Below are 114,328 nucleotides of genomic sequence, written 5' to 3' on the forward strand. Positions count from 1 at the left end.
CGGCCACGTCCTCGGAGAACGCGATGTTCGTGTCGTCCTCGATGGAGATCTTGTTCGCGTCGTAGATCAGCGTCAGGTTGCCGAGCTTCTGGTGACCCGCGAGCGACGACGCCTCGGCCGAGACGCCCTCCTCCAGGTCGCCGTCCGACGCGATCACGTAGATCCGGTGGTCGAACGAGCTCTGGCCGGCGGCGGTGTCCGGGTCGAACAGGCCGCGCTCACGACGAGCGGCCATCGCCATCCCGACCGCGTTGCCGACACCCTGGCCGAGCGGACCCGTGGTCGTCTCGACGCCAGGGGTGTGGCTGTACTCCGGGTGGCCCGGCGTCTGGCTGCCCCACGTCCGCAGGGACTTCAGGTCGTCCAGCTCCAGGCCGAAGCCGGCCAGGTACAGCTGGATGTAGAGCGTCAGGCTCGAATGCCCGGCCGACAACACGAAACGGTCCCGCCCGGCCCAGTGCGGGTCGGCCGGGTTGTGCCGCATCACCTTCTGGAACAGCAGATAGGCGGCGGGCGCGAGGCTCATCGCCGTACCGGGGTGGCCGTTGCCGACCTTCTCCACAGCATCCAGCGCGAGCACGCGTACGGTGTCGACCGCACGCTTGTCGAGCTCGGTCCAGTCAAGCTTGGGGCTGGTCTTCTCCGTCACGCCGGCGGCGCTCCTCTCGATGGCTGCGAACACTGCTCTGTCGGTGTCCGAGGGACCGGCCGGACCCGTGGGTCCCGTGCCGTGAGCGCCCCCGCGCTGCACCGTGTGCGAGCCTACTCGCCCGGGCGTCTCAGGCCCTTCATACCTCGCCAACCGGACATCCGGGTTGCTTGTTCCCGAACGTCTCGGACCTCACACAGGTACCCCGGCCGACACGTGGGTGCGGGTGGGTGCAGGGGAGTCCTACGGGGCGTCGTAGACTGTCGAACCGTCAGCGCCGGAACCCGGCGTCAACCCACTCAGTTCGAGGTGTTCGTGACGGCCGTCGACCCGCGTCCAGCCGCGACGACGTCGTACCCGGCGCCGCTGCCGACCGACCCAGCCCTGGAGATCGATCAGTCTCTGGTGACGCCGGGCCCGTCGGTGCGCGACGTGATCAAGGCGTACGTCGGTCTGACCAAGCCGCGCATCATCGAGCTCCTGCTGATCACGACCGTGCCGGTGATGTTCCTGGCCGCGGGTGGGGTGCCAGGGCTCGGTGTCGTCGCGGCGACCCTCCTCGGCGGCATCCTCGCCGCCGGCAGCGCGAACACGATCAACTGCGTGCTCGACCGCGACATCGACGAGCAGATGCGCCGCACCCGCCGCCGCCCGCTGCCGCGGCACGCGGTCAGCCCGCGCTCGGCGACGGTTTTCGGCGTTGTACTGGGAATTCTCGCCACCCTCGAGCTCGGCCTGCTGGTGAACTGGCTGTCCTCGCTGCTCGCGCTGGCCGCCAACGCCTTCTACGTCTTCGGCTACACGATGGTGCTGAAGCGCCGGACCGTGCAGAACATCGTCTGGGGCGGCATCGCCGGCTGCTTCCCGACCCTGATCGGCTGGACCTCGGTCACCAACGCGCTGGCCTGGACCCCGCTGGTGCTGTTCGGTGTCGTCTTCTTCTGGACGCCACCGCACACCTGGGCACTGGCGATGCGGTACCGCGAGGACTACGCCTCGGTGGACGTCCCGATGCTCCCGGTGGTCGCGACCCCGGTCGCCACGGCCCGCCAGATCCTCGCGTACAGCATCGTCATGGTGCTCACCTCGATCGCCCTCTGGCCGATCGGCGGCACCGGCTTCGTCTACCCACTCGCGGCCGTCGTCCTCGGCGTCGTCTTCCTCCGCGAAGCCTTCGCCCTCCTGGCTCGAGCCAACACCGGCGCCGAAGGCGCAGCACTCCGCCCGATGCGCCTCTTCCACTTCTCCAACATCTACCTGGCCCTGCTCTTCATCGCAGCAGCCATCGACCCGCTCCTCCGCTAGCACACCCCCACGCCGGCTCCTCCGTCGCCGCTCAGCGCATCAGCACTCCGCCTCGATCGAGGCACACCCGACGTGCGCGGCCAACTGGTTCCGCTCCTGCGTCGCGACCTGCTCCCAGCTCCTTCGTCGCTGCTCACAACTACGAACCAGGTCGCATGGGTTCGCCGACTGGCGGGGTGAGCCAATCGGCCCGGCTCGGTCTCGTGGGTACCCAGCCTGTCCGGGCGCCTGAGTCAACTGCCCGGCGTGCTCGGTGGGTGAGTCCGCCTGCCCGGTGCGCTTCGGCGGGTGAACCGATCCGTCCGGCCCGCTTGGCGCCTGAGGCAGCCGCGCGGCGTGCTCGATGGGTGAGCCAACCCGTCGGCGGGCCCGCCGCTGCGGCGGGACCTTGATGGACCAACTGCTGCCGCCGCCTACAAGCCGTGCAGCAGCCGAAGCAGCCCGCCGTCAGCAGCCACCCCTGGCGTTCGCAGCTCGGTTCTATTCCTCCAGCCCCAACGCCGCCTACGTAGCTAGTTGCTGGCAGCATCGACCGCAATCGCCTGAAAAAGCACAGGTTGTGCCTGGCGGAGCACAGATAGTTGCCTCAGCGCCCCGTTTCTGCCAGTGAACAGCTGGTGGCTGGGAGTCGTCCCGTTGACCTTGTCCGGTCCGAGTGTTGCCATGGGGGAGTCCGTGGAGTGGCTCCAGCTGGGGCGGACGGCGGATCAGGGGGATGCAGTGGGGGTCAGAAAAGCACGCATAGCAGCGGTATCGGTGGTGGCGTTGCTCGGTACGACGTTGTCGGTCGCGCCGGCCGATGCGGGTGCGAGTCACAGCAGTCTTCAGCCCGTGGTGACCGGGCTGGACGGGCCTCGCGGGGTCGCTGTGAGCGCCGATGGGCGGAAGGTCGTCTACAGCGTCACCGACGGGTCCGTCTACGAGGCTTGGGCGTTCGGGCTGAACAAGCACATCCGGAAGCTCGGCCAGGTCCCGGGCGGCTTCCCGCCGGCGATCGACACTAACGTGTGGGGTGTGACGTACGCCCTCACCGGTGGCGGCGGACCCGAGGGGGACTCTCCGCCTGGTGGAGCGACGCTCTACAAGCTGCGTCCGGGGAGGTCTGCCCAGGTGGTCGCCGACATCGCGGCGTACCAGGCGCACGACCCGGATCCGTACGACCAGGAGAACGCTCCGACGGAGTCCAACCCGTTCGGTGTGGCGGCGCTACGTGACCGCACCGTCCTGGTGTCCGACGCGGCCGGCAACGACCTGCTCAGGGTGTGGCCGAACGGCTCCATCAAGACCGTCGCCAGGATCAAGCCCCGCATGGTGAAGGTGCCGTCGGGTCTGCCGGCCAAGGACCCCGAGGGCAACCCGTTGCCGCCGGCCGGTACGCCGATCCTCGCCGAAGGTGTGGCGACCTCGGTCACCGTCGGCACGGACGGCTACTACTACCTCGGTGAGTTGCGAGGATTCCCGGCCACGCCTGGAACGTCGGAGATCTGGCGGATCAAGCCGGGATCGGTCGGTGCCGTGTGCGACCCGGCCCACCCGTACCGGGGCAACTGCCAGCGGTACGCCGACGGCTACACCTCGATCGTCGATCTCGGTGCCGGTCCTGGCAACAAGATCTACGTGGTCGAGCTGGCCAAGAAGAGCTGGCTGCAGTTCGAACTCAACGGCGCAACCGCCGGAGCCCTGTTCGTGCAGTACCGCGGCGGTCACCAGCGCGGCGGCTACCGGCACGAGCTGGCGAAGGGGCAGCTCAACCTGCCGGGCGGCGTCGGCGTCAGCAGGAGCGGTGTCGTGTACGTCGCATCGCCCGTCTTCGGCCCAGGCTCAGTCGCAAGAGTCAGGTACTAGAAGGGACAACCCGGAGCGTCCGACCCACTGGATCGGGCGCTCCGGGTGCTCTAGGTAGCCGGCGTACCGCGTTCGCCGTACACGGCTGTGACCAGAGCGATCAGTACGCCGGCGAAGAACATGTGGATGAGCACGAGCCCCCACGGCAAACCGGTGAAGTACTGCGTGAAGCCGACCGCGCCCTGCAGCAACTCCATCGCCAGCAACCAGGCGGCGAGCTTGCGCAGCGCTCGGGACGTCGCGGTCACCCGCGTCGCGATCACCAGACCGATCGTCACGCCCAGCAGGCCGAACACGACGTCCGCGTGCAGCTGACTGATCACCGTCTCGTCGAAACCGTTCCGTCCGGTGTCCGGATCACCTGAGTGCGGGCCGGCGCCGGTGACAAGGGTGCCGAGGGCAACGGCCAGCCAGACCGCAACCACACAAGCGGTTGCGAGCGCGCGAACCACCGGGGGAGTGTGCGGATACGGACTCGTGCGGGAGCGGCGCATCATCGACACGGTCAGCGTGATGATGATCGGCGAGACCAGGAAGTGCGCGGACACGATCCACGGGTTCAGCCCGGTCAGCACGCTGATGCCACCGATGACCGCCTGCAACGGGATCCCCAGCGCGGCGGCGGTCGCCAGCCGACGCAGGTCCGTACGCCGTGGCCGGTACCGCATGACCACGAGCCAGGTCAGGATCGCGATCACCCCCACCACGAACCCGAGCATCCGGTTGCCGAACTCGATCGCGCCGTGGATCCCGAGCGCGCTGTGCGGCACGTACGACGCGTCGGTGCACGACGGCCAGGTCGGGCACCCCAGCCCGGACCCCGTCAGCCGCACCAGCCCACCGGTCACCACGATGCCGATGTTGGCCACCACGGACGCCCAGCCCCACCGCCGAACGACATCCAGACTCGGCTCCGGCACGAACCGCCAGAACCCAGTCACACCCTCGTCCTCACGCACCGCGGTCTCCGTGCTCACCGGCACACTCTAGAGACAGCCTTGTCGGCACCCAAAAAAACAGCCTTGTCGGCACCCGAAAACACAGCCTTGTCGGCACCCGAAAGCACAACCTCGCTCAGTCCCATCGGAAGGTCTTGGATACGAGGTAGGCGAGGAGTGCTGCCCAGAGGGTGAGGGAGAGGGCGGCGGCCCATGGGATCACGCCTTCGATGGTGGAGTTGGCGAGGCCGTTGGCGAGCGCTGCGCTGGGCAGGAGGCGTACCACGGACCGCATGCCGGCCGGGTATTCGTCGACGGGTGTCATCAGGCCACCGCCGACCAGGAGCAGGAGGTAGAGCAGGTTCGCCGCGGCGAGGGTGGCTTCGGCTCGGAGGATGCCGGACATGAGCAGGCCGAGCGACGCGAAGGCAGCTGTGCCGCAGACGACCATCAGGACGACGCCGATGACCGCCGATGCGCCGCCGACGGGCTTCCAGCCGAGGGCGAAGCCGGTGCCGGCCAGTACGGCGAGCTGGATCACCTGGATCACCAGGACCGAGCCGATCTTGCCCGCGAGCAGGCCGGTCCGGGACAGGGGAGAGGCGCCGAGACGCTTGATCACGCCGTACCGGCGTTCGAACCCTGTCGCGATCGCCAGTGAGGTGAAAGAAGACGACAGCACGGCCAGCGCGAGCACACGCGGTACTGCGAGGTCTACGGCTCGTCCGTCGCCGAGCGGCAGCCGATCGCCCAGGCCCGTGCCACCGAGGAGTAACAGCAGCCCCAGCGGGATCACCAGAGCCAGCAACAGTTGCTCACCGTTCCGGATCAGCAGCCGGAACTCCATCCGAGCGTGCGACAGCACCTTGCGTGTCCACGGCGCAGAACCCGGCTGCGGAGCGTACGTCGTACTCATCGAATCTCCTTGCCCGACTCAGCGGACTTGGCCGGCTTCGCCGTGAGCGCCAGGTAGACGTCCTCGAGCGACTTCGCGCCGTGCTCGGTCAGTACGTCGGGAGTCCCCGAGGCGATCACCTTGCCCGCGGAGACGACGTGCACCTGATCGGACAGCTGCTCGGCCTCGTCCATCGCGTGTGTGGTGAGTACGACGGTCACCCCGTCGTCGCGCAGGTCGCGGATGAGCTGCCAGATCTCCCGGCGCCCGTGCGGATCCAGCCCGGTCGTCGGCTCGTCGAGGAACACGATCTCGGGCCGTCCGACGATCGCCATCGCCAGCGACAGCCGCTGCTTCTGACCGCCCGAGAGCCGCCGGTACGGCGTACGCCCGCAGGTACCCAGGTCGAGCCGCTCGATCAGCTCCGGGAGCTCCAGCGGATGAGCGTGCAGCCCCGCCACGTACCGCAGCATCTCGAGAGCCCGTACGCCGGACCAGGCACCGCCTTCCTGGAGCATCACCCCGATCCGCGGCATCAGTTCGTCGTGGTCTGCGATCGGATCCAGCCCGAGGACCCGGACCTGGCCCGAGTCGGGCCGCCGGAACCCCTCGCAGCTCTCCACCGTGGTGGTCTTGCCGGCCCCGTTGGGGCCGAGGACGGACGTCACTGTTCCGCCGGTTACGGTGAGAGTGAGGCCGTCGACCGCGGTCTTCTCGCCGTACCGGACGACGAGGTTGTCGATCTCGACTGCGACTGGCACGTGTGCAGTGTAGGAAACGCCCAGGCGTGACCCTGCTCACGGTCACCTTCCGGCGCAGGCGAGGCTTCGCGAACCGGTTAGGGGAGCCTTATTTGAAGGGTCCCGGTAATTACGCGACACTGATGTTGTGAAAACTTCCGCGTCGACCGGTGAGGTGCCCTCGGGCACGGCTGCTGTGGCCGGTCACCTGCGGGACGAGTCCACCAGGGACCGGGTCGCCCGGTCGATCCTGACCAACGGCCCGTCCAGCGCCGCGGTGCTCGCGGAGCGACTGAAGCTGACCCCCGCGGCGGTCCGCCGGCACCTGGACCACCTGCTCGAGGAGGGCCTCGCCGAGGCTCGCGAGGAGCGCGTCTACGGCCCCCGCGGCCGGGGCCGCCCCGCCAAGGTGTTCGTGCTGACCGACTCCGGCCGGCACGCCTTCCACCAGGCGTACGACGACCTGGCGGCCACCGCGCTGCACTTCATCGCCGAAGCCGGCGGGGAAGCGGCAGTCACGGAGTTCGCCCGGCGCCGCGTGGCCGACGTGGAGACGAAGTACCGGCAGCTGCTCGAAGCGGCTCCGGAGGAGAAGAAGGCGGAGGTGCTCGCCCAGGCGCTCAGCGTCGACGGCTATGCCGCCTCCACCCTGCAAGCCGGTGCCGGCGAGCAGCTCTGCCAGCACCACTGCCCGGTCGCGCACGTGGCCGAGCAGTTCCCCCAGTTGTGCGAGGCCGAGACCGAGGTGTTCTCCCGCCTGCTCGGCAAGCACGTCCAGCGACTCGCCACCATCGCTCACGGTGACGGTGTCTGTACCACTCACATCCCTGGCGCTGCCACCAAAGCACAGCCAGTTACCTCTGTATCCGACAGCGAATCTGCGAGGACTGCACGATGACGCAAACCGCTCACCCGGAGCTCGACGGGCTCGGCACGTACAAGTTCGGCTGGTCCGACAGCGACGCTGCCGGTTCCGTGGCCAAGCGCGGCCTCAGCGCGGAGGTGGTGCAAGGCATCTCGACGCTGAAGAGTGAGCCGGAGTGGATGCTCGACCTGCGGATGAAGGGCCTGAAGCTCTTCGACCGCAAGCCGATGCCGTCGTGGGGTGCGGACCTGTCCGGCATCGACTTCGACAACATCAAGTACTTCGTCCGCTCGACCGAGAAGCAGGCCACCAGCTGGGAGGACCTGCCCGAGGACATCAAGAACACCTACGACAAGCTCGGCATCCCCGAGGCGGAGAAGCAGCGCCTCGTGGCCGGCGTCGCCGCGCAGTACGAGTCGGAGGTCGTCTACCACCAGATCCGCGAGGACCTGGAGGAGCAGGGCGTCATCTTCCTCGACACCGACACCGGCCTGCGCGAGCACCCGGAGCTGTTCAAGGAGTACTTCGGCTCGGTCATCCCGGTCGGCGACAACAAGTTCGCCGCGCTGAACACGGCGGTCTGGTCCGGCGGCTCGTTCATCTACGTCCCCAAGGGCGTCAAGGTGGACATCCCGCTGCAGGCCTACTTCCGGATCAACACCGAGAACATGGGCCAGTTCGAGCGGACGCTGATCATCGTCGACGAGGACGCCTACGTCCACTACGTCGAGGGCTGCACCGCGCCGATCTACAAGTCGGACTCGCTGCACTCCGCGGTGGTCGAGATCATCGTGAAGAAGGGTGCCCGCTGCCGCTACACGACGATCCAGAACTGGTCGAACAACGTCTACAACCTGGTCACCAAGCGCGCCACCTGCGAGGAGGGCGCGACGATGGAGTGGATCGACGGCAACATCGGCTCCAAGGTGACGATGAAGTACCCGGCCGTGTACCTGATGGGCGAGCACGCCAAGGGCGAGACGCTGTCGATCGCGTTCGCCGGCGAGGGCCAGCACCAGGACGCCGGCTCGAAGATGGTGCACAACGCGCCGTACACGTCGAGCTCGATCATCTCCAAGTCCGTCGCCCGCGGTGGCGGCCGGACGTCGTACCGGGGTCTGGTCGAGGTCGCGCCGGGCAGCCACCACAGCAAGTCCACGGTGCGTTGTGACGCGCTGCTGATCGACACGATCAGCCGCTCCGACACCTACCCGTACGTCGACGTCCGCGAGGACGACGTGGCGATGGGGCACGAGGCGACCGTGTCCAAGGTCAGCGACGACCAGCTCTTCTACCTGATGAGCCGGGGCATGGCCGAGGACGAGGCGATGGCGATGATCGTCCGCGGCTTCATCGAGCCGATCGCCCGCGAGCTCCCGATGGAGTACGCGCTGGAACTCAACCGGCTCATCGAGCTGCAGATGGAAGGGGCCGTCGGCTGATGTCAGCCACCGAAACCCTGGTTGCCACCGGCAACCAGGGCCACTCCCACGGACCGGGCTCCCCGGTACCGTTGCAGGCGCGCAGCGAGCGGACCACGTCCTACGACGTGACCGACTTCCCGGTGCCGAACGGCCGCGAGGAAGAGTGGCGCTTCACGCCGGTCAAGGCTCTCAAGGCGCTGTTCGCCGACGAGGCCGGCACCGAGACCGCCAAGGTCGACGCGCACGGGCCTGACGGGGTGGTGATCGAGACGATCGCCGCCGACGCCGTGAAGGCGCTGACCCCGCAGGACCGGATCGCCGCCGTCGCGTGGACGCACGCCGCCGAGGCGCTGGCCGTGCGTATCCCGAACGACGCCGAGCTGACCGAGCCGGTGCACGTCAACGTCGCCTCGCTCGGCGGCCGCGGTTTCGGCCACCTCGTGATCGAGGCCGGCCGGCACAGCCGCGGCACCGTGATCGTCGACCACACCGGCGCCGGTGAGTACGCCGCCAACGTGGAGATCGTCGTCGGCGACGGCGCCGACCTCCGGGTCGTGTCGATCCAGCAGGGCGACACCGAGTCGATCCACGTCGGCCAGCACGACGCCGTGGTCGGCCGCGACGCGAAGCTGAACCACGTCGCCGTCACGCTCGGCGGCAAGATCGTCCGCCTGTCGACCAACGTCCGGTACGCCGGTCCCGGTGGCGACGCGGAGCTGCTCGGGGTGTACTTCGCCGAGTCCGGTCAGCACCACGAGAACCGGCTCTTCGTCGACCACGAGGCGATCAACTGCAAGAGCAACGTGCTCTACAAGGGTGCGCTCGCCGGTGACCACGCCCGCTCGGTGTGGATCGGCGACGTGCTGATCCGGGCCGCGGCCGAGGGCACCAACACCTTCGAGCTGAACCGGAACCTGGTCCTGACCGACGGGGCGCGCGCCGACTCGGTGCCGAACCTGGAGATCGAGACCGGCGAGATCGAGGGCGCCGGGCACGCTTCGGCGACCGGCCGGTTCGACGACGAGCAGCTGTTCTACCTGCAGGCTCGCGGTATTCCCGAGGACGAGGCCCGTCGTCTGGTGGTGTCCGGGTTCTTCAACGACATCATCGGCCGGATCGGCGTACCGGAGGTGGCCGAGCACCTGCACGAGGTGATCGAGCAGAAGCTGGCCCGGACGGCGGCGCTGACCGAGGCGGCCAAGGCCTGATCATGAGCGACACGTTCGAACGCGCCTGCGGGGTGGCCGATGTCCCCGACGAAGGGGTCATCGCCACCGAGGTCGGCGGTGTCGAGGTGGCCGTCGTGAAGAGCGAGGGCCAGTACTTCGCCGTCCGCGACGAGTGCTCGCACGCGCAGATCCAGCTGTCCGAGGGCGACGTCGGCAACTGCGAGATCGAGTGCTGGCTGCACGGCTCCCGGTTCGACCTGCGCACCGGCGAGCCGACCAGCCTGCCGGCGTACGACCCCGTCCCGGTCTATCCGGTCCGGGTGGACGGCGAGGACCTGCTGGTCGACGTCAAGAACCCCCTGAATCAAGCTTCCTAACGACGGAGATAGAAGAAAACCCATGGCGACACTCGAGATCCGCGACCTGCACGTGTCGGTCGACACCGAGAACGGCCCGAAGGAGATCCTGCGCGGCGTCGACCTGACCATCGCCGGTGGTCAGACGCACGCGATCATGGGCCCGAACGGTTCCGGCAAGTCCACGCTGGCGTACTCGATCGCCGGCCACCCGAAGTACAACGTCACCAGCGGCACCGTGACGCTGGACGGCGAGGACGTGCTCGCCATGTCCGTCGACGAGCGCGCCCGGGCCGGCCTGTTCCTGGCCATGCAGTACCCGGTCGAGGTGCCCGGTGTGTCCGTGTCGAACTTCCTCCGGACCGCCAAGACCGCCATCGACGGCGAGGCGCCGAAGCTGCGGACCTGGGTCAAGGACGTCAACAAGGCGCTCGCCGACCTGGACATGGACGCCGACTTCGGCACCCGGAACGTGAACGAGGGCTTCTCCGGTGGTGAGAAGAAGCGGCACGAGATCGTCCAGCTGGAACTGCTCGACCCGAAGATCGCGATCCTCGACGAGACCGACTCCGGCCTCGACATCGACGCGCTGAAGGTCGTCTCGACCGGCGTCAACCGGTTCGCCGAGAAGGGTGACAAGGGCGTTCTGCTGATCACCCACTACACCCGGATCCTGCGCTACATCAAGCCGGACTTCGTGCACGTGTTCGTCGACGGCAAGGTCGCCGAGGAGGGCGGCCCGGAGCTGGCCGACGAGCTCGAGGCCAACGGCTACGAGCGCTTCCTGAAGACAGGCGCGAAGGCATGACGGACGCCCGGACCTTCAGCAGTCCGCTGGACCTGCAATCGGTCCGGGCGGACTTCCCCATCCTGTCGCGGGTGCTGGCGAACGACTTCCCGCTGGTCTACCTGGACTCGGCGAACTCCTCGCAGAAGCCTGCGCAGGTGGTCAAGGCGATCGAGGACCACTACCTGGTCCACAACGCCAACGTGGCGCGCGCGATGCACCAGCTCGGTGCCGAGGCGACCGCGGCGTACGAAGGCGGCCGGGACAAGGTCGCGGCCTTCATCGGTGCGACCAACCGCGACGAGATCGTCTTCACCAAGAACGCCTCCGAAGCGCTCAACCTCGCCGCGTACACCCTCGGTGCCTCGCTCGAGCCGGGCGACGAAGTGGTGATCTCCGAGATGGAGCACCACAGCAACATCGTCCCGTGGCAGCTCGCCTGCGAGCGGACCGGCGCGACGCTGCGCTGGTTCGGCGTCACCGACGAGGGCCGGCTGGACCTCAGCAACATCGAGGAACTGATCAACGAGCGCACGAAGATCGTCTCGCTGACCTGGGTCTCGAATGCGCTCGGCACGATCAACCCGATCACCTCGATCGCCGAGAAGGCGCATGCTGTGGGTGCGCTCATGGTCGTCGACGCCTCGCAGGCCGTGCCGCAGTTCCCGGTGGACGTTTCGACGCTGGGCGCCGACCTGCTCGCCTTCACCGGGCACAAGACGGTCGGCCCGACCGGTATCGGCGTGCTCTGGGGCCGGTACGACCTGCTTGCCTCGCTGCCGCCGTTCCTCGGTGGGGGAGAGATGATCGAGGTCGTCCGGATGACCGGTTCGACGTACGCGCCGCCACCGGCCCGGTTCGAAGCCGGTACGCCGCCGATCGCGCAGTCCGTCGGTCTCGGTGCCGCCCTGGACTACCTGGCCGGCATCGGGATGGACAAGATCGCGGCGCACGAGCAAGCGATCACGGCGTACGCGCTGGAAGGGTTGCAGACGGTGCCGGGACTGAAGATTCTCGGGCCGACCGACAGCGTCGACCGGGGCGGAGCGATCAGCTTCGAGCTGGACGGCGTTCACCCACATGACGTCTCGACGGTGCTGGACACCCGCGGCATCGCAGTACGGGCCGGGCACCACTGCGCGCGGCCGGTGCACGAGCGGTTCGGAATGCAATCGTCGACCAGAGCGTCTTTCTACCTGTACACGACACCCGAGGAGATCGACGCGCTCGTCGACGGCCTCGGATTCGTCCGGTCATTCTTCAAGGTGGACTGATATGCAGCTCGACAGCCTTTACCAGGAGATCATCCTGGATCACTACCGCAGCCCGCACCACGCGGGGCTCGCGGACCCGTACGACGTGGAGGTGCACCACGTGAACCCGTCCTGCGGGGACGAGGTCACCCTCCGGGTCGAGCTCGACGGCGACGTCGTGACCGGCGTGACGCACCAGAGCGTCGGCTGCTCGATCAGCCAGGCGGCGACGTCGGTGATGAGCGACCTGGTCATCGGCAAGCAGGTCATCGAGGGGATGGCGACCTACGAGAAGTTCCTGGAACTGATGCAGGGTCGTGGGAATGTGGAACCCGACGAAGAGGTTCTGGAAGACGGCGTCGCCTTCGCGGGTGTCGCGCAGTTCCCGGCTCGGGTGAAGTGTGCGCTGCTGGGCTGGTCGGCCTGGCGCGACGCGACCGCCCAGGCACTCGCGAAGAAAGAAGGAGCAACCAATGTCTGACCAGACCGACGAGAAGATCGAGCTGCCCGAGGTCGACCTCGAAGCCGCTGGCAAGCCGGCTGGCTCGACTGTTGCGGTGGAAGACGTCACCGAGGCGTTGAAGGACGTCGTGGACCCCGAGCTGGGGATCAACGTCGTCGACCTGGGCCTGATCTACGGCGTGACCGTGGACGACACCACCACCGCGATCATCGACATGACGCTGACGTCCGCGGCCTGCCCGCTGACCGACGTGATCGAGGACCAGACCCGGATGGCGCTCGACGGCCTCGTCAACGACTTCCGGATCAACTGGGTCTGGATGCCGCCGTGGGGTCCCGAGAAGATCACCGACGACGGCCGCGACCAGCTGCGCGCGCTCGGCTTCAACGTCTGATTTCTCCAGTACTGCGGTAGCCCGGGTCAGGTGGCCCGGGCTTTCGCATGTCCGGATGCACTAGCGTCGGTGCGGTGACCCGCATCCTCTCCGTCGGCCCGAACCGCCTCGAGCGCTGGCTGGCCGGTTTCAGCGAGCGCCACGGGCCGACGTCGTACGACGTGACTCCGCTCCGGGTGACCGCGTCGGCCGAGGACGGGGCGGTCGCCGAGATCGAGGTGCCGTTCGGCCCGTTGTCCGAACTCACGCCGGCCGGGTTGGTGGCGCACGTGCTGGCGGATCGTCGGCTCGGGCTGCTGCTGGTACGGCGAGGTGGGTACGGCGCGGGCGTCTTCGCCGGGGGAGTGCTGGAGTCCTCGAAGGTCGGGTCGCGGCATGTGCAGGGGACGACGAAGGCGGGCGGTTGGTCGCAGCAGCGGTTCGCCCGCCGCCGGGACAACCAGGCGCGCGAGGCATTCGCGGCGGCCACCGAAGTCGCAGTACGAATCCTCGCGCCCGCGAAACTCGACGTACTGGTTTGCGGCGGTGACCGTAAAGCTGTCGACACAGTTCTCGAGGATCCACGGCTGAAAGCGCTCGTCCCGTTGGTTCGGCCGCCTTTCTTGGGTGTGGCGGATCCCAAACAAAAGGTTCTGGAACAAGCCGGCCTCGACGCTCGAGCCGTCCGAATCCACCTCATCGAACCGGACCCGACTTCCTGAACAGGCCCTAACTCCGCGAGCGCGGCGGTGTGGCGCGGGTTGTGCGGGTGTTACCGCGAAGTACTGTCGGAAGTACGGACATTTGTTGCCGTCGGCGACTCTGCCGAGAACGGCCCCGCGCATTCTTGGAAAGCTGCCGAATCAGGGAGCCGGATCGTGAGGGAACCGTTGTCGTCAGTGGCCCGTCGATAGGAAAGACTGTCCGTCCTGAGGGTTCTGTCGAGTGGGAGGGTCAAGTGACCGCGTTCCTCGTAGTGCTGGCATTGGTCGCCTTATTGGTGGTCGTCACACTGATCAAGTCAGTCCGGGTCGTGCAACAGCAGACCGTCGGTATCGTGGAACGGTTCGGGAAGTTCAAGGTCGGCTTGCAGCCCGGCCTGAACCTGCTGACTCCGTTCGTCGACAAGGTGCGCTACACGATCGACATGCGCGAGCAGGTCGTCGCGTTCCCGCCGCAGGGCGTCATCACCGAGGACAACCTGATGGTGTCGATCGACTCCGTCATCTACTTCCAGGTGAACGACCCGGTCCGGGCGACGTACGAGATCTCGAACTACATCCAGGCGATCGAGCAGCTGACCATGACCACGCTGCGAAACATCATCGGTGGCATGGACCTGGAGCAGACGCTGACCAGCCGCGAGGAGATCAACGAGAAGCTCCGCTACGTGCTGGACGAGGCGACCGGCAAGTGGGGCATCCGGGTCAACCGGGTGGAGCTGCGCTCGATCGACCCGCCGCCCTCCATCCAGGACTCGATGGAGAAGCAGATGCGCGCCGACCGTGACAAGCGCGCCGCGATCCTGACGGCCGAGGGTATGCGGCAGTCCGCCGTCCTGTCGGCCGAAGGTCAGAAGCAGTCCGCGATCCTCACCGCGCAAGGTGACCGCGAGTCCCGCATCCTGCGCGCGCAGGCCGAGCGGGAAGCCCGGATCCTGAAGGCGCAGGGTGAGGCGCAGGCCATCACCACCGTGTTCAACGCGATCCACGCCGGCAAGCCGGACCAGGGTCTGCTGGCGTACCAGTACCTGCAGATGCTCCCGTCGATCGCCCAGGGCGACTCGAACAAGCTGTGGATCATCCCCAGCGAGATCGGCAAGGCGATGGAGGGCCTCGGCAGCGCCGTCGGCCAGATCGCCGGCATCACCCAGAAGGCCGAGGGCCCGTTCCCGGAGCCGGACCTGGGCGACTCGCACGCGGTCGAGGTCGACAGCGGCGGCGGTTCGTCGGTGACGCCCGACGCCGCGGTGGCCGAGGCAGACAACGCAGTACAGGAAGCGATCGCCGCAGCGCAGAACGCGGCCGTCAGCTCACGCAGCCAGGCGGCTGCGCCCCCGGCGGTCACCTCAGCTCCCGAGCAGACCGCGCCGGTGCAGGACGGTCCCACGCAGGAGCGCTGACAACCAGTACGACGTACGCCACGCGGCCCAGCTCTGATGAGCTGGGCCGCGTGCTGTTCACCCACAACCCGCAGCCGGCGCCTGGCGGACCTGCAGCCCATCAGTGTGGGGGGCTTGAGCCAATGGGCTGGGCGAGGTGCGCTCAGTCGAGGGGTCCGTGCGGCTGCCGACGCGACTACTGATGGGCTGGCGGTCCGCGACACCGGGGAAGCCGCGGGCGTGTGATGTTCGCGGCACTCGGGCGTTCACGGGTCGGACCGGCGAGCGCGTGCCGTGTCAGGTGCGTAGAGTCTGGCAGCGATGACATGGTTCGAGGCGCTGTTCGTTCTGCTGGCGGGCATGGGCGCGGGCACGATCAACGCGGTGGTGGGTTCAGGCACGCTGCTGACCTTCCCGGCGTTGCTTGCTGTCGGCATCCCACCCGTACTCGCCAACGTCAGCAACAGCGTCGGCCTCTCACCCGGTACGGCGGCCGGCGCGATCGGGTACCGCCGGGAACTCGAAGGCCAACGCGGCCGGCTGATCCGGCTGATCCCCGCATCCCTCGTCGGCGGCATCGTCGGGGGAGTGCTGCTGCTCAAGCTCCCGGACTCGGCCTTCAAGGCTGTCGTCCCAGGCCTGATCCTGCTCGGCTGCGTCCTGGTCGCCTTGCAACCGTGGCTGTCGAAGCGGATCAACCTCCCCGACCACGCCCACCGCGGCGCCTGGTGGGTGATGCCGGCCGTCTTCGCGACCGGCGTGTACGGCGGCTACTTCGGCGCGGCGCAGGGTGTCTTGCTGATGGCGATCCTCGGTATCGGCATGGACGCCAACCTGCAACGAATGAACGCCCTCAAGAACGTCCTCGCCACGGTCGTGAACACGGTCGCGGCAATCCTGTTCATCATCGTCGCCGACGTCGACTGGCTCGCGGCCGCCCTCATCGCAGTCGGCTCCACCATCGGCGGCTTCGCCGGCGCCCGCTACGGCCGCAAACTCCCCCCAGCCGCCCTCCGCGCCCTCATCGTCGTCATCGGCATCGCCGCCATCGTCACCATGATCTTCTGAAGCGGCCGCTTCGGACCACCTGTTAGCGTGCGGCGGATGGAAGAGCTGGGATCCGTGGCTTGGCCGCCCGAACCGATCAGGACCGAGAGGCTCGTACTCCGTGAGTCCGAGACACGGGATCGTGCGGCGTTCATCGAGCTCCTCGCCTCGCCAGAGGTGCACACCTACCTCGGCGGCCCGCGTGCTCGTGACGAGCTCGAACGCGAGGTGTCCGAGGCACCAGCACGCTGGCCCGGGAGCTTCGTCGTCGAGCTCGACGGGTCGATGATCGGCCACGTCCTGCTCAGGAGAAACCCGGCGTACGGTCGTCCGGCCGCCGCAGGGAAGGCAGATCTCGGCTACCTGTTCCTGCCGCAGTCCTGGGGATTCGGGTACGCCGCCGAGGCGTGCGCAGCAGCACTCGACTGGCTCGCCGACGCCCTCCCCGGCGAGTCGGTCGTCCTCACCACCCAGTCCGCCAACGCCGGCTCCATGCGCCTCGCGGCGAAGCTCGGGTTCACCGAGGTTGAGCGCTTCCAGGCCTGGGACGCCGAACAATGGCTCGGCCTGCGACCCCCGGTTCACACGCCCAGCTGAGTTTCGAACGAGGGAACTTCACGCCCCGCGCATCGGGATCGCGTGCAACATTCAGCCGAGACGTAGGTGTGGGGTGGGTGGATTGAGCGCTGACAGGAGAGTACGAGGCGGGTGCCGCCGACCTCGCACGAACGAAGCGAGGGCAGGCAACGCGCGACCGGGGGATCGCGAGCAACCGGTGCACGCTCGCTGTTCAGCCGCGACGGAGAAGCGGGTGGTGGGGTGAGGGGCCGACGGAGGAGGCGCGACGCGGGCGCTCGTCGTACGAGTTAGTTGGCCTGTGGTTCTAGGCCGGTGATGAGGAGGTCGAGGCCGTAGTCGAACTGGGCGTCGCCGCCGGTGGTGCGGGCGAGTTCGGGGGCGAGCTCGACCACGGTGGGGAACTCGGTGGCGGACAACGACTCCATCGTGGTGCGGAGGCGGCGCCAGGCTTCGGGGTCTCGGCGTTCGGCGGCCATCTGGATTTCCCAGGAGGTGGAGCCGAGGACGTAGGTGAAGAGGGTGGTGTGCGTCCGAGCCGCGGTCTCTTTGCCAAAGCCGGCGGAACGCAGTACGCCGAGCAGGCCCTCCGCCACTCGCGCGGTCTCCTGGCCGCTGAGCGGCCGCCCGGCGAGTAGTTGCGCCAGGCAAGGGTGCTGGAGCATCAGGGACCGCAGACTCCGGCATACCGCGCGCACCTGGTCCTGCCACGGCACCCCGTCGGGCACCGGCGGAAGGAGGCCCATCAGGTGGTTGCGGACGGCGTCGTACAGGTCGTCCTTGTTGCGGAAATAGGTGTAGAGCGCCATCGGCCCGACGCCCAGTTCCGCGGCCAGACCGCGGAGGCTGAAGGCGCTCGTGCCGTCGGACTCCATCAGCTCGAGTGCGGTGCGCACGATCAGCTCGGGGCTGAGCGTGTTCCGCGGCGTCCTGGCGCGGCTGGCTGCCATCGGTCTGTCTCCCAAGTCACAACGGATTCACTAACGTACGGTGTATAGTACACCGTAGAGAAGCAAATCAGACCGTGAAGGGAAGATCAGCGTGCGAGCCGTACAGATCACCGAGTTCGGTGGCCCGGAAGTCCTCAAGGTGAGCGACGTCGACGAGCCGGTCGCGGGTGACGGACAGGTTCTGATCACTGTCGACCGGGCCGGCGTCAACTACGCCGACACCCACCAGGTGGAGAACAGCTACCTGTCGAAGGCGGAGCTGCCGCTGATCCCCGGTGGTGAGGTCGTCGGTCACACCGCGGACGGCCGCCGCGTGGTCGCGCTGGTCGGCTCGGGCGGGTACGCCGAAAAGGCCGTCGCGCACGCGCCGTACGCGTTCGACGTGCCGGAAGGTGTCAAGGACGGTGAGGCGCTCGCGCTGGTTCTCCAGGGCACGACCGCGTGGCATCTGCTGAAGACCTCCACCCACCTGCAGCCCGGCGAGTCGGTGCTCGTGCACGCCGGCGCCGGTGGTGTCGGCACCCTCGCCATCCAGCTCGCGAAGCTGTGGGGCGCCGGCCGGGTCATCGCCACCGCCTCGTCGGAGGAGAAGCGCAAGCTGGCCTTGGAGCTCGGTGCGGACGCCGCGATCGACGGCGACCCCGAGGGTCTGAAGGACCGGATCATCGAGGCCAACGGCGGCAAGCCGGTCGACATCGTGCTCGAGATGGTCGGCGGTCCGACCTTCGACGAGTCGTTCGACGCGCTGGGCCGGTTCGGCCGGTTGGTGACCTTCGGTTCGGCGTCCCGGCAGGCGGCGAAGGCGATCGAGCCCGCTCGGTTGATGAAGGGCTCGAAGACGATCGCCGGGTTCTGGCTGGCGGACTGCTTCAAGACCCCGGCGCTGCTCGGCGATCCGCTGAAGGAACTGTTCGGCCTCGCTGTCGAAGGCAAGCTTCGCCCGATCGTCGGCGGCGACTACGCGCTGTCCGACATCGCCACCGCCCACGAGGACATGCGCGCCCGCCGTACGGTCGGCAAGCTCACCCTCGACCCGACCCGCTGACAAGGACACCACAGATGACGATTGCGGTAGAGAAGGTTCTGTACACGGCTCGCGCGACCGCCGAGGGCGGCCGGGACGGGCGCACCGCCACTGACGACGGCAAGCTCGACGTCATCGTCGCGCCGCCCAAGGAGCTGGGTGGCAGCGGCGACGGGACGAACCCGGAGCAGTTGTTCGCCGCCGGCTTCGCGTCCTGCTTCCACAGCGCGCTGAAGACGGTCGCGCGGAAGACGCGGCAGGACGTCGACGGCTCGACCGTCACCGCCGAGGTCGGCATCGGCCCGATCAACGGTGGTACCGGCTACGGCCTCGAGGTCGCCCTGGTCGTCAGCCTGCCCGGCTTGGAGCGCGCGGCCGCCGAGGAACTGGTGGCGAAGGCCCACGAGGTCTGCCCGTACTCCAACGCCACTCGCGGCAACATCAAGTTCACCCTCACCGTCGCCTGACCGGGCCGCCCCCTCCAGTCAGTCGACCCCTGAACCCCACCGTGTCCCGCGGTGGGGTTCAGCATGTCCGGCGCTGCACAGCGGGGTTTCAGGACGACTGCTTCATCCGGGTCAAAGCCTCAGCAAGAATCCCCGGCGTATCGTTCACCGGCGCGGCCGCGATGGTCAGTGCCTCCATGATCGCGGCGTACTCGTCCAAGTCCTCGAGCTTGTCCAGGAACAGCGCGCTCGCCGCGTGCTCGATGTAGACGACGTCCGGCAGGTCACCCTCGGGGAACCGCATGATCGCGAACGCGCCGCCCGCGCCCGGGTACCCGACGCTCGTGAACGGCATCACCTGCAGCGTCACGTTGGGCTGCTGGGACACCGTGAGCAGGTGCTCGATCTGCTCGCACATCGCCTCGCTGCCGCCGATCGGGCGCCGCAGTACGGCTTCGTCGATGACGGCCCAGAGACGGACCGGGTTCGGCCTGGTCAGGATCTGCTGCCTGGTCACCCGGAGTGCGACCCGTTGCTCGATCTCCTCGGGCGGCAGGTACGCCTTGCCCAGCTGGACGACCGCACGCGCATACGCCTCGGTCTGCAACAGCCCTGGTACGAAGAGCACTTCGTAGGTGCGGATCAGCTTCGCCGCGACCTCGAGGCCGACGTAGTTGGCGAACCAGTTCGGCATCACGTCGCCGTAGCGCGACCACCAGCCGGGGTTGTTCGCGGCGCGGGCGAGCTCCATCAGCCGGACCCGCTCCTGCTCGTCCGTCAGTCCGTACAGCTCAAGCAGGTCGCTGACGTCCCGTTCCTTGAAGCCGACCCGGCCGAGTTCCATCCGGCTGACCTTGGACTCCGAGGCGCGGATCTGCCAGCCCGCGTCGGCACGGCTGATCTTGGCGGCCTCGCGCATCCGGCGCAGCTGCCCGCCGAGCATGATCCGCAGTGCGGTCGGCCCACCCTCACCGCCCGCGACCGTCATGACACCATCCCGCTGCAACCCCGCATCTCCTGCTCGCTCCGTCTCGCCGAGTCAGCCCTGATGGTAGCCGGAACTCAAGCAGGAGAGGCGAGCTCCAGCACGGTGGCGTTCGGCAGTTTCGCGAGCTCGCCGCCGTCGAGGAGGAGCTTCGACCCGCGGATGCCGCTGCCGATCACGACGGGCCCGGCCTGCGCGACCGCCTCGTCGACGAGCACAGGCCACGCGGCCGGCAAGCCGATCGCGGTGATGCCGCCGTACTCCATCCCGGTCGAGCCGACCGCGTCGTCCTGCGCCGCGAACGAGATCTTCCGTACGCCGAGGTGCTTGCGGATCACGCCGTTCACGTCGGCCCGGTGAGTGGCGAGCACCATCACCGCGGCGTACGTCGACTCGCCGGCGCGCTTGCCGTGCACGATCACGCAGTTCGCCGACGCGGCCATCGGTACGTCGTACTCCGCGCAGAAGGCGGCCGTGTCTGCCAGCTCCGGGTCGATCGCCACCGCGTACGCCGGGAGGTCGCCGAGCGCGGCGCGAACCGGCTCGGCCAGCAACTCCGGTACCTCGGCGGCCGGTCGCCAGCTGAGCTTGCCCAGCACCGGCGCACTCACCGCGCGTCCACCAGGTCGGCGTACTCCGGGTGGGACGCCAGGTAGTCCTTGTAGAACGGGCACGCCGGCTTGACCCGCAGCCCCGCCTCGCGGGCATCGTCGAGTGACTTGGCCGCGATCTGCCCGGCCACTCCGCGGCCGCGGTACTCGGGCAGCGTCTCGGCGTGCAGAAACGCGATCGCCGGGCCCCCGAGCTTGTAGTCGACGAACCCCATCAGATTGCCGTCGGCATCCCGGGCCTCGTACCTGCTCTGGTCCGGGGCGTCCACGATGCTGATCTCGTTCTCCATGCCCGCAACTCTAGCCAGCCTCGCGGAACGACGGGCCGTTTTGGGTCGGTGACCCGGGGTACGGGAATCCGGGATTGACCCGGCCGAGGCTGAGGAGCGGCGGATGAGTGCAGAGCACGCGTTGGAAGAAGGCAAGGCGATACCGAGTCTGGTACCGGCCAGGATGGACCGGCTGCCGTGGACGAGGTTCCACTGGATGATCGTCGTCGGACTCGGCGTCTCCTGGATCCTCGACGGTCTGGAGATCCAGCTCGTCTCCCTGGTCGGCAACGTCCTCAAAGAGAGCGCGACCCTGTCGCTGAGTACGGCGCAGGTCGGCCTGCTCGCCTCGATCTACCTGGCCGGTGAGGTGGTCGGTGCACTCCTCTTCGGCCGGCTGACCGACAAGTGGGGCCGGCGGAGCCTGTTCATCATCACCTTGATGGTCTACCTGATCGCGTCCGGCGCGGCCGGTCTGACCTGGAACTTCTGGTCGCTGGCGCTGTGCCGGTTCGTGGCCGGCATGGGCATCGGTGGTGAGTACGCCGCGATCAACTCGGCGATCGACGAGCTCATCCCGTCGCGGTACCGCGGCCGGGTCGACATCGGCGTCAACGGCACCTACTGGGCCGGCGCGCTGATCGGTTCGGCGGTCGGCCTGGTCTTCCTGAACAAGGACATCATCCCGATCGAGTGGGGCTGGCGGCTGTGCTTCCTGGTCGGGCCGGTGATGGGTCTGCTGATCATCTACCTGCGCCGCCACATCCCGGAGAGCCCGCGCTGGCTGATGACGCACGGCAAGGTCGAGGAAGCCGAGCGGACCGTCGACCGGATCGAGGAGACCGTCCGCAACCAGGGCGGTGAGCTTCGCAAGGTCACCGACGACGAGGCCATCAACGTGGTCGACTACCCGCCGATCACGTACCGCGAGATCGCCCGGGTCATGTTGCGCGACTATCGGAGCAGGTCCTTCCTCGGCTTCTCGATGATGGTCACCCAGGCGTTCCTCTACAACGCGATCTTCTTCACCTACGCGCTGGTGCTGAAGTCGTACTTCGGGTTGAACGACTCCAGCGTCGCCCTGTACTTCTTCCCGTTCGCGATCGGCAACCTGGCCGGCCCGTTACTGCTGGGGCACTTCTTCGACACCATCGGCCGGCGCAAGATGATCCTCGGCACCTATTCGATCTCGGCCATCGTGTTGTTCATCACCGCGCTGCTGTTCAACGCGGGCTCGCTGAACGCCGCGTCGTTGACCGGCTTGTGGTGCGTGGTGTTCTTCTTCGCCTCGGCCGGCGCCTCGTCGGCGTACCTGACGGTGAGTGAGATCTTCCCGATCGAGTTGCGTGGTCAGGCGATCTCGTTCTTCTTCGCGATCTCGCAGCTCACTGGTGGAGTTGTGGCGCCGTTCCTGTTCGCGTCGCTGATCGGCGAGGGCGACAACCCGGCCCGCGGGCCGCTGACCGTCGGCTACATCATCGGCGCGGCCGTGATGCTGATCGGTGGTTTGATCGCCTGGTTCTTCGGGGTCGACGCCGAGGGACAGTCGCTCGAGAACATCGCGAAACCGCTCTCTGCGCGAGAACGCGCCGGTGCGACCCGGTTCCAGGGCACGACGCCGCGCCTTCCCAGCACCGACGCCCAAGGTCGCCGGATCACCCCGGTGCTGCCGCCGGAGGAGCAAGGTGTCGGCCGCGGCCAACAGCCCGGGGCGGACGAAAGACCGCCCACGACCTGAGGTTCGGCCGACCCGAGGCTTTGGCCGAGCTGAGCTTCGGGCGACCTGAGCGCACGACGCCTGCGATCTGGTCTGCGGGAGACCTGCGGCACCGACTCGGTGCGGCGACCTCCTAGGATCAGGTCGTGGGCTCTCTCCTGGTTGCCGGTACTACGTCCGACGCGGGCAAGACGACCGTCGTGACCGGGCTCTGCCGGTGGCTGGCGCGGCAGGGAGTCCGCGTCGCGCCGTACAAGGCACAGAACATGTCGAACAACTCGATGGTCTGCGCCGACGGTGCCGAGATCGGCCGCGCGCAATGGATCCAGGCGGTCGCCGCCGGCGCCGAGCCGGAGGCTGCGATGAACCCGGTGCTGTTGAAACCGGGCAGTGACCAGCGAAGTCACGTAGTACTGATGGGGGAGCCGTGGGGTGAGTTGACTGCGCGCGGGTTCCTCACGGAGCGCGCGGAGTTGGCGAAGGCGGCCTTTGCGGCGTACGACGATCTGACGTCGCGGTATGACGTGGTGATCAGCGAGGGTGCTGGGAGTCCGACCGAGATCAATCTGCGGCAGTCGGATTACGTGAACATGGGGCTGGCGCAGCACACGCGGGCGCCGGTTGTCGTGGTCGGTGACATCGACCGGGGTGGGTTGTTCGCGTCGATGTTCGGGACGGTGGCGTTGTTGTCGGCGGCCGATCAGGCGCTGGTGAGTGGGTTCGTCGTGAACAAGTTCCGTGGCGATGTGTCGCTCCTGCAGCCGGGGATCGAGATGCTCGAAGCGGTGACCGGGCGACCGACGTACGGCGTACTGCCTTGGCTGCCGGAATTGTGGCTGGACTCCGAGGATGCGCTGGACATCCCGGCGCGCCGGACGGCGCATGATTCCGACGTACTGTCCGTGGCGGTGGTGCGGTTTCCACGGATCAGCAACTTCACCGATCTCGACGCGCTGGCGGTGGAGCCGACCACGAGCGTGTTCTTCACCGCGAGCCCGGCCGAGGTCCGCGATGCGGATCTGGTGGTACTTCCCGGGTCGCGGGCGACGACTTCCGATCTTGCGTGGTTGCGGTCGAACGGTCTGGCGGACGCGGTGCTGGCGCGGGTTGCTGCTGGGCGACCTGTGCTGGGAATCTGTGGTGGGTATCAGTTGCTCGGTGGGGCGATCGAGGATCCGTTCTCGGTCGAGGGCGGCGGGAGTCACACCGGTCTCGGGTTGTTGCCGGTGGCAACTGAGTTCGCGGTGGCGAAGACGTTGGCGCGGCCGGCTCCTACTGCTTACGAGATCCATCACGGGTCAGTACGGGTCGTCGGGGACGCGGAGGAGTTTCCTGGTGGGTGCCGGGCGGGCGTCGTGTGGGGGACGATCTGGCACGGCCTGATGGACGACGACGCCGCGCGGCACGCATTCCTCGGCGAAGTGGCGAGTCTTGTCGGCAAGGCGGCGCCGGACGGCACGGTGTCTTTCGCGGCACTTCGCGAGGCGCGCCTCGACCGCCTGGCCGACGCCATCGACGAACACCTCAACACCAACGCCCTCCTCGACCTGATCTCCGCAGGAGCGCCCGCCGACCTACCCTTCATCCCACCCGGCGCCCCAACCTGATCAGGTACTGCGACCCGCTTCGCACCTCCTGCGTCGTGCTCGACCCACCCGCCCCAGATCGCCGCTCCTTCGTCGCAGCTCAACAACCGCGGTAGCTGGCCTGGTGGACCGAGGTACTGCGGCCCGCTTCGCACCTCCTGCGTCGGTGCTCGACCCACCCACCCCGGGTCGCCGCTCCTTCGTCGCGGCTCAACAACCGCGGAAGCTGGCCTGGTCGACCGAGGTACTGCGGCCCGCTTCGCACCTCCTGCGTCGGTGCTCGACCCACCCACCCTCATCCCATCACCGGAACCGGGGGTGAAGGAGGCCGCACCGGCGGGTTCGCTGCTCCTTCGTCGCAGCTCGGCAAATGCCTGGTGGCGGGCGTAGCGCCGGAGCACGGCGACCGCTTGGCACCTCCTTCGTCGCGGGCTCAACAACGGCGGTGGCTGGCGTGGTCGACCGAGGTACTACATCCCATCGGAGCACCACGACCGCTTCGCTCCGCCCCATCGGTGCTCGACCCACCTGGCCAAGCCCGCGTCTGTTCGTCACCCCGGTGAGTACGTGCCGGTCAAGGGCATCGCTTCTCGCCGAAGCTTCGTCGACCGACCAATTGGGATCGGCGGTTCGGCGAGTTTCATCTCTGATGCCGATCCGCCGATCACCCATTCCTTCTGTGATCCTTCAGACCTTCTCACCAACCAAGAGGCGTCAATTCGGCTGCGCTCGTCCAAGGGCCTCGGGTGCCGGCCTCGGTGAGGGTTCTTAGGCGGAGGTAGCGGGCGGTGGTTGGCCAGCAGTGGATCGTCTTCGGCGTGGCGTCGTCCGCGAAGGTTCCGGTGGTGTGGGGGTTGCCCCAGGTGGTGCCGTCGGTGCTGAGGTAGAGCTCGTAGGTGCCGATGCGGCCGTTGGGGCTGCCGTCTTGTCTCGGTAAGTAGGTGAGACCGGTGACGACTCGCGATGCGCCAAGGTCGAGTTGGATCTCGTGGGGGAAAGGGGCCGCCGGGGCTGTCCACTTGGTGTGCCAGTAGGTGGCGGGGTTGTTGTCGATCGCCTTGGTGGCCGGCGCGTTTTCGCTGATTGTTTCCTGGCTGTCGAAGGAGCGCACGGTGCAGGCGAGGCGGCCTGAGCCCATGACGGGGTCGCTGGTGCTGGGTGCGCCGGTCTCCAGGTGGCCGGCGAAGCGGCGGAGGAAGCCGTCGGTGGTGTCGGCTGTCGCGGTGAGGTCGTACCAACCGCCGGCTCCGTTCGCCGTACTGAACCAGTCTTCGACCGTGGCGCCCGCGGCGAGTTGGTAGGTCCAGGGGCCGCCGCCGCGGTTGTTGGTCTGGACGGTGATCACGCAGGCCTTGGTTCCGCTGTTCGTCATCTTGAGCCAGACCAAGTTGTCGGACGGCGCGTAGCGAAGGGTGACCTCGGGGTTGGCGTTGCCCACCGTCGTGGCGGTGACGCGGTTGCCTGCCAACCGGCGTACGAATCCGTTCGGCCCGGCGACGGTCAGGTCGTAGGAGCCCTGCGGGGTACCTGTGATCCAGTAATCAGAGAGCGTGTTCCCGGCTCCGACCGTGTAGCGCCAGGGCCCGTCGGTGCGGAAAGCGTTCGCGTAAACAGAGAAGTGGGCGCCGACCGTTCCGGCATTGGTGAAGTCGATCCAGACCTTGTCGCTGGCAACACGGCCGGAAGCAGTGAGCGAGTAGGGGAGCGGTCGTGCAGTCCGTACGCCGGACTCCTGTGCCGGCAGCGCTTGGGTGCTCGGCGGAGCGGGATATGTCGTGTCCCACCCGGGCGTTGGCGGCGTCGCGGGAAGAGCCGGATAGGTGACGTTCGAGGTCGTCAGGTCGAGCGCGGTGGTGAGGTCACCGCACACGGCGCGCCGCCAGGGGGAGATGTTCGGTTCGGCGATGCCGCTCCACTTCTCCAGGAACCTCAGAACCGAGGTGTGGTCGAAGACCTGCGAGCACACGTTCCCGCCACGACTCCAGGGCGACACCACGATCATGGGAACTCTGGCACCCAGCCCGATGGGTTCGGCGTTGACGAGTTCGTCGGTGACGGCGACCGTCGACTGCCCGTTGTCGGTGGTCACCGGCGGCACCGGCGGCGGCACGTGGTCGAAGAACCCGTCGTTCTCGTCGTACGTGATCAGGACCAGGGTCTTGTTCCACGTCTCCGGGCTGGAGGCCAGCTTGTCGAGGATCGCCTTGGTGAAGTTGGCACCCTCGGCCGGACCCCACGACGGGTGCTCGCATTTCGGCTCCGGTGCCACGATCCACGACACCGCAGGGAGCTTGCCGGCAGCAACATCGTCACCGAACGCGGTGACGAGTTGGTCGGCCGCCACCCGGTTCAGCCCGCGATCGTAGAGGCGGCGTTCCGCGGTCGTCAGCGTGGCGACGCCGGCAGCCAGCTGCGAGAGCAGGGTCGCCCGATCAGCGGGAGCAGCCTTCCGTACGCCGTTGTCGTAGAAGAACTCCAGCTTCGTGTACGGCTTGCCGGTCGGGTCGACGGTCTTCGCGAGCGCCTTCTTCCCCACGTCGAGGAACGTCTTGAAGAAGTCCAGTGAGTTGTCGCCGTAGTTGTCCCATTCCTGATAGACGCGCCAGGTCTTGTTCGCCGCTTCGAGTCGTTCGGCGTAGGTGGTCCAGGTGTAGCCGGGATGCGAGAGGTTCTGCCACGAGTCGTTGCCGATGGCCCGTTTCGTGGTGCCCGGCTCGTAGCCGAGCATGCCGGTGAACAGATAGAACCGGTTCGGATTGGTCGGTCCGAGTTCGGAGCAGTGGTAGGCGTCGCAGATCGTGAAAGCGTCGGCCAGCGCGTAGTAGAACGGCAGCTCGCTGCGCAGATGGGTCGCCATCGTGTACTTCGTCTTCTGGGCGACCCACTGGTCGTAGCGGCCCGAGTTCCAGGCAGCGTGACCGGTGGCCCAGTCGTGCGGAGTCCCCGTCATGTACTGGCTTGCCACCGGATAGGGCAGGACATAGCCGGTGCCGTCGGGCTGGTAGAACACCGAGCGGCCCGTGGAGAGCGTTCTCGCGGTCGGATCGTTGAATCCGCGCACCCCGCGCAGCGATCCGAAGTAGTGGTCGAAGGACCGGTTCTCCTGCATCAGGATCACGACGTGCTCGATCATTTCCAGGCCGCCCGTCGGGGCTGGTGCCGCGAGCGCTCGCTGCACGCTGGCCGGGAGCGCCGCGAAGGCACTGGCGGCTGCCGCGGTGAGACCCGCTGAGCGGAGGAAATCTCTTCTGTCCATCGTCATCGTGCTCACCTGTCTGTGACCCGGGGCGGGGACCTGCGATCAGTGGGATGCGCCGGCGCCAGCGCCTCCCACTCGAAATGATCGAAGTAGTCGTTTTCAGGCATGAAAGCGTCAGTAATGAACTTCGTCAAGATCCAACGCTGCCTTGTCCCTCCCATGCCGCCACCCTGAGCGCCGCGCCTCTTCCTCAGCCGAGAACAGCAGGCTTGAGCACCTGCTCGCACCACTGCCGAAACGTCGTCGGGCTCGCGGTCGCCTCCGTACGGCGTACGCCGTCGTCGAGCCCCTCGTCCTTCGCGCGCATCATGTCGACCATGCCCTGCACGAACGCGTCGCCGAGGCCGAAGCCGGTCAGCCTGGCGGCGAACGCGTCGAACGGTTCGCGTTCGTAGCGCACCGGCCGGCCAAGTACCTCGCTCATGATGCGGGCCATGTCGTTCGCCGACAGCTCCTCGGGGCCGAGCACGGGAACGCTCTCCACTCCGGTCCAGGACCGATCGAGCAGCAAACGGGCCGCGACGGCGGCGATGTCACGAGTGGCGGCCGACGGAGCAGGCCGATCCGCCAACGCCGTGTCGGTAAACACCCCGTTGTCGCGGATCGAATCGACCTGGCGCAGCAGATTGTCCATGAACGAAGGATTGGCGAGCGCACGATAGGCGACGCCCGTGCTCGCGATCAGGTCGTCCATCGCGAGCGACGCGGTGACGAGCCCGGCCTGCCCGGCGACGGGAGTGCCGCGGCCGAGAGCCGAGATGCCGACGACGTGGCTTACGCCGTACGCCGGAAAGGCGCGTGCTGCGGCCTGCGTGAATCCGGAGTACATCGCCTCCTCGCTGGGCGCCTGGTCGTTCGGCGGGACGAGCCAGAAGACGGCGTTCGCGCCGGCGAACGCCTTGCCGACGACCTCTTCGTCGGCGTGCGAGCCGGTCACGATGTCGACGCGGTCGCGGACCGTGTCGGGGAGTTTGGCGGGGTCGCGCACGATGACGCGGAGTTCCTCGTCGGCAGACAGCAGGTTGGTCAGAACCTGGCTGCCAATATCGCCCGTGGGCGTCGTGATGACGATCATGATTTCACTCTGCGTGCTGAACAGCGGCAGGTCCAATACCTCTCTGTCACCATTGATACGATCCAGGTATGGATCTCGACCTGCGCAAGCTCCGGTACTTCGTGGCGGTGGCTGAGCATCGCCATTTCGGCCGCGCCGCCGAGGAGCTGTACATCGCGCAGCCCGTGCTGAGCCGTCAGATCCGTGCCCTGGAAAGCGAACTCGGCTGCGCGTTGTTCGTCCGGACCACCCGCAGCGTGCAGCTCACGCCGGCGGGGGAGCAGTTGCGGCAGGAGGCTCGGGGCGTGCTGGCGAGTGTCGACTCCGCCATCCGCCGCGTGCACGAGGTCGATCGTGGCGTCGAGCGACTCGTCGTCGCGTTCGCGCCCGGGCTGCACGTGTCGGAGGCGGTTCTCGCGTTCACGGCGAAGTACCCGGACGTCGAGATCGATCTGGTCCGCCTGAATTGGTGGGAGCAGGATCCGCCGCTGCGCGACGGCCGGGCGGACATCGGGTATCTGCGGCGCCCGTTCGACGACAGCGGGCTGCGAACCGTCCCGATCGGCAGCGAGCGGAGAATCGCCTGCCTGCCGTTGTCCCACCGACTGGTGGACCGACAAGAACTGGCGATGGCGGACCTGGCCGGCGAATCGATCATGGACACCCCGTCGCGCCGCACGTCCTCGGTCGAGGAGAAGTTCGAGCTGATCGCCTCCGGGCACGGCATCGCGCTCGTCCCGGAGAGCGTGGTCGCGGCATACCCCCGCCCCGATCTCGTCTACCTGCCGGTTATCGACGGCGTGGTGGCCGAAACGAGCCTGGTGGTCGCCGAACACCGCCGCGACGAGCGCCTGCTCGACTTTCTCGAGATCGCCGCCGAAGCCCTCCGGACGTAGTACGGCCCCATCGGAGTCACGCGAGACGGCGACTGTGAAGATGACGGGGTGGAGAGTGAGTCCGGTCGGCTGGCGGTGTTTCAGCAGCAGCGCGGGCGGATGTTCGGGATCGCGTACCGAATGCTCGGTTCGGTCAGCGAGGCCGACGACGTACTGCAGGAAGCCTGGTTGCGCTGGCAGGCCGTCGACCCGTCGCAGGTGCGAGAGCCGGCCGCGTTCCTCGCCAAGACAGTCACGAACCTCTGCCTGACCCAGTTCACGACCGCGCGGTCCCGGCGCGAGACCTACGTCGGGGAATGGCTGCCCGAACCCGTCCTGACCGGACCGGAGTTGCGCGATCTCGGCCCGCTCGACCTCGTCGAGCAGCGCGAGTCGGTGTCGTTCGCGCTCCTCAAGATCCTCGAAACCCTGAGTCCCGCCGAGCGCGCCGCCTACGTACTGCGCGAAGCGTTCGCCTACAGCCACCGCGAGGTCGGCGACCTGATCGGCACCACCGAAGCGAACGCCCGCCAGCTCCATTCACGAGCGCGCAAGCGGGTTGCGACGGCCCAGCGGTCGCGACCGGTCGATCCCGGCCAGTGGCGCGCACTCGTCGAGCGCTTCCTCGACGCGGCCCGGCTCGGTGACGTCGACCGGCTCGCGGACCTGCTCGCCGCGGACGTCGTGTCTCGCGCGGACGGTGGCGGCAAGGTCCACGCCGCGCGCAACCCGGTCTCCGGCCGTGACCGGGTCGCGCGCTACCTGATCGGCGTACTGCAGCGCTTCGGCACCGGGATGGTGCCGCTCTTCGGCGAGGCGAACGGCGCGCCGGTGATCGTTGCCGTCGACACCGAGGGGATCCGCGCGGGTGCTTCTTCGAGTTCGAGGACGGCCTGCTGACCGATCTGGATCTCGCGATGAACCCGGACAAACTCGGGTTCGCCGGCGCGCAGTTGTCACGAATCGGAGGGCTGTCCAGTCCAGGCTGGTGACACGAAAGGACACCACCTTGATGAAGACGATCCTCGTCACCGGCGGCACCGGTTCTCTGGGCCGCCCTACCGTCGAAGCTCTCCGTGCCGCAGGTCACCACCTGCGGATCCTGAGTCGTCGACCGGGCTCTGATCACGTCCGCGGCGACCTGACGACCGGCGACGGCATCGCCGCGGCCTTCGAAGGCGTCAGCACCGTGCTGCACCTGGCGACCAGCCGCGGCCACGCTGACGTACGGCAGACCGAGAACCTGATCGAGCATGCCAAGGCGGCCGGCGTCGGCCACCTGATCTTCAGCTCGATCGTCGGCGTCGACCGGATCCCGCTGGCGTACTACCGCGACAAGGTCACCATCGAAAGCCTGATCGCCGAGTCGTCGGTACCGTTCACGATCCTGCGCGCGACGCAGTTCCACGATCTGATCGACGAGATGCTGACCGCCCAGCGCTTTCTGCCTGCTCTGCTGGCGCCCGCGATCCCGTTGCAGCCTGTCTCAGTCGAAGAAGTCGCGGAGCGCCTCACCGAACTCGCCGCCGGTCCGCCGTCCGGCCGGGTCGCGGACCTCGGCGGTCCCGAGCGGATCACCGTCCCCGAGCTGGCACGCGCGTGGCGACTGGCGAAGCGTTCCCGTCGCCCGGTGCTCCCGCTTCGTGTGCCAGGGAAGACCTTCCGCGCCTTCGCCACCGGAGCCGCCCTGGCCGAAGCGACTCAGTTGACGCACGGAACCTTCGACGACTACCTCACCGGCCGCTACGGAGTACGGAAATGAGGACAACCATCCGTACTGCGCTGTCGGTGCTCGCCGCGCTCCAGTTGGTCCTGGGAGTGTGGACAGCGTTGTTTCCGCGGAGCTTCTACGAAGACGTTCCCACCGTCGACTGGACTCCGCCGTACAGCGAGCACCTCTTCCGCGACTTCGGCGGCGTCACCTTGAGCACTGCGGTCTTCCTGTTCGCCGCGGCCGTCTGGATGGATCGGCGCCTGGTCATCCTCGCGCTGGCGGCCTACTTGACCTTTTCGGTGCCGCACGCGATCTTCCACAGCGAACATCTGAGGGGCGAGTCGCCGCTCGGGTCCGCGATCTTGCTGGGCCTCGTCATCGGATCCGTCCTGCTCCCGGCGCTGGTGATCTGGCTCGCCTGGCACGCGCTGGCGCCAGGTGCCGAGAGTCGGGCCGACTATCTCAGCCGGCGATCGGAGTACAGGCCTGACGGCTGTCAGTGAACGCGTCGTCGCAGGGTGAAGCTGCGGGGCAATTCGGCGTAGGCCGCCTACGTCTGTTGTGGGAGGCCACCAATCGATCGGCTACCTACGGTGAAGGCATCGCTTTCAACGATCGGGGTGGGTCATGTCGGAGCTCGTCGGGGGACGTCCGCTGTTCGCGGCCGGGGCACGGAAGGCACGGTGGTTCGCGGCGTGGCTCGTCGCCGTCGTGCTGGTCGTCGCGATGTCTGCGATGCCGACGAGGAGCTTCGCGGCCCAGGCCGTCGACGAGGTGCACTACACCTTCACGTCGTCGACCTCGGTGTCCCTCGACTGGCGCGGTGACGCGACCGAGGTGCGGTGGGGGCCGACCAGCAGCTACGGCTCTGTCGCCCAGGGTTCGGCACCCGCTTGGACTCCGTGGTCGTCGGCCGGGCCGTTCCGGCAGTTGCAGCTCGATGGGCTGGCGAAGGGCGCGACGTACCATTACTCGATCGGTGGTGGGCCGGACTGGACGTTCCACACCCCGCCGACCGGCAACTTCCGGTTCGACGCGATCGGCGACGTCGGCGACTCGGTCAGCTTCTCCAAGCTCGGCCCGACGCTGGCCGCGATCGCCAACGACGAGCCTTCGTTCGTCCTGATGGTCGGCGATCTCACCTATGCCAACGCGACCGGCGCGAACATCGCCGTGATCGACCAGCACTTCAACGACGTGATGAACTCGTGGGGCACGACGGCGGCGTACATGCCTGCCTGGGGCAACCACGAGTACGACGTCCCAGGCGCTGACGACCTGCGCAACTACAAGGGCCGCCTGCTGATGCCGAACGCCCAGGCCTCGCCCGGGTCGCCGGCCATCTCGTGTTGCGGCGACGACTGGGGCTGGTTCGACGCCGGGTCGGTGCGGTTCATCAACTACCCCGAGCCGTGGACCGGCGCCTGGGCGGACTGGCAGTCGAAGGCCAACGTCTTGATGAGCCAGGCCCAGAACGATCCGTCGATCAAGTACATCGTGACCAACGGGCACCGGCCGGCCTACTCCACCGGCTACCACCCCGGAGAGGCGCAGCTCGCCAACATCCTGGACGGCTTCGGTACGGCGTACAGCAAGTACGTGCTCAACATCAACGGGCATTCGCACGACTACGAGCGCTTCCAGCCGATCCAAGGCGTCACCCACATCACCGTCGGCAGCCCGAGCTCGCTCGAGCTGCCCTGGACGAGCACGGACCCGCGGACCGCGTTCCGCGCCATGCACCTGGCCCACCTGCGGGTCGACGTGTCCGACACGGGCCTGCGGGTCCAATCGGTCTGCGACCTTTCGGCCAGCAAAGAGGACACCACGTGCGCCCAGGGCAGTGTGCTGGACGAGTACGTCATCGGTGTCCCGCCGGTGACCCCGCAGAAGACGCAGTACTACGTCGACAAGACGGTCCCGGGCTGTTCGGACACCGGGCCGGGCACGGCGGCGACGCCGTACTGCACCATCACCAAGGGTGTCGGCCGGCTGCAGGCCGGCTACACCGTCTACATCGGCGACGGCACGTACGCCGAGACCATCAAGCCCGCGGTGTCCGGTACGGCGGCCGCGCCGATCACCGTCACTGCCTGGCCCGGCCGGAATCCCGTGATCAGCGCAGTGACGAACGGCGCCTACATCTCCGCGAAGAGCTACTTCACGCTGTCCAATCTCACCTTCACCGGAACGGTCACCGACGGCATCTACGTGACCAAGAGCGATCATATAGTTGTCAGCGGCAACCATGTGGCGGGCTCCGGCCGGCCACTGCAGAGTCAGACCGCGCCCGGCATCAGCATCCGCGCCACCAACTCGTCGGTGGTCTCGAGCAACACCTCCGACCACAACAACGGCACCGGCATCTACATCACCAACACCAGCACGGACGTCCTGGTGGCCGATAACGAGGCCAGCTACAACGCGGAAGGCTGGCAACGCAACGCCAACGGCATCAACGTCACCAGTCCCGGTAACACCGTGCTCCGCAACGTCACGCACGACAACGAGGACTCGGGGATCCAGTTCTTCACCGGCGGCAACGACAACCTGGCCGCGCTGAATCTCACCTACAACAACGGCGACCACGGCATCGACGACCTGAACGTCACCGGCGGCCGGCTCATCTCCAACACCGTGTACCGCAACTGCACCTCCGGCATCAATGTCGAGGGCACCTCGGGCAGCTACGTCATCCAGAACAACGTCGCGGTCGACAACGCCGTCTACCCGGCCTACAACGGGATCGCCTGCGCCCGCAGGGCCGGCAACATCGGGATCTGGGACTCCGCACCGCCGACCACGACCGTGGATCACAACCTCGTTTGGCTGACCAAGGCCGGCACGATGTACGTCTTCAAGACCCCATACACGTCGCTGCCGGCGATGCAGACCGCGACCGGGCAGGAGGCGGCCGGCGTCCAGGCCGATCCGCTGTTCTTCGACATCCCCAGTTCCGATTTCCAGCTGCGATCCGGTTCTCTCGCGATCGACCGGGGGAACTCCGGGGTCTCGGGAGCGCAGGCGCGCGACATCCTCGGCAACGATCGGGTTCGCGACCCCTCGGCGAACAACTCCCAGGCTTCCGGGCCGCGCCTGTACGACGACCTCGGCGCCTACGAGTACCAGCCGGACGTTGCCCCACCGCCGGCTCCGCCAACGGCGGTGTTGAGCGTGACGCCGACCACGGGCACGACGCCGTTGCTGGTCACCGCGAACGCGGGTGGTTCCACCGATCCGCGGGGCGAGGCTTTGTCGTACAAGTTCGATTTCGGTGATGGCACTGTGGTGGGTCCGCAGTCCGGCGCGACGGCTGATCACACGTTCCAGACGGCGGGAAGCTTTGTGGTCAAGGTGACGGCAACTGATACCAGTGGGCTGTCGTCGACGGCCACGGCCACCGTGACGGCCAGCCAGCCGGCCCAGCCGCCGACCGCGCGTCTTGTCGCCTCGCCCAACACCGGTCTCACGCCGCTGACCGTTTCGGCCGACGGCAGTTCGTCAACCGATCCGCAGGCCAAGGTGCTCAGCTATGAGTTCGACTTCGGTGACGGAACCGCCAAGGCCGGACCCCAGGCCTCCAGCTCGACCAGCCACGTCTACACCACGGCCGGCAGCTACGTTCTCAGCCTGAAGGTCGTCAACAGCGACGGCCTGAGCGATACCACGACCACGACGATCACCACGACCGCACCAGCAGCACCGGTCGCCAAGCTGACGGTAACGCCAACCACAGGCACTGCCCCGCTGCTGGTCGCCGCCGACGCGGGCGGCTCTACCGATCCGCAGGGTCAAGCCTTGTCGTATTCCTTCGATTTCGGTGATGGCACTGTCGTGGGTCCGCAGTCAGGTATGACGGCTGATCACACGTTCCAGACGGCGGGAAGCTTTGTGGTCAAGGTGACGGCGACCGATACCAGTGGGCTGTCGTCGACGGCCACCGCCACCGTGACGGCCAGCCAACCCGCCCAGCCGCCGACCGCGCGCCTTGTCGCCTCGCCCAACACCGGTCTCACGCCGCTGACCGTTTCGGCCGACGGCAGTTCGTCAACCGATCCGCAGGCCAAGGTGCTCAGCTATGAGTTCGATTTCGGTGACGGAACCGCCAAGGCCGGACCCCAGGCCTCCAGCTCGACCAGCCACATCTACACCACGGCCGGCAGCTACGTTCTCAGTCTCAAGGTCGTCAACAGCGACGGCCTGAGCGACACCACAACCACCACCATCACCACAACCGCACCCATAGCGCCGGTCGCCAAACTGACCGTGACGCCAACCACAGGAACAGCGCCGCTGCCGGTCACCGCCAACGCGGGCACCTCCACCGATCCGCAAGGACAGACCTTGTCCTACTCGTTCGACTTCGGTGACGGCACTACGGTCGGTCCGCAGGCCTCGGCTATCGCGACTCACACCTACCCGACCGCGGGCACCTACACAGTGCGCGCAACGGTCACCAACACCAGTGGGCTCAGCACCGTCGCCAGTCAGACCGTCACGGTCGCGCCGGCTCCGGCGTACGTCGGGCAGTTGGCGACCGCGTCCGCGAACACCCTGAAGTCCAGTGCTGTGCTCACCCTGACTCGCGCGGCGAACGCCGGCGACCTGATCGTCGTGACCGCGCGGACCGCCGATTCGCTCGGAGCAGCGACTGCGAAGGACGATGCCGGCAACACCTACACGCTCGCGACGACCCGCACGGATGCCGCCCTGGCCCGAATCACCGTGCTGTCCGCGGTCGCCACCCACGCGTTGGCGATCGGAGCTCACATCACCGTCAGCTTCCCGCCCAGTACGTCGTACCTGGTGGCTGCGGACGACCTCGTCGGTGTCAAAGCTGTCGACCAGACAGTGAGCGCGACCGGCGGAACCGCCGCCTTCTCCTCCGGGCCGACGGCGATCACCACTGCCCCGCGCGAGGTTGCGATGGGGGTCGTCAGCCTGAGCGGCGGCAGAGGTGCGCCGGCCTGGGCCGCCGGGTGGACCACCATCGGCGCGACCAATGTCAGCTCCAGCTACTTGTCCCGCGCCTATCGCCTCACGACCGCGACCGGCACGGTCACGGCCGGCGGAACGGCCACCGGCACCTGGATCGCAGGGGTGGTGACCTTCAAACCCTGACGCCACGACCGAGCTCCGCGCAGCGCGACACTGACTTGACCACTGTGACAGTTGTACTGTCACAATATGGGAATGGGTCCGCTGCGTGGAGTGAAGGTTGTCGAGCTGGCAGGGATCGGGCCGGCGCCGTTCGCCTGCATGCTGCTGGCGGAGCTGGGCGCCGAGGTGCTGCGGATCGATCGGCCGGGCGGTGGGCTCGCGTTCGGACCGCCTGAGCTGGAGCTGCTGAATCGTGGGCGTCGCAGCGTTGCGCTCGACCTGAAGAAGCCAAGCGCTGTCGACGCCGTCCTCGAGTTGGTCGCGAGCGCCGATGTGCTGGTCGAGGCCTTCCGGCCGGGAGTCGCCGAGCGGCTCGGCCTGGGGCCGGAGGAATGTCAGGCGGTCAACCCGAAACTCGTGTACGCGCGGATGACCGGGTGGGGACAGGACGGCCCGCTCGCCCAGTCGGCCGGACACGACATCGACTACCTCGGACTCTCCGGCGCGTTGCATGCGATCGGCCGGGCCGGCGGACCACCGCAGGTGCCGGCGAACCTGCTCGGCGACTTCGCCGGCGGATCCCTGTACCTCGTCGTCGGCGTGCTCGCCGCCCTGGTCGAAGCCCGGGGGAGTGGGCGTGGTCAGGTGATCGACGCCGCGATCGTGGACGGCGCCGCTCACCTCACCACGGTGCTGCTGGGCGCGTTGGCGGGCGGCAACTGGAAGCAGGAGCGTGGCACGAACCTGCTCGACACGGGCGCGCCGTTCTATGACGTCTACGAGACCTCGGACGGCGAATACATGGCGGTCGGAGCGATCGAGCCGCAGTTCTACGACGAACTGATCCAGCGGCTCGGGGTCACCGCGCCGGATCGGTACGACGTGACGAACTGGCCCGAGCTCCGCAAGACGCTCGCCGAGGTCTTTGCCGGCCGGACCCAGGCCGAGTGGACCGAGGTGTTCGACGGCACGGACGCCTGCGTCTCGCCGGTCCTGCCACTGGCCGGTGACCATCCCCATCTCGTTGCCCGAGGCATCTTTGTCGAGAAGGACGGCATGCGGCAGTCGGCTCCGGCGCCCCGGTTCTCCCGTACGCCGACGTCGCTCGGCAGTGCGCCGGCGCGCCCAGGCGAGCACACCCGCGAGGCGTTGGCCGACTGGGGAGTCACCGGAGTCGACGAGTTGCTCGCGAGCGGAGCCGCCGTACAGGCCTGAGCCAGGCGCCGGCCGGGCGCCCGCAGTACGGGACAAGCGTTGGAATCGCTGTACAGACAGGAGAATCGCCCGTGGAACGTCACCTCTTCGATGCCGATCACGATGCGTTCCGGGAGACCGTGCGCGCCTTCTGCGACAAGGAGATCCTGCCGCACCACGAGAGCTGGGAGGAGGCCGGCATCGTGCCGCGCGACCTGTGGACCGCGGCGGGCGCAGCGGGGTTGCTCGGATTCATGATGCCGGAGGAGTACGGCGGTGGCGGTGCCCGGGACTTCCGGTTCAACGCCGTCGTGGGCGAGGAACTGACCAGGTCGCGGGCGAGTGGGCCCGGCTTTGCGATCCACGTCGACATCGTCTCGGCGTACCTGCTGGACTATGCGAACGACGAGCAGAAGGCGCGCTGGCTGCCCGGCTTCTGCAGTGGTGAGTTGATCACGGCGATCGCGATGACCGAGCCCGGCGCCGGCAGCGATCTGCAGGGGATCGAGACGACGGCGATCCGCGACGGCGACGACTATGTGCTGAACGGCCAGAAGACCTTCATCTCCAACGGCATCCTCGCCGACCTGGTGATCGTCGTCGCCAAGACCGACCCGTCGGCCGGGTACCAGGGCATCTCGTTGCTGGTGGTCGAGCGCGGGATGCCCGGTTTCGAGCGCGGCCGGAACCTGGACAAGATCGGGCTGAAGGCGCAGGACACCGCCGAACTGTTCTTCGACGATGTCCGGGTGCCGGTCGCGAACCTGCTCGGCGAGCAGGGCAAGGGCTTCGTCTGTCTGATGGAGAAGCTGCCCCAGGAACGGCTCGCGATCGCGGTGGTCGCGGTGGCGGCGTGCGAGTCGGTGATCGAGAGCACCCTGCGGTACGTGAAGGACCGCAAGGCGTTCGGGCGGCCGATCGGCTCCTTCCAGAACAGCCGCTTCGTGCTCGCCGAACTCGCCACCGAAACCCAGATCGCCCGGGTCTTCGTCGACCGCTGCATCGAGGAACTCAACGCCGGCACCCTGTCCGTCTCCGACGCCGCGATGGCGAAGTGGTGGACCACCGAACTCCAGCAGAAGGTCGTCGACCGCTGCCTCCAACTCCACGGCGGCTACGGCTACATGACCGAGTACCCGATCGCCAAGGCCTACCTCGACACCCGCATCCAGACCATCTACGGCGGCACGACCGAAATCATGAAAGAAATCATCGGCCGAACCATGGGCATCTGAACGCCCGGTGCTCCGGGCGGGGCGGGGCCCGGAGGACTGGGGGGTTCAGGCAGCTGCGGAAGCAATCCGCGTGGGGGAGGTGGTGAGCGTGGGGGTGCGGCGGGCGCTGCGGAGGATGCTGATGCTCACCGCGAGGGTCCACAGGCTCCAGAGCATGCCCATGCTGGCCGTGGTACCCCAGCCTTGGACGGCGTAGAAATTGGACGGGTTGTCATTGGAGTAGATCGCGGGGACGAACGCCAGGTTGATCGCGGCGAGGACGAGCGCGGACCGGCCGACCCACTTGGGGAGCAGGCGCAGCCGTAGTACGACGATGCCGAGTGCGATCAGGAACAGTCCCATCAGCAGGCGCGAGATCAGCCCCTGCATCAGGTACTGCGCGGCCGCGAACGGGCCCTCCTTGGTGGTGTCGATGTCGTGGTCGACCGAGATGGCGGCGCCGGCCTCCATCGACTGGGGGACGAACACCATCGCCACCCAGAGCAGCCCGGCTGCCTGGATCACGCCGGAGATCCAGTCCGACGCGACGTCGACCTGATGGATCAGCTGCCGCAGGCCGGTGAAGAACAGGATGTAGAAGACGCAGCCGGTGATGCCGATCAGGCTGCGGGTCAGGATGTTCCAGTCCGGCGGCGCGCCGGAGTAGAGGAAGTAGAGCGGCACCTGGACGACGATCAGCGCACTCGCGATGATCCCGAACAGGCCTGCGTACCGGCGGACGACGGATTCCGGCATGGTTCTCTCCTTAGCTGGTCAACGAGACGTCTCGTCTCATGGCGAGACGCTACGTCTCGGTCTAGTCCACTGTCAAGACACAACGTCTCGTCTTGTTGTAAGCTCTGCAGACATGACCAGCCCGAATCCCGACCGTCGTAGCGAACGAGCCCGCCAGGCGATCCTCGAGGCGGCCCTCGAGCTGTGCCAGCAGCAGTCGTTCGCCGGCCTGACGATGGAAGGCATCGCGAAGCGGGCCGGGGTGGGCAAGCAGACGATCTACCGCTGGTGGCCGTCCAAAGCGGCGATCCTGCTCGAAGCCCTGATGGAGCGGGCCGTCGACACGCTCGACTTCCCGGACACCGGCGACGTCGTCGCCGACCTGCGCACGCAGATGACCTTGGTCGTCCACGCCTTCAACGACCCGATGTTCTCCGCGTACAGCCGCGGTCTGATCGCCGCCGCCCAGAGCGATCCCGAGATCGCCGCCGCCGTCGTCGACACGGTCATCAAACCTCGCGTCGACCTGTGCGTGGAGCGCTTGGAGAAGGCGCAGAAGTCCGGCGATCTGCGAGCCGACCTCGACCCGCAGGACGTCGTCGAGCTGCTGTACGCACCGTTGTACTACCGCCTGCTCCTGCACACCCGCCCGGTCACCGAGGCGCAGGTCGACACAATCCTCCAATTGACCTTCACCGGCGTCGCCGGCTGACGGCAGTCGTGGTTGACTTCCCTCAGCAGTTCGAGCCGAGGGAGGTCCCTGATGGACATCGTGTCGCCGGGGTTCACCGGACGTCGCAGGAGTGGGACGGAGCTGCCGCCCGGGCAGTACCTGACCCATGAGTTCCCGGTGTTGTCGGCAGGCCCGACTCCGCACATCCTCCCGGAGCACTGGGAGTTCACCGTGACCACCGAGACCGGCGAGGTGCACCGCTGGGACTGGGCCACCTTCACCTCGCTGCCGGCCGAGGAGATCACCCGGGACCTGCACTGTGTCACCCGCTGGTCGAAGCTCGGCACCGACTGGAAGGGCGTCTCGCTCGACACCCTGCTGGCCGATGTCGAAACCGGCGCCGACTTCGCGATGGCCCACAGCTACGGCGGCTACACCACGAACCTCCCGCTGGAAGACCTGCTCGACGGCCAGGCCTGGATCGCCTACGAGTACGACGGCGAGCCGCTGAACCCCGAGCACGGCGGGCCGGCCCGGTTGCTGGTCCCGCACCTGTACCTGTGGAAGAGCGCCAAGTGGGTGCGCGGCCTGGTCCTGTCCGACACGGACGATCTCGGGTTCTGGGAGAGCGTCGGGTATCACGAGTACGGAGACCCATGGAAAGAACAGCGCTACGCCGGCGACTGACCTGGCAGGTCGGCACGGTCACCGAGATCCGCCAGGAGACGGCGACCGCCCGGACACTGGTCGTCGACGTCCCCGACTGGCCTGGCCACCTGGCCGGCCAGCATCTCGACGTACGGCTGACGGCACCGGACGGGTATCGCGCCTCCCGGTCGTACTCGCTCGCGTCCGCCTGGACCGGCGAGACGATCGAGTTGACGGTCGAGGAGGTGCCCGACGGCGAGGTTTCGCCGTACCTGGTCGAGGTGCTGAAGGTCGGCGATCCGCTCGAGGTGCGGGGTCCGGTCGGCGGCTGGTTCGTCTGGCGGCCGGAGCAGGCCGGCCCGATCCAGCTCATCGCCGGGGGATCGGGCGTCGTGCCGCTGATGGCGATCCTGCGCGCGCACGCGGCCGCCGGCGGCACGCCCCCGGCCAAACTCCTGTACTCCGTCCGCAGGCCGACGTCGGTCATCTATCTGAGCGACCTGAAGGAGATCGCGGCCTCGGACGATGTCGAGGTCACCTTCGCCTACACCCGGGAGGCCCCACCCGGCGAGCCGCGCGTCGGCCGGGTCGACGCCGACCTGCTCGACGCCATCACGTTCACCCCGAAGGACGAGCCGACGACGTACGTCTGCGGCCCGACGCCTTTCGTGGAGGCGGTCGCCGATCTGCTCGTGGCCGCCGGTCACGACCCGGCCCGCGTGAAAACCGAACGCTTCGGACCCACAGGAGGACCGCGATGACCGCCGATGTTCCGACCTACCTGGACGGCAATGCCGCGGCCGGTGCGCTGCGAGAGGTGTTCGCGGTCGACCTCACCGCCGCGGTCGCCCGCTGCAACGGCTGCGGTCGGACCGGGGTCTTCGCCGAAGCGCGGGTGTATGTGGATGCGCCGGGCATGGTTGCGCGGTGCAGCGGCTGCGACGGCGTACTGCTTCGCGTCGTCAACACCCCCACCGACACCTACCTCGACCTTCGCGGCCTGACGTATCTACGGGTGTCAAACGCCGAGTAATCCGCCTGGTCCGGTCGGGCATGACCGGACCAGGCGGGTCCTACGGCAGGTCCTTCCGGATGTCGAGCCGGGCGAAGGATCGCAGTGGCTGGACCGAGCCGGTGAGGATCGGGTCGGCCGTCCGGTCGCCGAGCAGGTACCGCCGGAAGAACGCTGACAGATAGGTAGATGCCACCAACCGCTGTTGGGTTTCGGTCAGTTGCTTGTCGGCGCGGTGCGGGTCGTCGTCCGAGGTGCAGTAACCGGGCTTCGGCGGGTTGGGTGTCGCGGCATCGTCGTACGCGCCGACCTGGCCGCTCGACGGGGACCACTGGGTGTTGTAGAAGTCGTGGTTCGCCCCGTGCACGTAGTACTCGTAGACCGGCGCGGTGTTGTGCGCGTTGAGGTAGCGAAGGTGTCCGTCGACCGCGCGGTCGCAACTCCCCACGAAGACGGCGACGGGGAGGTTGGTGATCCGGTACGGCGTGTACTCGGGGTTGTCCGGGTTGTCGTCAGGGGCGTACGGCTCCGCCGCCGCGAGCGGAACCACGGCCTTGATCTTCACCCCGGCCGGCCAGTTCTGCTGGTTCACATCGGCGGCTTCGAGCAACGTGCCCCGGCCACCTCGTGAGTGACCCATCAGGCCGACGTCGGTGAGATCCGCGTGTCCACGGAAGTCGACCGGCCGGCCGTGGTCGAGCACCTTGCCGGCCAGCGGTCCGCCGCCGGTCGCGCTCAGCCGCTGCCACATCGACAAGTGCTTGCTGATCAGAGCGGCCCGTGCCGCGTCCTGGTCCTGGCCCAGGTACGACGGTTCGACGCCCTTCGCGCTGATCGAGACCACGATCATGCCTTGGGAAGCGAGCTTCTCGCCGAGGTAGTCGTATCCACGCTGACTCGGCAGCGGCGGCGTCCCCTTCGCACACGGCCAAGCGGCCAGCTTCGAATAGTCCTGCTCGTCCCACGCCTGACGGTCCGCGCAGGTGATCCACGACCCGTGCGACATCAGTACTACGGGATACCGGTGGTGAGCCAGGTCCTTCGGGTAGTGCACGACTGCGGTCAGCTCGGCGCGCGCCGTCGTACCGTCCTGGGTAGGCGGAAGCTGGAAGGCGGTGGCGCCGAGGTCGTATGTTGCGGTTCCGACCGGATGGAGTGCTGAAGCTCGGGCAATAGTTGCCGTCGGCACCAACAGTGCGCCGGTCAGGGCGCATGCGGTGGCGACGGTCAGCAGTTTCCTCATACCGCTGCGACGCGAGGCCTGGACCACCGGTTGTCCAGGTCGGCGTCAGGATTTTCTCAGCGCCGGGGCGGTTTGGTCCGCGAGCGGCGGATGGTGTCGCGCTGGGTCTCGCCGACGGCGCGCTCGTAGGCGAGCACGAGGCCCTGGATCGTCACCGGCTTGAAGCGCTCGACGAGTTGCTGGATGTGCTCGGGCGGCCCACCGGAATCGCGGTAGTGCGGCCAGACCTTGGTCCGGAACACCTCGGTGAGTTCCTCGGCGATCGCGCGGCCGTGGTCGGCGAAGATCCGCCCGGCGTCGAGCACGGCCTCCACCGGCAGGTCGAGGTCGAGCAGTTCCACCCCGAGGCTGAGATGCGCGGTCGCCACCTGGAACACGTCCTCGTCCGGCGTCGGCTCCACCACCCCGAGGGCGACCAGCATCTCGATGTCGTCGTCGGTCAGGTCGCGACCGGTACGGCGTACGAGGGTCGCGCGGTCCAGCGTCTCGGGCAGGTCGCGCATCCACGGCGTCAGCAGGGTGCGGTGCAGCGCGATGTCCTGCGGGGTCGCGTCGGTGGGGATCCGGTCCAGGTAGCCCTCGATCGCGGAGAGCGTGAACCCGTGCGCCTGCAGCTCACGGACCAGGTCGAGGCGCGCGATGTGCTCGGGTCCGTAGTACCCGACGCGTCCACGGCGTACGGGTGGGGGAATCAGGCCCCGGCCGGCGTAGAAGCGCAGGGTGCGGACGGTCATGCCGACCCGGGCGGACAGTTCGTCGACGGTCAGCGTCGCTTCGTGCTCGCCACTCGGCGTGGGCTCGGCAGGAACGGGCGACAAGGGCCGTGACACAGGCATGGCGCAGATCATAGTGGGCAGCACTTGTTCACTGTGACACCATCACTGTCATAATCGGGATGCCCCTACCGGTCTGACGACGGGATCAGCATGACCTCAGCCAGCGAAGCCTTTCTGTACGACGCGTTCCGGACCCCGCGAGGCCGCGGCAAGGCGACCGGAGCCCTGCACGAGGTCAAGCCGATCCAGCTGATCACCGGTCTGCTGACCGAGCTGCGCGCCCGCCATCCGGAGCTGGACCCGGCCGCGATCGACGACGTCGTCCTCGGTGTCGTCACCCCGATCGGCGACCAGGGCATGGACATCGCCCGGACGGCGGTGCTCGCGGCCGGCTACCCCGAGACCACCGGCGGCGTGCAGCTCAACCGCTTCTGCGCCTCCGGCCTCGAAGCCGTCAACCAGGCCGCGCAGCGGGTCCGCTCCGGCTGGGAGGACTTCATCCTGGCCGGCGGCGTCGAATCCATGTCGCGCGTCCCGATGGGCTCCGACGGTGGTGCCTGGGCTATGGACCCAGAGACCGCTCTCCGGACGAACTTCATCCCGCAGGGCGTCAGCGCCGACCTGATCGCCACGATCGACGGCTTCTCCCGCAGCGACGTCGACGCGTACGCCGCCGAGTCGCACGCGCGGGCCGCCAAGGCCTGGGCCAACGGCTACTTCGCCCGCTCGGTCGTCCCCGTTGCCGACCGCAACGGTTTGCCGATCCTGGACCATGACCAACTCGTCCGGCCGGGCACCACGGTCGAGACGCTCGCCGGCCTGCCGGCCTCCTTCGCCGCGATCGGTGAGCACGGCGGCTTCGACTCGGTCGCGCTGGAGAAGTACGTCAAGGTCGAGCGGATCGACCACGTGCATCACGCGGGCAACTCGTCCGGCATCGTCGACGGCGCCGCACTGGTTGTCGTGGGCAACGAAAAGGCCGGCGAGGCGCTGGGTCAGGCTCCCCGCGGCCGGGTGGTCGCCACCGCGGTGAGCGGCGCTGATCCGACCATCATGCTGACCGGTCCGGCACCGGCCGCTCGCAAGGCGCTGGCGAAGGCGGGGCTGGAGGTGGGCGACATCGACCTGTTCGAGATGAACGAGGCGTTCGCCGCGGCGGTGATGCACTTCATGGCCGATCTCGGCGTCCCGCACGAGAAGGTGAACGTCAACGGCGGCGCGATCGCGCTCGGCCATCCGCTCGGCGCCACCGGCGCCATGCTGATCGGCACCCTGCTGGACGAACTGGAGCGACGCGAGCTCCGCTACGGCCTGGCCACCCTGTGCGTCGGCGGCGGCATGGGTGTCGCGACCATCATCGAGAGGCTGGCCGCATGATCGACTGGAAGAACGACGACGGCGTCATCACCTTGACGATGGATGACCCCGGCGCGTCCGCGAACACCATGAACGACACGTATCTTGCCGCGATGGGCGCGACCGTGGAGCGCTTGCAGGCTGAGAAGGACACCATCAAGGGTGTCGTGATCACCAGCGCCAAGCAGACCTTCTTCGCCGGTGGCAACCTGGAGATGCTGTCGCGGATCCAGCCGGAGAACGCGGCCGAGGTCTTCGCCACGATCGAGGAGGTCAAGCGGCAACTGCGCGCGCTGGAGACCCTCGGCGTACCGGTCGTTGCCGCGATCAACGGTGCTGCCCTCGGCGGCGGGCTGGAGATCGCGCTCGCCTGTCATCACCGGATCGTTGCCGATGACAACAGAATCGAGCTCGGCGTTCCCGAGGTGACGCTCGGCCTGCTCCCGGGCGGCGGCGGTGTCACCCGCACGGTCCGGATGCTCGGCCTTCAGGACGCGCTGCTGAAGGTCCTCCTTCAGGGCCAGCGGATGAAGCCGGCCCATGCCAAATCGGTCGGCATCGTCGACGAGATCGTCCCGGCGGACGAACTGCTGAGCAGTGCCTACCGATGGATCGACGAGTACGACGGTGATGCCAAGCAACCGTGGGATCGTGACGGGTACAAGATCCCGGGCGGTACGCCGGCCTCGCCGAAGCTGGCCGCGTTCCTCCCCGCCTTCCCCGCGAATCTGCGCAAGCAACTGAAGGGCGCGCCCTACCCAGCACCCCGAGCGATCATGAGCGCTGCCGTCGAAGGCAGCCAGGTCGACTTCGCCACGGCTTCGCGGATCGAGTCCCGGTACTTCGTGGAGCTCGCGACCGGCCAGATCGCGAAGAACATGATCAACGCGTTCTTCTTCGAGCTCCAGGCGATCAACGCCGGAGCGTCGCGGCCGGCCGGCGTACCGCAGTACAAGGCTCGCAAGGTCGGCGTACTCGGTGCCGGGATGATGGGCGCGGGGATCGCGTATGTCTGCGCGAAGGCCGGTATCGAGGTCGTTCTCAAGGACGTCTCGCTGGAGGCTGCGGAGAAGGGCAAGGCGTACTCCGAGAAGCTGCTCGCCAAGCAACTGCAGAAGGGCCGGACGACGGCCGGCAAGGTCGAGGAGTTCCTCAGCCTGATCACGCCGACCGCGGACCCGAACGACCTGGCCGGGTGCGACCTGGTGATCGAGGCGGTGTTCGAGAGCGAGGAGCTCAAGCAGAAAGTGTTCGCCGAGATCGCCGGCGTGGTCGAGCCCGACGCGTTGCTCTGCTCGAACACGTCGACGCTGCCGATCACCTCGCTCGCCGACGGGATCGACCGGCCGGACGACTTCGTCGGGATGCACTTCTTCTCGCCGGTCGACCGGATGCCGCTGGTCGAGCTGATCGTGGGGGAGAAGACCTCCGACCGGGCGCTCGCGCAGGCCTACGACGTGGTGCGGCAGATCAAGAAGACACCGATCGTGGTCAACGACAGTCGTGGCTTCTTCACCTCCCGCGTCTTCGGCACGCTGGTGATGGAGGGTGCGGCGATGGTTGCCGAGGGCGTGAACCCGGTGACGATCGAGCGCGCCGCGACCCAGCTGGGCTTCCCGGCGCCGCCGCTGGCGATGCTCGACGAGGTGACGCTGACGCTGCCGATGAAGATCCGCGATGCCGCGCGGGCGGCCGGGGACAGTGCGGGCGCCTTCGACGATCACCCGGGGATGGCGGTGGCCGACCGGCTGGTGAGCGAGTTCGACCGGCGCGGGAAGGCGGCCGGCGCAGGGTTCTACGACTATCCCGCGGACGGCCCGAAGCGCCTGTGGCCGGGATTGTGGGAGCACTTCGTCAAGGACGAGGTCGATCCGCCCTTGATCGACCTGCAGGAGCGGCTCGCGTTCGCGATGTCGCTGGAGACGGTCAAGTGTCTCGACGAGGGCGTACTGCGCTCGGTTGCCGACGCCAACATCGGCTCGATCCTCGGCATCGGCTTCCCACCCTTGCACGGCGGCGCGCTGCAGTACATCAACGCGTACGCCGGTGGGCTCGCCGGCTTCGTCGAGCGCGCCCGCGAGCTCGCCACGGCGTACGGGGAGCGGTTCGACCCGCCGGCGCTGCTGGTGAAGAAGGCGGAAGCGGGGGAGAAGTTCTGAGCTCAGGCCGGTCGGCGGCCGGGATCGGCGTAGCTGCCCAGGTAGGCGAGCGCCGCGTCGAGGGAATTGCGGAGCGGATCGGCCCGGCGCAGGGTCTGGCTGAGCAGTAGGCCGCCTTGGAGAGCAGCAAGGAGTGACTGCGCGAGAACGTCGGGGTCGGCGTCCTCGCGCAACTCTCCGCGCGCCCGCATCGTCTCCAGGCCGCGCCGGAACAGGTCCAGCCACTGCTCGTACCCGGCGGCGAGGTCGGCGCGCGTCTCGGCGTCGGACTCCACCAGCTGACCGGCCAGCGAGCCGAAGTCGCAGCCGCCCTGGAAGTCTCGTGCGGCCTGCCGCTCGACGACCCGGTCCGCCCAGCGCTGCCAGGCTGCAAACGAATCGAGTTCGGGTGTCTGCTGCAGCCGCACCATCTTGTCGGCCTGCCAGGCGATGACGTCCTTGATCAGCGTCCGTTTGTCGCGGAAGTAGTGCGTCATCTGAGAGCCACTGACGCCGGCCGCCTTGCGGACATCCTCGATCTGCGTGCCGGCCACGCCCTGCTTCAGCACCAGGTCGGCTGCCACCGCCAGAATTCGTGCGCGGGTAGCCCGCCCTTTGGCGGTCAGCTCTGCCATGGTGGCACTGTAACGCGGTACTGGGATCGCAATCCCATAAAATTGTCATCAACTGCGCGCGAGCGTTCGAACCTGACGGTTGATGTCCATTTATGGCGATATCGCCAGGTCCGTCAGCGTTTCGGTCTTGCGGACGAGCGGCTTTTCCGTCAGGGTGAAGCCGCTTCTCCAACGATTCACCCAGCGGTAATGTCGCAGGGTACCGGATGGTCGGCAGCTGCTGTACCCGAACTGTCACCACTCGGCACTGTTGCGATGTTCGAGTTAGTTGTAACGTGTCCGAAACCGGAGATGCTTAACGCCGTTAAGTAAATCCGGAACCGCTTGCGCCGCAGGGCCGCGGCGCCGCTTTCGGAGGTGTATTCCATGCCTGCTCACCTGCCGTCGCCGGGAATGTCACGGCGCGACCTGCTCAAGCGCACCGGCGGCCTGGCCGCCCTGGCCGCCTTCGCCGCTGCCTGTGGTGGCAATACCGGCCGGCCATCCGACTCCGGCGGCGGGAACAAGGTCAACCTGTCGCAGTGGTACCACCAGTACGGCGAGACCGGCACCAAGGAAGCCGCCCTGAAGTACGCCAAGGCCTACACCGACGCCAATGTCAGCGTGCAGTGGACGCCGGGTGACTACGGCAGCAAGCTGTCGTCCGGTCTGCTGTCGAACAAGGGGCCGGACGTCTTCGAGAGCCAGCTCAACATCGGCATGGTCAAGAGCAACCAGGTGGTCGCGCTGGACGACATCATCGCCGACGTCAAGGACGACTTCCAGCCGGGGGACCTGGCAACGAACACCGTCGACGGCAAGGTCTACGGCATCCGGATGATCGTCGACCCCCAGGTCATCTACTACCGCAAGAGCCTGCTGGACAAGGCCGGGATCAAGCCACCGGAGACGATGGACGACCTCATCGCCGCGGCGAAGGAGCTGACCACCAACAAGGTGAAGGGCATCTTCGTCGGCAACGACGGCGGCCTGGCCCTCGGCGGCCCGGCGGTCTGGTCGTCCGGCGGCAGCTACCTGACCGACGACCACAAGCCCGGGTTCACCGGTGAGCGGGCGGCGCAGGCCTTCTCCAAGTTGCACGAGCTGTACGCGAGCAAGAGCGTCCTGCTCGGTTCGCCGACCGACTGGACCGACCCCGGGGCGATCAACCAGAACCTCTGTGCGATGCAGTGGATCGGCATGTGGGCGGTGCCGGGCATGCAGAAGGTTCTCGGCGACGACCTCGGCGTGATCCCCTTCCCGAAGCTGGACGCCCAGGGCAAACCGGCGGTGTACTCCGGCGGCTGGACCCAGTTCGTCTCCGCGAAGAGCCCGAACGTGGACGCGGCGAAGAAGTTCGTCAAGTGGCTGTGGATCGACAAGCAGGACTTCCAGGAGGACTGGTCGCTGAACTACGGCTTCCACATCCCGCCCCGCAAGAGCCTGGCCGCCAAGGCTGCGAAGCTGCAGAACGGCGTCGCGGCCGACACCGTGAAGCTCAACGCCGACTACGGCCACACCGACAACCCGGCCTGGACCCCGAAGATGGGTACGGCGTTCGGCGACATGCTCACCAACATCATCCGCAAGGGCGCCGACCCGGCCGGTGAGATCAGCAAGGCGGAGAAGACGGTCAACGCCGAGCTGAGCCGGCTGTTCGGATGAGCACGCGCACCGCGCCGGCCCCTGTCCCCAGGGAGTCGGCGCGGAGGGGCGCCCGGCGTACCAAAGGAATCGCGGGCAACACGCTGTGGTTCTGGCTGTTCGTCGGGCCGTTCGTGGTCGGGCTGCTGATCTTCTCCTACCTGCCGATCATCTGGAGTCTGATCCTCAGCTTCTTCGAGGCCTACAACACCGTCACCCCGTCGAAGTTCGTCGGCTTCGGCAACTACGTCGACATGCTCACCGACCACAACTTCCTGTCCAGCCTGGGCACGTTCACGCTGTTCGCGATCTTCATCGTGCCGCTGACGTTCGTGCTGTCGCTCGCCCTGGCGTTGCTGGTGAACCAGGTCAAGATCGCCCGCGCCTTCTTCCGTTCGGTGTTCTTCCTGCCGACCGCCTGCTCGTACGTCGTGGCCTCGCTGATCTGGCGGTTGTCGATCTTCAACGGCGTCCGGTTCGGTCTGATGAACACGATCCTCGGCTGGTTCGGCATCGACGGGATCGCCTGGCTGTCCACGGTCGACCCGCCGTGGTACTGGATTCCCATCGTGACGGTGCGGCTGTGGCTGCAGCTCGGCTTCTACATGATCCTGTTCATCGCCGGCCTGCAACGCATCTCGCCTTCGCTGTACGAGGCGGCGTACGTCGACGGCGCCAAGCCTGGGTGGCAGACCTTCCGCTACATCACCCTGCCGCAGTTGCGGGCGACCTCGGTCGCCGTGCTGATCCTGAACCTGATCGCCGCCTACCAGGCGTTCGACGAGTTCTACAACCTGATCGGCAACGTGAACTTCGCCCGGCCGCCGCTGGTCTACCTGTACGGCATCTCGCTCGGCTCGATCCAGGACCTCGGCCACGGCTCGGCCGGTGCGCTGATCCTGGCCGTGATCATCATGTTGGTCACGCTGTTGCAGAACAAGATCTTCGGCTTCGGAAAGGCGGGCGACTGATGACCGCCATCGATCGTACGACCGGCGCCCCGCAACCGATCGGCTACTCGCGCAGCACGCTCGGCCGGGTGGCCCTGGTTCTGCGCTGGATCGCGTTGTTCATCGCCGTGATCCTGTTCCTGCTGCCGTTCTATCTCGTACTGCGTAACGCGCTGTCCACCGAGTCGGACATCACCTCGCCGTCCTGGACGCTGTTCCCCAAGCATCTGCAGTGGGGCAACATCAAGGAGTTGTTCAACGACACCCAGGTGCCGATGGCGAGAGCGCTGTACAACTCGGCCGTGGTCGGCGTTCTCGGGACGGCCGGGCAGTTGCTGCTGGCCTCGATGGCCGGCTACGGATTGGCGCGGATCCCTTATCGGCACGCCGACAAGGTGTTCTACGCGATCGTGGCGACGCTGATGATCCCGGGTGCGGTGACGTTCATTCCCAGCTTCATCGTCGTGTCGTCTCTCGGCTGGGTGAGCACACTGCGGGGACTCATCATCCCGACGTTGTTCAGTGGGTTCGCGGCGTTCTTGTTCCGGCAGTACTTCCTCAATTTCCCCCGGGAACTCGAGGAGGCGGCGCGGGTCGACGGCGCGGGACATTTCGGGACGTTCTGGCGGATCGTGGTGCCGAACTCGCTGCCGTTCTTCGCCGCGCTGGCCGCCATCACCTTCATCGGCAACTGGAACTCGTTCCTGTGGCCACTCGTGATCGGCCAGGATTCCTCGTCCTGGACGATCCAGGTCGCCATGTCCACCTTCGTGACAGCGCAGACGATCAATATCCACGAGTTGTTCATGGCGGTGGCGGTGTCGATCCTGCCGCTGGTCCTGATCTTCGCCTTCCTCCAGCGCTACCTGATCCAGGGCGTGACCCAGTCCGGTATCAAAGACTGAAGAAGGACCTCGCTTCGCTCGGGCGGGTGGGGAATGCGCTTCGCCCGGTGATGGAGGTGAGAGCACTCCACTCGTAGTCCGGTGATGGAGGTGGGAGCGCTCCGCTCGCAGTCCGGTGATGGAGGTGGGGGCGCTCCGCTCGCCGTCCGGTGGTGGACGGCGAGCGGGCTCCCGCGGCGTACCGCCTATTCGGCGATCTGGTAGGTCGGGGTGATGATGGCGCGGGCCAGGGTGTGGAAGGCGAGGTTGAAGCTGACCACGGCCGGGCTGGCGTCGCCGTCGATGTCCAGTGCCTCGACGTCGATCGCGTGCACGACGAAGTAGTAGCGGTGCACCTGGTCGCCGGGCGGCGGGGCAGCGCCGCCGTACGCCTTGGTGCCGAAGTCGGTGCGGATGTGGAAGGCGCCGTTGTCGAGCCGCTCGGTCGTGCCCGCGCCGGTCGGCAGTTCGGTGACCGTGGCCGGCAGGCCGACCAGCACCCAGTGCCAGAAACCGGACGGCGTCGGCGCGTCCGGGTCGAAGCAGGTGACGACGAACCCCTTGGTCTCCGCCGGGAAGCCCTCCCAGCCGAGCTGCGGCGACCTGTTGCCACCGGCAAAGGCGTGGTCGTCGTCGAGCGGCTGACCGTCGGCGACATCGGTGCTGGTGACGGTGAAGGAGCCGGCCTTCGGGAGCAGTTCGTACGGGTCCGGGCTGACTGGCCGATCGAGCGACATCCGTGATCCTCCGGATCTGTGGTCCGATGTGGTGATTCCGACATTACTGTCCACAGATCGCGGGATCGGTCCGGGGCGGGTTCGCCGGGATGCGAAGATCGTCCTTGGCCGCGTCCAGGCGGTCGCGCGCCGGAGTCGAGGGCTCCGGGGCGGTGAAGGCTAGTGGGAGGACCCTGCGGTGGAGGAGTACCTGGCCGGGATCGGCCCAGCGGACGAGGCAGCCATGCGAGCCGCCACGGAGCGTCAGCTCAGCCTGACGAAACCGGCCGGTTCCCTCGGCGTACTGGAGGAGTTGTCGATCCGCGTCGCCGGGATGACCGGGGTCTGCCCGCCCGAGGTGCCTGCGCCTGCCGTCGTCACGGTGTTCGCCGCTGACCACGGTGTGCACGCGCAGGGAGTCTCTCCGTGGCCGCAAGAGGTGACGGCCGCGATGCTGGCGAACTTCGCGGGTGGGGGCGCCGCGGTGAACGCCTTCGCGGCCAACAACCGCGTCGACGTTCGCGTCGTCGATGTCGGCGTCGCCTCGGATGTCGAGGCGCTGGACATCGTGCACGCGAAGGTGCGCGCCGGGACCCGCGATCTCTCCGTGGAGAACGCACTCTCGGACGACGAGGTCCGGGCCGCGATCGGGGTCGGCTTCGACCTGGCCGGCAAACTCGTCGGTGACGGCTATCGGTGCCTGCTGACCGGCGACATGGGCATCGCCAACACGACCGCGTCCGCTGCCTTGATCGCGACCTTCACCGGTGCGACGGCTGCCGATGTGACCGGCCGGGGCACCGGCATCGACGATGCGACGCTCGCCCACAAGACCGAGATCGTCTCGGCCGCGCTCGCGCGCCACGAAGTACCGGCGTCTGATCCGCTCGGTGCATTGGCGGCGTACGGCGGGTTGGAGCATGCCGCCCTCGCGGGGTACATCCTTGGTGGGGCAGCGCACCGGGTTCCGGTGATCCTGGATGGCGTGATCGCCGGCGCGGCCGCGCTGGTCGCCCAGGCGCTGCATCCCGCCGCGATGGACTACTGCGTCGCCGGCCACCGTTCAGCTGAGCCCGGCCACGCGGTAGCCCTGAAAACGCTCGGCCTCCAGCCGCTCGTCGACCTGGATCTCCGGCTCGGCGAAGGCACCGGCGCCGTTCTGGCCTATCCCATCCTCACCTGCGCCGTCCGCGCTCTGACCGAAATGGCCACCTTCGAATCCGCCGGCATCACCTCGAACGAAGACCCCGCAGACGCCACCCCCGGCGCCTCCAGTGGTGGAGGGGTGGCGTGAGCGAGAGCGCGCCTTATCTGTCCGGGCTGGTACTGACCGGGCGGCGAGTGGTTGTGGTCGGGGGTGGGGGAGTCGCGCAGCGGAGGTTGCCGCGGCTGCTCGAGACCGGTGCGCAGATCGAACTGATCTCGCCGGCGATCACCCCGACCATCGAGGGTCTCCTCACCAACCCCGACCTGCGCTGGGTCGAGCGCGGCTACGAGCCAGGCGATCTGGACGGCGCCTGGTACGTCGTGGTGGCGACCGACGACGCCGAGGTCAACGATCAGGTGTCGGCCGAGGCGGAGGAGCGCCGGATCTTCTGCGTCCGGTCGGACGACCGGTCCCGTGCGACGGCATGGACGCCGGCCTCGGGGCAGCACGATCACGTGACCATCGGCGTACTCGGCGGCGGCGATCACCGGCGGTCGGCCGCCGTACGGGACGCGATTCTGGAGGAGTTGCGCACTGGCGCGCTCGGAGCTCGTGACTCGCTGGACAAGAAGCCGGGGGTGTATCTGGTCGGGGGCGGTCCGGGGGATCCGGACCTGATCACCGTGCGCGGACGGCGTCTGCTCGCCGAGGCGGACGTCGTGGTCGCGGACCGGCTGGCGCCGCAGCCGCTGCTGGAGGAGTTGCATCCGGAGGTCGAGCTGATCGACGCGGCCAAGCTTCCTCGCGGCCGATCGGCTCAGCAGGAGGAGATCAACCGGATCCTGGTCGACAGGGCCCAGCAGGGCAAGATCGTCGTACGGCTCAAGGGTGGCGATCCTTATGTCTTCGGGCGCGGCTTCGAAGAGGCGATCGCGTGCGCCGAGGCGGGCGTGAGCTGGACTGTGGTGCCGGGGATCACCAGCTCGATCTCGGTGCCGGCGGTGTCGGGCATCCCGGTGACGCATCGCGGGGTGACGCACGAGTTCACCGTGGTGTCGGGGCACATCCCACCGGGTCATCCGGATTCGCTGATCAACTGGCAGGCGCTGGCCCAGTTGCAGGGCACGCTGGTTCTGCTGATGGCGGTGGAGAACCTGCCGAAGATCGCCGAAACGCTGATCAAGCACGGCCGGTCAGCCGCCACGCCGGCAGCGGCGATTGCCGACGGCACCCTTCCCGGCCAGCGCATGGTCACCTCGGACCTCGCCGGGATCGCCGCCGCGATGGAGGCGGAAGGTATCGGCGCCCCCGCGATCGTTGTCATCGGCAACGTCGTGGAAGTGGCGAAGCTGGTCCGGGAAACCTCCGGAAACGTGGTGGAGCGCGGTCTCGGATGACGCTCGTTCCGGTGGAGGACGCGGCTGACGAGCGGCTCGCGGACTACGTCCAGCTGCGGGAGGTGAACCTGCGCCGCCTGCTCGAGGAGGAGCACGGGCTGTTCATCGCCGAGGGCGACAAGGTGATCCGGCGCGCGGCCGAAGCCGGGTACGAGCCGCGGTCGTTCCTGCTCGCGCCGCGCTGGCTGGAGTCGCTGTCCGACGTACTGGAGAAGTGGCCCGCCACACCCTTGTACCTCGTATCCGAGGAGCTGGCCGAGCAGGTCACCGGATTCCACGTGCACCGGGGCGCGCTGGCGTCGTACCGGCGTCGTGCGCCGGAGTCGTTGGAGACCTTGCTCGACGGGTTGCCGGCCGTTTCGCGGGTGGCGATTCTGGACGACATCGTCGATCACACCAACGTGGGCGCGGGTTTTCGAGCCGCCGCGGCGATGGGTGTCGACGCGGTCCTGGTGACGCCGACATGCGCCGACCCGCTGTACCGGCGCTCGGTGAAGGTGTCGATGGGGACCGTGTTCCAGGTGCCGTGGACGCGGTTGTCGTCGTGGCCGGGGGAGCTGCAAGCCTTGCAGGACAGGGGTTTCGTGGCCGCCGCCTTCGCGTTGACCGATGACTCGATCAGCCTCGACGAGCTCGCGGGCGCACAGCACGAGCGACTGGCACTGATCTTCGGGACGGAAGGGCACGGCCTGAAGCAGCACGTACTCGATCGGGCCGACGTGACGGTCCGCATCCCGATGGCAGGCGGCGTCGACTCCCTCAACGTCGCCTCCTCCGCGGCCGTAGCCTTCTACGCCACCCGCCCTGCCGCACCGAAGTAGCTGCCCTCGGCTCCGTGGTCATGGTGAGAACATGGGTTTCAAGACGGGGGGAGACAAACATGCGTACGACGGATCGCCTCCTGCTGAGGCCCTATCGCGATGAGGACCGGCCGGCGTTCGCCGCGATGAACGCTGATCCAGAAGTGATGAAGTACCTCGGCGGCGAACCACTGACGCGTGAGCAGTCGGACGAGATCACGGCAGGCGCCAATCAGCGGTATGTTGCCGAGAGCATCGGATTCCTCGCCGTCGAGCGCCGCTCCGACGGCGCCTTTCTGGGCGCCTGCGGGCTGATGCGACCCGACGAATGGTTCCCGGGTGAGATCGAGGTCGGCTGGCGCCTGGCGCGCGAGTACTGGGGGCACGGCTACGCCACCGAAGCCGCCATCTCCTGGCTCGACCACGCGTTCCGGGAACGCTCCGACCCCCGGGTGATCGCCGTCGCCGACACCCCGAACCTCAACAGCATCGCAGTGATGAAACGCCTGGGTATGACCTTCGACCACGAAACCGAACTGGTCGAAGACGGCGTCCCGTTCGACGCCACCATCTACTCCATCACCCGCGAGGCCTGGCTCTCCCGAGAGCGCTAGTCGACCGCTGGTCAGGCGAACCTGTCGAGCTCCGCGATGTCGGCGTCGGTGAGCTCGGTCGAACTGCTCGCCCGCGACCGCATCGTCGTACAGACCGACGGGCCACCGGCTCAACTGCCCTCCGATTGCGTCTTGACCGGGTGGTGGGAATGCGCAATCCTTCGGGAAAGCGCATTCCTGGTCAGTGAGGTGGAGGTCGGTCGATGGCGGGTTCGGCGGGTGGGTGGTGGGAGTACGAGGCGCAGGTCTGGATCGATGGGTGGTGTGAACCGCCGGCGTCGGAGTGGGCGCCGGTGCTGGACAAGGCGGCGGGGAAGGCGTTCGCGCGGTACGGGAGTGCGTCGGCCGAGCAGGTCGACCGGGCGGTGCGATCGGCGCGGCGGGCGCAGGCAGAATGGGCCGAGGTCGACGCGAACACGAGAAGCGAGATTCTCCGGGCGTTCGCGCGGGAGTTGGAGAACCGGCACGACGAGTTGATCACGCTGATCGTCCGCGAGACCGGGGGTACGACCGCAAAGGCCGAGGAAGAGCTCGGCCAGTCGATCAACCAGTTGCTCAACTCCGCGACCCAGCTGACCGAGAACGCCGGCGCGATCCTGCCGCCGTACAAGAGCGGCAAGATCTCGCTCTCCCGGACGGTGCCGCTCGGCGTGATCGGGCTGATCGTGCCGTGGAACTATCCGATGAGCCTGGCGATGCGAGCCCTGGCGCCCGGGCTCGCCTACGGCAACGCGGTGGTGCTGAAGCCGGCCGAGCTCACCCCGATCGCCGGCGGTCAGGTGCTGGCCGAGGCGGCGAAGGCAGCCGGCGTACCGGCGGGGGTCTTCAACGTCGTCCCCGGAGACGGCCCGGAAACGGGGAGAAGGCTCTCTGAGCATCCCGACCTGGATCTCATTCACTTCACCGGCTCGTTCGAGGTCGGCCAGCAGATCGCGGCGTTCGCCGGGAAGAACTTCCGGGCCGCGGCGACGGAGCTCGGCGGCGACAACGCGTTCGTCGTGCTGGATGACGCGGATCTCGACCAGGCCGTCAGCTGTGCGCTCTGGTCATCGCTTTGGTACCAGGGCCAGACCTGCATCACCTCCGGGCGGCACATCGTGATGCGGCAGATGGCCGACGAGTTCACTGCGGCGGTCGTCGAGCGGGTCTCGAAGCTCCGGGTCGGCGATCCGCTGCGCGATGATGTGGATCTGGGCCCGATCATCAGCGAGACCCAGCTCCAGCGGTTCGACGAGGGGCTCGTGAAGCCGTCGATCGAGGCCGGTGCGAAGCTCGCGACAGGTGGCACGTACGACGGATTGTTCTACCAGCCGGCGGTGCTGACCGGCGTGACCCCGCAGATGCCGGTGTTCACCGAGGAGATCTTCGGGCCGGTGATGCCGATCACCGTCGTCGACAGCGAGGCGGAAGCACTCGAGTTGGTGAACCGCCATCGCACGTTGATGAACTCGGTCTTCACCGGCGACCCGATGCGTGGTCTGGCCTTCGCCCAAAAGGTGAAGAGCAACGAGGTCCATGTGAACGACGGCTACGCCCGGCACGGCGGCGAGGGCCAGTTGGCCGGCTACACCCACCGGCAATGGATCGGTATCCAGACCACTCCCACCACCTACCCGTCCTGGGCGTCGAAATGACAAGAACAAAAGCGAAAAGCAAAGACAAAAACACAAACTTCGGTACGGGGTGTTGGCGAGGAGTCCGGAAGATGAAGACACCCAAGAGCGTCGCCGCGGTCGGCGTACTGGTCGCGGTGACACTCGCCGTGGCGGGTTGCTCCGGCACCGACGACAAGCCCGCCGCCAGTACGTCGAGTAGCGCCGCCGAGAAGGTGACGCTGACCTACGTCAACTGGGACGGCGGCATGGACAAGGTCGTCGACGAGTGGAACAAGCTGAACCCGAACATCCAGGTGAAGCTGAGCAAACCGTCCGGCACCGGGTACACGCTCTACAACAAGCTCATCACCAACAACAAGGCCGGCACCAACCCGGACGTCACCGAGGTCGAGTACCAGGCGCTGCCGGCGCTGATCGCGAACCAGGTGGTCGTTCCGATCGACGGCTACGTGCAGGATCTGGCCTCGAAGTACGACAAGAACGCGCTCTCTCAAGTCAAGTTCGAGGGCAAGACGTACGGCGTACCGCAGAACGTCTGCCCGATGGTGTTCTTCTACCGCAAGGACGTCTTCGACAAGCTGGGGGTGAAGCCGCCGAAGACCTGGGACGAGTACGCCGCGGCGGCGGCCGCGATCCACAAGGCGGACCCGAAGAAGTTCATCGGGAACTTCACGGCCGCCGACCCCGGCTGGTTCGCCGGGCTCGCCCAGCAGGCCGGGGCCAACTGGTGGAAGGCCGACGGCGACACCTGGACCGTGAACATCAACGATGCCGCCAGCAAGAAGGTCGCCGATTACTGGGACGGCCTGATCAACAAGGGTCTGGTGAGCCCGCAACCGAACTGGTCGGCCCAGTGGAACACCGATATGAACAACGGCACCATCGTCGGCTGGGTCGGCGCGCAGTGGGGGCCGAACCAGTTGCCGTCGATCGCGAAGGACACGGCCGGCAAGTGGGCCGCCATACCGCTGCCGGCCTGGACCGCCGGTGACACCACGGTCGGCATCTGGGGTGGCGAGACCGAGGCGGTCACGGCCAACTCCAAGCACCCCGCCGAGGCGGCCAAGTTCGTCGAGTGGATGAACTCGTCGGAGGCCGGGATGAGTTCGCTGATCAGCAACGTGCAGGTGTTCCCGGCCTCCAGCCAGGGGCAGCAACTGCCGGTGCTGAAGACGCCACCGCCGTTCATGTCGACGCAGCCCGACTACAACACGCTGATGGCGACGGTCTCGAAGGGTGTCCGGACCTTCGACATCTGGGGTCCGAACGCCAACGTCACCTTCGACTCGTACTCGAACGCGTTCGGAGCGGCGCTCCAGAAGAAGACAGCGCTCTCTGGCGCTCTCGACACCATGCAGGAGGCCACCGTCAGCGACATGAAGAAGCTGGGCTTCCAGGTGGCCGGCTGAGATGAGCCAGTCGCGTGCTCTCGGCCGGAGCACAGCTGCCACCTCCGCGACGAAAGTCCGCGGGCGTGGCGGTCTGCTCCCGGTCCTCCTGGTCGCCCCGGCCGTGGTTCTGCTGGCCCTGTTCACGATCGCCCCGGCGGTCTACGCGATCTTCCTCAGCTTCCGCCGGATGAAGGTCGGCCGCGGCCTGCTCGGCGGCGGCAAGCCGACCGGGGTGTTCGCGGGTTTCACCAACTATGCGGCGACTCTGACCGACAGCGAGTTCTGGGCGAGCCTGGCCAGGATGCTGTTGATCGCGGCCTTCGGCGTGCCGATGACGGTGATCCTGGCGGTGGTGTTCGCGCTCTGCCTGGATGCGAAACGCGCCCGTCTGGTCGGGTTCGCCAGGTTGGCGATCTTCCTGCCGTACGCCGTACCGGGTGTCGTCGCCTCGCTGTTGTGGGGGTTCATGTATCTGCCGGCCACGAGCCCGATCGGCGGCGACGTCGTCGACTACTTCGGCAACCGGGGAATCTTCTTCTCGGTCGCGAACGTGGTGGTGTGGGGAGTCGTCGGCTTCAACATGGTGATCCTCTACACCGCGGTCCGGAGTCTGCCGAAGGAGCTGTTCGAGGCGGCCGAACTCGACGGCGCCTCGGAGTTGCAGATAGCGCTCCGCGTGAAGCTGCCGATGATCACGCCGGCGGTGGCGATGGTGGCGTTGTTCTCCGTGATCGGCGCGCTGCAGCTGTTCAACGAGCCGACCACGCTGAAGCCGCTGGCGAACGCGATCTCGTCCACCTGGGTCCCGTTGATGCGGGTCTATACCGATGCCTTCGTCAACAATTCGATCTACGAAGGCGCCGCGACGTCGTTCATCCTGATCACCATGACGGTCGCCGCGACGGTGCTGGTCAACGTCGCCAGCCGCCGAATCACCCGGAGGCAGAGCAGATGACCACGATGGAGCTGACCCGGTCGGTCGCAGTACAGGACGTTCGGTCACGTCGGCAGCGGATCAATTGGGCGCCCACGATCATCTTGCTGATCGGCGCCTTGTACTGCGTACTTCCGGTGCTCTGGATCGTCATCGCGTCCACCAAGTCCAACGACGAACTCTTCTCCACGGCGCCGTTCGTCCCGGCGTTCACCGGCGGATTCTGGACGAACCTGCGGGCGCTGTTCACCTACAACCACGGCATCTTCGGCCGCTGGGTACTCAACTCGGTGATCTACGCGATCGGCGGCGGGTTGCTGTCGACTGCGATCGCCGGCGCCGCGGGGTACGCGTTGGGCAAGTACCGCTTCGTCGGCAGCACCGTGCTGTTCCGGACGATCGTCGCGGCCGTGTTGTTGCCGCAGATCATGCTGGCGATCCCGCAGTTCCTCTTGCTGGCGAAGTTCGGGATGACCAACAACTACGCGTCGGTGTTGCTGCCGCAACTGGTCAGCCCGTTCGCGATCTACCTGTGCAAGATCTACGCCGAGGCGTCGGTGCCGGACGAGATCATGGAGGCGGCCCGGATCGACGGCGGCAGTGAGTGGCGGATCTTCCGGTCGGTCGGCGCGCCGCTGATGCTGCCGGCGCTGGTGACCGTGTTCCTGCTGCAGTTCATCGGGATCTGGAACAACTTCCTGCTGCCGTTCGTGATGATCAACAACGACCACCTGTACCCGCTGACGCTCGGGCTCTACGGCCTGATGATCATCACCGGCGGCCAGGCCGCGCAGTACTCGATCGTGATCGCGGGCGTGCTGGTGTCGATCGTTCCGCTGGCGATCCTTTTCCTGAGCCTGCAGCGCTACTGGAAGATCGACCTGATCAGTGGCGGGGTGAAGCTCTAGCCGATCGGCGGCGTGCTGGCCCGGAGTACGGGATAGGCCGGCACTGTCCTGCGGGTGAGGACGGTGTCGGTCGTGGTCGCGCGGTACACGGCCTCCTGCGCGACCGCGTTGAGCGCGACGTGCACCGTGGTCAGCTTCGGTACGACGTCGCGCAAGGTGGTGATGTCGTCGAAGCCGGCCACGCCGATGTCCTCCGGGATCCGGAGACCGCGCTCTCTCAACCCCGCAAGGGCTCCCAGCGCCATGTCGTCCGTCACCGCGAACACGAGTTGCAGGTCGCGCAGCTCGTCGTCGCTCAGCCCGAGCACGAACTCACGCGCTCCCGCCCAGCTGAAACCCGGACGGTGGACTCGGGTCGCGGCATCGGCGACACCGGACTCGACCAGCCCTGTGACGAAGCCGTCGACTCGTTGCCCCATCGACAGCAGGGGAGTCGCACTGCCGAGCACCAGGCAGCGCCGGTAGCCGAGCGCGGCCAGCTCCCGAGCGAGCTGCCGCGATCCCTCGTGATTGTCGAAGTCGACGGTCTCGAACGGAAGATCCGACCGGCTGATCAGTACGACGCGGCCGCCTGTCTCCTGGTAGCGGTTGAGTTCGTCGATCAACTGCTGCTCGGACGGCGGGTCGACGTACCCGGTGCCGGCCAGGATGATCGCGCGGGGCTGCTGACCGCGGAGCTCCCGCACGAGGTCGAGCTCGCGATCGGCCTGTCGCTCGGTGACAGCGATCGACACGTGCAGCCCGAGCGCCTCGGCCTGCTTCATGATCTCGGCCGCCATCGCGGAGAAGTACGGATCGGAGATCAGGCTGATCACGAGTGCGATGGTTCTCGATGTACCGCGGGCCATCGCCTGGGCCGGCAGGTTCGGGGTGTAGCCGAGTTCCCGGGCGGCCTGGAGAACGCGCTCTCTGTAACTCTCGGCGACCTTCCGGGCGCTGCCGTTCAGTACCCGCGAAGCGGTCGGCTGGGAGACGCCGGCATGCCGGGCGACGTCGTCGAGCGTGACGGGCCGCCTGGGCGGAGATTCGCTCGGCGTACCGGTCATTCCGGCAGCTTATCGGCCGAAATGCGCTGGACGGCCGTGATGAGATGACCAGCGTGCAGAAAGTCGTCTTGATCACCGGAATGCAGGCCGCCGGCAAGTCCACCATCGCCCCGCTGCTGGCCGGCCGCCTCGGCCCACCGGCCGCCACTGTCGACGGAGATGTCTTCTACCACGCGGTCGTCGCGGGTGCCGCCGGGATGACGCCCGACCCGTCCCCGGAAGCACTTCGCCAGCTCCAACTCCGGTACGACGCCAGCGCCCTCGTGGCCCGCCACTATCTCGAGGCCGGCTTCGACTTCGTCTGCTCGGACATCATCCTCGGCGAGTACGTCGCCCGCTGGCTCGACTCCTTCGATGGCGTGGCCGAGCCGTACCTGGTCGTACTGACGCCATCCGTCGAGTCGATCGTCGACCGCGAACTCGCCCGCGGCTCCAACTCCTACCGCGACTGGCAAGGCCCGGGTATGACCCTGGCCGACGCCGTACGGGCACTCCAGGAAGGCCTCAAGGACATCCCGCGACGAGGTCTGTGGCTCGACACCACCGGCCAGACCGCCGAGGAATCGGTTGCTGCGATCCTTGCGGACGACCTCGAGGCCGCCCGCTGGTGAGTCAGGCGTTGAGGCCCTCGTCGGAGTGTTCTTCGGAGTTGAGCATGGGGGAGACGGGCCAGTCGGCGGGGTAGTCGGGGGCCAGTTCCTCGGCTTCGGCGAAGAGGCGTTTGCGGTACTTGCGGGAGAGGCGGTCGCCGAAGACGGTGCCCTGGGTGTGATCCGTTTCGTGCTGGAGGCAGCGGGCGAGCAGGCCGGTGCCTTCGTAGCTGACCGGGTTGTTGTTCTCGTCGACGCCGGTGACGCGGGCCCAGTCGGGGCGGGCGCACTTGGTGAAGGCGCCGGGCAGTGACAGGCAGCCTTCCTCGCCCTCGTCGAGTTTGCGGTCCTTGCCCTCGGGGAGTTCGAGCTTCGGGTTGCAGACGACGCCCTGGTGGCGGTTGCCGTCCTTGTCGGGGCAGTCGAAGACGAACAGCTGCAGGTCGACGCCGACCTGGTTCGCGGCCAGCCCAACACCCTCGGCAGCGTTCATGGTCGCGACCATGTCGGCCACCAGCTGGTGCAGTTCCTCGCCGAACTCGGTGACGGGCTTGTTCAGGTGGTGCATCGGCTCTTCACCCCACCGGGTGATCGGCAGCACGGAACCGTTCGTTGGCAGCGTAGACATGCCGGAAATCCTATCCAGCCACCCCGGCCACTCTCCGCCAGCACCCCGAAAGCGAATGCCGGCGGAGAGGGAGGACGTGGTCAGGCGTTGTTGACCTCGTTGCGCCAGGCGACCCAGTCGCGCAGGAGGCCGAGGTCGTAGTCGGGGCCGGAGACGCTGACGGTGAAGAGGCGGGTGCCGACGTCGAGGAGCGACTTGCCGATCTGGTCCGGGGTCTTCGTACCGACACCGGTGGAGCGCTCGATCTCGCCCGGGTCGCGGCCGATCGTCTTGCAGTGTTCGTCCAGTACGGCGTGCTTGTGCGCGATCGTCTCGGCATCGCCGAAGCCGTGCCAGATGTTCGCGTGCTGGGCGACCAGCTTCAGCGTCTTCTTCTCACCGCCGCCACCGATCAGCACCGGGATGTCGCGGGTCGGAGCCGGGTTGAGCTTGGTCCAGCGCTGCTCGATCCGCGGCAGCGCCTCGCCGAGCGCGTCGAGCCGGCCGCCCGCAGTACCGAACTCGTAGCCGTACTCGTCGTAGTCACGCTCGAACCAGCCCGATCCGATCCCGAGGATCAGCCGGCCGTCGCTGATGTGGTCGACGGTGCGCGCCATGTCGGCGAGCAGGTCGGGATTGCGGTACGAGTTGCAGGTCACCAGCGCGCCGATCTCGACCCGCTCGGTCGCCTCGGCCCACGCGGCCAGCATCGTCCAGCACTCGAAGTGCAGGCCGTCGGGCTCACCGGACAGCGGGTAGAAGTGGTCCCAGTTGAACGCCACGTCGACCCCGATCTCCTCGGCGGCCGCGACGGTGCGCCGGATGTCGGCGTACGAGGCGTGCTGGGGCTGGACCTGGAGGCCGATCCGGACCGGGAAGGCGCTGTACGGACGGGGCGTTGCGTCGGTCGATGTCATGACCTGAGCCTATACGCCGTTGCGGAGGATCCTCCGGTACGGTCACGATCCGGGCGCCCGTAACGGATCTGGTCTACCGTCGATGTAGCTGTCGAGGGGGAGGGGCCTTCAGCATGCGCAAAGATCGACTGGGTGGGCGGTAGCCGTGCGGATGCTGCCCGTGCGGCCCTGGGCGGACAGGGCCAGGCTTGCCGTGTTCTTCAGCAGGCTCGCCGTCAAGGAACACCTCCGTCCGGGCCTGCACGTCAAGCCGCTGGCGGCGGAACTGTTCCTGACCGACAACTGCAACTTGAAGTGCGTCAGTTGTGCCTGCTGGCGAACTGTCACCCGCAAGGAGCTCGACGGCGCCGAGTGGCGCGACGTGATCGACCAGCTCGCCGCGCTCGGCATCGTCAAGGCCAACTTCACCGGCGGCGAGCCGCTGTTGCGCCGGGACGCCCCGGAGCTGATGGCTTACGCGTACAGCCGCGGCATCCGCAATCTGCACGTCAACACCAACGCGGTGCTGCTCGACGAAAGACGCCGTACCGCGGTCCTCGACGCGGGCGTCCGTAGTTTCAACATCTCCGTCGACGGTCCCGACGCCGAGATCCACGAGCGGGTCCGCGGCGTCGACGGCTCCTTCGACAAGACGATCGGACGGCTGACCGAACTCGTCGAGGAGCGCGCCCGGCTGAAGCTCCGGGTCCGGATGAACTTCACCGTGATGCGCTCCAACATCGAGTCGCTCCCGGACATGATGCGGCTCGCACAACGGTTGAAGGTCCAGCTCTACCTGAACCTGGCGACCGACCGCACCTTCTTGTTCCGGGCCGGCCAGGTGACGTTGGAGACCAGGATCGGCACCGAGCAGATCAACGCGGTGCTCGCGGAGGTGGAGCAGTTGTTGCGGGCCGATGGGCGCTTTCTGCCGCACTTCTCCGAGCTTTCCTACCTGCGAAGGCATTTCGACGACGTCCTGCAGCAGGACCTGCCGTGTGCCGAGTCGCAGCTCAAGCTGATGATCCATTCCACCGGCGAGGTCGGTGGTTGCTGGGCACACGATGCCCACGACAACGTTCGGGACAAGCCGATCGCCGAGATCATCGACAGCCGGCGCTATCGCGACGACCACGACCGGTTCTTCGCCAAGGACTGCAAAGGGTGCGGCAGCAACTATGCGCTGAATCTCGCCTGGCGGCCGAGCAGTCACCTCGACAACCTGCTCTGGCATGCGGGTCTGCGCAGCCTCGCGGCTTCATGAGGTCATCGGCCGACCTGTACGACGCGCTCGCGCCGACGTACGAGGATCACTTCACGGCGCCACATCGCAAGGCCTACGACGACCTGGCGTGGGAAGCCTGCTGCGAGGCCATCGGTACGGCGCCTGGTCTGGTGATCGATGTCGGGTGTGGCGTCGGCCGGTGGGCGCGCCGGTTCGTCGACCAGGGTCACTGGGTGATCGGGATCGAACCAGCGCCCGGGATGTCGGACCGGGCCGCCCTTCTGCAAGGTGAAAGCTTCACCCTGCTTCGCGATCGGGTCGAGCAGGTCGAGTTGGAGACCGGGGTGGCAGACGCTGTCGTTGCCATGGGCTCCTTGCAGTACACGGCCGATCCGGCCGCGGCCATTGCCTTGTGCGCCACCTGGCTCAAGCCGGGCGGCGTGCTCTGCGTGCTGGTCGACTCACTGTTCGGCCTGGTGGTCGAGTTGATGCGCGCCGGCCGGACCAGCGAGGCGATGCAAAGGCTGGACACCCGGCTTGGTGTCTGGCGCATCGATGACCAGGAGGCCGATCTCCACCTACTCGACGCCGACACCTTGGGGGACGCTTTCAAACAGGCAGGATTGGAGGTGCTCAGTACTTCGGGGTTGCTGGTCGGCGCCAGTCTCATCGGCCGCGACGAGTTGATCGCTGCTCTGAGCGCCGACTACGGCCGACAACTCGACCAGGAGCGCGCGATGGCGAACTGTCGAGACCTCGCCGATCTCGGCAAGCAATTGCTGGTCATCGGTCGCCGGACTGCATGATTCGCAGTACTGCGCAGACCACGCGCTCGGCGTCGGCCGGGTTGAGCTCCGACGACATGGGCAGGGCGAGCACCTCGTCGGCCAGCGCTTCGGTGACCGGTAGCTCGACGGATGGTTCGGCCAGACCGTGCCAGTCCTCGCGATGCAGCACAGGCGCGTAGTACGGCTTGGTGCCGATACCTCGGCGGCCGAGTTCCGCGGCCAGTCGATCACGGTCGGGGAACCGGGCCACCCAGTGCACCCACGCGTGCTGGTCGCCGGCCCTCACCTCTTGGGGAACCGCCAGCGGCGCTAGCTCCGCATAGGCTTCGGCCACTCGCTGCCGCCTTTCGACGAGAACGTCGAGGTGCTCCACCAGATCCACCGCGGCGGCGGCATGTACTTCGCCGAGCAGCGACGACCGGGTCCAGTCGATCGGCCTGACCAACTTGTGCAGGCGATCGGTGGGGATGACGACGAAGCCGCCGGCGCCGGCAGCCGACACCACCTTGGCGAAGCTCATCGAGAACGAGTGCGCGTCGGCCTGGGTGCCGACCGGCAGGCCGTTGGACATGCTGCCGAGGGCCGCGGCGGAGTCGGCGACCAGGCGTACGCCGTACCGGTTGCAGATGGTGCGAACTGCCGGGTAATCGGCCGGCGCACCAAGGGTGTCGACGGCAACGACCAGGCTCACATCGCCCTGCGACAAGGCGGTTTCGAGGCAGTCCGGATCCAGGGTCCAGGTCTTCGGATCGACGTCGCAGAAACGGAGTCTGTAGCCGAGTTGGGCTATTGCTTCAGCAGTTGCGACGAAGGTGAAGGACGGCAGTACGGCGACCTGCCCCGGCGACGCCGATCCCGCGACGGCCAGTACGGCGAGGCGCAGCGCCGCAGTACCCGATGCTGTTGCCAGCAACGTCTGCTCATCGGTCAGCTCAAGTCGCGCCGCCAGCAACTCGGTGAGCCTCGTGGTCAGAGGGCCACCACTCTTCAGTACGCCGGTTTGCAGCGCCGCGGCGGATCGTGCGGCAACGACATCCGGGGCGAACGGGAGTGGCGGGATGACCACCGGAAGAGGTTGGAGGTGAGGCTCGGCCTCGTTGGCCAGGTAGCGAACGAAGGTGCGCAACGTTGAGTGGAGATGTTCGTCCTCGACCACATCGAGCATGCGGAGGAACGGTTTGACGTCGAGTTCGCCACTGCTGTCGTCGGCGGGTGAGGGCACGACTTGCACCGGTACGTCGAGGTCGAGTTCGTCGAGCACGAGCTTGGCCAGGTCGATGAGGCGCAGCTTGCCGGTGCCTGCGTTGACGAGGCCGGCCACGTCGTCCCGCAGTACGGCGTCGGCCAGGTCGCTCGCGGCGACGAAGGTCCGGACGCTGTCCGTGACGCGGATCGGCAGGCCGACCAGAGCTCGTCGGGTGACGCGGGCAACGACTCTGTCCTGACCTCGGCCGAACAGGTTGGCCGCCCGGAAGATGGTCAGCCGGTTGGCCGGAACCACGGAGGCGACGAGGAGTTCCTGGGCTCGTTTCGCCAGGCCGTAGACCCAGCGACCGGACGGGTCGGCTTCGGCAAGCTCACGGCACAACGCCGCCGCGATCCAGGGTGGGCAGGGATTGCGGGCGAGCTGGATCGCCTTCTCGCACCAGTCGGCGAGGGCGGCGTCATCCAGCGGAAGCTCACCAGCCGTGTGCTCGGCCAGTGGCGGCGATGCGGTCCCGTAGACCTCGGCGGACGAGACCAACGTGACGTCCTTGCCCGCGAGGGCGGGCAGCAACCTGGCGGTGGTCAAGGCGTTGTCGAGCACGAGCCGCCAAGGGTGAGCCGAGCGCGGATCGCTGTTGCCGGCCAGCAGAACCACACGTCCGTCGGGAAGCTCGGGCGGGTCTGTCAGCAGCTCGAGCTGGTGGAACTCGGTGCCGTCCGAAGGCGGCCGCCGATCGACGACGATGACCTGGCGACCCGACGTACGGGCGCGGTCACGCACGGCTGAGCCGACGAATCCCGATCCACCGACTAGCACCACCGGATGGCTTCTGGCCATGACTCGGTTCCCCCTGGATCCCCAACCGCGGCCGGCCCCCCGATGCCGCGTTCCGGGAACTGTAACCGTTGCCGATCCCGATTACCATGACGGGATGACGCAGGGGGGCCGGCGGACGTTGTTGGTGTCGAGCAGTGGGGGAGTCCTGCTCGACGTGCTTGCGTTGCGCCCGTGGTGGCGCACGCAGGAGGTGTCGTGGGTGGCGGTGGAGGCACCGGATACGGCCGAGTTGCTGGCCGCGTACGAGGTTCGCTGGGAGCCCGAGCTTCGGCCTCGCGACGTCGGTGCGCTTGTGCGGGCGGTGTTGCGCGCCCGATCGGCCTTGCGCGGTGGCCGAATCGAGCTGGTTGTCTCGGCGGGGAGCGGCGTGGCCGTGCCCTACTTCTTGGCCGCGCGCCTGGCCGGAGTACCGGCTGTGTGGGTAGAGACGTTCAACGTGATCGGCAAGCCCGGTCTGGCGGCTCGGCTCTGCGCCGCGTTGGCGAGCCAGGTGGTGGTTCAGCATCCTGAGTTGCTGGCGCGGCACCGTCGCGCGGTGAACGTCGGTGAACTCTATTGAGCCGGCTCAGTGTCTTCGTCACGGTCGGGATGGGGCCGTGGCCGTTCGACCGGCTGATCGCGGCCAGCTCGTCGTTGTGCGGCGATCATGAGGTCTTCATGCAGACCGGTACGTCGACGGTGGTGCCGCCGTGCTCGTCCGCTCCTTTCATCGGCTACGAGGAGACGGTACGACGCCTCGCGGAGGCCGATGTGGTGATCACCCATGCGGGCAACACAGTGCGACTCGTGGAACGGATGGGCAAGGTGCCGATCGCGATCGCCCGGGAGGCTTCGCGCGGTGAGATGCGTAACGATCACCAGGTCGAGTACCTTCGCGCCGAAGAGCCGCGAGGTCGCGTCATCGCCTTGTGGGGCGACTTGTCGGAGCTCGGCCGGGCGGTAGCGGAGCATCCGCGGCGGGAGCAGCAGTTGCTGGCGGCAATGAAACCACTTGCTGAAGTCAACGAAACCGCGCTGGAAGCCGTTATGTCGTTGGCTGTTCGTCCCGTTGCTCCTGACAACGTTTTCGAGAAGCACCCGACTGCTCGCTATGCCTGGGCTTTCGAGCAGCTGCGGTCGCGGACGGGGCGTCATCTCGATCTCGGGATCGGTGACGGAACCTTCTTGTCTGCGCTTGCGGACCGTACTGCGCTGCAGGTGGTCGGTGCGGACCCACATCCCGCCTATCTGGCCTCATGTCCAGGTGATCGACCTCTCGTGCGGGTGGGTGAAGAGCTGCCCTTCGCGGATGCGTCCTTCGACTCGGTCACCATGCTGGACGTGCTCGAGCACACCCGCGATGAGCGTTCAACCCTTGCGCAAGTTCATCGTGTACTACGGCCGGGTGGGCTGCTGGTGCTGACGGTGCCGGCGCAGCATGTGTTCTCGTTCCTCGATCCGGACAACGCCAAGCTGCGAATGCCTCGGCTCCATCGGACGGTCTATGCGGCGCGGTTCGGGCGGGAGGTCTATCGACAGCGGTTCGAGGACTCGTCGGACGGGCTGCGCGGTGACATGGCTTGGGAGCGCGACGAGCACACGAACTACCGGCCTGCTGAGCTGCTTGAAATGCTTGGGCAGGCAGGGTTTCAGCCACAGTCGCGGGACGGCGCCAATCTGTTCTGGCGATTCCTGCAGATTCCGGCGCTGCTGGCGCCGCAGCGAGCACGCGTTCTCTTCGATCTCCCGCTACGGGTGGACGGCTCGCTCTTCCGATCGGCCAACCTCTTCCTCACCGCCGTTCGTGGCTAGCACCTGCCTGAACCACGTGATCGTTCGCGTGATGCCTTCGTCGAAACCTGTCTGCGGTTCCCAGCCGTCGAGGACCTTGGTCGCCAGACTGATGTCCGGCCGGCGGACCATCGGGTCGTCCTCGGGGCGTGGGATGTGCACGAGCTCGGACGTCGACCCCACCAGCTCGCGAACCCGGGTGGCGATGTCCCGAACGGTCAGCTCGTCGGGGTTCCCCAGATTCAGCGGGCCCGGGTGATCGGAGGCGGCGAACCTGCTGACTCCCTCGACCAGATCGCCGACGTACTGCACGGACCGGGTCTGGCTGCCGTCGCCGGCGATCGTCAACGGCAGACCCCGGATCGCCTGCGTGACGAAGGCCGGGATCGCTCGACCGTCATCGGGGCGCATGCGTTCGCCGTACGTGTTGAAGATCCGCGCGATGCCGGTGTTCACCCCATGCGTACGCCGGTACGCCATGGTCAGCGCCTCGGCGTACCGCTTCGCCTCGTCGTACACACCCCGCGGTCCTACTGGGTTCACGTGACCCCAGTAGTCCTCGCGCTGCGGGTGCTCGCGTGGGTCGCCGTACGTCTCGGAACTGGACGCGAGGATGAACCGCGAGCGTTTCTCCCGGGCGAGTCCGAGAGCGTGCAGGGTGCCGATGGCGCCAACGGTCAACGTCTCGATCGGCAGCTGGAGGTAGTCGACCGGACTTGCCGGTGAGGCGAAATGAAGGACCAGGTCGATCGGTCCCGGTACGTGGATGTAATCGACCAGGTCGCAGCGCACGAGCCGGAAGTCCGGCGACTCCAGCAGATGCTGAACATTGGCCGGACTACCGGTGACGAAATTGTCCAGAGCGACGACCTGGTAGTCGTCGGCCAGCAAACGCTCAGACAGATGCGACCCGAGAAACCCGGCCCCACCGGTCACCACTGCACGCCGCATCAGATCCCCCTCCGTCGGCGAGTCCCCCCGGACCCTCTCGCTCAGCGTAAGCCCACCACGCCGCAACTTCCCCGATCTCGAGCGCATCGAGCCTGGACGGTCGCCGCGGACGGCTCCGAGGGGCCGGCACCTACAACGTCGATATCCCCGGTTTTGGCGTCAGGCCGACGATCTGGCTGATGGACAGCAACGGCATGCATCGGCATCACTGGCCTGCCGTCCAGTTGGCGCTCTGCCGGCTGACCCTCCGGGCGGCGACGCTTGAACCCGGGTGGCGGTCACCTGGGTTCAAGCGAGGGGTGTCGATGGACGAACCGGATGAGGTTGCGGAGTTCGCGAGGCTGTTCAACGGGTTTCTGGAACGGATGCAGAATCCTCCGTCCGAGAACCCGCGGGAGAGCCTCAGAGAGCGGTTGCTGGCGTATCTCGGCATGGATCCCGAGGAGCTGCCGGTGGTGGCCGCGTCGTTCCCGTCCTTCGATCTGCCGAACGTCCAGCTCGCCGTCGAGGCGTGGTTCGACAGCTTCGAGGTGGTCGGCCTGGCCGGATCCGATCGCGGCCACTACACCTTCTCCGAGCTGCTGGAGGTCTCGGCCCACCGCCGGTACGGCATCGGCGCGGTCGACTACCAGCGCATCTCGATCGCCGTCGACCAGGAGATGGATTGCGTCGCCTTCGGGTTCTACCTGGCCAGTCAGGGCGACGACCGGTACGTCGCGTTGCTGCGAGCCGCCAACCCGCAGTACGGGCGGCCCACGGTGCAACTCGAGGTCGTTGCTACTAGCAAGGAAGCCGGAGAGCGCTTCCTCGGGGAGCTGCCCGCGCTGATCCTCGAGCACAACGTCTTCCGCGGGCAGGTGGTCTCGTTCGAAGGGCACCAGTTCGAGCGGGGCGTCGGGCCGTTCCGGTTGCACGCGCGACCGGAGATCTCTCGCGACGACGTAGTACTGCCGGACGGCGTACTGGAACGCGTCGAGCGCGAGGTGATCGGCATCGCGGAGCACCGCGAGGTGCTGCTCGCAGCCGGTCAGCACCTACGTCGCGGCGTACTGCTGTATGGGCCGCCGGGGACCGGGAAGACGCACACCGTGCGGTATCTGTTGTCGCGGCTGCCTGAGTTCACGGTGGTGCTGCTGGCGGGCACAAGCATCGGGTTCATCTCCGAGGCATGTGGGCTGGCACGGATGCTGCAACCGGCGCTGGTGGTGCTCGAGGACTGCGACCTGGTGGCGGAAGCGCGGGACCACGCGTACGGCGGAGGTCCGCTGCTGTTCCAGGTACTGAACGAGATGGACGGACTCACCGAGGAGGCGGATGTCGCTTTCCTGCTCACCACCAACCGCGCCGACCTGCTGGAGCCCGCCCTGAGCCAACGCCCCGGCCGGGTCGACCTGGCAGTCGAGATACCGCTCCCTGACGCTCCCGGCCGCTCCCGGCTGCTGTCGCTCTACGGACCGGGCCTTGAGTTGAGCCCCGCGGCCGTCGAGGACGTGGTCGCAATGACCGACGGCACCACGGCTTCGTTCGCCAAGGAGCTCGTACGCCGCGCAGTACTCCTCGGCGCCGAGAACGACTCGCCACCCGGCGACGCAGAACTGAAAGCAGCCGCCGAAGACCTCCTGTCCACCCGCGACGCTCTGACCCGCCGCCTCCTAGGCGCCACCGAGCCGGCCCCCTACACACCCCCACCGGAAGCAACCCCCGGCTTGGCCCCACCCATGTCCTACTAACAACCCCGTCCCGGTCTGTCGGAGGCGGCCACTAGGTTGCGGTTCATGGATCTCAACGGACGGCCCGACCCGCCCACCGAAGCGGGGGAGAAGGAGACGCTGGTCGCGTTTCTGGACTTCCACCGCGCCACACTCCGCTGGAAATGCGAAGGGCTGACGCCTAAGCAACTCGGTACGGCCCTCCTCGCCCCGTCGCGGCTGACGCTGCACGGATTGATCCGGCACCTCACCGAGGTCGAGGTCGGCTGGTTCGTCGGCACATTCACCAACGAACCGGTCGTCTACGCCTACACCTCACCCGACAACCCCGACGCCGACTGGAACGACCTCAACCCTGCCGCGTACGCCGACGACCTGCGCCGGTATGACGAGGCGGTCGACCGAGCCCGCGCCGCCATCGCCGACCTCGACCCCGACTTCATCGGCGAAGACGAAGGCAAACGCTTCACCCTGCGCTGGGTGCTCGCCCACATGATCGAGGAATACGCCCGCCACAACGGCCACGCCGACCTCCTCCGAGAACACCTCGACGGCGCCACCGGCGAATAACCAGCCGGCAACTGCCGGCCCACCCGTCGCCTCTCCTGCGTCGAGGCTCCCACCCACCCTCAGACGCGGCTCCTCCGTCGCCACCTGACCTGCGCTCTCGCCAAGGCGCGCCACCTTCGTACTGCCGGGTCGTGGCCGCACCTGGTGCTCCGATTGCTACCGGCCCACTCCGTCGGAGTCTCCTGCGTCGGCGCTCCTGCCCACCCTGGAACGCGGCTCCTCCGTTGCCGCTTGACCTGCGTCGTCGCCAAGGCGGATCACTTCGTGCCGGTGCTCGTGGCCCGCAAGTGGAGCTGCGACAGCGAGTGTTGCGACAGGGTTCGCGGGGACAAGGCGGTGGTCACGAGATACACGAGGCAGACCGACCCGGGTACTCAGCTCGCCTGTACGAATCGCGTGCGCTCAGCGACAGCGCAGCTGAGCGGCGACGGAGGAGCCGCGTTCCAGGGTGGGCGGGAGCCGCGACGCAAGGAGCGGCGACGGGGTGGGCGCGTGCAGCGGCGACGGGGTGGGTGGTAGTTCGAGTGGTTGCGGATTGGTGGGGGATGGTTACTGTCTGGGCATGAGCTTGAAGTCGAGCATTTCGCCGGTTCGTTGGGATCCGCCGCCCGCGCCTCCGGAGCGGCAGCCGCGCGACCTGGATGTACAGGTTGTCGCGCTACCGGGTGAGGGGCCCGAGGACGTGTTGATCGACGAGGACGGCAGTGTGATCACCGGGCTGCTCGACGGCCGGATCCTCCGGGTCAGCGCGGACGGCCAAACGATCACGCCCCTCGCCGACACGGGTGGCCGCCCACTGGGCATCGAATGGTTGCCCGATGGCAAGGTGTTGATCTGTGACGCCAATCGTGGGTTGCTCACGCTCGACAAGGACAACCGGATCGCGACCTTGCTCGGGGAGGTCGACGGGCGGCCGATGAAGTTCTGCAACAACGCAGACGTACTGCCTGACGGCACGATCTTCTTCACCGACTCGTCCACCCGCTTCGGCGTCGCCGAGTGGATGGCCGACCTGTTGGAGCACTCCAGCACCGGCAGCGTCTACCGCCTGACGCCCGACGGCGAGCTCACCAGACTCGTCACCGGGCGGCCGTTTCCTAACGGCGTCGCGCTGAGCGGCGACGGCAAGACCCTGTTCTTCGCCGAGACAGCGAGCTACGCCCTCTACAAACTCGATCTGACCAACGCCGACGCCGAGCCCGTGCTCGTGACCGCCGTGCCAGGCCTGCCGGACAACATCGCGCGCGGTTCCGACGGCCTGATCTGGGTCGCCATCGGCTCTCCGCGCAACGCACTCCTCGACTTCCTGCTGCCGAAACCGCCCGTACTACGGAAGCTCGTCTGGGCCCTCCCCGAGGCGGTCAAGCCGAAGGCGGCTGATGTCATCGAGATCCAGGCGTACGACGACGACGGCAGGCTGGTCCACGATCTGCGTGGCAAGCATCCCGATTTCCGCATGCCCACCGGCGTCCGGGAACGCGATGGCAAGGTCTGGCTCAGCAGCATCGGCACGCGCACCCTCGCCACTTTCCGGACCCCACTGCGCTGAACAACAGCGTGCGGGCGACCAAGGACAGCTCAGCCGAGTTGCCAGGAGCGTTTCGACAGGCCGTACCAGAAGCCGTCGACCACGGTCTCCGCCGTGCCGAGTGACTCCTCCGCCGCCCCCAGCGACACGAAGAGCGGTGCGAAGTGCTCGGTGCGGGGATGCGCGATCTCGGCTGCCGGCCCCTTGTGCAGGAAGTCGATCAGCGAGTCGACGTCCTGCGCTGCCAGCGCCCGCCGAGCCCAGTCGTCGAACTCGACCGACCATGTCGGCGCTGGTCCGTCGGGCCGGCCGCTCAGGTTGATCGCCCGGAGGTTGTGCGTCGTGAACCCGCTGCCGACGATCAGCACGCCCTGGTCCCGCAGCGGCGCCAGCTTGCGCCCGATCGCGAACAGTTCGGCCGGGTCGAGAGTCGGCATCGACACCTGAAGGACCGGGATGTCGGCGTCGGGGTACATCTCCTTCAGCGGTACGTAGGCGCCGTGGTCGAGCCCGCGCGTCGGATCGTCGTACACGGGCGTGCCGGGGGACTGCAGGAGCTTGCGCACCTGGTTCGCCAGCTCCGGAGCGCCGGGCGCCGCGTACTGCACTTCGTAGTACCGGTCGGGGAAGCCGTAGAAGTCGTAGAGCAGCGGCACGGTTTCGGTCGCGGCGAGGGTGAGCGGGGCCGCCTCCCAGTGCGCCGACACGATGAGGATCGCCGTGGGCTTCGTGATCGCTGCCGAGACCGTGGCGAGTTCCGCGGTCCAGACGCGGTCGTCCGCCAGCGGTGGCGCACCGTGGCTCAGGTACAGCACCGGCGTCCGGCTGATCTCGACTGTCATGGCGATCCTGCCTCTCGGGAAAGTCTTACTCCTTCCAATGTAGTTGAACCCTCAATCTATTCCCAGAGGTCAGCAGGCACCGGTTAGGGTGCGAGGCATGCGATTCGGAATCACGATCCTGCCCGAGTACCGCTGGTCGACGGCGGCGCCGAAGTGGCGGCGCGCGGAGGAGTTGGGCTTCGATCACGCGTGGACCTACGACCACCTCACCTGGGGCGGCCTGCAGGACTCACCGTGGTACGGGACGATGCCGACGCTGACAGCGGCGGCGATGGTCACGTCGACGATCAAGCTCGGCACCTTCGTCACCTCGCCGAACTTCCGGCACCCGCTGACCCTCACGCGCGACATCCTCGCGCTGGACGACATCTCGGACGGCCGGTTCCTCTGCGGGATCGGCGCCGGCGGCGGCATCGACACGACCATCCTCGGTGGCGACGACCTGAGCCCGCGGCAGAAGGTCGACCGGCTGACCGAGTTCGTCGAACTGCTGGACAAGCTGCTCACCACCGACGGCGTGGACTACAAGGGCGAGTACTTCGAGACGCGCAACGGCCGCACGTTGCCGGGCTGCATCCAGCAACCACGGGTCCCGTTCGTCATGGCCGCGAACGGACCACGTTCGCTCCGCCTGGCCGCGAAGTACGGCGCCGGCTGGGTCACCACCGGCAAGAAGGGCGTCGACGACTGGTACGCCGGTGTCGCCGAACTCAGCCGGCGGCTGGACGACGTACTGGCAGGGAAGTCGCTCGATCGCTACCTCTCGCTGGACGACGGCGGGTACGCGCTCAGCAGCGCTGCCGCGTTCGAGGACGCGGTTGGCCGGGCCGCGGAGCTCGGCTTCACCGACGTCATCACGCACTGGCCTCGCGCCGAGGGCGTGTACGGCGGTTCGGAGGCCGTCCTCGAAGAGGTTGCCGCCGACATCATTCCTCGCTTGCGCGGGTAGAACGCCGGACCCAGAGCGGTACGACGTACCAGAACAGGACGAACCAGGCGAGCACGATCCCGACGACGATGAAGGCCGCGGTCCTGGACAGCACGACGTCGATCGCCAGCAGGACGCCGCTGGCGATCGCCAGGATGAGGAAGAACAGACCGCCGGCGGCCATCCGGCCGGCGATCGGGATCATCCGGTCGCGCATCTTCTTCTGGAACAGGATCCGGTGGAACGACACCGGCGCCAGGAACAGGCCGACCGCGAGCGCGCTGGTGATCAGAGTGCCGGCGAAGACGTCGTGGGTGAACGCGTCCGCTTCCTGGAAGCGATTGCTGAACGGGATGCTGAGCAGGAAGGCGAACAGGATCTGGGTGCCGGTCTGGGCCAGCCGCAGTTCCTGCAGCAGTTCGTTCCACTGGCGGTCGAGCCGCTCTCCGGCGTCTTCGTCCTCGCGCAGATAGCGGCCGTGTGCGTCGTCAGTCATCGGTCTCCTCGCTGTTGCGGGGCCTGTACCCACGAGCAGTAACCGGCTATGCGCTCGCGGGACAAGCATGCACAGGGCAACAGGAAGGGCCGCACACCGATCGGTGTGCGGCCCTTCCCTCAATCAGTTCTTAGAAGGCTGATCCGGAGATCAGATCGGGCGGATGTTCTCCGCCTGAAGGCCCTTCTGGCCCTGGGTGATCTCGAACTCGACGCGCTGGTTCTCGTCCAGCGAGCGGAAGCCCGAGGTCTGGATGGCCGAGTAGTGCGCGAACACGTCCGCGCCACCGTCATCCGGGGTGATGAAGCCGAAGCCCTTGTCAGCGTTGAACCACTTGACAGTACCGACAGCCATTGTTGTCTATCTCCTTGATGGCTTGTAACAAGACGCGATCCACACCTCATGAACCGCGTGTCGCCGAAAGGCCCCAGACGACGAAACCGGCCGTACAGCACAGCAAAAGTCAGTGGGAGTCCAAAACTGCAACGCGATAACTGTAGCCGATCTCGGGCGCTGTGTGGGGGGTGACCGCGAACACGTGTCGCGGAAAGTCGCCGCCCGCCACGCTGCGTATCCGGCTCGTGGCAGTGCGGGCGGGCAGCGGCGGGCCCCGACCAGTCCGCCCGGCAGACAACGAAACCCACGCCGACCTGCTGTTTTCCCACCCGCCCCGCTCCCGCAAGCGATTTCGTTCGCCGACAAGGAAGGACAATCCGGTCTGTACGCCGGGTAATTGCGCACCGGCCTGGCAGAAAATCATCGGCGTGTCGCGCTCACCTGGACAACGGTTCCGCGGCAGGCGAAGGTGGGGCTTCGACCTGAGAGGGAGGCTGGACTTGATCCTCAAAGTGGTACGCACCGGCGGATTCGCCGGGTTGGTCGCGCAGGGAGAGCTCGACACCGGTGTCGAGCCGGACGGCGAGCGGCTCGAGCGGATCGCCCAGGCGCTGGATCAGGGGCAGCTGGGGTCCGGTCGTCCACAGCCCGATCGGTACGCCTACCGGCTCGAGCTGCGCGACCACGCGGCTGCCGAGCCGACACTGCTCACCGTGGCCGAGCAGGACCTCGATCAGGACGCGGCCTGGCTCGTCGACCGCGTTCTGAAGCAGAACTAGCAGGGGAGTCCCGGTAGCACCGGGACTCCCCACTGCTCAGTGCCAGTCGATCTCAGGTGCGCGGTAGAAGTTCACGCTGAGCTCGTCCCATCGTGAACCCTGTGCGCCCAGGCGGCCCTTGTAGGCCGTCCAGTCGAGCGCCGACGCCTGCGACCAGCCCAGCTCGGCGATACCGGGCAGACGCGGGAAGGCCATGTACTCGAGCTTGTCGAGGTCATCCAGCGTCTCGGTCCAGATGGGTGCCTCCACACCCGCCACTGCGCCGGCCGGCAGGTCGGGGACCAGCGTCGAGGGATTCCAGTCGTACGCCGTCCGTACGTCGACCAGTCCCGCCCAGTCCTGCCCGTACGGCGTGCTCTCGTCGTACTTCATGTCCAGGTACGCCCGGTTGGCCGGAGACATCACCACCTTGGCGCCTTGAGCAGCGGCCTTCCGCGCGAGCTCCTGCGACCTCTCGTCATCAGTACCCCAGTACTGCGCGATGCTTCCCGCCGGCAGCGGTGTGTCGGCGATCTCCTGCCAGCCCATCACCCGCTTGTGCTGCTTGGTGACCAGAGCCGCTGCCTTCGGTACGAAGGTCAGGTAGTCCGAGTGCGGCGTCGAGTGCGCCTCGTCGCCGCCGAGGTGGACGATGTCACCGGGATTCTGCTGGGAGACCTCGCGGAACACGTCGTCGAGGAACTTGTAGGTGATGTCCTTGCCGACGCACAGCGAGCTGAAGCCCACGTCGGTGCCGGTGTAGAGCGGCGGCGCCACCCCGTCGCAGTTGAGTTCCGCGTACGACGCCAGGGCCGCGTTGGTGTGCCCAGGGGTGTCGATCTCGGGGATCACCGTCATGTAGTGGTCCGCGGCGTACCGGACGATCTCGGCGTACTGCGCCTTCGTGTACGAGCCGCCGGGCGTCCCGTTGACCTCCAGGCTGCCGCCGTACGTCGTGAGCCTCGGCCAACTGTCGATCTGGATCCGCCAGCCCTGGTCGTCCGACAGGTGCAGGTGCAGCTTGTTCAGCTTGTAGAGCGACGCGAGGTCGATGTAGCGCTTCACCTCGGCGACCGAGAAGAAGTGCCGCGAGACGTCGAGCATCGTGCCGCGATAGGCGTACCGCGGCGAGTCGGCGATCGTCGTACCGGCAATACGCCAGGGCCCGGCCTGCCGCGTCTTGGCGTCGGCTTTGGCAGGCAGGAGCTGCCGCAGCGTGGTCACGCCGCGGTACAAGCCCTCGGGAGTGGCGGCGGTGACAGTGACGGTGGAGCGCTCGACACGCAGCTGGTAGCCCTCAGTGCCCAGCGAGGCCGGGCCGTTGGTCGACAGCCGGATGTCGGCGAAGCCGGGCAGCACGGGGAGCACCGGAAGGCGGTAGCCAGTGGAGCGTCGCAGCTGTGCGGTGAGCTGGTCAGCCACCTTCTTCGCAGCGCGGCTTTCCTTGGCGGACGAATCGACGCCGACGATGCTCCACGGCTTCAGTGTGAAGGTCTGGTTGGGGAGGGTGTGCTGCGACGTGGGCTGTGGGATCAAAGCGGGCACCGCCTGGCTGTAGCTCTGAGGCTGGGCGAGGGCGGGCGTGGTGGCGATCAGGGGAGTCGCTAGCAGGGCGGCCGTGAGGAGACCGGTGAGCGAGACCCGACGGCTGGGGCGAAGATGTCGGTCCATGACCGGAAGTGTTCGTCTGCTCACTGGCGGAGTCAAGATCTTTCAGCAAACTCCTTGCCTTACTCAGCCGTACTTCCGCGCCATCGCCACTGCCGGTGCGACATAGGCGGTTCCGAACATCACCAGATGCGTCAGTAGCGGGTGGAGCCGGTGCAGGCCTACCCGGTCGCGCCAACCGTCCGTCAACGGGTGCGCCTCGTCGTAGGCTCGCAGTACGCGCTCCAGCTGCGGCATGCCGAACAGGCCCAGCATGGCCAGGTCCGTCTCGCGGTGGCCGCCATGGGCAGCCGGGTCGATCAGGTGAACGCCGCGGGCGGTCCAGAACACATTCCCCGACCACAGATCACCGTGTATCCGCGACGGCCGCTCCGCCGGATCGTCGTACACATCCGCCTCCAGCCTGCGGCACAACCGCTCGAAGACCGCCAGTTGCGCCCCGTCGATCGTGCCTTTGTCGTACGCCGTCCGCACATACGGCTGAATCCGGTACGCCGAGTAGAACGCGCCCCACGACTCCACGGGCTCCAGTGCGTGCGGCAACTCGATCGTGCCGATGAAACCGTCCGTCTCCCAGCCGTCAGGCGGTACGCCGAAGTGGCGCGCGCCCGCGTCGTGGATGATCGCCAGCCGCCGGCCGAGTTCGTCAGCGGCAGCGCCGGTCGGCGGTACCGGCTCGAGTCGCGGCGTGACGAGCCGGCCGGCGGAGACCTCGAGCGGCTCGACCACCGGTACGCCGCCCGGCACGGCCAGCCAGCGCAGGCCGGCGGCCTCGACCTCGAAGAATCCGGGCGGAGCATCGTGGCGCTCTTTCACGAACGCGACGGGCGGGACGGTCATGACCGGAACTCTGCCAGTTCCGCGGCCAATTCGACTGAAGTGTCAACAAGCCGTGTCGAAAGATGCGCGAGGGGTGTCCGACCTGTCATCGTTGGCGGCCGGGCCTTCTGACCAGGACGGGCCTGGCCGCAGGGAACGACCCTGATTCATGAAGCTGGAGGACAGATGACGCAGGTGGCAGAGCAGCCGGGCAGTACTGCCGGGCGGCTCGGCTCGGTGGTACTGGACTGCCCGGATCCACTCGAGCTCGCCCAGTTCTACTCAGCGCTCTTCGGTCTCGAGATCGACGAGCACGGTGACAGCGATTGGCGGAGCCTGACCGGCCCCGGCTCGACCCTCGCCTTCCGGCGTTCGGAGGACTACGTACCCGCCACCTGGCCGAGTACGGACGCACAGCAACTTCACCTCGACCTCATCGTCGACGATCTGGCCAGCGGTCACGCGACGGTCGTCGCGCTCGGCGCCGAGCCGCTCGACCCCGTCGACGCCCCACCGGCGCAGAACGAGCGGGGCTGGCGGGTCTACGCCGACCCGGCCGGTCACCCGTTCCGGATCTGCCTGGAATAGCAGCCGGTACTGCGTGGCGCCGGCCGACCCGCCCCGGGTCGGCCGGCGCCTTTTTGCTGCCTGGACCACTTCTGGTCCAGTCCGTTTGCATTCGCCTGAGACGGGCAGTGGAAGCGCGGAGGTGCCGTCTTGTTCGAAGGTTTCGAGGAGTTCGAGCTCCCGACTTCCGGTACGACGATCAGAGGCCGGCGCGGTGGAGCCGGGCCACCGGTGTTGTTGCTGCACGGGTTCCCGCAGACCCACCTGATGTGGCATCGAGTGGCGCCCGGGCTGGCTGAACATTTCACGGTGATCGCCACTGATCTCCGGGGTTTCGGCGACAGCGGGAAGCCGGCCAGCTCGGCCGACCATTCGCCGTACGGCATGCGGGAACTCGCCCGCGACCAGGTCGAGGTGATGGAGGCGCTGGGTCACCGCAGCTTCAGCGTGGTCGGCCACGATCGCGGCGCGCGGTGCGCGTACCGGATGACGCTCGATCATCCGGAGCGGGTCGATCGCCTGGCACTGCTGGACATTGTGCCGACCGCGGAGGCGTTCGATCGCGCGGACAAGGATTTCAGTCTGGGCTATTGGGTCTGGTCGTTCCTCGCGGCACCCGAGCCGATCCCGGAGACGCTGATCGCCGGGGCGCCGGAGGTGTTCGTCGGTGCGTTGCTCGACGGCTGGTCCACGAGACCGGACGTGTTCGATGCCGAGGTGCGCGCGGAGTACATCGAGAAGTTCCGGGATCCGGCGACGGTGCATTCCATCTGCGAGGAGTACCGCGCGGCGGCCACGCTGGATCACGAGCATGATCGCCTCGATCGGGCTCAGGGCCGGCGGATCACCTGCCCGGTCCTGGCGCTCTGGGATCCCGGTGGCGCGGTGGCGCAGTGGTACGACCCGCTGGAGATCTGGCGGGAGTGGGCCACCGACGTGAGCGGGGGAGCGGTCGGCGCCGGTCACTTCTTCGCCGAAGAGGCACCGGACGAGACGTTGGAACGATTGCTCGGGTTCCTGCTGTGAGCGATTGACAAGATGTTGTCAAAGTGACAAACTGTTGTCATGTCAGAAACCACCCGTTCCGTTGTTCATCTCGCTGTTTACGACACGCTCGCCGACTGGGAGACCGGTTTCGCGACCGCGCACCTCAACAAGCCCCTGTGGCACAAGACGCCGGGCCGGTTCGCGGTCTCGACGGTCGGGCCGAGCGCGGCGCCGATCACCACGATGGGCGGCCTGCGGATCACGCCGGACGTCGTGCTCGCGGACCTGAAGCCGGCTGACAGCGCGATGCTGATCCTGCCGGGCAACGACATCTTCGCGACCGAGGCGTTCGTGCCGTTCGCGGAGAAGGCCCGGGAGTTCCTCGACGCCGGCGTGCCTGTTGCGGCGATCTGTGGCGCCACGGGCGGTCTGGCGATGGCCGGGCTGCTGGACGACCGTGCTCACACCAGCAACGCCGCGGCGTTCCTGGACAGCCTTGGCTACAAGGGCGGAGCGCTGTACCGCGACGAGCCGGCCGTGACGGACGGCGACCTGATCACGGCGAGCGCGACGGCGCCGGTCGAGTTCGCCCGCGAGATCCTCGCGCGTCTCGACGTGATGGAGCCGCAGGTGCTCGCCTCCTGGTACAAGCTGTACGGGAAGAAGGACCCGGCCGGGTTCTACGAGCTGATGTCCGCCTGACCAGAGGAACCGACGGCACGATGACCAAGCGCGAACAGGAACTGCTCAGCGCCGCCGCGCTGACCGCTTTCAAGCTGAACGGGCAGTTCCTGGAGCTGGCCGAGCATCTGGCTCGGCCAGCGGGCCTGACGGCTACCTGGTGGCAGGTGCTCGGCGCTGTCCTCCACCAGCCGCTTTCGGTGTCGGCCATCGCGCGCGAGATGGGCATCACGCGTCAGGCGGTGCAACGGACCGCCGACGTACTGGTCGACCGAGGTCTGGCCGAGTATCACGACAACCCCGCCCATCGTCGGGCCAAACTGGTTGCCCTCACCCCCGAAGGGCGCGCCGCCAACTCAGCGATCGGCCCACACCACGCCCAGCACGCCCGCCAGCTCAGCGGCGTGCTCGGCGAGGACCAACTGGCCGACGCCGTGGCCGCCCTGACGAAGCTCTCCGAGGCGCTCGACGCCTTGGAGCTGTCCGACTGAAAGTTCCGGAACCAGTCTCGGGGAACGTTCCCTTGACACCTGAGGGCTGACCGACGACTCTCTCAGAGAGCGCTCTCTCACCCTGCAGGACGATGCCGCCCATCACGTCTCCTGATTGGTTCCTTCATGCCTACTTCTTCGCTGGCCGGAGCGCGCTCTCCGGCTCTCCGGCGCTGGCTGGTCCTGCTGACAGCCGCGTTCCTGATCGCGACAGCTCTCGTCGTAGCGCCGGGCGGCAGAGCTCAGGCTGCCGACACGCTGCTGTCGCAAGGCAAGACCGCCACCGCCTCGAGCACCGAGAACGGCGGCACTCCTGCCGCGGCCGCAGTCGACGGCAACACCGGCAGCCGATGGGCCAGCGCGTTCGCCGATCCCCAATGGCTACAGGTGGACCTCGGCGCGACCTCAGCCATCAGCCGCGTAGTACTGAACTGGGAAGCCGCCTACGCGAAATCCTTCCAGCTCCAGGTCTCAGAGAGCGCTTCCGGCCCGTGGACCTCGATCTACACGACGACTACCGGCACCGGCGGCATTCAATCCGTCGATGTGACCGGCAGCGGTCGCTACGTCCGCATGCTCGGCACCCAGCGCGCCACCGGCTACGGCTACTCGCTCTGGGAGTTCCAGGTGTACGGCGGTACCGCTGACGGCTCGCCCGCGTGCGGCACCGCCAACACTGCCCAGGGCAAGACTGCGACGGCGTCGAGTACCGAGAACGGTGGCACCCCGGCCTCCGCGGCTGTCGACGGCAACCCCGGCACCCGCTGGTCAAGTGCCGCAGCCGATCCTCAGTGGCTCCAGGTCGACCTGGGTTCCGCACAGACGATCTGCCAGGTCGTGCTCAGCTGGGAAACGGCGTACGGCAAGGCGTTCCAGCTCCAGGTCTCCGACAACGCGGCCGGCCCCTGGACCTCGATCTACACAACCACGACTGGCACGGGCGGGACGCAGAGCCTCGACGTCACCGGCACCGGCCGGTACCTGCGAGTCAACGGCACCCAGCGCGGTACGGCGTACGGCTACTCACTCTGGGAGCTCGTAGTGCACACCACTGGCGGCGGTAGCGGCCCCGTGATCCCGCCGACCGACCCGATGAACCCCGACTTCGGTCCGAACGTCTCGGTGTTCACCCCGGCCACCCCGCAGGCGCAGATGCAGGCGAAGCTCGACCAGGTCGCCGCACTGCAGCACACCAACCAGTTCGGCAGCGAGCGCTACGCACTGCTCTTCAAGCCGGGCACGTACGCCGCCGACGTCAACCTCGGCTTCAACACCCAGGTCGCCGGCCTCGGCCTCTCGCCGGACGACGTGAACATCAACGGGCACGTCCGGGTCGAGGCCGACTGGCTGCAGCAGGGCGACAACCCGAACAACAAGCAGAACGCCACGCAGAACTTCTGGCGCTCGGCAGAGAACATGGCGGTCACCCCGCCGAACGGCCAGATCGAGCGCTGGGCGGTCGCCCAAGCAGCGCCGTACCGTCGGATGCACCTCAAGGGCGCGCCCGAGATCCAGCTCTGGAGCGGCGGCGACGGCTGGGCGAGTGGTGGCCTGTTCGCCGACACGAAGATCGACAACACCGTCGTGTCCGGCTCGCAGCAGCAGTGGTTCTCGCGGAACTCGGAGTTCGGCAGCTGGACCGGATCGGTGTGGAACATGGTGTTCGTCGGTACGACGGGAGCTCCGCCGCAGCACTTCCCGGACCCGGCCCACACCGTCGTCGGCACGACACCGGTGATCCGGGAGAAGCCGTTCCTGTACGTCGACAACGCCGGCAGCTACAACGTGTTCGTCCCGGCGCTTCGCCAGAACTCGTCCGGCACCAGCTGGTCACACGGACCGGCCGCCGGTACTTCGATCTCGCTCAGCCAGTTCCTGGTCGCCAAACCCGACACCCCGGTCGCCACGATCAACGCGGCGCTCGATCAGGGCAAGCACCTGCTGTTCACGCCGGGTGTCTACCACCTGACCGACACGATCAAGGTGACCAAGCCGAACACCGTCGTCCTCGGGCTCGGGATGGCGACGCTGACTCCGGACACGGGAAAGAGCGCGATCTCCGTTGCTGACGTCGACGGGGTCAAGCTCGGCGGCCTGCTGATCGACGCCGGCCCGGTGAACACGCCGGTCCTGGTCGAGATCGGGCCGCCCGGATCCAGGGTCAACCACGCGGCGAACCCGACGTCGCTGCACGACGTGTTCGTTCGCATCGGTGGAGGCTCGCACCTCGGCAAGGCAACGGTCAGCTTGCAGGTCAACAGCAACAACGTGATCGGCGATCACATGTGGCTCTGGCGGGCCGACCACGGCGACCAGGTCGGCTGGGACGTGAACACCGCGGCCAACGGGTTGGTTGTCAACGGCAACGACGTGACCATGTACGGCCTGTTCGTCGAGCACTACCAGCAGTTCGAGACGCTCTGGAACGGCAACGGCGGCAAGACGTACTTCTACCAGAACGAGATGCCGTACGACGTACCGAACCAGGCCGCCTGGACGAGCGGCGGCAGCACCCAGGGCTGGGCGGCGTACAAGGTCGCCAACAGCGTCACCACCCATGAGGCCTGGGGCGTCGGCAGTTACTCGTTCTTCCAGACGAACCCGTCCATCGTGGCCAGTCACTCCTTCGAGGTCCCGGACACCCCCGGCGTCCGCTTCCACGACCTGGTCTCGGTATCTCTCGGCGGCGTCGGCACGATCGCCAACGTCATCAACAACACCGGCGGCCCGGCCAACGCCACCACCCAGCAACGCTATCTGGTCAGCTACCCGTAATTCATGATTCCTGGGAGGCGCCAAACCTCCCAGGAATCACGCTGTCGTCAGAGCCTTGCGAATGCGTTTGTCGGACACCGGGTACGGCGTGCCGAGCGTCTGCGCGAACAGGCTGATCCGGAGTTCCTCGAGCATCCAGCGAACCTCGAGGAGCTCCGGAGTCGGGTATTTGCCGGCGGGAATCGCTCTCAGACGTTTCTCGTACTCCGCCGTCAGCGTTTGCACGACGGCCATCCCCGAGCGGTCTCGCATCGCGTTGGCGCCGATCTTGTCGAGGCGCTGCTCGATCCCGCGCAGGTAGCGAACCAGGTCGGGCAGCCGCTGAGCGCCCGCCTCGGTGATGAAGCCGCGATGCACGAGACCTTCCAGCTGGCCCCGAACGTCGGAGAGCGCGGCCAGCAAAGCCGGGCTGGAGGCACGGGAGATCTGCTTGTCGACGGTGCGTGCGTGAGCGAGCACCTGCTCGACCTGCTGGAGGATTGTGAGCACGGTGTCCGCGAGATCGGAGCGGACGGCGTCCCGTAGTACGGAGAAGGCGGTGAGGTTCCAGGCCGGGCCGCCCGCGGCCATCATCAACTGGTCGACCGCCGCGGAGATCGCGTCGTCGAGCAGGTCACCGACGTTGCGGTGCGGTCCGGCCAGCAGGGTCATCTTCTGCTGGTTCGTCAGGTTGCGCTGGACGACGTCGATCACCGAAGGCATCGTCAGCAGCAGGAGCCGGCGGGTGCCGGTCCACATCGCCGCCGCCTGGTCGCGTTCGGTTTCCTGCAGCCGGATCGCCACGCTCTTGCCCTCGTCGACCAGCGCCGGATAGCCCGCGACCGTCAGCCCGTTGCGATGCTCGGAGAAGGTCTTCGGCAGGTCACCGAAGGTCCAGTCGGTCAGCCCGGAGCGCTCCAGGCCGCTGACCGCCTTCGACGCCACTTGCGAGATGGCGGCCTTGGTCTTGGGCTTCAGGCGTTCCTTGAGGGTCGCAAGGTCCTTGCCCTCGGCCACCGTTTTGCCATGGTCGTCGACGACCCGGAACGTCATCCGCAGATGCTCGGGAATCCGGCTCCAGTCCCAGTCCTCCGGCTCGATCTGGACGTCACGCATCGAGCGGAACTCGCGTGCCAGTGCGTCTGTGAGCGGACCTGAACTCTGATCCAGGGCCGGCAACACCCGGCGGGCATGGTCGGGCGCCGGCACGATGTTGCGGCGGATTGCCTTGGGCAACGATTTGATCAGCGCCGTGACCAGTTCCTCGCGGAAGCCGGGAACACTCCACTCGAAGCCGTCGGCAGTGACCTGGTTGAGGACCAGCAACGGGATGTGCACTGTGACGCCGTCGGCGTCGGTGCCCGGCTCGAACGCATAGGTCAGATCGAAGGTCATCCCGTTCTGCGTCCAGGTGAGCGGGAAATCGCGTTCCTCGATCTCCGCACCCTCACGAACCACCAGCGACCGCTCGAAGTCGAGCAGATCAGGATCGCGCTGCCGCGCCTTCTTCCACCAGGTGTCGAAGTGCCGACCGGTGACCACCTCGGGGCCGAGCCGCTCGTCGTAGAAGGCGAACAGCGTCTCGTCGTCGACCAGCAGGTCGCGCCGCCGGGTTCGTTCCTCGAGCTCCTCGACCTCTTCGATCAGCTTGCGGTTCTCGTGGAAGAACTTGTGGTGCGTGTCCCAGTCGCCCTCGACGAGCGCATGCCGGATGAACAGCTCGCGCGACACCTCGGCGTCGACCTTACCGTAGTTGACCTTGCGCCGGGCAACGATCGGTACGCCGTACAGGGTGACCTTCTCGTACGCCATCACCGCGCCGGCCTTGCGCTCCCAGTGCGGCTCGGAGTAGCTGCGCTTGATCAAGTGCCCGGCCAGGTCCTCGGCCCATTCCGGCTCGATCTTCGCGTTCACCCGGGCCCACAGCCGCGAGGTCTCGACGAGCTCGGCGGCCATCACGAACTGCGGTGGTTTCTTGAACAGACCAGAGCCGGGGAAGATCGCGAACTTGGCACCGCGCGCCCCGAGGTACTGGTGCTGGTTCGCGGGATCCTTCATGCCGAGGTGCGAGAGCAGGCCGGCCATCAGCGAGATGTGCACGTTCTGCGGGTCGGCGGCGCCGCCGGAGTTGAGCGTGACGCCGATCTGCGCCGCGACCTGGCGGAGCTGGGCGAAGATGTCCTGCCATTCGCGGACGCGGAGATAGTTGAGGTACTCGTTGCGGCACATCCGGCGGAACTGGTTGCCGGAGAGCTCGTTCTGCTGCTTCTTGAGGTAGTTCCACAGGTTGAGGAAGCCGAGGAAGTCGGAGTTCGGGTCCCGGAAGCGCGCGTGTTGCTGGGTTGCCTGCGCCTCAGCGTCGGTTGGGCGCTCGCGCGGGTCCTGGATCGAGAGCGCGGAGGCGATCACCATCACCTCGCGGACACAGCCGTGCTTGTCGGCCTCGACGATCATCCGGGCCAGCCGCGGGTCGAGCGGGATCTGGGCGAGCTGCTTGCCGATCGGGGTGAGCCGGCGGTTGCGGTCGGAGGACTTGGTGGAGTCGATGGCGCCGAGTTCGGTGAGCAGTTGCAGGCCGTCGGTGATACTGCGCTTGTCCGGCTCGTCGATGAACGGGAACGCGGCGATGTCGCCGAGCCCGATCGACGTCATCTGCAGGATGACCGAGGCGAGGTTGGTACGCAGGATCTCCGGGTCGGTGAACTCCGGCCGGCTCTCGAAGTGCTCCTCGGAGTACAGCCGGATACAGATGCCGTCGCTGGTCCGGCCGCAGCGGCCCTTGCGCTGGTTCGCGCTGGCCTGGGAGACCGGCTCGATCGGCAGGTGCTGGACCTTGGTGCGATGGCTGTAGCGGGAGATCCGCGCAGTACCGGGGTCAATCACGTACTTGATGCCGGGGACCGTCAGCGAGGTCTCGGCGACGTTCGTCGCGAGCACGATGCGGCGGCTGGAGCCGTGCGAGGAGAAGACGCGATGCTGCTCGGCGTTGGACAGGCGGGCGTAGAGGGGGAGGACCTCGACCCCACCGCCGGGCCGGCCGCGTTGCGCGGCGTACTTCTCGTTCAACGCGTCCGCGGTGTCGCGGATCTCCCGCTCGCCGCTGAGGAAGACGAGGACGTCGCCGGGCGCCTCGTACTCGAGTTCGTCGACCGCGTCGAGGATCGCCTGGGTCTGGTCACGGTCGATCGTGCTCGGGTCGTCGGGGTCGTTGATCGGGCGGTAGCGGACCTCGACCGGGTAGGTCCGGCCGGAGACCTCGACGATGGGCGCGGGTTGACCTTGAGCGTCGGCGAAGTGCTCGGCGAAGCGCTCCGGGTCGATCGTCGCCGAGGTGATGATCACCTTGAGGTCCGGGCGACGGGGGAGGAGCTGGCGCAGGTAGCCGAGGATGAAGTCGATGTTGAGGCTGCGCTCGTGCGCCTCGTCGATGATGAGCGTGTCGTACCGGCTCAGTTCGCGGTCGCGCTGCAGTTCGGCGAGCAGGATGCCGTCCGTCATGAGCTTCACCAGAGAGCGCTCACTGACCTTGTCGGTGAACCGTACGGCGTACCCGATGGTCTCGCCGAGTTCGGTGCCGAGCTCCTCGGCGATGCGCTCGGCGACCGTGCGGGCGGCGAGGCGGCGCGGTTGGGTGTGACCGATCATGCCGTGCACGCCGCGACCGAGTTCGAGACAGATCTTCGGGATCTGGGTGGTCTTTCCGGAGCCCGTTTCACCGGCGATCACGACGACCTGGTGGTCGCGGATCGCCGCCGCGATGTCGTCCTTGAGCTGACTGACCGGAAGCTCTTCGGGATAAGAGATCTCCGGTACGGCGAGCCGCCGGCGCTCCACCTTCTGCTCGGCCTGCTCGATCGCATTCGCGACGCCCTGGAGCGCCTGGTCGCGCTTCCCCGCTTCCTTGATCCCCCGAACCCGCTCCAACCGCCGCCCGAGCTGCTCCCGATCCCCAGTCATCACCCCGTCAAGCCGCTTCACCAACTCACCCAGCGACAAACTCTCCGAAGCGTTGCGCGAGAGCACATTCTCCGAGGCGCCGCCCGGGTGCGCCTTCTTCGAGGTGTCGCGCGGGAGCGCATTGTCCGAGGTGGCGCCGCCTCGGGGCGGATCGGCTGGGGCGCTGTGGGAGAGCGCATCCTCGGAGGTGCTGCCTGCGGGCGCGCCCTCCGCACCGGCCGCCGGGCGCGGCGACTTCGGGGAATTGGGGTTCTTGCCGCGGCGTCGGCGACGGCGTGGCGCCGGACCCTGCGCGGGGGCCGGGTCCGGTGAGGTGGAGGCAACTGGGGAGGGACGCGGCGATTCGGTCCGGGCATCAGGCATGTCAGCACCCAGTTTAAGCGGCCGACTCCAACCGCTCATGTGGTTTACCCATCAACGCCCCGGCGTCAGCCGCCGACCGGCTCCACGCGTCGGCGCAGCAGACAGAATTCGTTGCCCTCCGGATCAGCAAGCACATGCCACGGCTCTTCCCCGGTCTGCCCGACATCCGCCCTTCGTGCGCCGGCCGCGAGCAACCGTTCGAGCTCCGCATCCTGCTCGGTATCGGTCGGATTCACATCGAAGTGAATCGGAAGCTTGCCCCGCCGAGGCGCAGTACTCCGGTTGAACACCAGAATCGGCGAAGTCCCCGCGTCATCCGGCGGCCCGATCTCCAGGTCGTCGCCGTCCCAGCGGAGCTCGACATACCCGAGCACCTCACACCAGAAGTCCGCAAGCCGCTGCGGATCGACACAGTCGATGACCAGCTCAGTAATCCGACAAGCCATGCCCCGACCCTAATGCGCCCCCCAATCCACCCACAGCCACCTGCCGCGCCTACACCACGCACGACCGCCCGGCACCTGGCACCAGGCATCCAGCTCTGGACAACCACGCACCCTGGGGCGACGCCAGCTCCGGACACCTCGCGGCCCGCGCTGACACCCAGCTTCGGACCCACACGCCCCGCGCTGACACCCCGCTTCGGACGCACGCACCCTGGGGTGACACCCCGCTTCGGACCCACGCACCCGGGGGTGAGACCCAGCTCCGGACACGACGCGTCCCGCGCTGACACCAGCACCGGACACCTCGCGCCCCCGCGCTGACGCCAGTTCCGGACGCCACGCGCGCTGCGAGGACGCCCAGCACCGGACACCACGCGCCTTGCGCTGACACCAGCACCGGACAACCACGCGCCTTGCGCTGACATCCTTGCGGTCAGTCGTCTCGTGACGAGGGGACCTTGACGGCGAGCACCGGGACGGGGGCTTCGAGGAGTACGCGCTGGGCGGTGCTGCCGAGGATGAGTTTGCCGACCGGGCTTCGTCGGCGCAGGCCGAGGACGATCAGCCCGACCTCTTCCTCTGCTGCGGCCTTCAGAAGCTCCCCGGCGACATCGCCGCTGCCGACCGCCTGTTTGATCGTCACCTCGACGCCCCGCTCGCGAAGCTTCGTCTCGGCCGCGGCCAGCTCTTCGGAGTTCGCGTACCGATTGTCGAGAAAGGTGTCACCGCGGCTGGTGTTGAGCAACAGGATGGAAGCGCCACGCAGTACGGCCTCCGCCCCCGCAGCTTCCAGAGCGGCCTCACCTTCGGGCGTCGGCACGTACCCGACCAGGATCTTCATACCCCCACTCTCCCATCAGCCCCGTCCACCCCCTCCCATCCGCTCCGGATCGTCGCACTCTGGCTGAGTTGTTTGGCGTCAGGTGTCGTGGAGGTGGCGGCGGAGGACTTTTCCGGTGGCATTGCGTGGGAGGCTGTCGACGAGGACTACTTTGCGGGGCGCCTTGTAGCGGGCCAGGTTCGAGCGGACGTGCTCGATCAGCTCGTCGGGGAGCGTTTCTCGGGAGGCGTCGTTCGACGGTACGACGTACGCGATCAGGCGCTGGCCGAATTCCTCGTCCGGAGCGCCGACCACGGCCGCGTCGAGGACGCCCGGGTGGCTCATCAGGCAGTCCTCGACCTCGACCGGGTACACGTTCTCGCCGCCGGAGACGATCATGTCGTCCTCGCGCCCGTCGACGAAGAGCCGGCCGGCGGAGTCCAGATGGCCGAGATCGCCCGTGCTCATCCGGCCGTCGACGGTCGTCTTGCTGCTGCCGTCGGAATAGCCGCCGAAGACGAGTCCGCCACCCGCGAAGATCCGCCCGGTCTCGTCGACCGGAAGCACCTGGTCGTCGTCGCCGAGGATCCGCACCGAACTCCCGAGACAGGGTCGGCCGACCGTGCCGGGTGCGGCCAGCAGATCTGCTGACGTGGCGATCGTCGCGATCCCGATCTCGCTGGACCCGTACGCATCGGACAGGATCGGCCCGAACTGCGAAATGAACCGCTCCGCCAGCGCCGGACCGAGAGCGGACGCGCCGGAGATCACCGCGCGCAGCGAACTGAGGTCGTGCTCGGCGATAGTGGCCGGTCCGAGCGCGAGCATCCGTTGCAGCATGACCGGTACGGCGACGACGGATCCCGCCCGGTTCGCCTCGATCGAGGCGAGCACGGCCGCGGCGTCGTACCGGCGGGCCAGGACCAGCGGCGAACCGAGGAACAGCGCGAGCATGGAGGTGAGCAGACCGAGCCCGTGGAACAGCGGCGGGCAGATCACCATCGGCTCACCGGCGCGGAGACCGATTCGGTCCAGCATGCTGGCGGTGAGTCCGATCAGCCCGGCCGCGGTCGGCGCTCGGGGCGCCGCCTTCGGCGTACCGGTGGTACCCGAGGTCAGGATGGTGATGTGCCCCGGCTTGTCCGGTGCAGGCGGGGGAGGAGCCGACCCGGAGGCCAGTTCGTCGAGTCCGACTGCGCTGGAGTGGTCCTTCCAAGCCAGCAGGGTCGGCACCTCGGCGTCGATGGCGAACTCTTCGTCGTGGATCAGCAGGTCCGGCCGATGCTTCTCGAGCACGGCCTTGAGTTGCGGCGCGGCGAACTCGGTGTTCACGAACAACACGTCCGCCCCGAGCCGAGACGTCGCCAGCGTCGCCTCGAGGAACCCGCGGTGGTTCCGGCAGAGCACAGCAACTTTGCTCCCGGCAACAATCCCGTACTGCGTATGCAGTTCGGCAGCCTGCTGCGCACAGCGCTGGTCGAGTTCGCGGTAGGTCAAGCTGCCGCGCTCGTCGATCACCGCGCACTGATCCGGATATCTGATCGCCGCGACGGCCCCGAGCGCCGCCATCGACTGACCCCACTGGCGGAGGACCCGCTCGATCGGCACGAGGTGGGACGGCCGCACCGACCGCCAGACCCCGGAACGGATCAGGCCGACCGACACCCCCGCAGCCTCGGAAGCACCACGGACCAGCCAGTCCGGCGGCCGCATCGGCCCGATCGGCCGCGGCATCATCCGCGCTCGCTCCATCGGTCTCATCGCCGCTCGCCCACCGATCTCATTCCGATCGCCCTACCGGCGTCATGACTTGCGCTTCGGCTTGTCGGTGCGGCGGAAGTACTGCTCGAGCAACCGGTCCGTGGGAACCCGCAGCAAGTTGCCGAGGGCATCGGCAGGACGAACGAAGGGCGGCGTGATGTTGTGCGGCTTGTTGGCGACGGCCGCACACACCTGGTCAGCCGCCTGCTCCGGGCTCAACCCTGGCAGCTGATTGAGGAGTGGAGTCGGTGAACTCATCCGCGTGTGCACAAGCCCCATGTAGACCGTCGACGTCGTCACCCCGTCGTTCCTGACCTCTTGTGACACGCAGCGCAGCCACACGTCGAAGGCGCTCTTTGAAGCCAGGTACGCCGACCAGCGCGCCATCGGCGGAGTGCGCACCCCAGCCGTCGACACATTGACGATGTGCCCGGACCGGCGCTCGCGCATCGACGGCAGCAACTCCAGTACGAGCTTGGCCGGCCCGAGATAGTTGACGGAGTTCGTCCGCTCGATGTCGTGGAACCGCTGGTACGAGTCCGCGACCGACCGCCTGATCGACTTGCCCGCGTTGCTCACCAGCACGTCGACGTGCCCGTGATCGGCCAGCACGCCGGCGACGAGTTGCTCGATCGACGCGGTGTCCGCCAGGTTCGTCGGATAGTCGAAGGCCTTGCCTCCGTCGGCGCGGATGCCGTCGGCGACGACCTTCAACTGATCCGCGGTCCGGGCGACGAGCAGCACCGTCGCCCCGGCCCGCGCCAGCCGCTTGGCTGTCGCCTCACCGATCCCGTACGACGAGCCGGTCACCATCACGACCTTGCCGCGCACGGCCGCGGCGAGCCGGTCATCGGCAACCCGGCTCCGCCCATTGGTCAGCGCGACGAGCAGAGGCCAACCCGGCGGACGCTTCGGAGTCACCATGGGCCCGACATTACCGGCTAGTAGCCAATCTGGGCAGAGGCAGCTCGGAGCAAGCTCAGCTGAAACCACCTCGGCAGGGGAGAGCGGGTCAGGGACAATTCGGCCGCCCTCAGTTGACCTCCCTGGCGACGCGCTCCAGCCAGTCCCGGAGCAGGACGCCCATCAGGCCCGCCTGCTCGATCTGGAGGTTGTGCCCCGCTCGGTCGAGCACGGCGTACGTAGCTCGTGGGTAGTGGGGGAGCAGCGCGTACTGATCGGCGTACCCCGTGATGGAGTCTTGGCGACCGCACAGGACCAGCGTCGGCCGCTCGTACACGGGACCGCTCTCCGGTGCGACCGTCAACGCCCAGTTCTTCCGGATCCTGTCCATCGCCTCGGCGTCGGCGGCGTCCAGGCCGGGGAGCACGTCCGCGCGGTACTGCCGCAAGGTCTCGGCCGTCTGGATCACAGCAATCTCGGTGAAGTCCTCGACCTCCTGTGGGCTGAGGGATTCGACCAGACCAGGATCGACCTGCAGAACCACGTGGTCGGGAACGGTCCGCTCGGCGTGCTCGAGCGCTGTCCCGATCGGGCAGATCAGTCCGAGCCCGAGCACCTGCGACGGCCGTTGGGCGACCAGACCGCGCGCGAGATAGCCGCCGTACGACTCCCCGATCAGCACGAACGGTTCGTCGCCGATCTCCGTGTCGATGAACTCGATCAGCGCGGCCATGATCCCGTCTGAGCTGTCGATGGTCCCGGCGGGACTCGCGCCCATCCCTGGCAGGTCGGGATAGAGCCGTCGGTAGCCCGGAACGTCCGCGAAGAAAGGCTCGAGTGGCCCGGTCATCAGCCGGTGATCCGGCGTCCAGCCGTGCAGAGCGAGGACCGGAATACCTTCTCCGTGGGAGACGTGGTGAAGCGTCATGTCGTGCCTTTCCGTGCGCAGCGCCGGCCGGTCCCGGGATGCCGATCCAGCTGGCAGAAGTTCTAACAACTCGCTCCGACAATTTCCGTCAGCTCACATAGTCTCGACCCATGTCCTCACGTTCATTGCATCTTCAGGCTCCTGACGCCAGCGTTCTGCGTGCTCGGTTGGGGCGGGCGAAGGAGGCCGCGGCCGGTACCGGGCTGCTGATCGCGCCGGGCTCGGATCTGCGGTATCTGATCGGCCAGGCCGGCGGCTCGTTCGAACGCCTCACGACGCTCGTCATCCCGGCCGATGGCGATCCGGCGCTCGTCGTACCGAAGCTGGAGGCGCCCGGCTACGCCGACGTACCGACCGATGAGCTCGGGATCGAGATCCTCACCTGGGTCGACGGCGATGATCCGTACGCGGTGGCGGCGGCGCGGCTGCGTGGGTCAGAGCGGGTCGCGGTGAGCGACTTCACCCCTGCACTCCATGTCCTCGCCTTGCGGGCGGCGTTGCCCGGCGTCGACCAGGTGCTGGCCGGACCGATCGTGCGCGAACTGCGGATGCGCAAGGACGCAGCCGAGATCGAGGCGCTCCGCGAGGCGGGAGCAGCGATCGATCGCGTCCACGCCCGCGTCGGCGAATGGTTGCGGGCAGGCCGCACTGAAGCGGAGGTCGGAGCTGATATTGCCGCTGCGATCGTCGAGGAAGGGCACGAGCGGGCCGACTTCGTCATCGTCGGTAGTGGACCGAACGGAGCCAGTCCGCATCACGACGTGTCCGACCGGGTGATCGAGCCGGGCGACGTCGTGGTGGTGGACATCGGCGGACCGATCGCGGCCGGGTACTTCTCGGACTCGACTCGCACGTATTCCGTTGGCGAGCCACGCGAGTCCGGCGTACTGGCGACCTACGCGGTCCTACAGGAGGCGCAGCAGGCGGCCGTCGACGCCGTGCGTCCGGGCGTCAACGCGGAGTCGATCGACCACGCCGCACGTCGGGTGATCGCGGCTGCCGGGTTCGGGGAGTTGTTTATCCACAGGACCGGCCACGGGATCGGCCTCGACGTGCACGAAGAGCCGTACATTGTCAGTGGGAACGAGCTGATTCTCGAACCAGGCATGGCTTTCAGCGTCGAGCCAGGCATCTACTCCGACGGCAGATGGGGGGCACGAATCGAAGACATCGTGGTAGTCACAGACACCGGCGTGGAGTCCTTCAACCAACGCCCGCACACCCTCACGATCGTCTGATTCCGTACTGCGGGTCGCGGGCCGGCGTGAGTGGTCAGCCCGCGCGGAAGGTCTTGCGGTAGGCGAGGGGGGAGACGCCCAGTTCGGTGCGGAGGTGGTGGCGTAGCGACGCCGCCGTACCGAGGCCGGCCGATTCCGCAACGCGGTCGACGGAGAGGTCAGTCGTCTCCAGCAAGTGGCACGCGTGGCGGACGCGTTGCTGCAGCAACCACGTGCCGGGGGACTGACCCGTCTCGGCTTTGAACCGTCGGCTGAACGTCCGCACGCTCATCCGCGCCTGCTCGGCCAACGTGGTGAGGCTCAGTTCCTGGTCGAGCCGTTCGAGCGCCCATGCCCGGGTCGGACTGGTTCCCTCGGTGCCCTCATCAGGCATCACCCGCTCGATGTACTGCGACTGCCCGCCGTCCCGCCACGGCGGTACGACGCAGTGCCGGGCTGAGCGATTCGCGACCTCACTTCCGAAGTCGCGTCGGACGAGATGGAGGCAGAGGTCGACCCCGGCCGCCAAGCCGGCTGACGTGATGATGTCGCCGTCGTCGATGAAGAGGAGGTCCTCGTTGAGCAGCACCTTCGGATAGAGCGAGCGGAACAGGTCAGCGCGCTGCCAGTGTGTGGTCGCAGGCCGGCCGTCGAGCAACCCGGCCGCGGCGAGGACGAACGCGCCCGTACAGATCGAGGCGATCCGGGTCCCCGGACGGATCAGTGCGAGCGCTTCGGTGACCTCGTCCGGCAGCGTGCCCTCGTGCCGCGGCTGAGGGATGTACGTCCCCGGGACGATCACCGTGTCGGCCTCGGCCAGCGCCTCCATGCCGTAGTCGGGCACCAGCGAGAACCCGGCGGCCGAGCGGACGGGCGCCGTGGTCAGCCCGCAGATGCGCACGTCGTACAGGGGTGTGCCGTCGGAGCGGGTGGCGTTGCCGAAAACGGTCGGCGGGATGGTCAGGTCGAAGCCGACCACCGGTTCGAGAGCGAGCACGGCGATCCGGTGCGGCTTGACCGCACGGAGGTGGCTGGAGGAGGCCATGGCCATATCTTGACACATGGTGGCATTCCGGCCACTGTTTCCGGACCGGAATTTCCGGCATCCTCGCCGGGTGACAGTGATTCTGGAGAAGAAGACCGCCCGGCTGCACCGCGCCTGGCCGGTCGCCGCCGTGGGTTTCATCACCTTGATCGGGGCCGCCGGCTTCCGTTCCGTGCCGAGTGTCCTGATCGATCCGCTGCACGAGGAGTTCGGCTGGTCGCACGCCACGATCTCCGCCGCGGTGTCGATCAACCTGATGCTGTTCGGCCTGATCTCGCCGTTCGCGGCCGCGCTGATGGACAAGCTCGGCCTGCGCCGGGTCGTCAGCGCAGCGCTGGTGCTGATCGCACTCGGCAGCGGGCTCACCGTCTTCATGACTTCCTCCTGGCAACTGCTGCTGTGCTGGGGACTCCTCGTCGGCGTCGGCACCGGCTCGATGTCGATGACATTCGTCGCCACCATCACCGGTCGCTGGTTCGTAGAGCGTCGAGGCCTCGTCACCGGCATCCTCACTGCGGCCGGCGCGACTGGTCAGCTGGTCTTCCTGCCGCTGATCGCGCGGCTTGCCGCCTCCTACGGCTGGCGGGTGCCCGCCTTGGTCGCTGCTGGAGCCGCGCTGTCCGTAGTACCGCTCGTGCTGCTGTTCCTGCGGGACTATCCGAGTGATGTGGGTCTGCGGGCGTACGGAGCTCCAGAGGGAAGCACGGCGGGCCAGCGGGTCGAGACGACAGGGAACAGTGCGATGCGAGCGCTGAACGCACTGTGGACGGCGATGCATCGGCCCGCGTTCTGGATGCTGGCCGGCGGGTTCGCGATCTGTGGCGCCTCGACGAACGGCCTGGTCGGTACGCATTTTGTCACCGCCGCACATGACCACGGGATGCCGGCGACCACGGCCGCTTCGCTGCTCGCTTTGGTCGGTGTCTTCGATGTCGGCGGGACGATCGTGTCGGGCTGGCTGACAGATCGCTGGGATCCGCGGTACCTGTTGATCGCCTACTACTCACTGCGCGGCTTGTCCCTGCTGGTGCTGCCGTCGCTGCTCGGGCCGACCGCGCAGCCGAGCGTGTGGGTGTTCATCATCTTCTACGGTCTCGACTGGGTGGCCACCGTGCCGCCGACGGTGGCGCTCTGCCGGGAGTGGTTCGGCGTGGACGGCCCGATCGTGTTCGGCTGGGTCTTCGCGTCGCACCAGATCGGCGCCGCGATCGCGGCGACCGGCGCCGGAGCGATCCGCGACGCGCAGGGCAGCTACAACCTGGCCTGGTACCTCGCAGGTGGTCTGTGCGCGGCGGCTGCCTTGATGTCCGCGAGCGTCGGCAGGCGCCTGGCTCCGGCCTGAGGAGTTCGGCTAGCCTCGACATAGGTTGAGGTCTGGCATCAGGAGAGGGCGCGCGTGGACATCGAGCCGGGTGAGCTGACGGTCGGGCAGCTGGCGGAACGCAGCGGGGTCGCCATCTCGGCGCTGCATTTCTACGAACGGCAGAACCTGATCGTCAGCTGGCGTACGTCGGGCAACCAGCGGCGCTACAAGCGGGACACGCTGCGCCGCGTCGCGCTGATCCGGATCGCGCAACGGGTCGGCGTACCGCTCGCCGAGGTGGCCGCGATCCTCGCGCTGCTGCCGGACAACCGGACGCCGACGCGGACGGACTGGGAGCGGATCTCCGAGTGCTGGCAGGCGGAGCTGGACAAGCGCATCCTGCATCTCGAACAGCTGCGCAACGACTTCAAGGACTGCGTCGGCTGCGGTTGCCTCTCGCTCGACCGCTGCGCGCTGGCCAACCCGTACGACGTACTCGCGGCGCAAGGCCCTGGTCCGCGGCGACTCGTCGACCCGGCGGGGGAGCCGTGCCACCCGGGATCCTGCCGCTGAGTTGATCAGGCGTCGCCGCATGCTCCGAGCGTGTTGTCCACAGGCTCGAGCCGGCGGCGAGCGAAGTGGGGGTGGCGGCGTCTAGGGTCGTCGGCATGGGTGAACTGCTGAAGTTGTCGGACGAACGGGCGAGTACCGCGGCGGGCGTGATCCGCGCGATCGCCGGTGACGCCGCCCGGTTGCGGGAGGACCAGGAGACCGCGGTCGCCGCGTTGTGCGAGCCGAACGCGCGAGTCCTGGTCGTGCAGGCAACGGGGTGGGGCAAGTCCGCCGTCTACTGGGCAGCCACGGCGATCCGCAGGTCCGAAGGGGCTGGGCCGACGCTGGTGGTTTCACCACTGCTTTCACTGATGCGCGACCAGGTCGCCGCCGCGGCCCGCGCAGGACTCCGGGCCGCGACGCTCAACTCGTCGAACGTGGACGCATGGTCCGGGATCGAGAACGACCTCCGCTCGGGGGCGATCGACGTACTGCTCGTCTCACCCGAGCGGCTGGCCAATCCCGGCTTCGGCCGACGCGTGCTCGACGGGCTCGCCGGACAGATCGGCCTGCTCGTCATCGACGAGGCGCACGCCGTGTCGGACTGGGGGCACGACTTCCGGCCGGACTACCGCCGGGTGTCCGATGTGCTGCAGAAGCTGAATCCGCAGACTCCGGTCCTCGCAACGACCGCGACCGCGAACGCCCGAGTGACAGACGACGTGGCGCACCAATTGGGGCAGTCGACTCTCGTACTCCGCGGGCCGTTGGCCCGGTCGAGTCTCCAACTCGCAGTCGTGGACGCGTTGTCGCCGCTGGACCGCTTCGCCTGGGTGGTCGATCAGCTGCCGAAGTTGCCGGGCTCCGGCATCGTCTACACGCTTACCGTCTCCGACGCGCAGCGCCTCGCCGCTGCTATCCAGGAGGTCCATGGAGCCGCGGTGCCCGTCGCGGCGTACACGGGTGGGTTGGAGGCGTCGGAGCGGGAGTACCTCGAAGATGCCTTGCGGGGCAACAAGCTGAAGGCGCTGGTGGCGACGTCTGCGCTGGGGATGGGGTACGACAAGCCTGACCTCGGGTTCGTCGTGCACGTGGGCTCGCCGCCGTCGCCGGTTTCGTACTACCAGCAGGTCGGGCGTGCGGGACGTGGGATCGACCACGCGGTCGTGGCGCTGCTGCCGTCGCCTGCCGACGCGGGGGTCTGGGACTACTTCGCCACAGCGACCATCCCGGTGCCGGAGCAGGTGAATCGGCTGCTCCGCGGGCTCGAGGCCTACGGCCCCGATCAGCCGGCCACGGTTCCGTCGCTCGAAGCGGAGACCGGGCTGCGGCGTGGCCGGGTCGAGTTGATGCTGAAGCAGTTGGCGGTGGACGGCGCGGTCGAGCGGGTGGAGCGCGGCTGGATCCGGACGGCGATCGACTGGACCTTCGACGCGGACCACTACGACGGCATCGTCGCCGTACGACGTCGCGAGGCGGACATCATGCGGGCCTACACCCGCGGCGAACGTTGCCTGATGCAACTTCTTCAGGAGTCGCTGGACGATCCGTCGGCCGAGCGCTGCGGGCGGTGCTCGGTGTGTCTCGGGCTACTGCCGGATCCGCTCACGGCGAAGCCGGATCCCGAAACGGTGCACGCGATCACGCGGTTGCTTCGTGGCGAGACCCACGTCCTGGAGCCGCGGAAGATGTGGCCGGGTGGAGCGTTCGGCGCGAAGGGGAAGATTCCGCCGGCACTGATGGCTGAGCCGGGGCGCACTGTGGTGTTCGCCGATGCTCCAGAGTGGCGTGAGGTGATCAGCGAGACCTTCAGTTCCGGCACCGGGGGAGACCCGGCGGCCATGGACGCGCTGAAGGCGGGCTGTGTCGCGGCCCTGTCTCGCTGGCGCGACGCGTGGTCGCGCCGTCCCGAGGTGGTCGTCACGCTGCCGGCGGCCGGCTATCGCTGGCTGACCACGGAGATCGCCGACCACCTCGCCGAGATCGGCCGCCTCGAACGAGCCGAGCTCACCGTCGACTCCACCGCGTTCGCCGACGACCAGTCCTCGGCCGAGGAAGCCCGTGTTTGGCGAGACGGCGTCAGCATCGACCCCACGACCGCTCAGGCGATCGGCGGCAAGTCCGTCCTCCTGGTCGTCGACGCCTCGTCCTCCCAATGGCCGATCACAGTCGCCGCCGCCAAACTCCGCGAATCCGGCGCCGACGCAGTACTCCCCCTCCTCATCCACCGAAAGCCATAACTCTCGCCGCCACCAAACCCCGCGAATCAGCGGCCTACATAGGACTCTGAGCCCTGGCCTAGCGCGAGAAGTATTGCTAGGCGGGGATGGGCAGGGATTCGGCGAAGGACTTGAGGTCGGAGATGAGGCGGGTCCAGCCGTCTTCGATCATGGGGCGGATGGCGCTGTCCGGTTCGAAGCCGCTGTGGATGACGGTCAGTTTGACCTGATCGCCGTCGGGCTCCAGATCGAAGCTCACCCGGGACAGCGGCTCGGCGGCGGTCTTGTCGCGCAGTTCGTCGTCCATCTCGACGGCCTTGGCGAACTCCGGCGTGATGTGGTGCCACGTGAACGCGAGCCGCCGGTACGGATCGTGCTCCAGCACAACCTGTCCCTCGCCGGCCATCGTCACGTCGCCCATCTTCCACTCCATCGGAGAGCCGACCTTCCAGTCGGTGTCGTGGTGCAGACCCCAGTACTGCTGGGTGAACTCGGGATTTGTGAGCGCCTGCCAGAGCCGCTCCGGGGTGGTCTTGATGTACGTGGTGTAGACGAAGTCGTTCATGGTCTCCTGCTCCAGGCTGTTCTTGAGATCGGCGAGCAACTGCACACGCCGGCGGTCGTACTGCGTGATCCAGCGGTCCGCGATGGCGTTGATCGGTTCGGCGTTCAGGAAATGCAACTTCTCCCGGCCGCGCCGCGCGGTCGTGACGAGGTTCGCGGCTTCGAGTACGGCGAGGTGCTTGCTCACCGACTGCCGCGCCATCTCCAGTCCGGCGCAGAGGTCACGCAGGGTCTGGCCGTTCCGCTGGTTCAGGTTGTCGAGCAGCCGCCGCCGGCTCGGGTCCGCCAGCGCCCTGAACACCTCGTCATCCATCGCCCCTCCGCTGCAACATGCAGCTGTCTAGCTGCCTTTTCACAATAGGCAGCCAACCGGCTGCATGTCAATCGGCACCGACTCCGGCGAGGTGGCGTCGGGAGCCGGATCGACGTCGATCGCCTTCAGCCTCGGACCCCGGAACGGACGGGGACCGGTCTCGCATGATCTGGGGTAGGGCAGGGCACCGGTGGGCAGCTATGGAGAAACCACTGGTCCTTGTCACGGGAGTCACCGGCTACATCGGTGGTCGCCTCGTTCCCGAACTGCTCGAAGCCGGCTTCCGGGTCCGCGCGATGGCTCGCAATCCGCAGCGGCTGCGGGACCGTGACTGGTTCGGTGACGTCGAGGTGGTCGAGGCGGACGCGGGCGACGCCGAACAGGTCGCGGCCGCACTTCAGGGCGTCGACATCGCCTACTACCTGATCCACGCGCTCGGCACCGGCAACCGCTTCGAGTCGCGGGACCGGCACACGGCCTTGACGTTCGGTACGGCGGCTCGCGAGGCCGGCGTACGGCGGATCGTCTATCTCGGCGGGCTCTATCCGCAGGGCGAGGTGTTGTCGCCGCACCTGGACTCGCGTCGTGAGGTCGGCGAGATCCTGCTCGCCTCAGGCGTCCCGACGACCGTACTGCGGGCCGCCGTCATCATCGGCTCAGGGTCCGCATCCTTCGAGATGCTGCGGCATCTCACCGACCGGCTGCCGTTCATGGTCACACCGCGCTGGCTGGGGACCCGGATCCAGCCGATCGCCGTCCGGGACGTCCTGCACTACCTGGTCGGTAGCGCCTCGATGCCGGCCGAGGTCAGCCGCGGCTTCGACATCGGCGGGCCGGACGTTCTCACCTATCGCGACATGATGCAGCGGTACGCCGCGGTCGCCGGACTCCAGCCGCGACGGATCGTGACGCTGCCGCTCCTAACTCCTTCGCTGTCCAGCCACTGGGTCGGGCTCGTGACGCCGGTCCCCAGCAGCATCGCCCGGCCGCTCGTGGACAGCCTGATCCACGAAGTGGTGTGCAAGGAGCACGACATCGCGCAGTACGTCGCCGATCCCGAGGCGGGCCTGATCGGCTTCGACCGGGCGGTGGACCTCGCGCTCAAACGCGTGCAGGAGTTCGACGTCACTACCACCTGGGCTTCCGCGTCCACACCCGGTGCGCCGAGTGACCCGTTGCCGGGTGACCCCGACTGGTCCGGCGGCTCGTTGTACGTGGACGAGCGGGAGAGCGCTGTCTCGGCGACTCCGGAGCGGCTCTGGTCGGTGATCGAAGGGATCGGCGGCGGCAACGGCTGGTACTCCTGGCGGCTCGGCTGGTGGGCCAGGGGAGTGCTCGACCGGGTGTTCGGCGGTCCGGGTCTTCGCCGCGGCCGCCGCAACCCGCAGGATCTGTCGGTCGGTGACCCTCTCGACTGGTGGCGGGTGGAGGAGATCGAGGACCTGAAACTGCTCCGGCTCCGCGCGGAGATGAGGCTGCCTGGCCTCGCCTGGCTGGAGCTGATCGTCGACACCGACGCCGACGGGAACACGATCTTCCGGCAGAGAGCGCTCTTCCATCCTCACGGGCTGCCCGGCCACCTGTACTGGAACGCGATCAAGCCGTTCCACGGCGTCGTGTTCGGCGGCATGCAGCGCAACATCGCCGAGGCCGCCCAGTACACCGACGGTCCCGCCCACTGGAAGCCGTCGCGGAAATCGTCTTGACGGTCAGCGCAGGATGGGATGGTGAACATCACCAGCCTGGGCTTCCGAACAGATCTCAGACTCCTCGAGCTGGCCGGGAGCGAGGTGACCGATCGAGGCGAGTATGTCGTGGTGCGGACGCCTCGCAACCCGGCGTTCTGGTGGGGCAACTTCCTGCTGCTCCGTACGCCGTTCGCGCCCGGTGACACGACGGCACGCCTGGCGTTGTTCCAGACCGAGTTTCCGGACGCGAAACATGTTGCCATGGGCATCGACAGCGTGGACAGAGTGATCGGCGCCGAGGACGAACTGCTGGCGGCGGGCTTCGAGCTGGAGCCGAGCACGGTGATGACCGCCTCGCGGGTCAACGAGCCGGCGCGGCCGAACGAAGCCGCGGAGTACCGGCTGCTGAGCGGCGACCGGGACTGGGAGCAGCTGACCGAGCTGGGGTTGGCCTCCGCCACGATGACCGTCGACGAGGCGTACGAGGACTTCACCAGAGGTCGAACCCGATCTGCTCGTGAGCTGGTCGAGTCCGGACAGGGGTTCTGGTTCGGGGCGTTCGAGGGAGAGCGGTTGCTGGCGTCTCTCGGTCTGGTCCCCGACGGGCAGGGCGCTGCCCGGTTCCAGACCGTGCAGACGCATCCGGAAGCCCGCAACCGGGGACTCGCGAGCACACTGGTGCACCGGGCGGCGGCGTACGGGCTGGACGAACTGGGAGCGAAGACGCTGGTGATCGTCGCCGATCCCGAATACGTTGCCGTGCGCATCTATCGCGCCCTCGGGTTCGAAGACACCGAGACTCAGCTCCAGGTCATCAGACCCGCTGCGTGAGGCATGAAAGGGTGGGGGGATGACTGAGATCGTGCGCGGGGTCGCGTTGGTGACCGGTGGCAGCAGGGGGATCGGGGCTGCCGCCGCGGTCGCGCTGGCGGGTGACGGTTGGGATGTGGGGATCAGTTACCGGACGCAGGCCGATGACGCTGCGGCTGTGGTCGCTGCCTGTGAGGCCGTCGGACGACGCGCGGTGGCGGTGCGGGCCGATGTGGCCGAGGCCGAGGACATCGAGCGGATGTTCGGCGAGGTGACCGATGCGCTCGGACCGATCGGTGCCGTGATCAACAATGCCGGCATCGTGACGCCGTCGGCGAAGGTGGCCGACTACGACGTCGAGCGGCTGGAGAAGGTCTTCCGCATCAACACGATCGGGGCGTTCCTGGTCGCGGGAGCCGCCGTACGCCGGATGTCGACCGCGCGCGGCGGAAGCGGTGGGGTGATCGTGAACGTGTCGTCACGGGGCGCGGTGCTCGGGTCCGCGAACGAGTACGTCGATTACGCCGGCAGCAAGGCGGCGGTGGACACGCTGACGATCGGCCTCGCGAACGAGGTCGCGAAGGAAGGGATCCGGGTGCTCGGCATCCGGCCAGGGTTGATCGAGACCGACATCCACGCCGAGGGCCGGCTCGAGCGGATCGGAGCCACCCCGCCGCTGGGACGACCGGGCAAGGCCGAGGAAGTCGCCGCGCTGATCGCGTTCCTGGCTTCGGATCGCGCCTCCTACATGACGGGCTCCATGGTCGACGTAGCCGGCGGCCGCTGATCCCATGCCCTCGAGCGCTTAGCGCGGAGTGGCTAGCCGGGTGGGCCGGGTTCGGCCGCGGACGGTGACTTCTTCGCCGGCCCGCCACTGGTCGGCTTCGGCCGCGGAGGCCTCGGCCACCGCGGCCATCGAAGCGACCAGGCGACCTGGCACCGACTTGGCGAGCTCGGTGAGCCGGGCCGCCTCGTTCACCGGGTCGCCGATCACCGTGTACTCGTACCGCCGCACGTCCCCGACCGTCCCGGCGACGACGATTCCCGCGGTCACCCCGATCCCAGCCGTTGCCTCGGGCAACTCATCGCGCAACCGGACAGCCAGCGCACGACCGGCCTGGAGAGCGCTCCCTGCCGGATCTGCCAACTCGGTCGGGGCACCGAACACGGCCAGCACGGCGTCGCCCGCGAACTTGTTCACGAATCCGCCGTGCTCGTCCACCTCGTCGACGACGACAGCGAAGAAGCGGTTGAGCAGTTGCACCACTTCGGCCGGCGGCCGGGTCGCGGCGAGTTCGGTCGACCCGGTCAGGTCGACGAACAACACCGCGACGAAGCGTTCCTCACCACCGAGCGTGTCACTGCTCAAAGCCTCCCGGACCACCGACGGTCCGACGTACCGGCCGAAGAGGTCGCGGAGGCGTTCGCGCTCCCGAAGGCCCGCGGCCATCCGGTTGAAACCGGCTTGCAGTGAACCGAGTTCGGTGCCGTCGAACACCGGGATCCGGACATCCAGGTCGCCACGGCCGATCAGCGTCAGCGCGTTCCGCACCGAGCGGACCGGAGCAACGACAGATCGCGCAGAGAGCGCTGTCAGCAACCAGCCGCAGACCAGGACCACGGTGCCGAGGGCAAGGATGATGACGGAGAGCCGAGTGGCGGTGACGTCGCCGTCGATCAGGGCGAGTACGGCGGTCAGCATCAGACCGGCGACCGGGACTCCCGACCCGACGGCCCAGAAGAAAATCGTGCGCGCCTTCAGTCCGGCGGCGAGCAATCGGCGCGGTGGCGCCTCGTCGGCCAGCGCGCGGGCAGCGATCGGTCGGAGGGCGAACTCGCTCAGCAGATAGGACGCGGCGCAGGTGACGATACCGCCGTCGAACGTCGTGACCAGAACGCGGAGAACGCTCTCTGGTTGCAGAAAAAGCGTGAGCAGGCTGAAGATCACCGTCGCCAGCAGCCAGAGGAACACCTCGATCATCGTCAGCCGGAGCGGCAGTTGCAGGGTCGCGATCTGCTCGCGCGTGGTCGCCGGCCGATCTTCGAGAACCCACCGCGTCACCCGGAGCCCGAGCCGCGTGCTCCACCACGACCCGACCACGAGCGCGAACACGACGTACGCCGGGATGGCGATCGAGCGAGCCAGGTCGAGATCCTGATTGCCAGCCGGACCGGGCAACACGAACACCGCGAGCACGAAGACGACGAGCGCGCCGATCAGATTGGTGCCGATCGAGAAGAACGTCAGCAGCGCCTGGACCCGCAGCCGCAACAGCCGTGGGCTCTGATCGGCCGGACCCAGCAGCCACGATCCGAACGGCCGCCGCTGCAGCACAGCCTCGGCACTACTCTCCGACAACACCCTTACAGTCTGCTACCTCCCCAGCAGCGAACCGCGACCGCCTCGCCCACCCACGCGCCCGGTCGCGCGGTGAAAGGCGGTTTGGCACGGAGATGACCATGGCTCTAATTGGCCGCGTCATCGGAGCATTGCATGGGTAGTGTCCTGCGAACGACATCTGCCCCGGGAGCCCGCTGTGACGCACGACCGCCACTCCTACGCCGAACCGGCGTTGGTCCGCACCACCCACCTCGAGCTCGAGCTGGACCTGGATTTCACCGCGAAGGTGCTGGCCGGTTCCGCCACTCATACGCTCGCCTGGAGTGGCCCGGGCGATCGGCTGGTGCTCGACACGCGCGACCTGACCGTGCTGGCCGTGGAGGGCTCCACCGAGGACGGCTGGGAGCCGCTGGAGTACAGCCTGGCCGTGCCGGACTCAGAGCTCGGCTCTGCCCTGACGATCCGTACTGACCGGCAACAGCGAGTCCGGGTCAGCTACCGGACCGCCCCGACGGCGACCGGCCTGCAGTGGCTCGAGCCGTCGATGACCGCGGGCGGTGTACTGCCGTACATGTTCAGCCAGTCCCAGGCCATCCACGCACGCAGCTGGGTGCCGGTACAGGACACCCCGAGCGTCCGGTTCAGCTATGCCGCCCACGTGACGGCACCGCCTGAGCTGATGGTGCTGATGAGCGCCGACAACGGCACGGCGTCCCGGCGTACTGGCTCGTACGACGTGGTGATGCCCGAGCCGATCCCGTCGTACCTGTTGGCCATCGCGGCCGGTGACCTCGTCTTCGAGCCGATGGGCGACCGGTCCGGCGTCTGGGCCGAGCCGGAGATGGCGAAGCTGGCCGCGGCCGAGTTCGCCGACACCGAGGAGATGATGCGGGTCACCGAGGCGCTGTTCGGCCCGTACCGCTGGGGCCGCTACGACATCCTGGTGCTCCCGCCGTCCTTCCCGTACGGCGGGATGGAGAACCCGCGGATGACGTTCGCGACCCCGACCGTGGTGATCGGCGACAAGTCGCTCGTCACCGTGGTCGCGCACGAGCTGGCGCACAGCTGGTCCGGCAACCTGGTCACCCAGGACAGCTGGGACGACATCTGGCTGAACGAAGGCTTCACGTCGTACGTCGAGAACCGGATCGTCGAGGCCGTGTACGGCCCGGAGCTCGCGGTGATGGAGACCGCGATCAAGCAGCACGCGACGGTGGTGAAGCTCGACCCGCTGTCGGCGGCGGAGCAGGCTGTCGAACTGCCCGGGCTCAACCACAAGTCGGAGTACCACGGCACGAGCGGGCTCGGACCGTTGAAGGGATCGTGGTTCCTGGCCTGGTTGGAGGAACGGTTCTCGCGTGAGGTCTTCGACCCGTTCCTGCGAGGCTACTTCGATCGTTTCGCCTTCCAGAGCATCAATTCCGAGCACTTCGCCGCGCACCTGCGGGAACAACTGCTGGACCAGCACCCCGGTGTGGTCACCGACGCCGAGATCGCGGCCTGGCTGGACGAGCCGGGCATCCCCGCGTTCGCCGAGCGCGCGCAATCCGCACGCTTCGAGTTGGTCGACCAGAGCCGGGACAAGTGGCTCTCGAGCGGTGACCTTCCGGATGCGGCCGGTTGGACCACCCACGAATGGCTGCGCTTCCTCGACGCCGCACCGGACGTGTGGACGGCCGATCAGTTACAGCAGCTCGACCGCGAGTTCGGGCTCACCGGGACCGCGAACGGCGAGATCGCCCGCCGCTGGTACTCGATCGTTGCCGCCAGCACCTACACGCCGGCGTACGGCGAACTGGCGAGCTTCCTCACCCGAGTCGGCCGGATGAAGCTGGTCCTCCCGGTCTACCGCGCCCTCGTCGACAGCACCGGCCGCGACTTCGCCGCCAAGGTCTTCGAGTCGGCCCGCCCCGGCTACCACCCGATCACCATCGCCGCCGTGGAAAAGATCCTCGCATCCGCCTGATGACGCGCGCGGCTATTCGAGATCGAGGGTGTAGCGGTGGGTTCGGTGGGTTTCCTGGTAGCCGAGGGCTGTGTTGATGCGTTGCATGGGCGCGTTGGTGTCGACCGTGTCGGTGAGGAGCCCGGCGAGGTCGGGGTAGGCGGACCTCGTCCGCCGGATGCAGTCGGCCTTCATCCACAAGGAGAGCCCGTGGCCGCGGTGCTCCGGGAGGACCGCGGTCCCGTAGTGCTGGGCGTCGCCCTTGCCGTCGGCCGGTACGACGAGTTCGGTGAAGCCGACGATCTTGCCGGTGGCCTGCTCGATCGCGGAGACCGTGAGCAGGTGTTCGCCTCGGTCCTCGACGACCTTGGCGACGTGGCGCACGCGGTCGACGTCCCAGATCTCAGGTCCGTAGGAGATGTCACCGACGGGCGCGTCGTCCATCGCCGTCCGCGCATCGGCGTACGTCTCGACCAGTTCGTCGGAGACGACACCGGACCACGATTCGAGGCGATACCCAGGTGGGGCCGCCGGGGAGAGGGCAGCCGGGGAGGCTTCGGACAATGACAGCCGCGCGAAGATCAGGGTCAGCCCGACAGTGAACCCACGGCTCCGGAGGAAATGGTCGCCGGGCGACTCCACGGTCGCATCGGCCAGGATCGTCCGTACTTCGTGCTCCCGGCCGGCGGCCGCTGCGACGGCGAGCAGCTCCGACCCGATCCCGCGCCGACGCTCGGTCGGGTGGACTGCCAGCTCGAGCTCACTGAGATGAGCCAGGGACTCTTTGCTGTTCAGGCGGAGGAACGCGGAGCCGACCGGGTTGCCGTCTGAGTCGGACGCCAGCCAGGCGATCCGGCGGCTGAACGGCCGGTAGTCGGGATCGGTCAACGGCGTGATTGAGATGGACAAGCCCGCAACGTAACCAGTCCACCCACTCCACAGCAACTGCATTCCCTTCACCACCGTCGACAGCTACAAGTCTGTTTCCGGCGAGCGCCTGACGAGTGCGACCTAGGCGCGGGGGAAGGCGAGGCCGTGGGGCCGCGTGAGCCGGGGAAGGGGGCCGAAGCGGTGGCCGCAAGAGCGCGGGAAGGAGCCCGAAGCGGTGGCCGGGCGAGCGCGGGAGGGGCGAGGCGGTGGGGCCGGTGTGAGCGTGGAGTTCCGGGCGGTGACGTGCGTTTCGGGGAAAGGTGAGCGTTGTTTCCGCTACGGTGCTGCGGAGACCGGTGGGAGAGGGGAGCTCGGGGTGGAGCGGGAGTTCGGGGGAGAACGGGTGCGGACGATCGGTGGCGATCACCTGGCGTTGCGCGATCAGGTGCTCACCGAATTGCGCCGGCGCATCGTCGACGGCGACTACGCGCAAGGTGAGCGGCTGACGGAGATCCGGCTGGCCGACGACTTCGGGGTGTCGCGGAATCCGGTGCGCGAAGCGTTGCGGGTGGTCGAGGCCGAAGGGTTCGTGCAGATCCTGCCGCGCCGCGGTGCCGTGGTGGCGACGCTGGACGAGACGGCGATCCGGGATCTGTTCGCCGTACGGGAGCAGTTGGAGACCTTGGCGGCCGGAATGGCTGCCGAGCGAGCCACTGCCGCGGATGTCGAGCGGCTGCGGTCTCTGCTGGCTGACGCGAGTGCCGCGACCGAGGCGGCGGACTTCGATCGGGTCGCGGAGTTGAACAGCGCGTTCCATGTCGCCGTCATCGAGATCAGCGGCAACCGGTGGCTCGCCTCGCTGTCGTCGGCGATGTACCACCACGTCCACTGGGTCTTCCGGGTCGGTGCGCCGAAGCGTGCGCCGCATTCGTGGATGGAGCACATCCGCCTGGTCGATGCCATCGCCGCCGGCGACCGCGCGGCCGCCGTCGAGGCCGCGCGCCAGCACGTCGAAGCCGCCGCCGCGGCCGCGCTCGCACCAGACGAGTCCTCCGAGTAGGCCGACGCTAGCGGCCGACGGCGTACCCCTGCATGCCGCGCGGGTTGGCAGCGGCTGCCAGTACGCCGTCCGCCTCCCGGCTGACCGCGCACAGCCGGCCCAGACTCCACGGACCCGCCTCGGTGACGGCGTGCCCGCGGCGTACCAGCTCATCCCGTACTGCGGAGCCGAGGCGGCTCTCCATCGTCAAGCCACCCGGCTCGGTCGCGCGCGGGTAGAACGACGAGGGGAAGCTCGTCGTGTGCCACGCGGGCGCATCGATCGCCTGCTGAAGATCCTGACCACCGGCCAGGTGCCGCAGAAGGAACAGCAGTTGCCACTGATCCTGCTGGTCGCCCCCTGGTGATCCGCAGGCGAGCACGGGCGCGCCATCACGCAGTATGAGGGTCGGAGTCAGCGTCGTGCGCGGCCGCCGACCTGGGACGAGCGAGGACGGCAGGCCTTCCTCCAGCCAGAACATCTGCAACCGGCTGCCCAGGCAGAAGCCGAGTTCGGGGATCGTCGGCGACGACTGCAGCCAGCCACCACTCGGCGTGGCCGAGATGACGTTGCCCCACTGGTCGATCACGTCGACATGGCAGGTGTCACCCTTCGTGACGCCTTCCTTCGACACCGTCGGTTCGCCGGTCGTCGCGTCGAGCTCGTAGTTGCCGGTAGCAACCGATGGCAGGATCGCGACCCGTCCGTCCGGAGTACCCGGCCGCAGCTCGGTGGACGCGCTCGCTCCGATCAGAGCCGCGCGCTGGGCGGCGTACGCGGGGGAGAGCAGCGTCTTGAGCGGCACGTCCGCCCCGTCGCCGTACCAGGCCTCGCGGTCGGCGAACGACAGCTTCATCACCTCGACAGTGGTGTGCACTCCCGCCGCGCTGGTCAGGTCGAGGTCGGCCGGGTCGCCGAGCTCGGCCAGCACGGCGAGCGACTGCAGCAATGCTGGACCTTGTCCCCACGGACCGGTCTTGGCGACGGTGTGTCCATGCCAGTCGTAGGTCGCAGGCTCTTCCCAGCTCGCCTGGTACGCCGCCATGTCCGCGCCGGTGACGAGACCGGCATGGTCGGAACCGCTGGAGTCGCGATGGGGCAGCCGGGAGAACCTGTCGACTGCCTCGGCGATGAATCCCTCGCGCCAAGTACGCCGAGCGCGCTCCAGCTGGACGACTCGATCCGGCCCGGCACCCTCTGCGGTGATCAGGAGCCGCTCGAGCGTGTCGGCGTACGCCGTGTTGCGGAAGAGCGTGTTCTCCCTCGGCGGCCGGCCGCCCTGTAACCAGAGCGCTGCGGAAGTCGGCCAGTGATCGGTGAACAACTCCTGCACGTTCGCGACGGTGTCGCCCACTCGACCGACCAGTGGATGGCCGTTGCGTGCGTAGCCGATCGCGGGCTCGAGCACTGTACGCAGCGGCAGGCTGCCGTGATCACGCAGCAACAGCAGCCAGGCATCGACCGCGCCTGGTACTGCGGCCGCCAGCGGACCCGAGCCGGGAATCAGGTCGAGTCCCAGTGAGCGGAAGTGCTCGATCGTGGCGCCGGCCGGTGCGACGCCTTGGCCGCAGAGCACCCGCGGAGTGGGGTCGGCCGCAGTGGCGACGATCGCGGGGACCTCACCGCCCGGACCATTGAGGTGTGGTTCGACGACGTGCAGGACGAACCCGGCCGTCGCGGCGGCGTCGAAGGCGTTGCCGCCGAGCTCCAGGACCCGCATCGCCGACTGCGACGCGAGCCAGTGCGTCGACGAGACCATCCCGAAGGTACCGCGCAGGGTAGGCCGGGTGGTGAACGTCATGAAGCGACTCCTCTGCTCAGCTCAGACTCGTCCCGTCCGCCGCCCATCGTTGTAAAGCGGGCTGCGACCACCTCCACCCTCTCCGATGAGGTGCCCCGCAAGCCAATCGCCCGTGGCCTGGTTGCTTCGCGGACGTCACCAGTTGTCGGGCGAAGCGAGAGCGGTCGTGGGGTCGCGGTCGGCAGGCCCGGCTGGTTGCCAGGTGTCGTCGACGAGGGCGTACGGGTGCCAGCGGCCGATTCGGTCCAGGCGGAGTTGGCGGTCCGCGGTGCTCAGGCGGTTTGCGGAGACCTCGAAGACGAGGTCGCGGTCGTCCCAGGCAGCGGCCAATTCGGCTCGCGCGCGGGCGAGCTCTGAGGGATCCGGCTGCCACTCGTGCTCGAGAACGTCGAGACCGGGCGCACCGCCGTACGTCCATGCTGTGATGCCGATGGCCAGCTCGGCCGGTCCTTCGAAGGCGGTGCCGAGCCGGTCGGCGAGCACGGGGTAGTCGGCAGCCAGTCGTACGGCGTCCTGCCACTCGTCCAGCGCCCAGGGATGGGGGGAGCCGCTCAGGATCGCGCTGAGTTGAGCGCGGGCTCGCCGGGCGGCGTCGAGGGCGAGCAGCGGCAAGCTGGCCGGCTCCATTCCGGCAGGTGCCTGCAATCCGGCGACCACCAGTCCGTCGAGCTCTGCCTTGGCAGGCAACGCAGGCAGTTCCGGCAACTCAGCAGGCGCGCCGCCTTCGAACACCTCGCTTGCCGGTACGCCGGCTGGAGCTGGCGTCGCTTCGGGAAGCGGGGTGCCGGTCGCTCGTTGCTGCAGGTCGTCCAGGAGTTGTTCGCGGGAGCGACCTCGGATCAGCAGAAGAACGAAGGGATCCTCGTCGAGCAGCCAGCCGACCTGGTAGCAGAGGGCGGCCGCGTGCAGGCAGGGCAGTTCCCAGCCGTCGCACGTGCACGAAGGATCGAGATCACCGATCCCCGGCAACAACGGCACAGCAGCGTCGGCAGCGGCTTCGATCAGGTCGTGGGGCATCTCGCCATCCAGCAGGGCCGCGATGTGCCCGGCGCGCGAGCCCACCTGGTCGAGGAATCGGGTCCACTCGTCCGGACTCAACCGGTCGACCACGACGACCGACTCGTAGGTGGCCTCCGGCGCGTGGACCGTCGCCGCGATCCGCCCGGGGCTGACCGTGATCGTGCCGACCTGCCCCGAGTTCGCGAGCCGGCGTCCCTTCTTCAGCTGCCCCAGATCGAGCGAGGTGTCTTCCAGCGCCTGCCCCCACGACCGTCCCCACCACGACCGTGCCCGCGTACTCCCACGGCGGGCCGCGAACGCGGCGAATCCGCGCGCCACCTCGCCGCTCATCCGCGACCTCCTTGCAAGTCTCGGGCCACGGGTCGGGGCCGCTGCAATCGGCCGTGGGCTCG

At 67.7% G+C, this 114,328-nt stretch carries 103 protein-coding genes (1 of these 103 only partly in view); 66 read left to right on the forward strand and 37 right to left on the reverse strand.

The genetic code is table 11. The features are described from left to right. Positions 1-649, reverse strand: the 5' portion of a protein-coding gene (gene tkt / locus EV138_RS32510) for a transketolase (protein WP_133983688.1). It extends 1,529 nt beyond the left edge of the window; only the first 649 of its 2,178 coding nucleotides appear in the window; it begins with the start codon at positions 647-649; its stop codon lies off the left edge, out of view. 315 nt (positions 650-964) lie between these two features. Between tkt and EV138_RS32515 the strand changes: the two genes are divergently transcribed. After that, complete coding sequence (locus EV138_RS32515) at positions 965-1,954, forward strand: heme o synthase (protein WP_439649023.1); 990 nt, start codon at positions 965-967, stop codon at positions 1,952-1,954. Between the two features lie 720 nt (positions 1,955-2,674). Beyond that, positions 2,675-3,799, forward strand: coding sequence for a ScyD/ScyE family protein (locus EV138_RS32520; protein WP_166678836.1), 1,125 nt, complete (start codon positions 2,675-2,677; stop codon positions 3,797-3,799). Between the two features lie 50 nt (positions 3,800-3,849). On the opposite strand, the gene EV138_RS32525 is transcribed toward EV138_RS32520, so the two are convergent. The 3 genes from EV138_RS32525 to EV138_RS32535 all read right to left on the reverse strand — a co-directional run bounded on the left by EV138_RS32525 (position 3,850) and on the right by EV138_RS32535 (position 6,393). After that, on the reverse strand, positions 3,850-4,776 hold the full coding sequence (locus tag EV138_RS32525) for a COX15/CtaA family protein (RefSeq protein ID WP_238158529.1): 927 nt from the start codon (positions 4,774-4,776) through the stop codon (positions 3,850-3,852). A gap of 97 nt (positions 4,777-4,873) precedes the next feature. Continuing rightward, complete coding sequence (locus EV138_RS32530; RefSeq protein ID WP_133983691.1) at positions 4,874-5,653, reverse strand: ABC transporter permease; 780 nt, start codon at positions 5,651-5,653, stop codon at positions 4,874-4,876. Continuing rightward, positions 5,650-6,393, reverse strand: coding sequence for an ABC transporter ATP-binding protein (locus tag EV138_RS32535; protein ID WP_133983692.1), 744 nt, complete (start codon positions 6,391-6,393; stop codon positions 5,650-5,652). Before EV138_RS32535 ends, EV138_RS32530 begins: the two co-directional genes overlap by 4 nt. A 154-nt stretch (positions 6,394-6,547) precedes the next feature. On the opposite strand from EV138_RS32535, the gene EV138_RS32540 reads away from it, so the two are divergent. The 12 genes from EV138_RS32540 (at position 6,548) to EV138_RS32595 (ending at position 16,807) form a co-directional block, all read left to right on the forward strand. Next, the gene (locus tag EV138_RS32540; RefSeq protein WP_133984629.1) at positions 6,548-7,270 is read left to right on the forward strand and encodes a helix-turn-helix transcriptional regulator; all 723 of its coding nucleotides are present in this window, start codon (positions 6,548-6,550) and stop codon (positions 7,268-7,270) included. Further along, the gene (gene sufB / locus EV138_RS32545) at positions 7,267-8,679 is read left to right on the forward strand and encodes a Fe-S cluster assembly protein SufB (protein WP_112238998.1); all 1,413 of its coding nucleotides are present in this window, start codon (positions 7,267-7,269) and stop codon (positions 8,677-8,679) included. Before EV138_RS32540 ends, sufB begins: the two co-directional genes overlap by 4 nt. After that, entirely contained in the window at positions 8,679-9,869 is a 1,191-nt protein-coding gene (sufD, locus tag EV138_RS32550) for a Fe-S cluster assembly protein SufD (protein WP_133983693.1), read from the forward strand. Before sufB ends, sufD begins: the two co-directional genes overlap by 1 nt. 2 nt (positions 9,870-9,871) lie before the next feature. Next, positions 9,872-10,207, forward strand: a complete 336-nt coding sequence (locus tag EV138_RS32555) for a non-heme iron oxygenase ferredoxin subunit (RefSeq protein WP_133983694.1) — start codon at positions 9,872-9,874, stop codon at positions 10,205-10,207. Positions 10,208-10,229: 22 nt separating this feature from the next. After that, the gene (sufC, locus tag EV138_RS32560) at positions 10,230-10,994 is read left to right on the forward strand and encodes a Fe-S cluster assembly ATPase SufC (protein WP_112239001.1); all 765 of its coding nucleotides are present in this window, start codon (positions 10,230-10,232) and stop codon (positions 10,992-10,994) included. Then, entirely contained in the window at positions 10,991-12,247 is a 1,257-nt protein-coding gene (locus tag EV138_RS32565) for a cysteine desulfurase (protein WP_133983695.1), read from the forward strand. The genes sufC and EV138_RS32565 overlap by 4 nt, the downstream gene beginning before the upstream one ends. A gap of 1 nt (position 12,248) precedes the next feature. Then, a complete protein-coding gene (gene sufU / locus EV138_RS32570; protein ID WP_112239003.1) occupies positions 12,249-12,707 on the forward strand; it encodes a Fe-S cluster assembly sulfur transfer protein SufU in 459 nt (152 codons plus the stop codon). After that, a complete protein-coding gene (locus EV138_RS32575) occupies positions 12,700-13,083 on the forward strand; it encodes a metal-sulfur cluster assembly factor (protein WP_112239004.1) in 384 nt (127 codons plus the stop codon). The genes sufU and EV138_RS32575 overlap by 8 nt, the downstream gene beginning before the upstream one ends. A gap of 74 nt (positions 13,084-13,157) precedes the next feature. Further along, entirely contained in the window at positions 13,158-13,784 is a 627-nt protein-coding gene (locus tag EV138_RS32580; RefSeq protein ID WP_238158530.1) for an acVLRF1 family peptidyl-tRNA hydrolase, read from the forward strand. Positions 13,785-14,020: 236 nt separating this feature from the next. After that, positions 14,021-15,184 (forward strand): SPFH domain-containing protein, encoded by a 1,164-nt coding sequence (locus tag EV138_RS32585; RefSeq protein WP_112239005.1) that lies wholly within the window; start codon positions 14,021-14,023, stop codon positions 15,182-15,184. 300 nt (positions 15,185-15,484) lie between these two features. Further along, positions 15,485-16,231: a sulfite exporter TauE/SafE family protein gene (locus tag EV138_RS32590; RefSeq protein WP_133983696.1), complete on the forward strand. Its 747-nt coding sequence runs from the start codon at positions 15,485-15,487 to the stop codon at positions 16,229-16,231. 36 nt (positions 16,232-16,267) lie between these two features. Next, positions 16,268-16,807, forward strand: a complete 540-nt coding sequence (locus EV138_RS32595; RefSeq protein WP_133983697.1) for a GNAT family N-acetyltransferase — start codon at positions 16,268-16,270, stop codon at positions 16,805-16,807. A 269-nt stretch (positions 16,808-17,076) separates the two neighbouring features. Here the strand turns inward: EV138_RS32595 and EV138_RS32600 are convergent, their stop codons facing one another. After that, positions 17,077-17,736 carry a TetR/AcrR family transcriptional regulator gene (locus tag EV138_RS32600; RefSeq protein ID WP_133983698.1) on the reverse strand — a complete coding sequence of 220 codons (660 nt, stop codon included), beginning with the start codon at positions 17,734-17,736 and terminating at the stop codon, positions 17,077-17,079. Positions 17,737-17,827: 91 nt separating this feature from the next. Here EV138_RS32600 and EV138_RS32605 point away from each other — a divergent pair, with 91 nt between their 5' ends. After that, a complete protein-coding gene (locus EV138_RS32605) occupies positions 17,828-18,781 on the forward strand; it encodes a quinone oxidoreductase family protein (RefSeq protein WP_133983699.1) in 954 nt (317 codons plus the stop codon). A 14-nt stretch (positions 18,782-18,795) separates the two neighbouring features. Next, a complete protein-coding gene (locus EV138_RS32610) occupies positions 18,796-19,227 on the forward strand; it encodes an organic hydroperoxide resistance protein (RefSeq protein WP_133983700.1) in 432 nt (143 codons plus the stop codon). Between the two features lie 88 nt (positions 19,228-19,315). Here the strand turns inward: EV138_RS32610 and EV138_RS32615 are convergent, their stop codons facing one another. The 3 genes from EV138_RS32615 to EV138_RS32625 form a co-directional block, all read right to left on the reverse strand. After that, entirely contained in the window at positions 19,316-20,194 is an 879-nt protein-coding gene (locus EV138_RS32615; protein ID WP_133983701.1) for a Sco1979 family transcriptional regulator, read from the reverse strand. A 74-nt stretch (positions 20,195-20,268) separates the two neighbouring features. After that, complete coding sequence (locus tag EV138_RS32620) at positions 20,269-20,802, reverse strand: YbaK/EbsC family protein (RefSeq protein WP_133983702.1); 534 nt, start codon at positions 20,800-20,802, stop codon at positions 20,269-20,271. Next, positions 20,799-21,092, reverse strand: coding sequence for a GNAT family N-acetyltransferase (locus EV138_RS32625; protein ID WP_133983703.1), 294 nt, complete (start codon positions 21,090-21,092; stop codon positions 20,799-20,801). The genes EV138_RS32620 and EV138_RS32625 overlap by 4 nt, the downstream gene beginning before the upstream one ends. Before the next feature lie 103 nt (positions 21,093-21,195). On the opposite strand from EV138_RS32625, the gene EV138_RS32630 reads away from it, so the two are divergent. Together EV138_RS32630 and EV138_RS32635 are read left to right on the forward strand one after the other, a co-directional pair. After that, positions 21,196-22,809, forward strand: coding sequence for an MFS transporter (locus EV138_RS32630; protein WP_166678838.1), 1,614 nt, complete (start codon positions 21,196-21,198; stop codon positions 22,807-22,809). A gap of 125 nt (positions 22,810-22,934) precedes the next feature. Further along, a complete protein-coding gene (locus EV138_RS32635; RefSeq protein WP_133983704.1) occupies positions 22,935-24,395 on the forward strand; it encodes a cobyric acid synthase in 1,461 nt (486 codons plus the stop codon). Positions 24,396-25,071: 676 nt separating this feature from the next. On the opposite strand, the gene EV138_RS32640 is transcribed toward EV138_RS32635, so the two are convergent. Both EV138_RS32640 and EV138_RS32645 read right to left on the reverse strand, forming a co-directional pair. After that, positions 25,072-27,636: a phosphocholine-specific phospholipase C gene (locus EV138_RS32640; RefSeq protein ID WP_202867027.1), complete on the reverse strand. Its 2,565-nt coding sequence runs from the start codon at positions 27,634-27,636 to the stop codon at positions 25,072-25,074. A gap of 187 nt (positions 27,637-27,823) precedes the next feature. After that, a complete protein-coding gene (locus EV138_RS32645; RefSeq protein WP_133983705.1) occupies positions 27,824-28,708 on the reverse strand; it encodes an NAD(P)H-binding protein in 885 nt (294 codons plus the stop codon). A gap of 68 nt (positions 28,709-28,776) precedes the next feature. Here EV138_RS32645 and EV138_RS32650 point away from each other — a divergent pair, with 68 nt between their 5' ends. The 7 genes from EV138_RS32650 to EV138_RS32680 all read left to right on the forward strand — a co-directional run bounded on the left by EV138_RS32650 (position 28,777) and on the right by EV138_RS32680 (position 38,805). After that, positions 28,777-29,583: a LysR family transcriptional regulator gene (locus EV138_RS32650; RefSeq protein WP_133983706.1), complete on the forward strand. Its 807-nt coding sequence runs from the start codon at positions 28,777-28,779 to the stop codon at positions 29,581-29,583. A gap of 48 nt (positions 29,584-29,631) precedes the next feature. Then, positions 29,632-30,462, forward strand: a complete 831-nt coding sequence (gene sigJ / locus EV138_RS32655; RefSeq protein WP_202867028.1) for an RNA polymerase sigma factor SigJ — start codon at positions 29,632-29,634, stop codon at positions 30,460-30,462. 88 nt (positions 30,463-30,550) lie between these two features. Beyond that, a complete protein-coding gene (locus EV138_RS32660; RefSeq protein WP_238158531.1) occupies positions 30,551-31,324 on the forward strand; it encodes an SDR family oxidoreductase in 774 nt (257 codons plus the stop codon). Beyond that, positions 31,321-31,779, forward strand: coding sequence for a hypothetical protein (locus EV138_RS32665; protein WP_133983707.1), 459 nt, complete (start codon positions 31,321-31,323; stop codon positions 31,777-31,779). Before EV138_RS32660 ends, EV138_RS32665 begins: the two co-directional genes overlap by 4 nt. Before the next feature lie 124 nt (positions 31,780-31,903). After that, complete coding sequence (locus EV138_RS32670) at positions 31,904-36,397, forward strand: PKD domain-containing protein (RefSeq protein WP_133983708.1); 4,494 nt, start codon at positions 31,904-31,906, stop codon at positions 36,395-36,397. Between the two features lie 72 nt (positions 36,398-36,469). Beyond that, entirely contained in the window at positions 36,470-37,591 is a 1,122-nt protein-coding gene (locus EV138_RS32675) for a CaiB/BaiF CoA transferase family protein (RefSeq protein WP_133983710.1), read from the forward strand. Positions 37,592-37,662: 71 nt separating this feature from the next. Continuing rightward, a complete protein-coding gene (locus tag EV138_RS32680; RefSeq protein ID WP_133983712.1) occupies positions 37,663-38,805 on the forward strand; it encodes an acyl-CoA dehydrogenase family protein in 1,143 nt (380 codons plus the stop codon). A 45-nt stretch (positions 38,806-38,850) separates the two neighbouring features. Here the strand turns inward: EV138_RS32680 and EV138_RS32685 are convergent, their stop codons facing one another. After that, a complete protein-coding gene (locus EV138_RS32685) occupies positions 38,851-39,540 on the reverse strand; it encodes a hypothetical protein (RefSeq protein ID WP_133983714.1) in 690 nt (229 codons plus the stop codon). Between the two features lie 112 nt (positions 39,541-39,652). Between EV138_RS32685 and EV138_RS32690 the strand changes: the two genes are divergently transcribed. Genes EV138_RS32690 through EV138_RS32705 form a run of 4 tightly spaced genes read left to right on the forward strand, consistent with a single transcriptional unit; the run spans position 39,653 to position 41,873 of the window. Then, positions 39,653-40,231, forward strand: coding sequence for a TetR/AcrR family transcriptional regulator (locus EV138_RS32690; protein WP_166678839.1), 579 nt, complete (start codon positions 39,653-39,655; stop codon positions 40,229-40,231). Positions 40,232-40,282: 51 nt separating this feature from the next. Beyond that, complete coding sequence (locus EV138_RS32695) at positions 40,283-40,879, forward strand: sulfite oxidase-like oxidoreductase (protein WP_133983718.1); 597 nt, start codon at positions 40,283-40,285, stop codon at positions 40,877-40,879. Further along, complete coding sequence (locus tag EV138_RS32700) at positions 40,849-41,601, forward strand: ferredoxin reductase (protein ID WP_133983720.1); 753 nt, start codon at positions 40,849-40,851, stop codon at positions 41,599-41,601. The genes EV138_RS32695 and EV138_RS32700 overlap by 31 nt, the downstream gene beginning before the upstream one ends. Continuing rightward, positions 41,598-41,873 carry a DUF6510 family protein gene (locus EV138_RS32705; protein WP_133983722.1) on the forward strand — a complete coding sequence of 92 codons (276 nt, stop codon included), beginning with the start codon at positions 41,598-41,600 and terminating at the stop codon, positions 41,871-41,873. The genes EV138_RS32700 and EV138_RS32705 overlap by 4 nt, the downstream gene beginning before the upstream one ends. Before the next feature lie 40 nt (positions 41,874-41,913). Here the strand turns inward: EV138_RS32705 and EV138_RS32710 are convergent, their stop codons facing one another. Both EV138_RS32710 and EV138_RS32715 read right to left on the reverse strand, forming a co-directional pair. After that, positions 41,914-43,095, reverse strand: coding sequence for an alpha/beta hydrolase (locus EV138_RS32710; RefSeq protein ID WP_133983724.1), 1,182 nt, complete (start codon positions 43,093-43,095; stop codon positions 41,914-41,916). A 56-nt stretch (positions 43,096-43,151) separates the two neighbouring features. Further along, positions 43,152-43,931 carry a MerR family transcriptional regulator gene (locus EV138_RS32715; RefSeq protein ID WP_133983726.1) on the reverse strand — a complete coding sequence of 260 codons (780 nt, stop codon included), beginning with the start codon at positions 43,929-43,931 and terminating at the stop codon, positions 43,152-43,154. A gap of 90 nt (positions 43,932-44,021) precedes the next feature. Between EV138_RS32715 and EV138_RS32720 the strand changes: the two genes are divergently transcribed. Together EV138_RS32720 and EV138_RS32725 are read left to right on the forward strand one after the other, a co-directional pair. Beyond that, entirely contained in the window at positions 44,022-45,248 is a 1,227-nt protein-coding gene (locus EV138_RS32720) for an acetyl-CoA C-acetyltransferase (RefSeq protein ID WP_133983728.1), read from the forward strand. Then, a complete protein-coding gene (locus EV138_RS32725) occupies positions 45,245-47,386 on the forward strand; it encodes a 3-hydroxyacyl-CoA dehydrogenase NAD-binding domain-containing protein (RefSeq protein WP_133983730.1) in 2,142 nt (713 codons plus the stop codon). Before EV138_RS32720 ends, EV138_RS32725 begins: the two co-directional genes overlap by 4 nt. Positions 47,387-47,388: 2 nt before the next feature. On the opposite strand, the gene EV138_RS32730 is transcribed toward EV138_RS32725, so the two are convergent. Continuing rightward, positions 47,389-48,000, reverse strand: coding sequence for a TetR/AcrR family transcriptional regulator (locus tag EV138_RS32730; RefSeq protein ID WP_133983732.1), 612 nt, complete (start codon positions 47,998-48,000; stop codon positions 47,389-47,391). A 366-nt stretch (positions 48,001-48,366) separates the two neighbouring features. Here EV138_RS32730 and EV138_RS32735 point away from each other — a divergent pair, with 366 nt between their 5' ends. The 3 genes from EV138_RS32735 to EV138_RS32745 are packed head-to-tail and all read left to right on the forward strand — an operon-like array spanning position 48,367 to position 51,478. Continuing rightward, the gene (locus EV138_RS32735; protein ID WP_133983734.1) at positions 48,367-49,644 is read left to right on the forward strand and encodes an ABC transporter substrate-binding protein; all 1,278 of its coding nucleotides are present in this window, start codon (positions 48,367-48,369) and stop codon (positions 49,642-49,644) included. Beyond that, entirely contained in the window at positions 49,641-50,594 is a 954-nt protein-coding gene (locus EV138_RS32740) for a carbohydrate ABC transporter permease (RefSeq protein ID WP_133983736.1), read from the forward strand. Before EV138_RS32735 ends, EV138_RS32740 begins: the two co-directional genes overlap by 4 nt. Continuing rightward, positions 50,594-51,478 carry a carbohydrate ABC transporter permease gene (locus EV138_RS32745; RefSeq protein WP_133983738.1) on the forward strand — a complete coding sequence of 295 codons (885 nt, stop codon included), beginning with the start codon at positions 50,594-50,596 and terminating at the stop codon, positions 51,476-51,478. Before EV138_RS32740 ends, EV138_RS32745 begins: the two co-directional genes overlap by 1 nt. Positions 51,479-51,663: 185 nt before the next feature. On the opposite strand, the gene EV138_RS32750 is transcribed toward EV138_RS32745, so the two are convergent. Beyond that, positions 51,664-52,194 (reverse strand): YbhB/YbcL family Raf kinase inhibitor-like protein, encoded by a 531-nt coding sequence (locus tag EV138_RS32750; RefSeq protein WP_133983740.1) that lies wholly within the window; start codon positions 52,192-52,194, stop codon positions 51,664-51,666. A gap of 178 nt (positions 52,195-52,372) precedes the next feature. On the opposite strand from EV138_RS32750, the gene cobT reads away from it, so the two are divergent. The 8 genes from cobT to EV138_RS32790 all read left to right on the forward strand — a co-directional run bounded on the left by cobT (position 52,373) and on the right by EV138_RS32790 (position 60,980). Further along, positions 52,373-53,467, forward strand: coding sequence for a nicotinate-nucleotide--dimethylbenzimidazole phosphoribosyltransferase (cobT, locus tag EV138_RS32755; RefSeq protein WP_133983742.1), 1,095 nt, complete (start codon positions 52,373-52,375; stop codon positions 53,465-53,467). Further along, positions 53,464-54,717, forward strand: coding sequence for a uroporphyrinogen-III C-methyltransferase (gene cobA / locus EV138_RS32760; RefSeq protein ID WP_133983744.1), 1,254 nt, complete (start codon positions 53,464-53,466; stop codon positions 54,715-54,717). Before cobT ends, cobA begins: the two co-directional genes overlap by 4 nt. Further along, positions 54,714-55,538, forward strand: a complete 825-nt coding sequence (locus EV138_RS32765; protein WP_133983746.1) for a TrmH family RNA methyltransferase — start codon at positions 54,714-54,716, stop codon at positions 55,536-55,538. Before cobA ends, EV138_RS32765 begins: the two co-directional genes overlap by 4 nt. Positions 55,539-55,597: 59 nt before the next feature. Next, positions 55,598-56,131: a GNAT family N-acetyltransferase gene (locus EV138_RS32770; RefSeq protein ID WP_133983748.1), complete on the forward strand. Its 534-nt coding sequence runs from the start codon at positions 55,598-55,600 to the stop codon at positions 56,129-56,131. Between the two features lie 203 nt (positions 56,132-56,334). Beyond that, entirely contained in the window at positions 56,335-57,765 is a 1,431-nt protein-coding gene (locus EV138_RS32775) for an aldehyde dehydrogenase family protein (RefSeq protein ID WP_133983751.1), read from the forward strand. A gap of 71 nt (positions 57,766-57,836) precedes the next feature. Then, a complete protein-coding gene (locus EV138_RS32780; RefSeq protein ID WP_133983753.1) occupies positions 57,837-59,156 on the forward strand; it encodes an ABC transporter substrate-binding protein in 1,320 nt (439 codons plus the stop codon). Position 59,157: 1 nt separating this feature from the next. Next, positions 59,158-60,093 (forward strand): carbohydrate ABC transporter permease, encoded by a 936-nt coding sequence (locus EV138_RS32785; protein WP_133983755.1) that lies wholly within the window; start codon positions 59,158-59,160, stop codon positions 60,091-60,093. Continuing rightward, complete coding sequence (locus tag EV138_RS32790; protein ID WP_133983757.1) at positions 60,090-60,980, forward strand: carbohydrate ABC transporter permease; 891 nt, start codon at positions 60,090-60,092, stop codon at positions 60,978-60,980. Before EV138_RS32785 ends, EV138_RS32790 begins: the two co-directional genes overlap by 4 nt. On the opposite strand, the gene EV138_RS32795 is transcribed toward EV138_RS32790, so the two are convergent. Beyond that, positions 60,977-62,026 (reverse strand): LacI family DNA-binding transcriptional regulator, encoded by a 1,050-nt coding sequence (locus EV138_RS32795; protein ID WP_133983759.1) that lies wholly within the window; start codon positions 62,024-62,026, stop codon positions 60,977-60,979. The genes EV138_RS32790 and EV138_RS32795 overlap by 4 nt on opposite strands. Positions 62,027-62,070: 44 nt before the next feature. Between EV138_RS32795 and EV138_RS32800 the strand changes: the two genes are divergently transcribed. Further along, positions 62,071-62,637, forward strand: a complete 567-nt coding sequence (locus EV138_RS32800; RefSeq protein WP_133983761.1) for a P-loop nucleotide/nucleoside kinase family protein — start codon at positions 62,071-62,073, stop codon at positions 62,635-62,637. 1 nt (position 62,638) lies between these two features. Here the strand turns inward: EV138_RS32800 and def are convergent, their stop codons facing one another. Together def and EV138_RS32810 are read right to left on the reverse strand one after the other, a co-directional pair. Beyond that, complete coding sequence (def, locus tag EV138_RS32805; RefSeq protein ID WP_133983763.1) at positions 62,639-63,244, reverse strand: peptide deformylase; 606 nt, start codon at positions 63,242-63,244, stop codon at positions 62,639-62,641. An 80-nt stretch (positions 63,245-63,324) separates the two neighbouring features. Next, positions 63,325-64,140, reverse strand: a complete 816-nt coding sequence (locus EV138_RS32810) for an LLM class F420-dependent oxidoreductase (protein WP_133983765.1) — start codon at positions 64,138-64,140, stop codon at positions 63,325-63,327. Between the two features lie 151 nt (positions 64,141-64,291). On the opposite strand from EV138_RS32810, the gene EV138_RS32815 reads away from it, so the two are divergent. After that, positions 64,292-65,383, forward strand: a complete 1,092-nt coding sequence (locus EV138_RS32815; RefSeq protein ID WP_238158575.1) for a radical SAM protein — start codon at positions 64,292-64,294, stop codon at positions 65,381-65,383. Then, positions 65,380-66,150 (forward strand): class I SAM-dependent methyltransferase, encoded by a 771-nt coding sequence (locus tag EV138_RS32820; protein ID WP_133983769.1) that lies wholly within the window; start codon positions 65,380-65,382, stop codon positions 66,148-66,150. The genes EV138_RS32815 and EV138_RS32820 overlap by 4 nt, the downstream gene beginning before the upstream one ends. On the opposite strand, the gene EV138_RS32825 is transcribed toward EV138_RS32820, so the two are convergent. Further along, the gene (locus tag EV138_RS32825) at positions 66,128-68,176 is read right to left on the reverse strand and encodes an aminotransferase class V-fold PLP-dependent enzyme (RefSeq protein WP_133983771.1); all 2,049 of its coding nucleotides are present in this window, start codon (positions 68,174-68,176) and stop codon (positions 66,128-66,130) included. The two genes, EV138_RS32820 and EV138_RS32825, sit on opposite strands and share 23 nt — an antisense overlap. Before the next feature lie 94 nt (positions 68,177-68,270). Here EV138_RS32825 and EV138_RS32830 point away from each other — a divergent pair, with 94 nt between their 5' ends. Both EV138_RS32830 and EV138_RS32835 read left to right on the forward strand, forming a co-directional pair. Next, positions 68,271-68,735, forward strand: a complete 465-nt coding sequence (locus EV138_RS32830) for a glycosyltransferase family 28 protein (protein WP_166678840.1) — start codon at positions 68,271-68,273, stop codon at positions 68,733-68,735. Between the two features lie 236 nt (positions 68,736-68,971). After that, on the forward strand, positions 68,972-69,967 hold the full coding sequence (locus EV138_RS32835) for a class I SAM-dependent methyltransferase (RefSeq protein WP_238158576.1): 996 nt from the start codon (positions 68,972-68,974) through the stop codon (positions 69,965-69,967). On the opposite strand, the gene EV138_RS32840 is transcribed toward EV138_RS32835, so the two are convergent. Beyond that, complete coding sequence (locus EV138_RS32840; protein WP_133983775.1) at positions 69,905-70,897, reverse strand: GDP-mannose 4,6-dehydratase; 993 nt, start codon at positions 70,895-70,897, stop codon at positions 69,905-69,907. The two genes, EV138_RS32835 and EV138_RS32840, sit on opposite strands and share 63 nt — an antisense overlap. A 305-nt stretch (positions 70,898-71,202) precedes the next feature. On the opposite strand from EV138_RS32840, the gene EV138_RS32845 reads away from it, so the two are divergent. The 3 genes from EV138_RS32845 to EV138_RS32855 all read left to right on the forward strand — a co-directional run bounded on the left by EV138_RS32845 (position 71,203) and on the right by EV138_RS32855 (position 74,725). Continuing rightward, positions 71,203-72,627: an AAA family ATPase gene (locus tag EV138_RS32845; RefSeq protein ID WP_133983777.1), complete on the forward strand. Its 1,425-nt coding sequence runs from the start codon at positions 71,203-71,205 to the stop codon at positions 72,625-72,627. Between the two features lie 45 nt (positions 72,628-72,672). Continuing rightward, complete coding sequence (locus EV138_RS32850; protein WP_133983779.1) at positions 72,673-73,176, forward strand: DinB family protein; 504 nt, start codon at positions 72,673-72,675, stop codon at positions 73,174-73,176. 562 nt (positions 73,177-73,738) lie between these two features. Beyond that, positions 73,739-74,725, forward strand: a complete 987-nt coding sequence (locus EV138_RS32855) for an SMP-30/gluconolactonase/LRE family protein (RefSeq protein WP_238158532.1) — start codon at positions 73,739-73,741, stop codon at positions 74,723-74,725. Between the two features lie 29 nt (positions 74,726-74,754). On the opposite strand, the gene EV138_RS32860 is transcribed toward EV138_RS32855, so the two are convergent. Beyond that, the gene (locus EV138_RS32860; RefSeq protein ID WP_133983781.1) at positions 74,755-75,546 is read right to left on the reverse strand and encodes a dioxygenase family protein; all 792 of its coding nucleotides are present in this window, start codon (positions 75,544-75,546) and stop codon (positions 74,755-74,757) included. Between the two features lie 97 nt (positions 75,547-75,643). On the opposite strand from EV138_RS32860, the gene EV138_RS32865 reads away from it, so the two are divergent. Continuing rightward, entirely contained in the window at positions 75,644-76,495 is an 852-nt protein-coding gene (locus EV138_RS32865; protein ID WP_133983783.1) for an LLM class flavin-dependent oxidoreductase, read from the forward strand. On the opposite strand, the gene EV138_RS32870 is transcribed toward EV138_RS32865, so the two are convergent. Next, complete coding sequence (locus tag EV138_RS32870; protein WP_133983785.1) at positions 76,473-76,970, reverse strand: DUF6328 family protein; 498 nt, start codon at positions 76,968-76,970, stop codon at positions 76,473-76,475. The genes EV138_RS32865 and EV138_RS32870 overlap by 23 nt on opposite strands. Positions 76,971-77,120: 150 nt before the next feature. Beyond that, the gene (locus tag EV138_RS32875) at positions 77,121-77,324 is read right to left on the reverse strand and encodes a cold-shock protein (protein WP_012921273.1); all 204 of its coding nucleotides are present in this window, start codon (positions 77,322-77,324) and stop codon (positions 77,121-77,123) included. 482 nt (positions 77,325-77,806) lie between these two features. On the opposite strand from EV138_RS32875, the gene EV138_RS32880 reads away from it, so the two are divergent. Continuing rightward, the gene (locus EV138_RS32880; protein WP_133983787.1) at positions 77,807-78,085 is read left to right on the forward strand and encodes a protealysin inhibitor emfourin; all 279 of its coding nucleotides are present in this window, start codon (positions 77,807-77,809) and stop codon (positions 78,083-78,085) included. A 36-nt stretch (positions 78,086-78,121) separates the two neighbouring features. On the opposite strand, the gene EV138_RS32885 is transcribed toward EV138_RS32880, so the two are convergent. Together EV138_RS32885 and EV138_RS32890 are read right to left on the reverse strand one after the other, a co-directional pair. Then, positions 78,122-79,735, reverse strand: coding sequence for a beta-N-acetylhexosaminidase (locus EV138_RS32885; RefSeq protein WP_133983789.1), 1,614 nt, complete (start codon positions 79,733-79,735; stop codon positions 78,122-78,124). A gap of 63 nt (positions 79,736-79,798) precedes the next feature. Then, on the reverse strand, positions 79,799-80,572 hold the full coding sequence (locus EV138_RS32890) for a fructosamine kinase family protein (protein WP_133983791.1): 774 nt from the start codon (positions 80,570-80,572) through the stop codon (positions 79,799-79,801). A 165-nt stretch (positions 80,573-80,737) separates the two neighbouring features. On the opposite strand from EV138_RS32890, the gene EV138_RS32895 reads away from it, so the two are divergent. The 5 genes from EV138_RS32895 (at position 80,738) to EV138_RS32915 (ending at position 86,052) form a co-directional block, all read left to right on the forward strand. After that, positions 80,738-81,139 carry a VOC family protein gene (locus tag EV138_RS32895; protein ID WP_112239055.1) on the forward strand — a complete coding sequence of 134 codons (402 nt, stop codon included), beginning with the start codon at positions 80,738-80,740 and terminating at the stop codon, positions 81,137-81,139. 129 nt (positions 81,140-81,268) lie between these two features. Further along, on the forward strand, positions 81,269-82,144 hold the full coding sequence (locus EV138_RS32900; RefSeq protein WP_133983793.1) for an alpha/beta fold hydrolase: 876 nt from the start codon (positions 81,269-81,271) through the stop codon (positions 82,142-82,144). A 39-nt stretch (positions 82,145-82,183) separates the two neighbouring features. Continuing rightward, positions 82,184-82,807: a DJ-1/PfpI family protein gene (locus EV138_RS32905; protein ID WP_133983795.1), complete on the forward strand. Its 624-nt coding sequence runs from the start codon at positions 82,184-82,186 to the stop codon at positions 82,805-82,807. A 20-nt stretch (positions 82,808-82,827) separates the two neighbouring features. Further along, positions 82,828-83,277 carry a MarR family winged helix-turn-helix transcriptional regulator gene (locus EV138_RS32910; RefSeq protein ID WP_133983797.1) on the forward strand — a complete coding sequence of 150 codons (450 nt, stop codon included), beginning with the start codon at positions 82,828-82,830 and terminating at the stop codon, positions 83,275-83,277. Between the two features lie 126 nt (positions 83,278-83,403). Continuing rightward, positions 83,404-86,052, forward strand: coding sequence for a discoidin domain-containing protein (locus tag EV138_RS32915; RefSeq protein ID WP_133983799.1), 2,649 nt, complete (start codon positions 83,404-83,406; stop codon positions 86,050-86,052). Between the two features lie 36 nt (positions 86,053-86,088). Here EV138_RS32915 and hrpA read toward each other — a convergent pair whose 3' ends face one another. The 6 genes from hrpA to EV138_RS32945 all read right to left on the reverse strand — a co-directional run bounded on the left by hrpA (position 86,089) and on the right by EV138_RS32945 (position 95,209). Then, positions 86,089-90,351, reverse strand: coding sequence for an ATP-dependent RNA helicase HrpA (gene hrpA, locus EV138_RS32920; RefSeq protein ID WP_255513779.1), 4,263 nt, complete (start codon positions 90,349-90,351; stop codon positions 86,089-86,091). A 65-nt stretch (positions 90,352-90,416) separates the two neighbouring features. Continuing rightward, the gene (locus EV138_RS32925; protein ID WP_133983801.1) at positions 90,417-90,797 is read right to left on the reverse strand and encodes a VOC family protein; all 381 of its coding nucleotides are present in this window, start codon (positions 90,795-90,797) and stop codon (positions 90,417-90,419) included. Positions 90,798-91,230: 433 nt separating this feature from the next. Continuing rightward, entirely contained in the window at positions 91,231-91,638 is a 408-nt protein-coding gene (locus EV138_RS32930) for a universal stress protein (RefSeq protein ID WP_133983803.1), read from the reverse strand. Between the two features lie 78 nt (positions 91,639-91,716). Then, positions 91,717-93,378: an AMP-binding protein gene (locus EV138_RS32935; protein WP_238158533.1), complete on the reverse strand. Its 1,662-nt coding sequence runs from the start codon at positions 93,376-93,378 to the stop codon at positions 91,717-91,719. Positions 93,379-93,420: 42 nt separating this feature from the next. Next, a complete protein-coding gene (locus tag EV138_RS32940; protein ID WP_133983805.1) occupies positions 93,421-94,302 on the reverse strand; it encodes an SDR family NAD(P)-dependent oxidoreductase in 882 nt (293 codons plus the stop codon). A 109-nt stretch (positions 94,303-94,411) separates the two neighbouring features. Next, complete coding sequence (locus EV138_RS32945; RefSeq protein ID WP_133983807.1) at positions 94,412-95,209, reverse strand: alpha/beta fold hydrolase; 798 nt, start codon at positions 95,207-95,209, stop codon at positions 94,412-94,414. Positions 95,210-95,319: 110 nt separating this feature from the next. On the opposite strand from EV138_RS32945, the gene EV138_RS32950 reads away from it, so the two are divergent. Continuing rightward, entirely contained in the window at positions 95,320-96,447 is a 1,128-nt protein-coding gene (locus EV138_RS32950) for a M24 family metallopeptidase (protein ID WP_133983809.1), read from the forward strand. Between the two features lie 34 nt (positions 96,448-96,481). Here EV138_RS32950 and EV138_RS32955 read toward each other — a convergent pair whose 3' ends face one another. Continuing rightward, entirely contained in the window at positions 96,482-97,471 is a 990-nt protein-coding gene (locus EV138_RS32955; RefSeq protein WP_133983811.1) for a GlxA family transcriptional regulator, read from the reverse strand. Between the two features lie 70 nt (positions 97,472-97,541). Between EV138_RS32955 and EV138_RS32960 the strand changes: the two genes are divergently transcribed. The 3 genes from EV138_RS32960 to EV138_RS32970 all read left to right on the forward strand — a co-directional run bounded on the left by EV138_RS32960 (position 97,542) and on the right by EV138_RS32970 (position 101,566). Beyond that, entirely contained in the window at positions 97,542-98,813 is a 1,272-nt protein-coding gene (locus EV138_RS32960) for an MFS transporter (RefSeq protein WP_238158534.1), read from the forward strand. A gap of 54 nt (positions 98,814-98,867) precedes the next feature. Next, entirely contained in the window at positions 98,868-99,347 is a 480-nt protein-coding gene (soxR, locus tag EV138_RS32965) for a redox-sensitive transcriptional activator SoxR (RefSeq protein ID WP_133983815.1), read from the forward strand. Between the two features lie 95 nt (positions 99,348-99,442). Next, on the forward strand, positions 99,443-101,566 hold the full coding sequence (locus EV138_RS32970) for a RecQ family ATP-dependent DNA helicase (protein ID WP_133983817.1): 2,124 nt from the start codon (positions 99,443-99,445) through the stop codon (positions 101,564-101,566). Positions 101,567-101,642: 76 nt separating this feature from the next. Here the strand turns inward: EV138_RS32970 and EV138_RS32975 are convergent, their stop codons facing one another. After that, positions 101,643-102,422: an ArsR/SmtB family transcription factor gene (locus tag EV138_RS32975; protein WP_133983819.1), complete on the reverse strand. Its 780-nt coding sequence runs from the start codon at positions 102,420-102,422 to the stop codon at positions 101,643-101,645. Positions 102,423-102,622: 200 nt separating this feature from the next. Between EV138_RS32975 and EV138_RS32980 the strand changes: the two genes are divergently transcribed. The 3 genes from EV138_RS32980 to EV138_RS32990 are packed head-to-tail and all read left to right on the forward strand — an operon-like array spanning position 102,623 to position 105,707. After that, positions 102,623-104,128 carry an SDR family oxidoreductase gene (locus tag EV138_RS32980; RefSeq protein ID WP_202867030.1) on the forward strand — a complete coding sequence of 502 codons (1,506 nt, stop codon included), beginning with the start codon at positions 102,623-102,625 and terminating at the stop codon, positions 104,126-104,128. 18 nt (positions 104,129-104,146) lie between these two features. Continuing rightward, complete coding sequence (locus tag EV138_RS32985; protein ID WP_133983823.1) at positions 104,147-104,941, forward strand: GNAT family N-acetyltransferase; 795 nt, start codon at positions 104,147-104,149, stop codon at positions 104,939-104,941. A gap of 19 nt (positions 104,942-104,960) precedes the next feature. Continuing rightward, a complete protein-coding gene (locus EV138_RS32990; RefSeq protein WP_133983825.1) occupies positions 104,961-105,707 on the forward strand; it encodes an SDR family oxidoreductase in 747 nt (248 codons plus the stop codon). Positions 105,708-105,725: 18 nt separating this feature from the next. On the opposite strand, the gene EV138_RS32995 is transcribed toward EV138_RS32990, so the two are convergent. Further along, positions 105,726-107,282, reverse strand: coding sequence for an adenylate/guanylate cyclase domain-containing protein (locus tag EV138_RS32995; protein ID WP_133983827.1), 1,557 nt, complete (start codon positions 107,280-107,282; stop codon positions 105,726-105,728). Between the two features lie 175 nt (positions 107,283-107,457). Here EV138_RS32995 and EV138_RS33000 point away from each other — a divergent pair, with 175 nt between their 5' ends. Next, positions 107,458-109,227, forward strand: coding sequence for a M1 family metallopeptidase (locus tag EV138_RS33000; RefSeq protein WP_133983829.1), 1,770 nt, complete (start codon positions 107,458-107,460; stop codon positions 109,225-109,227). A 12-nt stretch (positions 109,228-109,239) separates the two neighbouring features. On the opposite strand, the gene EV138_RS33005 is transcribed toward EV138_RS33000, so the two are convergent. After that, positions 109,240-110,115, reverse strand: a complete 876-nt coding sequence (locus tag EV138_RS33005; protein WP_133983832.1) for a GNAT family N-acetyltransferase — start codon at positions 110,113-110,115, stop codon at positions 109,240-109,242. Positions 110,116-110,479: 364 nt separating this feature from the next. Here EV138_RS33005 and EV138_RS33010 point away from each other — a divergent pair, with 364 nt between their 5' ends. Then, complete coding sequence (locus tag EV138_RS33010) at positions 110,480-111,136, forward strand: GntR family transcriptional regulator (protein WP_166678842.1); 657 nt, start codon at positions 110,480-110,482, stop codon at positions 111,134-111,136. A gap of 7 nt (positions 111,137-111,143) precedes the next feature. Here the strand turns inward: EV138_RS33010 and EV138_RS33015 are convergent, their stop codons facing one another. Next, a complete protein-coding gene (locus EV138_RS33015) occupies positions 111,144-112,916 on the reverse strand; it encodes a gamma-glutamyltransferase family protein (RefSeq protein WP_133983836.1) in 1,773 nt (590 codons plus the stop codon). Positions 112,917-113,051: 135 nt separating this feature from the next. Beyond that, positions 113,052-114,266, reverse strand: coding sequence for an SWIM zinc finger family protein (locus EV138_RS33020; RefSeq protein WP_133983838.1), 1,215 nt, complete (start codon positions 114,264-114,266; stop codon positions 113,052-113,054). Positions 114,267-114,328 lie beyond the last annotated feature (62 nt).

Source organism: Kribbella voronezhensis (assembly GCF_004365175.1).
GTDB classification, from domain to species: Bacteria; Actinomycetota; Actinomycetes; order Propionibacteriales; family Kribbellaceae; genus Kribbella; species Kribbella voronezhensis.

Excerpts from the sequence above, each read along its gene's own strand:
- EV138_RS33015 (WP_133983836.1), bottom strand. The coding sequence starts at position 112,916 with ATGACGTTCACCACCCGGCCTACCCTGCGCGGTACCTTCGGGATGGTC.
- EV138_RS32845 (WP_133983777.1), top strand. The coding sequence starts at position 71,203 with ATGGACGAACCGGATGAGGTTGCGGAGTTCGCGAGGCTGTTCAACGGG.
- EV138_RS32980 (WP_202867030.1), top strand. The coding sequence starts at position 102,623 with ATGGAGAAACCACTGGTCCTTGTCACGGGAGTCACCGGCTACATCGGT.
- EV138_RS32740 (WP_133983736.1), top strand. The coding sequence starts at position 49,641 with ATGAGCACGCGCACCGCGCCGGCCCCTGTCCCCAGGGAGTCGGCGCGG.
- EV138_RS32860 (WP_133983781.1), bottom strand. The coding sequence starts at position 75,546 with ATGACAGTCGAGATCAGCCGGACGCCGGTGCTGTACCTGAGCCACGGT.
- EV138_RS32930 (WP_133983803.1), bottom strand. The coding sequence starts at position 91,638 with ATGAAGATCCTGGTCGGGTACGTGCCGACGCCCGAAGGTGAGGCCGCT.
- EV138_RS32590 (WP_133983696.1), top strand. The coding sequence starts at position 15,485 with ATGACATGGTTCGAGGCGCTGTTCGTTCTGCTGGCGGGCATGGGCGCG.
- EV138_RS32750 (WP_133983740.1), bottom strand. The coding sequence starts at position 52,194 with ATGTCGCTCGATCGGCCAGTCAGCCCGGACCCGTACGAACTGCTCCCG.
- EV138_RS32985 (WP_133983823.1), top strand. The coding sequence starts at position 104,147 with ATGGTGAACATCACCAGCCTGGGCTTCCGAACAGATCTCAGACTCCTC.
- EV138_RS32685 (WP_133983714.1), bottom strand. The coding sequence starts at position 39,540 with ATGCCGGAATCCGTCGTCCGCCGGTACGCAGGCCTGTTCGGGATCATC.
- EV138_RS32575 (WP_112239004.1), top strand. The coding sequence starts at position 12,700 with ATGTCTGACCAGACCGACGAGAAGATCGAGCTGCCCGAGGTCGACCTC.
- sufC (WP_112239001.1), top strand. The coding sequence starts at position 10,230 with ATGGCGACACTCGAGATCCGCGACCTGCACGTGTCGGTCGACACCGAG.
- EV138_RS32945 (WP_133983807.1), bottom strand. The coding sequence starts at position 95,209 with ATGACGCTTCACCACGTCTCCCACGGAGAAGGTATTCCGGTCCTCGCT.
- EV138_RS32745 (WP_133983738.1), top strand. The coding sequence starts at position 50,594 with ATGACCGCCATCGATCGTACGACCGGCGCCCCGCAACCGATCGGCTAC.
- EV138_RS32695 (WP_133983718.1), top strand. The coding sequence starts at position 40,283 with ATGGACATCGTGTCGCCGGGGTTCACCGGACGTCGCAGGAGTGGGACG.
- EV138_RS32840 (WP_133983775.1), bottom strand. The coding sequence starts at position 70,897 with ATGCGGCGTGCAGTGGTGACCGGTGGGGCCGGGTTTCTCGGGTCGCAT.
- EV138_RS32940 (WP_133983805.1), bottom strand. The coding sequence starts at position 94,302 with ATGGTGACTCCGAAGCGTCCGCCGGGTTGGCCTCTGCTCGTCGCGCTG.
- EV138_RS32810 (WP_133983765.1), bottom strand. The coding sequence starts at position 64,140 with ATGACATCGACCGACGCAACGCCCCGTCCGTACAGCGCCTTCCCGGTC.
- EV138_RS33020 (WP_133983838.1), bottom strand. The coding sequence starts at position 114,266 with ATGAGCGGCGAGGTGGCGCGCGGATTCGCCGCGTTCGCGGCCCGCCGT.
- EV138_RS32630 (WP_166678838.1), top strand. The coding sequence starts at position 21,196 with ATGAGTGCAGAGCACGCGTTGGAAGAAGGCAAGGCGATACCGAGTCTG.
- EV138_RS32770 (WP_133983748.1), top strand. The coding sequence starts at position 55,598 with ATGCGTACGACGGATCGCCTCCTGCTGAGGCCCTATCGCGATGAGGAC.
- EV138_RS32785 (WP_133983755.1), top strand. The coding sequence starts at position 59,158 with ATGAGCCAGTCGCGTGCTCTCGGCCGGAGCACAGCTGCCACCTCCGCG.
- EV138_RS32615 (WP_133983701.1), bottom strand. The coding sequence starts at position 20,194 with ATGACGGTCGCGGGCGGTGAGGGTGGGCCGACCGCACTGCGGATCATG.
- EV138_RS32730 (WP_133983732.1), bottom strand. The coding sequence starts at position 48,000 with ATGGCAGAGCTGACCGCCAAAGGGCGGGCTACCCGCGCACGAATTCTG.
- sufD (WP_133983693.1), top strand. The coding sequence starts at position 8,679 with ATGTCAGCCACCGAAACCCTGGTTGCCACCGGCAACCAGGGCCACTCC.
- EV138_RS32830 (WP_166678840.1), top strand. The coding sequence starts at position 68,271 with ATGACGCAGGGGGGCCGGCGGACGTTGTTGGTGTCGAGCAGTGGGGGA.
- EV138_RS32885 (WP_133983789.1), bottom strand. The coding sequence starts at position 79,735 with ATGGACCGACATCTTCGCCCCAGCCGTCGGGTCTCGCTCACCGGTCTC.
- EV138_RS32555 (WP_133983694.1), top strand. The coding sequence starts at position 9,872 with ATGAGCGACACGTTCGAACGCGCCTGCGGGGTGGCCGATGTCCCCGAC.
- EV138_RS32640 (WP_202867027.1), bottom strand. The coding sequence starts at position 27,636 with ATGACGATGGACAGAAGAGATTTCCTCCGCTCAGCGGGTCTCACCGCG.
- sufB (WP_112238998.1), top strand. The coding sequence starts at position 7,267 with ATGACGCAAACCGCTCACCCGGAGCTCGACGGGCTCGGCACGTACAAG.
- EV138_RS32700 (WP_133983720.1), top strand. The coding sequence starts at position 40,849 with ATGGAAAGAACAGCGCTACGCCGGCGACTGACCTGGCAGGTCGGCACG.
- EV138_RS32925 (WP_133983801.1), bottom strand. The coding sequence starts at position 90,797 with ATGGCTTGTCGGATTACTGAGCTGGTCATCGACTGTGTCGATCCGCAG.
- EV138_RS32780 (WP_133983753.1), top strand. The coding sequence starts at position 57,837 with ATGAAGACACCCAAGAGCGTCGCCGCGGTCGGCGTACTGGTCGCGGTG.
- EV138_RS32765 (WP_133983746.1), top strand. The coding sequence starts at position 54,714 with ATGACGCTCGTTCCGGTGGAGGACGCGGCTGACGAGCGGCTCGCGGAC.
- EV138_RS32675 (WP_133983710.1), top strand. The coding sequence starts at position 36,470 with ATGGGTCCGCTGCGTGGAGTGAAGGTTGTCGAGCTGGCAGGGATCGGG.
- EV138_RS32800 (WP_133983761.1), top strand. The coding sequence starts at position 62,071 with ATGACCAGCGTGCAGAAAGTCGTCTTGATCACCGGAATGCAGGCCGCC.
- EV138_RS32990 (WP_133983825.1), top strand. The coding sequence starts at position 104,961 with ATGACTGAGATCGTGCGCGGGGTCGCGTTGGTGACCGGTGGCAGCAGG.
- EV138_RS32815 (WP_238158575.1), top strand. The coding sequence starts at position 64,292 with ATGCTGCCCGTGCGGCCCTGGGCGGACAGGGCCAGGCTTGCCGTGTTC.
- EV138_RS32970 (WP_133983817.1), top strand. The coding sequence starts at position 99,443 with ATGGGTGAACTGCTGAAGTTGTCGGACGAACGGGCGAGTACCGCGGCG.
- EV138_RS32625 (WP_133983703.1), bottom strand. The coding sequence starts at position 21,092 with ATGGAGAACGAGATCAGCATCGTGGACGCCCCGGACCAGAGCAGGTAC.
- EV138_RS32715 (WP_133983726.1), bottom strand. The coding sequence starts at position 43,931 with ATGCCTGTGTCACGGCCCTTGTCGCCCGTTCCTGCCGAGCCCACGCCG.
- sufU (WP_112239003.1), top strand. The coding sequence starts at position 12,249 with ATGCAGCTCGACAGCCTTTACCAGGAGATCATCCTGGATCACTACCGC.
- EV138_RS32905 (WP_133983795.1), top strand. The coding sequence starts at position 82,184 with ATGTCAGAAACCACCCGTTCCGTTGTTCATCTCGCTGTTTACGACACG.
- EV138_RS32910 (WP_133983797.1), top strand. The coding sequence starts at position 82,828 with ATGACCAAGCGCGAACAGGAACTGCTCAGCGCCGCCGCGCTGACCGCT.
- EV138_RS32650 (WP_133983706.1), top strand. The coding sequence starts at position 28,777 with ATGGATCTCGACCTGCGCAAGCTCCGGTACTTCGTGGCGGTGGCTGAG.
- EV138_RS32710 (WP_133983724.1), bottom strand. The coding sequence starts at position 43,095 with ATGAGGAAACTGCTGACCGTCGCCACCGCATGCGCCCTGACCGGCGCA.
- EV138_RS32850 (WP_133983779.1), top strand. The coding sequence starts at position 72,673 with ATGGATCTCAACGGACGGCCCGACCCGCCCACCGAAGCGGGGGAGAAG.
- EV138_RS32825 (WP_133983771.1), bottom strand. The coding sequence starts at position 68,176 with ATGGCCAGAAGCCATCCGGTGGTGCTAGTCGGTGGATCGGGATTCGTC.
- EV138_RS32600 (WP_133983698.1), bottom strand. The coding sequence starts at position 17,736 with ATGGCAGCCAGCCGCGCCAGGACGCCGCGGAACACGCTCAGCCCCGAG.
- EV138_RS32820 (WP_133983769.1), top strand. The coding sequence starts at position 65,380 with ATGAGGTCATCGGCCGACCTGTACGACGCGCTCGCGCCGACGTACGAG.
- EV138_RS32595 (WP_133983697.1), top strand. The coding sequence starts at position 16,268 with ATGGAAGAGCTGGGATCCGTGGCTTGGCCGCCCGAACCGATCAGGACC.
- EV138_RS32795 (WP_133983759.1), bottom strand. The coding sequence starts at position 62,026 with ATGACCGGTACGCCGAGCGAATCTCCGCCCAGGCGGCCCGTCACGCTC.
- def (WP_133983763.1), bottom strand. The coding sequence starts at position 63,244 with ATGTCTACGCTGCCAACGAACGGTTCCGTGCTGCCGATCACCCGGTGG.
- EV138_RS32955 (WP_133983811.1), bottom strand. The coding sequence starts at position 97,471 with ATGGCCTCCTCCAGCCACCTCCGTGCGGTCAAGCCGCACCGGATCGCC.
- EV138_RS32870 (WP_133983785.1), bottom strand. The coding sequence starts at position 76,970 with ATGACTGACGACGCACACGGCCGCTATCTGCGCGAGGACGAAGACGCC.
- EV138_RS32610 (WP_133983700.1), top strand. The coding sequence starts at position 18,796 with ATGACGATTGCGGTAGAGAAGGTTCTGTACACGGCTCGCGCGACCGCC.
- EV138_RS32705 (WP_133983722.1), top strand. The coding sequence starts at position 41,598 with ATGACCGCCGATGTTCCGACCTACCTGGACGGCAATGCCGCGGCCGGT.
- EV138_RS32895 (WP_112239055.1), top strand. The coding sequence starts at position 80,738 with ATGACGCAGGTGGCAGAGCAGCCGGGCAGTACTGCCGGGCGGCTCGGC.
- EV138_RS32565 (WP_133983695.1), top strand. The coding sequence starts at position 10,991 with ATGACGGACGCCCGGACCTTCAGCAGTCCGCTGGACCTGCAATCGGTC.
- hrpA (WP_255513779.1), bottom strand. The coding sequence starts at position 90,351 with ATGCCTGATGCCCGGACCGAATCGCCGCGTCCCTCCCCAGTTGCCTCC.
- EV138_RS32915 (WP_133983799.1), top strand. The coding sequence starts at position 83,404 with ATGCCTACTTCTTCGCTGGCCGGAGCGCGCTCTCCGGCTCTCCGGCGC.
- EV138_RS32720 (WP_133983728.1), top strand. The coding sequence starts at position 44,022 with ATGACCTCAGCCAGCGAAGCCTTTCTGTACGACGCGTTCCGGACCCCG.
- EV138_RS32665 (WP_133983707.1), top strand. The coding sequence starts at position 31,321 with ATGAGGACAACCATCCGTACTGCGCTGTCGGTGCTCGCCGCGCTCCAG.
- EV138_RS32735 (WP_133983734.1), top strand. The coding sequence starts at position 48,367 with ATGCCTGCTCACCTGCCGTCGCCGGGAATGTCACGGCGCGACCTGCTC.
- EV138_RS32790 (WP_133983757.1), top strand. The coding sequence starts at position 60,090 with ATGACCACGATGGAGCTGACCCGGTCGGTCGCAGTACAGGACGTTCGG.
- EV138_RS32530 (WP_133983691.1), bottom strand. The coding sequence starts at position 5,653 with ATGAGTACGACGTACGCTCCGCAGCCGGGTTCTGCGCCGTGGACACGC.
- EV138_RS32875 (WP_012921273.1), bottom strand. The coding sequence starts at position 77,324 with ATGGCTGTCGGTACTGTCAAGTGGTTCAACGCTGACAAGGGCTTCGGC.
- EV138_RS32950 (WP_133983809.1), top strand. The coding sequence starts at position 95,320 with ATGTCCTCACGTTCATTGCATCTTCAGGCTCCTGACGCCAGCGTTCTG.
- EV138_RS32890 (WP_133983791.1), bottom strand. The coding sequence starts at position 80,572 with ATGACCGTCCCGCCCGTCGCGTTCGTGAAAGAGCGCCACGATGCTCCG.
- EV138_RS32975 (WP_133983819.1), bottom strand. The coding sequence starts at position 102,422 with ATGGATGACGAGGTGTTCAGGGCGCTGGCGGACCCGAGCCGGCGGCGG.
- EV138_RS32865 (WP_133983783.1), top strand. The coding sequence starts at position 75,644 with ATGCGATTCGGAATCACGATCCTGCCCGAGTACCGCTGGTCGACGGCG.
- EV138_RS32645 (WP_133983705.1), bottom strand. The coding sequence starts at position 28,708 with ATGATCGTCATCACGACGCCCACGGGCGATATTGGCAGCCAGGTTCTG.
- EV138_RS32670 (WP_133983708.1), top strand. The coding sequence starts at position 31,904 with ATGTCGGAGCTCGTCGGGGGACGTCCGCTGTTCGCGGCCGGGGCACGG.
- EV138_RS32935 (WP_238158533.1), bottom strand. The coding sequence starts at position 93,378 with ATGAGACCGATGGAGCGAGCGCGGATGATGCCGCGGCCGATCGGGCCG.
- EV138_RS32775 (WP_133983751.1), top strand. The coding sequence starts at position 56,335 with ATGGCGGGTTCGGCGGGTGGGTGGTGGGAGTACGAGGCGCAGGTCTGG.
- EV138_RS32725 (WP_133983730.1), top strand. The coding sequence starts at position 45,245 with ATGATCGACTGGAAGAACGACGACGGCGTCATCACCTTGACGATGGAT.
- EV138_RS32855 (WP_238158532.1), top strand. The coding sequence starts at position 73,739 with ATGAGCTTGAAGTCGAGCATTTCGCCGGTTCGTTGGGATCCGCCGCCC.
- EV138_RS32690 (WP_166678839.1), top strand. The coding sequence starts at position 39,653 with ATGACCAGCCCGAATCCCGACCGTCGTAGCGAACGAGCCCGCCAGGCG.
- EV138_RS32835 (WP_238158576.1), top strand. The coding sequence starts at position 68,972 with ATGGGCAAGGTGCCGATCGCGATCGCCCGGGAGGCTTCGCGCGGTGAG.